The sequence below is a fragment of the Brotaphodocola sp. genome, assembly GCF_050873065.1.
Taxonomy (GTDB): Bacteria; Bacillota; Clostridia; order Lachnospirales; family Lachnospiraceae; genus Brotaphodocola.
Genome location: NZ_JBNMIC010000001.1, coordinates 1 through 115,343, shown reverse-complemented (window position 1 = coordinate 115,343; position 115,343 = coordinate 1). Strand labels below are relative to the sequence as shown.

Below are 115,343 nucleotides of genomic sequence, written 5' to 3'. Positions count from 1 at the left end.
GAACAATCTGACTGTTTCGCGCCTCACGCATCGCACTCGTCGCATAAGCGCGATAATCTTCCACCTGATATTCCTTCATGATCCGTACAAAATCTTCCAGAACACTGCAGGTTTCCTCTACGAGACGGTAACTGATTTTTCCATCCCGGAATGTATCCCTTCCGAGCGCAATCATATGCTTCACATGATCCACCGCCCGGATTCCGGTCTTATCGGAAATCTCAAAGATTCCAAGTTCTAATTCAAACGATCCCACGTCGATCGCAGCAAAAGTGCGTACCATGGCATTCCCTCCCCGAATAGTTCTAGTTCTAAGGCATCCACTCTGAGTTATTATACATGAAATATTCCGGTACATTGTTAAATCTCTGTAAAATCCATGTAGAAAATGGCAAAGAAATTTAAAAAAACAAATAGTGTTTTCAAGGACGGCTCTGATGACAGGCAAAGTCATGCAAACTCGTTCGCACTCCGGGTTCAACGTAGCGGTGCATAAGGTTGCAAAACACGCAACCTAAGCACCGACGTCTCACACGGGTTTGCATTGACTTGCCCGCCCCATCGCCGTCTGCCAACTTTAAAGTAAAAATAATTCAAGACGATCCATACGTATCTCTTATTAAGGGAACATTGCAAAATTACTTAATAAAAAACTCCAGCCTCTTTCTAAGTAATTTTTCTTTGAATGTCTACTTGTTTGTATATTAGTAATTTCCTAAAATACGCATATTCAACGCCTCTGCAGAGATTCCCTTGAGCGCATTTGCAACGGCTGCATCCTCAAGATTTCCCTCAATGTCAACAAAGAAACGATACTCCCAGTTGCGTCCCGGAATCGGTCTCGACTCGATCATCACCATGTTGACGTGATTGAAGATGAAGTTGCCAAGCATATTGTAAAGTGTTCCGCTCTGGTGCGGCAATTCAAAGCAGAGACTGATTCTTGATGCTCCTCTGCGGTAAACCGGACGGTTTGCAAGAATCACAAAACGGGTTGTATTTCCCTGATTGTTCTGAATCGACGGTTTGAGCACCTTGAGACCATACAGTTTTCCGGCAATCTCACTTGCCACTGCCGCCTGACTCTTATCCTTGTCCTCGACAACCTTGCACGCAGCGACCGCGGTGTTCAGGCAGCTCACCTGACGCCATCCATCCTGTGCATTCAGAAAACGAGAAGACTGCATCAGCGCCTGCGGATGAGAGTAAACTGTGCGAATATCGGAAAGTTCTGCATCCGGAAGTCCCAAAAGGGCATGATTGACCGGAAGAAATGTCTCTGCAACAATATAATTGTCAAATCCGGTCAGAAGATCGTACATATCCACAACCGCTCCGGCAGAAGAGTTCTCAATCGGAAGAACCGCATAGTCGGCGCGTCCCTCAGAGACTTCTCTCATCGCATCCTGAAAACGCTCCACATGGTAGACATTCGCATCCTCCCCGAAAAACTGAAGCGCCGCGCCGTGGCTGTACGCGCCCTCCACGCCCTGATAGACGACACGGACATCTTTCATCTTCAGCGAATCAATCTTCTCAAATCCAAGATCCTCGCCCTTTCCGTGCTCTGCAAGCATACGGTACTGGTAGCGTCTGCTGATTGTCATAATCTGAGAAAAGAGTTCACGGACCGCCGTCTGATTGAACTCCCCATGTGCCATTGATTCCACAGCGTCAAGTTTCTGCTTCTCGCGCTCCCCGTCATAGACTGCTTTCCCGGAAGCCAGTTTCGTCTGTGCCACCTGTCCGCAGATTTCCATCCGGCGCTCAAATAATTCTGTCAGCTGGCGGTCAATCCCATCCAGCTCTCTTCTGCATTCCTGTAAATCCACAATTATGCCCTCCGTATCTTTTGTTCATTTTCCAGCATCTCAAGAATGCGGTTCTGCGCCAGCGCTCCAAGATGTTTCCGGTCTGCCAGAGGCAGCTCTTTTATGTAAATCGGTTCGCCAAATTCAATCGTTACCTTTGACGGACGGATAAACGGCATGTGATTCTCCCAGATGTCTCTCGTTCCGGTAATTGCAACCGGAATGACCGGACAGCCTGATTTCTCCGCAATCTTCATGCTTCCTTCCTTAAACGGAAGCATCTTGATCGGATCCTTCTCCTGACAGCGGGTTCCCTCCGGAAAAATCCAGATCGAAACTCCGGATTTCACCTTCTCGATTCCCTCAAGAATTGTCTTAAGCCCCTCTTTAATGTCCTTGCGGTTTAAAAACAGGCAGTTTGCATTTCTCATCCAGTCAGAGAGAATCGGCCAGGTCTCCATCTCCTTCTTTGCGACAAATCCGGTCAGTCCCGGAACCATCGTATATCCGACGAGAATATCAAAATAACTGCGGTGATTTCCCACATAGAGCACCGCTCCCTCCGGGATTCTCTCCCTTCCTTTGACCGTTATTTTACTGCCGGTCAGACGCAGCAGCATGCGAAACATCGCCTGAACCACTTTCAGACAATATTCCTGCTGTTTTTTCTCATCATTCTTGTAGATCAGGCGCTCTCCGATCAGAAGCGGAATTGCACTCAGAATCAAAAAGGCAATGAGAAAAAAAGCGACAAGAACTAAGCGTATCATAATAAATCCTTTCCTTTTGTTTTTCTGCCAGATTTCAAATTAATCCCATCCCCATCATCGACAGATTTTTCTCGAAAACGCACCCTGGTACAGATAAAAATCCCGTCCAAAAGAACATTTTCTCCATATGAAATCCAGCACCATTTTATTGTTTCAGTATATAGAAAAAGAGAGGCAAAAACAAGTCATCTGCCTCTCTTTTTTGTGATTTGTTCAAACAAAAGTCCCGCGCCAAACCAAAGCGGTGCAAAATCCAGACGGATGAGCCCGTCCACATTTGTCGTCTTTCCGGTATAGTCCCACGGGCAGATTCCCCTTGCCCTCAGAAAACTCCCCGAAAGGTATTCTGCCGTAAAAATCAGAACCATATAAATCATTCCATGGCGAATCATCCGGTCCACGGTGCGAAGATCACTCTCCCCGATCCACTTATCCGCCAGACTTCCGAGCGGTCCAAGAAGAGCCCCGCATCCGTAGATCGGAAACATCAGAAGCGACGTCCGCCCCATCAGCCTCCAGTCGTGATTCAGGATCGATTCCACAGAAGTGAAAATCACTTCCAGACACCATCCCGTAATCCCGCATTTCAAAAAATCTCCCGGTAATCTCTTTATCTTTTCCATGTCCTTAATATGTGACATGGATACTGGTTTTATACGCGTATATTTTTATCCGTCTAAGCTCTGATTTTACATGCTCCTATTTTTAGGTACACTCACATTTCTCATACGTTTATTCTGGAGCCTTCTAAAGCGATACTCACCTATCACTCTCTATCCCTACTTGAACTGGTTTGCTCCCGCCTCATAGTGATAATCAATCTGTGCGAGTTTCTCCTCAACCTCAGCCTGATCGAGATCAAGACTTCTGCACAGCTCCTCCAGAGATGCATAATTATCGCGAAGCTGCGTATTCAAATAACTCATCAACATCACCGGATCTTTAGGAATACTGCTCATTTTTTCCTCCTCTGTATTTTCCAATCGTATTTTAATTCTGTTGTTCTACTATCCATCCCGCCCATAAAGGCATAGGATTTTCGCGCATTTAATATAACTATCCAGCATTTTCACAAACTCTAGTTTACAAGACTTTTATCTCAATGGCAATCTTTTTGTGCCTGTCTCACTTACTACGGCGACGCAAGGCGAGAAAGTACAGGCAAACCCGTGTGAGACGTCGGTGCTTAGATCGCGTATTCTGCGATCTTATGCACCGCTACGTTGAACCCGGAGTGAGAACGAGTTTGCCTGACTTTACTCGCCGGCGGAGCCTAAATTATTCACTCATCATGCAATTTTTCCATCACTCCTCCCCGCTCTTCTTCAGCACCGGCAATCGCCCACGGAAGAACCGTTTCTTGAGTTCCCTCCAGTGAAACGGAATCAGCGGATAGATATAACTCTTTCCGGCAATTGTCCGGTTGAAGACAATCGCACAGACTGAGAGCACGACTCCTATCACAAATCCCCAGATGTCAAACAGACTCGTCAGAATCAGAATCAGCACTCTCATAAACTTGAGCGCATATCCGAGTTCAAAACTCGCCTGACTGTAATTGGCGATCGTGACAAATGCCATGTAGAGCATCGTCTCAGAATTAAACCAGCCGGATTTCACCGAATACTCCCCGAGAACAATGCCGGCAATCACACTCAGCGGAGTCGTCAGCATGCTCGGCGTGTTGACCGCCGCCAGCCGCAGACCGTCAATCGCAAATTCGAGAATCAGAAGCTGAAAGATAAGCGGCACAAAAACCTGATCCGAAAGTTTCGTGAATTCCAGCCATTTCGGAAGACTGTCGGAATGCATCATCAGCAAAAGCCACGTCGGCGTCAGAAACAGACACAGAAACGCCGTCATCATGCGCGAGAGACGCAGATACGTTCCCGTCACCGGCGGAAAGTAATAGTCATCTGCCTCCTCAATAATGTCAAAGACCGAGGAGGGCAGCACCATCGCGGCAGGGGAATTATCCACGAGAATCACAATGTTTCCCTCGAGAATACACGCCGCTGCGGTATCCGGGCGCTCTGAAAACTTAAATTTCGGAAACGGATTGTACCATTTGTGTGGGAAAATTCCCTCTGCAAGACTCTCCTGGTTCATCGTCAGCGCATCCACATGCAGGGACTGAATCCGCTTTCGGATCCGATCAAGAAGATCATCGTCCACCCGTCCCCGCATGTAGCAGACCGCAATGTCGGTGTGGGAGCTCTCCCCGGCAGTCAAAATCTCCATCGTCAGTTTCGGATCCCGGATTCGTCTCCGGATCAAAGCCGTATTGAAGATCAGTGTCTCCACAAATCCATCTCTCGAACCGCGCATCACCTTGTCTTTCTCCGGCTCCCCTACCCCGCGCGCCGGGTAGGTACGGCAGTCGATCGTCAGACACTCCTCATAGCCATCTATAAAGAGACAGGTGACTCCAGAGAGAAGCTGAACAATCATTTCGGTATCCTCCCGGATCAGTCCTGCCTCCCCGTAAGGCACATATTTTTCCGAAAATCCTTTTGCATCGGCAGGCATCTCCTCCGGTTTTATGCTCCACCACGACTGAAGCATCTTCAAAAGTACCTCATCTTTCGTGAATCCATCCACAAAAAACAGACAGGCCCTTCGCCCGCCAAATTCTGCCATCCGGTACACCACATCAAAATTTTTATCCGTCTGGAGCACCCGTTTTAGGTGATCCAGATTCCCTGTCAGATCTGCTGAAAACTCCATCAAATCGCCCTCGCTTTTTTGATTGTTCTTTTTCATTTTTCAAACCCTGGTATCGGTTCCAGTGTGCCCTTTTTTTGATTTTTTTATACATTGCGCAAATAAATCCCAGTTGTGCGCTATGCATTTTTTGCAGTTTTTTGTCGATGATTTTTTCATGTATACAGTATATTGCACAAAACAACATTGACATTTTTGTTCAAAAATGGTATATTATTTTTTGTACGAAGAGAGCGACAATACTGGTTTTCTATTGGGGAATGGTAAGCCAGATAAGAGTTTCCATAATGAAACCCTTTAAGCACCGGATGACCGGCGCTTTTTCTTTCCGTAACTGGTGTGGGGATACCAGAAAAACTATATCATGTAACGGTTTCTGATCGTGAATAGGAGCAGCCTTCTGTGGGGGAGGGCAGCTCCTTTTTTGTTGCATAAAAAGCATAAAAACAGGCAGCATCATAAAAAACAAAAAATCATCCGAAAAATTTGATAAACTCACAAAGAAAAAACACAGGAGGGGAATCATCAATATGACCAATCACAATCAACCTCATAATCAGCCTCAGACTCCATCTCGCAATTCATCCGATAAACCCGACAACTATATCCGCGTGGACGGAAGCAATTTTTCAATCGCCCAGATCAGTGCCTCCGGTCAGTGTTTCCGCATGACAGAGCAGGAAGACGGCTGCTTTCAGGTAATTGCACACGGAAAGCGTCTCCGCTTAAAACAGGAAACCACTACAGCCGCCAGCAACAATAGCAATGACAACGGCAAGATTCTGATGGACTGCTCTGAGAACGATTTTCAGACAATCTGGAAAACTTACTTTGATCTCGACACCGATTACAGCCGTTTTCTGGAAAATATCGATCCGGCTGACACTTATCTCCGGTCTGCCATCTCCTACGGAAGCGGAATCCGAATCCTTCGTCAGGACCTCTGGGAGATGATCATCAGCTTTATCATTTCCCAGCAGAACAACATCCGCCGTATCCGCAAGTGCATCGAAACAATCTGCGCACACTACGGCACAAAATCGGACTGCACAGATTCCTTCTATCTCTTTCCGACACCAGATCAGCTCGCCGCTGCGACAGAGGAAGAACTTCGCGCACTCGGTCTCGGCTACCGGAGCCGTTATCTCGTCGAGACAGCGCGATCGATTGCTTCCGGAAAGATTTCCCTCGATGAGATAAGCCGGATGGACTATGCCTCCGCCCGCGCTAAACTCTTAGAACTGTGTGGCGTCGGAGTCAAAGTCGCTGACTGCATCTGTCTCTTCGGGCTCCATCACCTCGAAGCCTTCCCGGTCGACACGCACATCCGGCAGGTGCTCACCAATCATTACCCGGACGGATTTCCGTTTGAGTCCTATGCCGGATACCAGGGCGTTCTTCAGCAATATATCTTTTATTATGATTTAAAAGGCAACGATTGACGCTTTTCGGATTGTGGATTAAAATACTTTTATGATACATTAAAGAGGAGGAAGTTTTTTCATGGATAAGAAACAGCTTGCGATTGAGAAACACAGAGAATGGAAAGGAAAAATCGAGGTCGTTTCCAGAGTTGACGTGAAGACTCCGGAAGATCTTTCCATCGCTTATACACCGGGAGTTGCAGAGCCCTGCCTTCTGATTGCAGAGGATGAAGAGCGCGCTTACGAATTCACCCGCAAGGGCAATCTCGTTGCTGTCATCACCGACGGAACTGCTGTACTCGGCCTCGGCGACATCGGTCCGTCCGCCGGAATGCCGGTTATGGAGGGAAAATGCGCCCTGTTCAAGGCATTTGCAGATGTTGACGCCTTCCCGATCTGCGTAAATTCCAAGGATGTCGACACAATCGTTCAGACGATTGCCCTGATTTCCAAGAGCTTCGGTGGAATCAACCTGGAGGATATTGCCGCACCGCGTTGCTTCGAGATCGAGCGCAAGCTGAAAGAAGTCTGCGATATTCCGATCTTCCACGATGACCAGCACGGAACTGCCATCGTTGTCGGTGCTGCCCTGCTCAACGCCGTAAAAGTAACCGGCAAGAAGATGGGCGAGCTGCGCGTAGTCATCAACGGTGCAGGTGCTGCCGGCGTTGCAATCGGCAAACAGCTGATCTCCATGGGATTTGGCAACATCATCATGTGCGACATCAACGGAATCATCTGCGAGGGCGACGAGAACTTAAATTCCGGTCAGGAGGAGATCTCCCACATCAGCAACAAGAACAAGGAGCACGGCAAGCTCTCTGACGCCCTCAAGGGTGCCGATATCTTCGTCGGCGTTTCCAAGCCGAAGCTTGTGACCAAAGAGATGGTTGCAACGATGAACAACGGTATTGTCTTTGCAATGGCAAATCCGGTTCCGGAGATTATGCCGGATGAGGCAAAAGAAGGCGGCGCTGCCGTTGTCGGCACCGGCCGTTCCGATTTCCCGAACCAGATCAATAACGTTCTCGTCTTCCCGGGTCTGTTCAAGGGTGTTCTCGCTGTCCGCGCAAAGGACATCACCGAGGGAATGAAGGTTGCCGCTTCCCACGCAATCGCAGCTGTAATTCCAGAGGAAGAGCTGACCACCGATTACGTGATCCCGTCCTCCTTTGACAAGCGTGTGGCACTCGCTGTCGCAAACGCAGTTGCAAAGGAAGCTGAGAAAGAGGGAATCAACCGCATTCCGTACACAGAGATCAAATAAAAATTTACAAAAAAATTCCCTGCACACCATCGCGATGTACAGGGAATTTTTTTACTCAGATTTTCTTGCTCAAATCTCTTTATCTAAAATCTTACAAGACGCACGGCACGGTAAGATTTCTTCACAATTACTTTGCCTCCTGCTCCACTTTCGCAGTCAGTGCGCTTCCATCCTCCGTCGTATCAATCAGGATCGTCTGACCCTCACTGATCTCGCCTTCAAGAATGATTCTCGCTGCAAGAGTCTCCACGTTCTTCTGCAGATATCTGCGGAGCGGACGTGCGCCGTAAGCCGGATCGTAGCCATTGTCCGTGACATAAGCCTTTGCACGGTCAGTCAGCTTGATCGTCAGTTCACGGTCAGCCAGACGCTTGTTGACATCGGCGAGCATCAGGTCAACGATGTGACCGATGTTATCCTTCGTCAGCGGCTTGAACATGATCGTCTCGTCGAGACGGTTCAAGAACTCCGGACGGAAGTGTGCGTGAAGGTCGTTCATCACGAGATCTCTTGCCTCCTGGCGAATCTCTCCGTTCTCGTCAATTCCGTCGAGAAGATACTGAGAACCGATATTCGACGTCATGATCAGAATCGTGTTCTTAAAGTCCACAGTCTTGCCGGTCGAATCGGTGATTCGTCCGTCATCGAGAACCTGAAGCAGGACATTGAATACATCCGGATGGGCTTTCTCCACCTCATCAAAAAGAACAACCGAATACGGTTTGCGGCGTACTGCCTCTGTAAGCTGACCGCCCTCCTCGTATCCAACGTATCCCGGAGGTGCTCCGATCAGCCGTGCCACAGAGTGCTTCTCCATGTATTCACTCATATCGATACGGACCATATTGTTCTCATCGTCAAACAGCGATTCCGCAAGAGCCTTTGCAAGCTCGGTCTTGCCGACACCGGTCGGTCCAAGAAAGAGGAAGGAGCCGATCGGCTTCGTCGGATCCTTGATTCCTGCCTTTGAGCGCAGGATCGCATCCGTCACTTTCTCGACAGCCTCGTTCTGTCCGACTACTCTCTTGTGGAGAACTTCATCCAGATGAAGAACCTTGTTACGCTCACTCTCATTCAGCTTGCTGACCGGGATACCCGTCCAGCGGGAGATGATTCTCGCGATCTCATCGTCCGTCACACTCTCGTGCACAAGACTCAGATCCTGATTCTTCACTTTCTCCTCCTCTGCCTCCAGCTCTTTCTGAAGCTGAGGAAGTTTTCCGTACTGAAGCTCTGCCGCCTTATTCAAATCATACTGCTGCTGTGCCTGAGCGATGTCGCGGTTCACCTGCTCAATCTCCTCACGCAGGGAAGACAGCTTGTCAACGGAAGACTTCTCGTTCTCCCACTGTGCCTTCTTTGCAGCAAACTCATCGTGAAGTTCTGCAAGGTTCTTCTGAAGATCCTCCAGACGCTCCTGACTCAGACGATCCGTTTCCTTCTTGAGCGCAGTCTCCTCGATCTCCATCTGCATGATCTTTCTCGAGAGTTCATCGAGCTCTGTCGGCATCGAATCCATCTCGGTCTTAATCAGTGCACATGCCTCATCTACGAGATCGATCGCCTTATCCGGCAGGAAACGATCCGTGATATAACGGTCAGAGAGAACGGCTGCGGCAACGAGAGCCGAGTCGGTAATCTTTACACCGTGGTAAACCTCATACCGATCCTTGATGCCTCGAAGAATTGAGATCGTGTCCTCAACAGACGGCTGGTCAACCGTAACCGGCTGGAAACGACGCTCCAGAGCTGCATCCTTCTCGATGTATTTGCGGTACTCATCGAGAGTCGTTGCACCGATGCAGTGAAGCTCACCTCTTGCAAGCATCGGCTTTAAGAGGTTGCCCGCATCCATCGAACCCTCGGTCTTGCCCGCACCGACGATCGTGTGAAGCTCATCGATGAAGAGGATGATCTTGCCCTCGCTCTTCTTGACTTCCTCAAGAACAGCCTTCAGACGCTCCTCAAACTCACCGCGGTACTTTGCACCCGCAATCAGGGCACCCATATCAAGGGCAAACAGCTTGCGGTCTTTCAGTCCCTGCGGAACATCTCCGCGGACGATACGCTGTGCAAGACCCTCGACTACTGCGGTCTTACCGACACCAGGCTCACCGATCAGAACCGGGTTGTTCTTCGTCTTACGAGAAAGAATCTGGATCACATTTCGGATCTCGCTGTCTCGGCCGATAACCGGATCGAGCTTCTGATCTCTCGCACGCTCCACCAGATCATATCCGTATTTCTCAAGCGTATCATAGGTTGCTTCCGGGTTGTCGCTGACAACACGCTGGTTGCCGCGGACTGTGGACAGTGCCTGTAAAAAGGCATCCTTTGTGATTCCGTGCTGACGGAAGAGTTCCTTCATCGTTCTGTCTGCGTACTTCATCAGTGCGAGGAAAATGTGCTCAACCGATACATACTCATCGCCCATTCCCTTCGACTCATCTTCCGCATGAATCAGGACTTTATTCAAATCGTTGCTGATGTAGACCTGGCCGCTGCCACTCACCTTCGGCAGACCGGCTACCTTCTGCTCAGCCTCGTTCATAATCAGTTCTTTGCTGATCCCCATCTTGGTCAACAGCTTCAGGATCAGGCTGTCATCCAGCTTGAGGAGACTGTAAAACAAATGCTCCTGCTCAATCTGCTGGTTGCCGTATTCGTATGCCAGCTTTTCACAATTCTGCACTGCTTCCATGGATTTCTGGGTAAATTTATTAATGTTCATACACTCGCCTCCATTCCTCGGTGCTTCTGTTATTGGCTACACGCCCCGCAACCGGAACGTGTTTATCTGTTTGTTTTGTTTGTTATTTTTGTTCTGTCAGTACTATAACACACGTTGTTAGCACTGTCAAGTGGTGAGTGCTAATTTTTTGTGAACATTTTGTGAACTCTATTTATTCCCACTTAGATATTCGATACCAAAAATCATTCCTTACAGATCTTTCACGCTCAGCGCCCGAATCGCATTCAGGATCGCAAGGATCATTACACCGACATCAGCAAAGATCGCAAACCACATGTTCGCAATGCCAAATGCTCCAAGCACCAGGCAGGCAAACTTGATAACCAGTGCAAACACAATGTTCTGGTAAACGATTCCGATGCACTTGCGGGAAATCTTGATTGCCTTTGCGATCTGCATCGGCTCATCATCCATCAGGACAATGTCGGCAGCCTCAATCGCAGCATCCGATCCCATTGCCCCCATCGCGATGCCGATGTCTGCTCTTGTCAGAACCGGTGCATCGTTGATGCCGTCACCGACAAAGGCGAGCTTATCTTTTTCCGGCTTGATTTTTAATAATCCTTCCACCTTTGACACCTTATCAGATGGAAGCAGATCGCTGTAAACCTCATCCAGTCCCAGGGAACCAGCCACCTGTTCTGCCACACGTTTTGCATCGCCGGTCAGCATGATCGTCTTTTTCACTCCGGCCTTCTTGAGTGCCGCAATCGCCTCTCTGGAATGCGGTTTTATAATATCCGAGATCACGATATGACCTGCATACACTCCGTCAATCGCCATATGAATGATGGTTCCGACACTGTGGCATTCATGATAGGAGACATTCAGCTTCTTCATCAGCTTGCCGTTTCCCGCTGCAACCTTTCTTCCGTCTACGGTTGCCACAATTCCGTGGCCGCTGATTTCCTCGATATCTGCCACTCTGCTTCGGTCAATCTTTTTGCCATATGCTTTTTGCAGACTCTTGCTGATCGGGTGGGAGGACGCACACTCTGCAAGTGCCGCATACTCCAACAGTTTCGCATTGTCCATGTTGCTGTGATGAACAGCGCTCACCTCAAAGACACCCTGCGTCAGAGTTCCGGTTTTATCAAATACTACATATTTGGTCTGTGATAAAGTCTCCAGATAGTTAGAACCCTTGATCAGGATTCCCTCCTTGCTCGCTCCCCCGATTCCGGCAAAGAAGCTGAGCGGCACACTGATCACGAGAGCACACGGGCAGCTGATTACAAGGAAGGTCAGCGCTCTGTAAATCCAGATTCCCCACTGCGGATCGACACCCAGAAACAGGATGCGAACCAGCGGAGGAAGAATCGCCAGTGCCAACGCACCATAGCAGACGATCGGCGTATAAACTTTCGCAAATCTGGAGATAAAGTTCTCAGATTTGGATTTTCTGGAACTGGAATTCTCCACAAGCTCCAGGATTTTTGATACCGTGGATTCTCCAAACTCTTTTGTCGTTCTTACTTTCAGCACACCCGTCATATTGATACAGCCGCTGATAATCTCATCGCCTTCTTTTGCATCTCTCGGAAGACTCTCTCCGGTCAGAGCGCTCGTGTTCAGACTGGAATTTCCCTCCACGATAACGCCGTCAAGCGGGACTTTCTCACCCGGCTGCACCACAATGATGCTTCCGATCTCAACTTCGTCCGGATCTACCTTTTCGATCTTTCCATTCACCTCAACATTTGCATAGTCCGGGCGGATGTCCATCAAAGCGCTGATATTTCTTCTGCTTTTTCCCACCGCATAACTCTGGAAAAGCTCACCGATCTGGTAGAACAGCATAACTGCGATCGCCTCATTGTAATCACCGCTCTTCTCATAGATCGCCAGAGCAAATGCTCCCACCGTAGCGACTGCCATCAGGAAATTCTCATCAAAGACCTGACCATTTAAAATTCCCATTCCTGCTTTTCTCAAAATATCATAACCGATGATTCCGTAAGCTACCAGATAACAGGCAAGCTGTGGAATCCCCGTGATGGGAATAAAATGCAGTACAATCAGCATAACCGCTGTAATCAGGATGCGTGTCAGCATCTTTTTCTGTTTCTTGTTCATAATAACGACGTCCTTTCCCACAAAGAATTCAGAATCTCGTTCACGATCAATCTGTTTCCCGACCTGTTCATACTCAATAAAATGTTTCTTTTTCTTCTATTAAACGCCTGTTTAATCGTTATCTTTAAAGAAACGCCCCATTTTCCTCGAGGCGTTTCTCATCTTTTCACCTTTATTAAATCTCAATCTCGCAGTCCGGCTCTACCTTCTTGCAGGCCTTCACAACATCCTTCATGACACTCTTCACGTCCTGGCCGTCCTCGAACTCCACGATCATCTTCTGGGTCATAAAATTCACGGTTGCATTCGCAACACCTGCTGTCTTCTTTGCTGCATCTTCCATCAGGTTTGCACAGTTTGCACAGTCCACTTCAATCTTGTAAGTCTTCTTCATAATAAAAATCTCCTTTTCTTTTTTGTGATTTGTTTTTATTTTTATTAAACGTTTAAATACTTGTTTAATGTTTATGCCTGTATCATATACTCTGTTCTCCAAAAAAGCAAGACCTTGCAAAGCTTTGCTTCTTTTTGGGCGAATAGTATTTCCTTTTGGGCTATTTTGAATTTTTCCTGTGGATTTTCTTGTCTGAAATGCTATAATAAGCGAAACAGTATAATAAATACTTACTTTCCAAAAGGGGGATTTCCGATGAAATCAGATCACTTATCACATGGATGCGATCATATTCACGACCATCTTCACGACCATGTTTCAGAATCAGAACAGACAATGGCTGACATCACAAATACAGCCAATTTTATAAATGTTGCAGATTATTTCAAACAGCTTTCAGACGGCAACCGGCTCCGGATTTTTCTCCTGCTGTGTCACTGCGAAGAGTGCGTCTTTAAAATCTCTGCACTGATGAATATGAGCAGTCCGGCTGTCTCCCACCATCTGAGACAGCTAAAAAGCATCGGGCTAATCACCAGCCAGCGTTCCGGAAAAGAAATGTACTATAAAGCTGCCGACACACCGGAAGTTCAGCTCCTTCACAAAGCGATTGAGGGAATGATGCAGATCACCTGCCCGGGCGATTGATAACTTTGACAAGATTTTAATTGAGAGGGGAAATAACCGTGACAGTTGCACTGACCGCAAACCATCATTTATCAGAGGTTCAGCACCTCCTTGTAAAATCCGGTAAAAAGAATTCCTTGCAGACGTTCACACTTGCTCCCGGCATCGAGCTCTCCTATTATACGATGTACGAGGAGAATTTATCCCTGCATCACCAGCCATTTTCCCATGTCATGGAAATCAACTACTGCCATTCGGGGCGGGTCGGCTGGAAAATGAAAAACGGATTTTCCGTCTACCTGGGTCCCGGCGATTACTCGATCCATACCATGGAAGTCTGTGCTGACTCAAAGCTCTCTCTTCCCAACAAGTACTATGAGGGATTTACGATCTGCATCGATCTGAATATGCTCACGGGTCAGCCACCGGAACTCTTAAAGGATGCCGGCATCACCGGAGAAATGCTGCTAAAGAAATATTGCTCCGGCGACCGGCTCTCTTCTTTTTCGGGAAATGAGGAGACAAACGCGATTTTCGGCGGTTTTTACAATCAGCCGGAGGCTTATGCCTCTTCCTACCGGAAGTTAAAGGTCTTAGAACTCCTCCTGTATCTTGCAAAATCAGAACCCGCCTCACAAAAACATCTTGGCGAATATCAGGCAGAACAGATCGCTCTGATCCGCCAGATTCACAAGCAACTTCTCTCCGATCTTGGAAAGCGCATCACAATTGAGGAGCTCTCAAAACAATACCTGATCAATACGACCACATTAAAGAACATTTTCAAGGCAGTCTACGGCACTTCCATTGCGGCTCACATAAAGGAACACCGCATGGAATATGCCGCCAACCTGCTGCTTGGGACAAATGAATCTGTCGCAGACATTGCAGGCGCTGTGGGATATGACAGCCAGAGCAAATTTACCTCTGCTTTTAAAGATGCGTATCAGGTGACACCGCGGGAATACCGGAAACTGCATACAGACATGGCAGCTGCCCGGCCTCGGTAAGTGTATTTTCATTTTTACCGTTGCTGCGATTCTTGTCCTTATACTTCCCTATGATTTCTCTTCTGCCCCATTCCACTTTAACGCCAGCATGGTCATATCGTCAAACTGCGGCGCATCCCCGACAAAATTGTCCACCGCATGACGGACTCTCCCACACAGATTCTGCATGGAAATCTCTCCGGCAGACGACAGCACTTCTCTCAGGCGATCTTCCCCGAACAGTTCCTCTTTCCGGTTGATCGCCTCCGTCACTCCATCCGTGTAGAGATAGATCACATCCCCGGGAGTGAGTTGGATCGTTCCGCTCTTGTAGCTCATATCCTCCATTCCCGCCAGCACAAACCCCGGTCTGGAACGGAAATACTCAAATTCACCGCGCTTTCCATCTTTCTCTCCATGACAGCCGTGACGAATCAGCGGCGGATTGTGCCCTGCGTTTGCAAACGTCACTGTCCCCGTCTTGATGTCGAGAATTCCCATCCACACCGTCACAAACATATCCGCCTCATTGTTCTCGCAGAGCCTCTGGTTCGCGCACTCAAAAACCTGTTCCACCGGCATTCCGCTCTCCGCAAGATTCTTGATCGTCGTCTTCGCCGTCATCATAAACATCGCTGCGGGAATTCCTTTTCCGGACACATCCGCAATCAGGAATCCGAAACGGTTCTCACCTACAAAATAGAAATCATAAAAATCTCCGCCGACTTCCTTTGCCGCATCCATCTGGGCAAAAATCTCGAACTCCTTTCGCTCCGGGTACGGAGGAAAGATCGACGGGAGCATGGAATGCTGAATCGTGCGCGCAAATTCCAGTTCCTTATCAATGCGTGCTGCCGCCTCTGCAATGTAACCCTTGAGGGCACTCACGGTGGAGTTGATGTCATCGGAGAGCGAGGCAAATTCCCGGTAGTCCCTCACCTGCACCTTTTCCTCTAAATTTCCTCCGGTAATCTCCGCAAGAGAGTGATTGACCTTGCGGAGATTGTCGACCACCAGACGTTTTGTGAGCAGATAAATAAGGAAAAACAGGGACGCAAAGATCAGAACCTCCGTAAACACGGTCATATACAGGGAGATTTTCCGGTAGTACATGACCTCTGACATCGGAAGGTAGGCGATGTAGTAAAGTCCTTTGTATTTGGTATACATGCAGTACGAGGGCGTCCCATAGACCTCAATCTCAAAACAGGTGTCCGCATCCTGCTTCTGACGGTCTCCAAAAATATCTGTCTCCGCCAGGCGTTCTCCCTGTTCCGGTCCGGTCAGGATCACAAGCTGGTCATCACAGACAATCACGCCTCCATTTTTTCCAACTCTCCAGGACGGCGCGTATCCCAATACTTCCTCGACTCCGCCTGCGACCTCATCCACGTCTTTGCAGATATCCTCCAGATTCAGTCTCAGATTTTCCTCGGCCTCGCGCACAGCGATTCCGGACTGCACGCGAAATGACAGCAGACAGGTCACCAGGAAGGCAATCAGCACACAGACCAACAGCCAGAACTGAAACGACAGCGAGAGTTCTTTCTGCTTGGATCTGTGCTCTTTCTGGATCTCCCCGCTCATCAGTCCCGTCACCGCTCCCGCAGCCATAACAATGAGTCCGACTGCCACAATCATAATCACAGAACAGCGGTCTAAAAATGCAAAGGCGGTCTGAAGATTGTCGATATTTGTCAGCAGGATCAACAACATGTGCAAAATCTCTCCCACAATTCCGATTCCCAGACCGTAAATCCACGGAGAACGCTTGTTATCAAACATGATCCATCTAAGCGTTGCCCCAAGAACTCCGCACAAAATAACGGCAAGGCTGCATGCCACTCTCGTATAGTCGCCCGGTCCGAAGAAATACCGGTAAAATCCGCCAATCAAACCAGACAGGATTCCCGCCGGCCCGCCAAACAGAAGACCCGCGCAGAGCGGGGAGGCATCCCTCACATTCACAATCGCATTTCCGATGTCCACACCATGGTCGGTCGCAAACATCGCGCTCAGACCAAAGAGAACTCCGATTGCAGCCTGACGCATCCAGTACGGTTTATTCCCGAATGGCGTTTTCTTGTTTAATAGGTAGCACCCCGCTGAGAGCACAACTGGAATCAGCGCCGACAAAATCAATTTTTCCATTCCGATTTCCTTCCAAGTTTTCCCACTGTCAAATCTCAAATCCGAACTGTTTTCTCACTGTCAGTTCTGCCTGATGGCCCTGAATCTTTTCCGCCATCCATTGATCTGCACTCCTTATAGCCTACCGCTAAAAGAGAATTTCTGCAATCAGAAAAATCATTGCACAGATCAGATTTGCAGTCAGGCTGCAAAGTGCCTGCTCTCGCTCACCAAGCTCCGCAAACGACACGATGTGCTCATCGGCAAAGTCAACGAGATCGCTCGTCCCCCTGCGGACCGGCTTTTTCTTCTCTCCCTCCCGCTTCTCAAACAGGTGATGAAAAGACACCCCGTCGAATTTCAGATAGGAGAACCACGCAAATGCCAAAAACAGCACGCCAACGACAAAGCAGCCATCTCTTCTCAGAGACAGCTGCCCTCCCGTGTTGACGTACCGGTTCCATAAAAGCAGGACTGCAAGTGCAATCGCTGCCCTCGCCACGACCTTGTAGAGAATCGGGCGAACCATGTATGACCGATAAAACGACAACCATTTTTTCATTACTTTGATTCCTCAATTTCCTTTCGGTAACCGTCAAGCTCCTTCTGATTTCCGTAAACGAAATGTCCCGGAAGAATCTCCTCCCAGACCGGTCCGTCCACGCTGTAATCATGGATCGACGGATCGTAGACGAGAAGTTTCTTGTTCTTCTCAAGCTCCGGATCCGGAATCGGAACTGCGGACAGAAGTGCCTTTGTGTACGGGTGAAGCGGATGCAGGAAAAGCTCCTCCGCCTCAGCAAGCTCCACGATACGGCCCTTGTGGATAACCGCAATTCTGTCAGAGATGAAACGCACAACCGACAGATCGTGAGCGATGAAAAGATACGTCAGCCCACGGCTCTTCTTTAAATTGTTGAGCAGATTTAAAACCTGTGCGCGGATTGAGACATCCAGAGCGGAGATCGGCTCATCGGCTACAACGAACTCCGGCTCCATAATCAGCGCACGCGCAATTCCGATACGCTGACGCTGGCCGCCCGAGAACTCATGCGGGAAGCGGGAAGCGAACTCTGGAAGAAGTCCAACCTCGTGAAGCGCCTCGGCAACCTTGCGCTTGCGGTCTGCCTCGTCCTTGTACATGTGGAAGTTAATCAGACCCTCGGAGATGATGTAGTCAACTTTCGCACGCTCATTTAAGGATGCCATCGGATCCTGGAAGATCATCTGGCAGGTCTTTACAACCTCGCGATCAAGCTCTCTTGAGATCTTTCCGCTGATCCGCTTTCCGCGGTAGAGAATCTCTCCGGCAGATACCGGATTGATTCGAGTGATCGCTCTTCCGATCGTCGTCTTTCCGGAACCGGACTCTCCTACGAGTGAGAACGTCTCTCCTTTGTAAATGTCAAAATTTACATGGTCAACGGCAACAAACTTTTTCTTTCCGCTTCCGAAGGTAATCTGCAGATCTTTGATTTCAATTAATTTCTCTTTCTCAGCCATCGCACATTACCCCCTTTCCTTCAATTTCATTTGCTCGCGCAGTCTGCGGATCGAATCCGGCTGCTCAATCTTCGGTGCTCTCGGATCGAGATACCAGGTCTTTGCACTGTGAGTCGGAGACACCTCAAAGAACGGCGGCTCCTCGACAAAGTCGATTGCGAGCGCGCGCTTGTTTCTCGGCGCAAATGCATCTCCCTTGACCTCGTTGAAGAGGTTTGGCGGAGTTCCGTCGATTGTCGGAAGCGCCTCGCCCTTGACTCCGAGCTGCGGGAGTGCGGACAGAAGTGCCCAGGTGTACGGATGCCATGCATCGTAGAAGATCTCCTCGACCATTCCGTACTCGACGATCTGTCCCGCATACATCACGGCAACGCGGTCTGCGACATTTGCCACAACACCGAGGTCATGCGTGATGTAGACAACGGTCATGTTCAGCTCTTTCTGGAGATTGCGGATCAGATCCAGGATCTGTGCCTGAATCGTCACATCGAGAGCCGTCGTCGGCTCATCACAGATCAGGATCTCCGGGTGGCAGGCAACTGCGATCGCAATGACAACTCTCTGGCGCATACCGCCGGAGAACTCATGCGGATACTGGTTGTAGCGGCGCTCTGCATCCGGAATTCCTACCTTTCGGAGCATATCAAGCGCCTTTGCCTTTGCCTCCGGTCCCTTGATTCCCTGATTGAGTTCAATACTCTCCTCGATTTGACGACCGATTTTTTTCAACGGGTTCAAAGAAGTCATCGGATCCTGCATGACCATGGAAATCTTCTTTCCACGGATCGTCATCCACTCCTTCTCCGTCTTGTAAGTTGCAAGATCCTTTCCGTCATACTGGATGCTTCCGCCGATAATGCTTCCGTTCGCATCGAGCATTCCGAGAAAGGATTTTGTAAATACCGATTTGCCGGAACCAGACTCTCCCACGATCGCAAGCGTCTCCCCCGGATAGAGATCCAGGGAACACTTGCGGATCGCCTTCAGTTTCTTGCCGCGCAGGCTGAACTGAATCTCGACATCTCTGGCAGACAGAACCGGCTTTTTTTCCATATTTGTGTTTGCCATATCCGTTTCCTCCAAGGATAAATGTGTTTTTCAAAAGGTTTCCTTATACGTGATTTCTTGGGTCTGCCGCATCCGAGAATGCATTTCCCACCAGATAGAAAGTGATGGTAATCAGGGATACGATGACTGCCGGGAAAATCAGCAGGTACGGATACTGCAGGAAATAGTTGCGGGCATTTCTTAAGAGAATGCCGAGGGACGGCGTATTCACGTCAAGTCCGAGTCCGAGGTAGGACAACGTGGACTCCAGAGCGATCGTCTGCGGGATGGACAGAGCCAGACGCAGGATGATCACACTGATCAGATACGGGAAGATATTCTTCACAAGAATTCGCCATACCGGTGTTCCGAGACATCTCGACGCCAGATTGTACTCGCGGTCGCGGTACATCAGCACGAGGTTTCTCACGTTTCGGGCCATCACAAGCCAGCCGACGGTGATCATCGCGATCGCCATGTTGCGGAAGCTCTGTCCGAAGAGCAGGGCTGCGAGCGTCATGTAGATGATCGTCGGAATATTGTTGATGACGTTGTAAATCTCTGTCATGACGCGGTCAAGACTGCGGACATATCCCCAGATGCATCCGATCGTCACACCGATCACGCACTCACCGAGTGCAACGATCAGTGCCAGCTTGATTGAAATCTGGGCTGCGTACCACACCTGACACCAGTAGTCACGTCCGAGGTTGTCCGTTCCGAACCAGAATTCTCCGTTCGGGGACGTGAATGCCAGGGACGCATCCGACATGATCTGCGCGGAAGAATAATCGTACTTTCCGATTTTCAGCGCGATAAAAGAAAAAATAACAAGTGCAAAGAACACGAATGCCATAAATACTGCGGACTTCTTCTTGAGGAAATTCTGGAATACGGATTTCCAGTAAGAGTAATCCGAGTATCCGGTGCGCTCCGCTGCCTCCGGAGAATACTCCACAAATTCAAATCCGTTGCTTGGATTCTCATTCTGATTCTGTTTCTGATTCTGTTCGCTCATCGACTGCCTCCTTTGTCTGTCAGCTTGATTCTCGGGTCGAGAAGCATCATCAGCACGTCACCCAGAAATACGCCCAGAACTCCCAGTGCCGCATAAATGATTACCAGGGTCTGAACCACATTCAAATCATAACGGGTGATGGCATCTGTCAGAAGCGGTCCCATTCCCGGAACAGAGAAGAAACGCTCTGCCAGAAGGGAACCACTGATCGTCATCAGAAACGATGCCGGGATATACTGTACCAGAGGTACGAATGCATTCTTGAGCACATGCTTGACCATGATGTCCTTAAATGCCATGCCCTTAATGCGGGCGAGCTTGATATAGTCTTTATTCAGCTCATCAACCATATATCGTCTGGTCCACAGCGCATAGTGGGCGATGGATGCCAGAGCGAGACAGACGATGGGCAGAATGCTGGATTTTCCGACATTTCTTGTGGAATAGAGCGTCGGCAGATTCAAAACATGAGCGCCAAACGCAAGCACAAGAGAATAGGATACCAGCGGCGGTACTGCGTTTACAAAGATCGTGTAGGCGGTTCCGATGTGGTCGAAAATGCGGTCCTTGTGACGGGCCTGCATCACGCCTAAGAACACACCGATAATCAGGGCGATCACCAGAGCGGTACATCCGAGACGCATGGAGATCGCAAATTTTGTTCCGATTACTTTCAGAACCGGAGCGCCCGTCTGAATTCGACGGGAAACACCGAAGTCAAAATGCAGAAGCTGTCCGTAAAAACGGAGCAGCTGCTGTCCGATCGGATCCAACAGTCCGGCTGCCAGCAGCTGATCGTTCTTCTGCTCCTCCGTAAGCTTCATGACCTGGTCTTCTGTAAAGTAGTAGTCCGTCGGAAGCATCCGCATGAGCAGGAAAACAATCGTTGCCACAACCAGGACTGTCACAAGTGACTGCAACAGTCGTTTGATTGTGTATTTTGTCATATCTTATTACTTCGCCTCCGCTGCAAAAGCCTCATACTGCTCGGTTGTATACGGAGTGGTGGAAGTCTCCCAGTTCTTGTAAGTATAGTTCTGTGCGCCGTACATCGCATTCATCTTGCTGTAATCGTTGACCTTGGTCAGCTGCCACTGGGTCTCGTACTGAACCGGGATCGTCAGGGCATGCTCAAGCAGATATGCCTCAGCCTCTGCGTAAGCGTCGTAACGCTGATCCATATCGTCGCAGATGTCGCCAGCCTTCTCTACCATGTCAGAGAATTCTTTGTAGGTCGCAATCAGCTTCTCATCGGTTGCCTCGTTGATTCTGGAGTAGTTCTTGGAGTAGTATGCTCCGTCATATCCGTAACGCTCCTGATCAAGGAAGTTTGCCGGATCACCGTAGTCTGCGCCCCATCCACTGATGTAGTAAGAATGGTAACCAGGCTGGATAACCTCTTTTGTCACACTGGATACAAAGGTCTTGATGTTGAAGTTTACATAGTCGTCGCCAAGGCACTCAGAGAAGATCTGCTTCATGATCGTCTGGGTATCCAGAGCATTCTGGTCACCGGAAACGATGTAGTAGTCGATCTGGATCGGGAAGGTAACGCCCTGTGCGCTCAGCTCTTCCATAGCCTGCTTCTTGTAAGCCTCAGCCTTCTCCTTGTCGTATCTTCTCATGTGCTCACCGTCAGACTCCGGCATTCCGAGGAGTTCCTGAACCTTGTCGGTGTAGTCTCTTCCATCAGAGTACTTTAACAGACCCTTCATCGTGTAGCACACGTTCTCGTTGTGGAGCGGGTTGATGAAGTTGGATCTTGACCAGTACTTCGTTAAGTCCAGACCATAGTACATAGAGAGACGGAAAGCCTCGTTTGCAACTGCGGTGTTCCAGTTGGTATCCGGAGTTCCATCCTCGTTGTTCTTTGCATAGTTCAAATGCATCTGATAGGAGAACTTCTTCGGGCGGGTCTCAGCCAGATATGCGTGATCTTTGTTGTTCTCGTCATCGTAGATCGTTCTCAGATCTGCCTCAGACAGGGAGATGTTGTCAAGCTCACCGTTCTGCCACAGCTGATACTGCTGGGTTGCATCGACCATGCGGATCGTAACGGTGTCAAACAAGGTTGCATCCTTATCCCAGTAAGAATCGTTCTTGGAAAGAATCTTCTCGTTGTTCATCGTGAAAGTGGTCTCAAAGTACGGTCCGTTGTACCACATGTTCTCATTCGTCATACCGATCATGCCGTCAACGCCGAGCTCATCGATCAGACCCTGAGAGATCGGATACATGCAGGCAGAAGTCATCACGGTATCGAAATACGGAGCGTTCGTTGTGCAGTGGTAAACCAGAGTGTAATCATCCGGTGCCTCAATGCCAACCATCTCAAGCATCTTGGAAGTATCGAGTGCCTTTGCCTCTGCCTCCGGAAGATCCTTCGTGTAGTTGTAATAGTCCTCAGCTCCTGCAATCAGTGCCAGAGGCATAGAAGCGTTGTTTCCGCCGTTCTTGTGAAAGTTCAGAACCCACTCCATTGCGGTGATCCAGTCCTGTGCCGTACAGTCAGCTTTCTCATTTCCATTGATGTCTACCCATTTCACGTCGTCTCTGAGTTTGAAGGTCCAGGTAAGACCACCGTCCTCGGTGCCCCACTCTTTTGCAACAGCTGCGCGCAGCTGTCCTTTGTTATCGACCTCCAGAAGCGGAGAGTACATATTACACAGTACATTCAGATCTGCTGCCTTCTCCGTGTTCAGAATAAAGAATCCCTCCTGCTCACGAATCGGAGCCTCATAAGTTACCAGATCCTTGATTGCAGATGTATTTCCTGCATCTGCTTTTCCGCCGTCATTGCTGCCGGTATTCTGGCTGGAGCTTCCGCCGCATGCAGTCAGTGCCATCGCTGCTGCCATCGTAAGTGCTGCCAGACGTGCTGTGTTTTTTCTCATTGCAAATATTCTCCTTCCTTTCTGTTTCCTAATAAGCAACATAAACCCTGCCGATTTTTCGCACTTCAAATCGGCAAAATCTTTCTTTTCCCTCTGCCAAATCAGTTCCATATTCAAGTTGTGTCGAGCGATGTCGAAGCGAATTGTAAGACCTGCTTTCGCAGAAAGAAAAAAAGGCGAAGATCTTAGCCTGAAGCTATTCTTCGCCGCTGACTTTTATTGTAACATCGACACTTCGATTCGTCAAGCATTATAGTGTGCCACACGCACAACTGTGCGGGAAATACGGTCTTTTTTTCTGGTTTCCCTTACAAAATTAAGTAAGATTTCCAGAATTTCACCATTTTTTCTGTCTATTCTGAACAATATGAATCAAACCTGTCACCCTCTCCTCGGAGCACGGACACTCCAGATGCTCCCAAAACAGAAAAAGAGGACATATTTCGGGATTTTGTCCCATTTATGTCCTCTTCCTATATTCCTATCTGTAAACTCTGATTAGACGAAAATCCCAGTCCTTAAACCATTGATTCCCGTCTGCCGGCACAGAGATTTTCAAACTCTTTCAGCTTCTGTTTTGCCTCCGGGCTTAAATTCTGCGGTACCTCAATCTGTACCGTCACATACTGGTCACCGTGCACAGACGGATTCTTCATCGAGACAATGCCCTTTCCTCTCAGACGGATCTTTGATCCGGACTGCGTTCCCGGCTTAATCTTGCAGGAAACTCTTCCGGAGAGCGTCTCAATCACAGCCTCTCCGCCAAACACTGCCGTCGTGAACGGAATCGACACGGTTGTGTAGACATCCATGCCCTTGCGCTCATATCCGGCACGCTCGAGAACCGTGACTTTCAGCAGAAGGTCTCCTGCCTCGGCACTGCCGCTGCCCGGATTGCCCTTTCCCTTCAGGCGGATGGATTTTCCGCTCTCAATGCCCGCCGGAATGTGAACCTGAAGCGTGTGAACCTTTCCGTCAACACCTTTCAGATTGACCATCTTGTCACAGCCGGAAACAGCCTCATCAAAGCTGATCGTCAGCTCTGCCGTCAGATCACTTCCCCTGCGTGAACGGCTTCCGCCAAAGCCTTCCTGACCGAAACCACCGCCGAAATGGCCGCCGCCAAAACCGCTAAAGCCGCTGAAACCACGGCTCTTTCTGCTGCCTGAGCCGCTTCCACCGAACATATTTCCAAAGATGTCGCCGAACATATCATCCATGCCGCCGCTTCCGCCGCTGAAATGATACTCCTGCCAGCCGCCGTTTCCGCCGCCGAAGCCACCTGCCCCGGCACCGCTCGCCGAACCGGTTCCGTCAAAGGCTGCATGACCGTACTGATCGTACAGTTTCTTCTTCTCCGGATCACTTAAAATCTCATAGGCCTCCGTCACATCCTTAAATTTCTCTGCTGCCTCTGCATTATCCGGGTTGCTGTCCGGATGATACTTCTTTGCAAGTTTTCTGTATGCCTTTTTGATTGCGGCTGCATCCGCATTTCTGTCTATTCCAAGAATCTCATAATAATCTCTCTTTGCCATATTGATCACCCTACCTGTATGAATCTCTCGTGTGAAAGCTCCTGAATATAAAAATCACAAGAATTCAGCTTTTATTAAGAAACGGGGCTTTCTCCTGAATACCTGTCCGCAGTGTGTGTGGACATCATGTTCATTTCCAGCCCCGTTTTCATTATGTTCTATTCGTAATATAACACATGTTCTTCATATTTGCAAGAGTGTAAGAAAAAAATTTTTTCTTACATGAAAAACATGTTAATTCTCTTTCTTGATTGTCACATCCATCTTGTTGTAAGGGATCTCAATTCCCGCCTGGTCGAACTCCAGCTTGATCTTCTCCGTGATGTCAAAATATGCACTCCAGTAATCCGGTGTCTTTACCCAGCCTCTCGCGCCGATCATCACTGCACTGTCCCCAAGCTCAGACACAAACACTGTGATCTCGTCCTCTTTGAGAATCTGCGCATTGTTCTCGTAAATCTCTCTGAGCACATTCTTTGCAAGTTTTAAATCAGACTCGTAGGAGATTCCCACAAACACGTCCACGCGGCGCTTTTCCTGGGCAGTCACGTTGATGATCGTTCCGTTTGAAATGCTTCCATTCGGAATCGTGATTTTCTTATTGTCCACCGTTGTCAGCGTCGTGTAGGCAAGACCAATGCCCTGAACCGTTCCCTCCATGCCGCCGAAGACAATGTAGTCATGCAGCTTGAACGGTCTCGTCATCATAATCAGGATTCCTCCCGCAACGTTCGCGAGGCTCCCCTGAAGAGAAAGACCGATTGCCAGGCCTGCGGAACCGAGAAGCGCGACGATCGATGCCGACGGAACTCCAAGTTTATCAAGAGCCATGAAAGCGGAAATCGCATAGATTCCGGCATTCACAACGGACAGCAGAAACTTGCTCACGCTCAAATCAAGATCCATTCGCTGAAACGTTCTCTTTAAGAACCCGCGAACAAACTGCGCAATCCTTGTTCCGATAAACATGATGATTGCCGCTGCAAGAATTCGGTAACCGAGCGCTAAAAGCCCCGGCGTCCATCCCTTGATCGTCTCTAAAATCACATTCGGTTTTAACTGCTGAAGATCCTGCTGGATCTCAGCAGATGCCGGCGTCGCCGTCAAAATATCGGTGAGAGCCGATGCACTCGTCTCCGTCGTATCCCCAGTAGCAGTCAGGAAAGACGTCAGCCCTCCCAAACCTGTTATTGTGTGAAATATCATGGTTATTATCTCCTCTTTTTATTTCTGGCGTGGTGAAATTTGATTTTTTATCTGTATCTTTTCCATCTTTTTATTGCGTCGTTAAAGCTCAAACCAGATGGCTTATCAAACGAACTATGTGAGCTTCATATTGTCAAAGCTCCGGAGGCGAGAAAGATTCTGCAAACCCGTGTGAGACGTCGGTGCTTAGACTGCGTACTTTGCAGTCTTATGCACCGCTACGTACGCTCGGCGTATCGAGGAAGCGCCAGTGACGCTTCCGCTGATTTACCCGGAGCGAGAGCGCGTTTGCAGAACTTATCTCGCCGTAGGAGCCTATGAAGAAGCCTATCACTTTTCCACAAAATCTCTAAGAAAGCAACTTCCCAATCTCCCGCTCCTCCTCCGAGAACAGAAGATTCTGATTATACTCATAGTAGCGCTCGCACTCATATTCCTGCAAGAACTGAACGCTGTAAAATCCGGTGTTGAGCTCCGTGACAAAGAGCACCATCTCCTGACTTCCGCCAAACGCAGCCTCCATAAAGTCAAACGCATGCTCAAGGCGCGCTCCGCTCCGGTCCACGAGATCCTCATAGGCATCGCTGTCTGCTCCGAAACGCTCGCGAACCTCCTCCCAGACTTCTGCACCGTCCGCAAAGTTCCCACTGCGGATAACCTGAAGATCCGCCTCAAGCTTTGCGGAAACTGCCCGGCAATCAGAGAGTGCTGTTCTTGCGAGAAGCCCATCTGCAAGACGCTTCTCCCAATCCGCCCGAAAAGCCTCAACCTGCTCTGCAAATGCTTCAACCGCAGAAGTCACAGACGTTCCGAAGGCTCCCGACATCTGAAGCTCTTTCATCTTCTTCATCCGCAGCTGCATCCGCTCCTGCGTCCGGACAACCTCGCGGAAGCCATCGTTGAGCCCTGCAAGAAGCAGACCGACCACGCTGATCTTCTCATCAAACGGCGCCTTCTGGAGTTTCTCCACAACCGGCTCTGAGATCTTTCCGTCGAGAATCTCTGCGACCTGATAATCATTCTGATACTTATAGTAGAGCTCCAGATAATTTGCAAAGTCCTTCGCAATCTTCGGGAACTGGATATACTCTGCGACAAGTTCGCGGTCCACTTTCTTGCCCTGTTTCTCGTAGATCCAGATCAGCTCTGACAGATCCTCCCAGCCTCTCGGGGTTGCAAAAATCCTTCCATCGACCGTCGTCTCTATCCGGCAGAAATTCTCCTTGCGGATTCCCAGATAGGAACGGATTGCCGGATGAACATTCACACGCACCGCATACTCCATCCAGACGTTAAGATCTGCCTCAACATCCATCCGGCGGATTCGGTCCATCGTCACGATGTCGAATTCTCTGACCGACTTGTTGTACTCCGGCGGATTTCCCGCTGCGACGATGATCCACCCTTCGGGAATCTTGTGATTTCCAAACGTCTTTCCCTGAAGGAACTGGAGCATCGTCGGCGCAAGCGTCTCTGACACACAGTTGATCTCATCGATAAAGAGGAGTCCCTCCGGAAGTCCCGTCTGCTCAATCTTGTCATAAATCGATGCGACGATCTCACTCATCGTGTACTCGGTCACCGCATACTCTCTTCCGCCGTAATTCTTGTGCTCGATAAACGGAAGTCCGATCGCACTCTGTCTCGTGTGATGCGTAATTGTATATGAGACAAGTCCGATCTGGCACTCCTGCGAGATCTGCTCCATGATCTGCGTCTTTCCGATTCCCGGAGGTCCAATCAGAAGCATCGGTCTCTGGCGGATCGACGGAATCGCATACGCCCCGTACTCATCCTTCGCCAGATACGCCTCGATCGTATCCTTGATTTCCTGTTTTGCACGTTTGATATTCATAATTTCTCTCCTCCAAAATCTGTTCCGGCTCAAGAATCAGCTTGATTGCCCAGGGCGGAACAGAGATGTCCACATACTGATCTTTGACAAACACGAAAGCTGTGTCATAGAACGGTTTCTTCACCGGATAAATTCCCATTCCGTCTGTGAAATACAAAAGTCCTTTTAACCGGTGGAAAGCCCCCTGATTGGCGAGATGATTCACATGCTCAAATGCCGGACGGAAATCCGTTCCGCCGTTTCCAATCACAGTGAACTCCTTCATGTAGGCCTCCATCTCCTCGCGGTTTGTGATCAGGCGGTCCTCCTGAACTTCCTCATCACACTGGATGATGTGAATGTTCGTCTTCTTAAAGTAGCTGTCCGACTCACAGAGAATATCGTAGGTCTCCTCGAGGAAGCGGCGCACGAGATCCCCCGAACACGACATCGAGGTATCGATGACGATCACAAAATCCTCAATCCGGCTGACCTCCTTCGACTCAAGCGGTTCGACAAGCGGCATATTTCCATAGAGCGACAGCCCATACGTATAAAAAACATAGTCGAATGAGTCCGGATCAACCTGCATCTCCTCCCGGAGTACAGAGAAACGGCGCAGAAACCGCCGGTAATCATAGCGTTCCCTGTTTTCAACCTGAACCTGCTCGAGAAGACTCTTTGAATCCTCATCCTGCTGGTTTCCCATCGTCTCCATCTCGGTCTGGACCTTGTCCCGGTTATCGCTCCACTGATTCTGACGCACGAAGCTGTTCTTCGGCGCATCATCCGGAAGTTTCCAGAAGCGGTGATCGTCGGCATAGAACTCTTGCTCCATTCTGCGGTACTGCTGTTCTTTGAGATCCGCCTCTCTCAGAACCCGGTAAATGCCCTCCGCATTCAAAACCTTAAGTTTCTTTCTCAGTCTCCCGTACCAGTCCATCCGAAACGGAGTCATCGCGACGTGCACGCATTTCATGTAAATTCCGTCAATCACCGACTCGACTGCAATGTCACACGCAAGGTTCCAGAGTTCTTCCTCCCGTTTTCCCCTCGTGTCCATGTGGGAAAACAGACAGTGGAGCAACATATGGAGATAGGCGCGGTTCACATGCACACGTCCACTCTTGTAAAGACCACACAGATAGTCCGGGTCATAATTTATGACAAAACCGTCCGTCCCGATCTCCCCGCATCCCGGCACAGCCTCAAAGCCGAGACTGCTCAGAGAGACATCGAGATAGCGCATATTCAGATAAAGCTCGTTTCTCGAATTCATCAGAATTCTTGTGCAGAGCTCGACGGTACTCAACTCTTCTAGCTGTCTCTGTCTGACCGGATCAATCATGGTTTGAATCTCCTCCTCTCTCGTATCTTCTTAATCATCTTACTCTTATCTTTTCGGAAATCTAAAGTTCAAACCGGCGGCGGCGTGCTCTCGTCTTTGACTCTGCATTTTCTTTCTGTTCGGATGTTTCTGGCCCGTCCGCATGAAAATGGCGGTAATTCATCAGCCAGCTGACCATCTCCGTGTTCTCACACTTCTGCGCCACCGCAATCAGCTCCGCCAGCTTCTGGGTGAGCGTCGGCTCATCCTTCCCGCTGTTTTCTTTACCGGCACCTTCCTGATTATCCTGAGTATCCGCAAGCACGCTCTCGACAAGCCATGGAAGCCCTCCGGGCTCTAAGTTTGTCGCCTGATTCCGCTTAGGGCTGTCTGCCTGAATCAGCAGGGTCCCCGCACATTTCCAGTGTTCTCTCACATAGTCGAGATACATCTGGCGGCGTTTCTCGGAAAGTCCCCACGGATAGAGGATTCTGCCGATCGCAAGCTCTGTCACAAGTTCCTCCGACTCCTGAACCTTTACATGGGGAAAGAGCTCATCGTATCCCGCAAACTGAAATTCCCGGTTTGCAAAGCAGTAACGATAGCGATGGCCGCAGCCGTGCGTCTCGGTCACAAGAATTCTCGCAGGTGTATTTTCCACGGACTCCTCAAAATATTCCGGAAAAATCAGACGCGCCTCCTGATTTCCTCTGTGAACGCGGACACGAAGCGTCTGTCTGATCTCCGAGAGAATGTCCTTAAAGCAGGATCTTTCCCCCTCAAACTCCGTAAAATCAAGAAACTGCATCGATGGAGTGTCCGCAAAGAGCCCTGTCCCGAGGTCGAGCGCCCTCCCGCCCATGTAAACCGCCTTCAGCTGCTGACAGCCATAGAACGCATAGGCACCTATTTTTTTCACTCCAATCGGGATGTGCACCTCCTCGATCTCACTGCCCGAGCAGACATAAGCACCGAGCGCTGTAACCGGAAGTCCCTCTTCCTCCTCCGGAATCAGAACCACAGCTCCGGGCTCTGGAATCTTGTCGATCTGAATCTGATCTTCTTTCCATTTTGAATATGTGATTTCCATTTTCCCTGTCTTCCTCACTTCATCACTTCATCTGACAACTAACATCTCAACATCTGAATTCTCAATTCTCTATTCTCTATGAAACGAAAAAGCGGACCCCGATATTCTCGGAATCCGCTTCTAATAGAGCGCGAGACGGGACTCGAACCCGCGACCCCGACCTTGGCAAGGTCGTACTCCACCAACTGAGCCACTCGCGCATATGCTGTTGTTTTCAACGAAATGAATTGTATCATACTTTTGCGAAAATTGCAACTCTTTTTTACAATTTTTTTCGTGAAGCGGGCAACGGGAATCGAACCCGTATATCCAGCTTGGAAGGCTGGTGTTCTGCCATTGAACTACGCCCGCAAATACTGCCTCTTGAGGTTACCCTCAGTGCCTTGGACCGGAATCGAACCAGTGACACGAGGATTTTCAGTCCTCTGCTCTACCAACTGAGCTACCAAGGCCCGCCATGTCAAGATCAAAATGCCGTAGGCCGGAATCGAACCGGCACGGGAGATTAGTCCCGCAGGATTTTAAGTCCTGTGCGTCTGCCAGTTCCGCCACTACGGCGCACCGCTCCACATCGAAATGCTTCGCGAATGGATGGAGGTGGATTCGAACCACCGAAAGCACAGCTAACAGATTTACAGTCTGCCCCCTTTGGCCACTCGGGAACCCATCCATACTGACCTTAACAAGCGAGTAAAATCATATCATGGATTTTTCAAAAAATCAAGTGTTTTTTTCAAAATTCTTGTCACTTGTTCAACAGCAACGGATTTTGCCGATATTTTGCATTCCAAATCGACAAAATCTGCTGCCATTACAGTATTCAAGCCGACGCTCGCAGAGATCTAATACCGCCCGGTTGTCAGCAAAATTCCGCTGTTTGCCGGAAGTTCCAGCGTGAGCACACCGTTTTCCGCATGATATATAACTTGTCCGGCGTTGTAGCCCTGCGCGTGCGAGAGCATCATTCTTGTCAGTGTCTCCTCATCCGAAATTCCAAGTTCCCAGACCGGGACGTGCACCACGCGGCTGTCTCTTCGGTTATTAATGACGATCACGCACTTATTTTCCCCGCGCATCCGCCCGTAAGCGATCAGCTGGCGGTCTGCGAGAAGTTCCTTGACTGAACCTCTTCGGAGCGCCGGAAGACGCTTGTGCAGATCAATCATGTATCGATGATACTCAATCAGCTCAAAATCCTCATGTCCCCACGGATATGTTCTTCGGTTATCCGGGTCTGTCCAGCCGCAGACTCCCGTCTCATCTCCGTAATACAGCGTCGGTGCGCCCGGCCAGGTCATCTGCACCATAACGGCTTCACGAAAGACCCCGTAATTCACACCGACAGACGCCATGTCCGCCCCCATCGTTCCGATTCGCCCAACCATCTGGTTTGTTCTCGTCAGGAAACGGCTGTGGTCATGGTTGGAGAGCTGGTTCATCGATGTCATCACAGACTGCCCCTGCATCCTGCTCATGTGGTAATGCATGGAGCGGAAGAAGCTCTCTCCGTCCCCATAGAGCGCACTGTTGGAACCATCGCTGTGCTTCTCCATTCCGGTCAGAAACCATGTCAGCGGCTCCATGAATGCGTCATAATTCATGATGGTATCCCACTCGTCGCCCTGAAGCCAGCTGCTCGGATCTCCATAGTGCTCCGCGAGAATCACGGCCTCCGGATTTGCCTTCTTTACATTGGCACGGAAATCTTTCCAGAACTTGTGATTATACTCCCCGCTGTGGCCGAGATCAGCCGCCACGTCAAGACGCCATCCATCGACACAGAACGGCTCTGAGACCCATCTGCGCGCAATCCGCATCACATACTCATACAGTTTCGGGGACTCCTCATAGTTGAGCTTCGGAAGCGTGTCATGGCCCCACCAGCCGTCATAACTTCCGTTGTCCGGCCATGCGTGCTCATTATTGAAGTGAAAGAAACTGCGGTAAGGGCTGTCCGCGCTTAAATAGGCGCCCGTCTCATATCCGCCCTGGTGCAGGTAAATCTTCTCCCGGTCAAGCCATTTGTTGAAAGAACCGCAGTGATTAAAGACCCCGTCGATGATCACGCGCATTCCCCTCTTATGCATCTCACTCACGAGGTCGGCAAAAAGTTTGTCGCTCGCCGTGAGATTCGCCGGGTCCGCACTCCGCCTCTGGTAACAGGTCGCATTCTCATTCGAGACTGCATTCTCTGCGACAAGATCCCCGCCGTCCTTCACAATGACTCCGTAATGCGGATCAATGTGCTCATAGTCCTGGCTGTCATACTTGTGGTTGGACGGGGAGACAAAGAGCGGGTTAAAGTAAATGACCTCGACACCAAGATACTGAAGATAATCGAGCTTATCGCGGACACCCTTGAGATCCCCGCCGTAAAAGCAGCCGACATCCATCGTCGACGGATTCTGCTCCCAGTTTTCCACTTTGTGAACCGGACGGCCGATATAGACGTACTCACGCTCCTTTACATCGTTGTCAGGATCCCCGTTGCAGAAACGATCCACAAAGATCTGGTACATCACGGCCCCCTTCGCCCACTCCGGAGTGTGAAATCCCGGAGTGATCGTAAAGATTCCGCAGATATCCGCATACTTTGCGGCTCCGAGACATCCGAAGAAGCGGGTATTTGCATGCCCCTTCACCTCAAAATAATAATGAATGACAGAATCTGCGACCGTCATCGTCGTCTGAAAGAAATCGAACCGGTCATTTGAGGCGGTTTTCTCCATCTCGAGACGCTCTCCGCTCTCCGCGATCACACAGAACACCTGCTGTGCATCGTTCTTTGCCGTCCGAAACCGCAGGTTCACCGCATCTCCCGCATCCGGTTCCTCCGGCATCCGGTAATCCTGTGTCTCGTCTGCAAATAATGCCCGTTCATTTATTTTCTTTTCTTCTGCCATCATTCTTCTACTCATCACTTTCAATCAAATTTTTCCACTATCTGGCAAATCATGCCTTTCTGCTATTCTACTATTGTATCCAATTATCAGAAAACTTACAACTCTTTTTCCAAAACCAGAAAATAAGTTGCAGTATCCGATCGTCATCCATAAATTATCATTCATAAATTGCAATCCACAAATCACCACAATGATTTAAAAGCATCTGAAAAATATAGAACATAGAACGTTGAGTTGAATGGAATGGAAAAATCCAGAAATGCGAAAGAGCCAGCGGGGTAGCTGGCTCTTTCAGGAGAAGGTATTTCGTTTCTTATGGGGTGTAGCAAAAAACTATATAATGTATTGGGGGGTTTACGCTAATTATAGTACCATAAACCTCGTCCGAAGTGTGCACAAACATGCACAAATTTTAAAACTTTTTTTGTGCACTTTGTCGGTTTTTGTCATTCATTCCCGTCCACTCCGGCTTGCCTGGTCCCTGATGCACCTTCTCTTACTCGTATTCTTACTTCTCTAAGTTCACTTTCGATGGCGCATCTGCCTGCACCTTATCCCGGTTGTCAAACAGTGCCTCAAACTCTTCCTGACCGATCTTTTCCTTCTCGATCAGCAGTGCGCTGCAGCTGTCAAGGACGTCGCGATGTGCAAGAATGATGTCCTTCGCTTTCTTGTAACACTCGTCGATGATCCGTTTCACCTCGCTGTCGATCGCGGAGGCAACTCCCTCCCCGTAGCTTCTGGTGTGGGCGAGATCCCGTCCGATAAACACTTCATCGTCGTCCGTTCCGTAATCGATCATGCCGATCTTCTCAGACATTCCATACTGCGTCACCATCGCACGTGCAATCTTCGTCGCATGCTTGATATCCTGGGAGGCCCCGGTCGTCACATCCTCAAAGATGATCTCCTCAGCGATTCGTCCGCCAAGAGATACCATGATGTCCTGAAGCATCTTGCCCTTGGTGTTGAACATCTCATCGTCTCCCGGCAGCGGCATCGTGTAGCCTGCTGCACCGACTCCGGTCGGGATGATCGAGACGGTGTGCACCGGTCCGACATCCGGAAGCACATGGAAGAGGATCGCATGGCCGGACTCGTGGTAAGCTGTGATCTTCTTCTCCTTGTCGGAAATCACACGGCTCTTCTTCTCCGCACCGATTCCCACTTTTACAAACGAGCGGTCAATATCGCTCTGGCGGATATAGCTGCGGTTCTCTCTCGCCGCAAGGATTGCCGCCTCATTCATCAGGTTCTCGAGATCTGCACCTGTAAATCCAGACGTCGTCCGGGCAACGCGCTTAAGATCCACATCCTCGGCAAGCGGTTTCTCTCTCGAGTGAACCATGAGGATCTCCTCACGTCCCTTCACATCCGGACGACCGACTGCGACTTTGCGGTCGAAACGGCCCGGGCGAAGAATTGCCGGATCCAGAATATCGACACGGTTTGTCGCTGCCATCACGATGATTCCCTCATTGACACCGAAACCATCCATCTCCACAAGGAGCTGGTTTAACGTCTGCTCTCTCTCATCGTGGCCGCCGCCCATACCGGTTCCCCTCCGGCGTGCAACGGCATCGATCTCATCGATAAAGACGATACACGGTGCATTCTTCTTTGCGTCCTCGAACAGGTCGCGGACACGGGAGGCACCGACACCGACAAACATCTCCACGAAGTCAGAACCGGAGATTGAGAAGAACGGAACTCCCGCCTCTCCTGCGACTGCCTTTGCAAGCAGAGTCTTACCGGTTCCAGGAGGTCCCACAAGGATGACACCCTTCGGAATTCTCGCTCCGACTCCGGTATATTTCTGTGGATTTCTCAGGAAATCCACCATCTCCTCGAGATCTTCCTTCTCCTCCTGAAGACCTGCGACATTCTTGAACGTCACATTGCTGTTGTGCGTCATGCGCGCACGGCTCTTTCCAAAATTCATCATCTTGGCATTCGTTCCGCCGCCGCCCGCTCCGGCACGCATATTCATCATAAAAATGATCAGTGCAACTCCGCCGACTGACAGCACAACCGGGAAGATCACGCTCATCCAGTAGCTGCTCTGGGAGACATTCTGGATCGTGAAATCAATTCCCTTGTCCTGAAGCATCTCCTCCGTCTTCTTGACATCGGAGACATAAGTCTCATACTGTCTTCCATCACTCGTCTGAATCTGAACACGTCCCGTCGGAACCTGCTCATTCTGATGGATCACAAGCATCTGAACTCCGCCGCCGTCAAGAACCTGCTCAAACTGCTGACTGCTCAGTTCTCCCTGCTCATTCTGTCCCGGCAGACGAATCAAAAACAGAGCTGCGATCAGCAGCAGAAGCACCAGAAGCCCGGTGCCTCGATACGTCTGTTGTTTCACTTATCAAGTCCTCCTTACTACCGTCCTACTGCTGCTCTACCACACCGATAAACGGCAGATTGCGGTATTTCTGAGCATAATCCAGTCCGTATCCAACAACGAACTCATCCGGAATCGTAAAGCAGGTGTAATCCACCTTGACCTGCTTCTTCACACGGCGCTCCGGCTTGTCGAGAAGGGTGCACAGATGAATGCTCTTCGGTCCTCTCTGCTTGAGCACTTCAATCAGGTAGGACAGGGTGCGTCCAGAGTCAATGATATCCTCCACGATCAGAACTTCCTTGCCTGCAAGCGGCTCATCGAGATCCTTTACAATGCGGACTACACCGCTTGATTTCGTGTCGTCCCCGTAGCTGGAAACAGACATGAAGTCTAACGATACCGGAACCGTCAGGCGCTTTGCCAGCTCACAGGTAAAGAAAACTCCACCCTTGAGCACACAGATCAGATGAACACTCTTTCCCTCGTAATCCTTGCTGATCTGCTCTGCAACCTCACTGATTCTCTTATTTACTTCCTCTTCCGTCAAAAGAACACGAATCTTATCTTCCATTTCTTTCTCCTCCGTCCAGTGTTACCTCTAATACCGTTTTTGTATCATCCGTAATCTTATAATATTCGCTGATCCGGTACCCGATCACCCAGAGCACATGACTGCCCTCGGCAAGAAGCGGAATCTGATCGCGCAGATGCCTCGGAATTTTCTCGTCAATCATATATCGGGCTGCTGTCTTTCTTTTTCCGCCCGGAATGCTCAGATAATCCCCTTCTTCTCGAAAACGTACCGAAAGTGCAGTTTTAATTTTATCATAATCAAACCATTTCGTATACAGGTTTTTCGGAAATTCAGCACCTTTTTCATGTGGAAAAATCCGCATTTGAAGATTCGGAACTCTCTTTTCTTCCGGAATTTTCTCCGCAGAAATTTCTCCACTTCTGTCTGAATTTTCCCGAACTTCCTGTGTCTCTGCTCTGCTGCTCTCACAGAATTTGCAGATCCAGAGATAACGGTAGCCGGTCTGTGCACGCAGATCTCCCGGAAGATCCGCGCTGCCTCCGACCGATCCGAAAGCAAGACGGTCAAGACTGTCAAAATGGCGTCTTGTGATGTCCTTCCATCCCGGCTGCGCGTGATCGAGAAGAATCCGGATCAGATAAGAACGGATAATCGGCTGCTGCGCGCGAAATTCGTCAAGCGCAATTCCAGCTGCTGCACCAGACGGCGCTTCTGCCTCCCCTTTTCCGTCTTCTCTCCCGGCACGTCTCCACACTGCGAGCGCCTGTTCCTCGAGGTACGCATCCGCCTGCGCAAACAGCTCTCCTGCGTGCAGAAGATTTTCCTGCGCCCGCGCATTCACAAGATTTTCCATCATCGGAAGCAGTTCACGGCGGATCCGGTTACGCGTGTAATCGCCGGACTCGTTTGTCGAATCCTCGCACCAGCAGAGTTTCTCTCTCTTTAAGTACTCCCGGATCTCCTCCCTGCCCACACACAAAAGCGGACGGATTCTGCGCCCCTGCACCGGATGCATCCCAGACAATCCTCGAAGTCCGCTTCCGCGAAGCAGATGGTGAAGAATCGTCTCCGCCTGATCCTCCTGATGATGGGCGAGCGCTATTTTTGCAAAGCTTGTGCCATTTGTGGAATTTTCAATCAAATGAAGTTTGCAGTTCTCCTCATCCCACTCTCTCGCCATCTGTTCAAAGGCTTCGTAGCGCAGGACACGTCCTGCCTCCTCCTCCGACATTCCATGTTCGCCTGCATAGGCACGAACATCCCTGTGAACGGAAAAAAACGGGATCTCCATACGCCCGCAGACCTCCTGCACCCACGCCTCATCCCGATCTGCCTCAACTCCTCTCAGACCGTGATGAACATGAATCACACGAACAGAAACCGGAAGCACCGTGCGAAGCTGATTCAGAATCGACAGAAGGCAGATCGAATCCGCCCCTCCCGACACTGCCGCAATCACCCGGTCTCCCGGCTCCAGCATATGAGTCTCCCTGATAAATCGAATCACTTTATTTTGCATACCTGCCTGTTCTCCTCTTCTGTCCGCCACGACACCTCTTCATTTGTTGTTGTTTGTTATTGTTTGTTATTGCTTTTTCCAGATTCCCGCCACAAACACAGTCATATCATCCCTGCATCCCTCCCGCACTGCAAAGTCGAGAACCCGCTGCGCGAGATCCTGCGGGCTCTTTGCGGGAATCTCCTCGAGAAACCCCTGCATACTTTGTTCTTTGTATACACCTGGACAGGCATCTAAAACCCCGTCCGTCATCATCACAATCCAGTCTCCATCCCAGAGTTTTCGAGACAGCAGGGATGGCTCCGCCCCCGGCAGAACCCCTGCCGGAAGTTCCCCCGCCTCGAGAATCTCCACCTTTCCATCGCTGAGCACAAAAGTCGCAACTGCGCCCATCTTCATTGCTTCCAGAACGCCATTGTGAAGATCAACACAGGCGAGATCCAGCGTAGCGGGATGCTGTTGGGTTCCCGTCAGAAGCAGAACCGTATTTGCCATCTTCATCGCCGCACGGGCAGAAAATCCTGTCTCCAAGAGCTGCCCGAGCAGCTCCACAATCTTCCCGCTCTCCGCTCCGGCCCTGCTTCCGCTTCCCATCCCATCGGACAGCCCCAGAATCACCTGCCCCGGGACCTGTTCCGACCAGATATAATTATCCCCGCAGACCGTCTCTCCCTGTTTCGGAATCCGCGCAGTGCCGTATCTCATCTGGTACTGCCCCGCCTCCGCAAACCGGATCGATGCGCTCTGGCGGTTGATCAGCGTTCTCGTGTCCGGCGGCGCATACCAGCTTCCGCCGACCGCCTCGCCGAACAGTTCCGCTGCCTCCCTCGCCGTGACACAGCGGTTTCCGAGCGCGCGGACAGTCAGATACGCCTCCCGCTGATGATTTTCATACTCGAGAAGAAGCATATTTTCCACCCCGATGCGATGAAGACGAAACTTTCGGCGCACCGCCTCCTCCTTTGCCGCCGTCACGTCGGTTGCCGCCTCCATCTGCTGGGCAAACTCGTCGAGAATCACCGCAAGCTCCCGAAACTGCACCATGACGGTGTCCCGGCTCTCGAGAAAACGGTTTTTCCACTCGAGATTCATCGTGGCGCGCCCTAAATTCCGGTTCAGCTGCGCCATATAATCTTCTTTTCTCCTGCACGTCTCAAGGAAAAGGCGGGGCATGTCCTCCTCCCCCACCTCCCCCTTCTGCTCAAACGCACGGAGCAGGTAATAGAGGTAATAGCTGTCTGATTTCTCACTGCTGCTGTAAAGATTGCAGCGGCTGCACGATCCACAGACCATCGCCGCCGACATCTGCATCGCCGCAAGGGCATCCTCCCGCGTCAGCCCCTTCTCTCCCTCCATGCCATCAAGGCAGGAACGCGCCAAAAGTCCCAGAGAACGCGCCATTCCGCTCAGTTTCCCCGCCGTATAGATATTTACATCCGCCATGTCCCGGCGTCGTTCCCGTTTCCACACAAAAATCCCCTCCTAAGCCACATTATATGCGGCGGGAGAGGATTCTATGCCCGGTCACTCTTTCTTCTCGGACGGTTTCAAAACGATCTCATCCGGATCAACAAGCCCAAGTCTTTCCTTTGCAATTTTTCGTATATACTCTTTTGTCTGTACAAGGACTCGCTGCTCTTCCAGTTCTTTCGCGCGTTCTTCTTCTTGCTCTTTCTGCTTTATTAAGGACGCTTCTTTTACCTGATAGCTCTGATCTTTCTGTTTTAGCGACGTGCTTTTCACATTCACTGCAAAAGCAAGACTCGCCACAACCACGGTGATTCCGATGATTGCAAGGCGATTGCTCCACCGGTCTTTCTTCTTGCGCACATGCTTACGCCTGCCCATTTCATCACCTGCTCTGTCTCTGTGTTTTTTTTCGTATCTTTATTCTAAAGCATCTCCCTGCCTTTTTCAATACTCTAAAAAAATTTGTGCTGACAATCCGGTCATACAGAATCATCCCAAAAGCTACGGCGCCAATCATATAAAATCGAAGAGCCCCGTCATTTTCAAGATAGAAAAGGCCGAACACGGCAAGAGAGGCAAAGACCCAGTAAATCACATCTTCCACCCCCACCATTCCCGCGCTGTGCTTCACGAGAAGACGAAACAGACGCAAAAGATCATAGAGCATCATTAACAGGATTCCGGCCAGCAGACTGCGCCAGCACGCATGCGCCTCGTGAAAAACGGCTTCACTAAATCGTGTGCCTGACATTCCAGACAGTTCAAACAATTTCAGCATCACGATCACACGGATCTGCCCCGCAAGACTCTTCCCAATCATCGGAAAAGGCGGGCGAGAAGAGACTGCCCCTCTTTCCGGTAAGCCTCATTCGAGGAGTAGATGAGCTGATCCACGGTTCCGTCGACGTCGACCTCCCCTTTTTCCACCGTCAGCCGGCTCACATGAAGATCTTTCCCCTTTATCGTCAAAAGTCCGAGGTCTGTATCCATAATCACCTGATTCTCGTCAAACGAGACGACCTCCCTCACCCCGGTCAGCGCCACACTGTTTCGATTCGACATCAGGCAGGAGTGAGAGCGGATTTCCTTCTTTTCTTCCATGACAGCAGATCTCCTTTTCCTGATTTCAGTATATGGGAAATCCGGTGCTTTGAGTACAGATTCTGCTGTTGCACTTTTACTGTGCTTTTGCAGACTCTCGCACAGCTGTCAGAATCGCCTGCTCCATGACTTCCGCCGCCAGTGTTCCCACCATGTTCAAATCTGCGGAAACCTTGCCGATCGACGCCGCATAAATCGAATCTCCGTCTGCCATCGTTCCGACCGGGTTGATGCAGCGCGCATATCCGCAGCGCGTCATCGATGCGATCTTATTTAATTCTGCCTTGGAAAATTCTCCGTTTGTGATGACTGCACCGATCGTCGTGTTTCCACCTTTTCCGGTAAAAAGGTCCGTCTTCATGCTGAGTTTGTAGAGCTCCTCTCTGGAATCCGCAAAGCCATCCATCCCCGGCAGTTTCGGACCTGCCACTTTCTCTCCGGTCGATGGGTCAAAAATATCCCCGAGCGCATTCAGCACGACAACTGCCGCCACCTGAAGCTCTCCGATCTCAACTGCACAGATTCCGATTCCCGTCTTTGTCGCATACTCTCTTCCACAGATTTTTCCGACACTCGCTCCTGTTCCCGCCCCGATACAGCCGCTTGCCGGATGATTGAACTTGGCATCCTCGCATGCCTCATATCCCATCTTTGCATCCGGGCGGATGTCAGAGCGGCCGATTCCGAGATCATAGATACAGGACTGGCAGACAAGCGGAACTTTTGCAAATCCAGTCTCATATCCAATCTCATGCTCTTCGAGATAACGCATCACACCGTCACTCGCTGCAAGACCGAAGGCAGAACCGCCGGACAATACAATCGCATTGATCGGATTATCCGCTGTGATCGGGGAAGTCAGCGGAGTCTCTCTCGATGCCGGACCGCCGCCGCTGATGTCCGTTCCAACTTTTGCTCCCTCATCGAAAATCAGGACGGTGACTCCCGTCATCGCCTCAAAATTCTGCGCATTTCCGATGCGAAGTCCCTGCATTTTTGTGATCGGAATCTCTTTTACCAAAGAACTCAGTTTCATATTCATTCCCTCTTCTCTCGTTTTTATTTCTATTAAACAAAATTCAAAAAAAGGAGCATGCCCCTGCGTCATACAGATTCGGGCACGCTCCTCTCGCTTTTTTCTTGCTTCTGCGCTGTGTTTCTGTTTTTATTTCTTTAATGCAACTGCCAGCGCTCTCGACACTGCGCTTCCAAGCAGCGTGCAGACAACCGCCTCGATCGCACCCTGGATTCCTACAAACAGGACAACAAAGATGAACGGGTTTGCGGCTCCGAGACCGGAAGCAAGGTTCTGGATGTAATCCGTGTTGTAAAAGAACAATACCAGAGAGCTCATAAAGAGCAGGGTATTGAGGAGCGGGCAGGACAGGCTTGCCAGGACAAACGCACCGTTTTTAGATACTTTCTTTGCTGCCTGGAAGATCAGACCGCAAAGCCATCCCTCCAGAATACGCGGAACAAGCAGAGTAAATAAAAGTCCAAACGGATTAATCTGAAGAAGTGCCGCACTGAACGCGGAACCACCGGTCAGTGCCATGATCATGCTGGTCATACCGAAGGCAGCGCCGCAGACTGCACCTGCACTCGGTCCGAGAATGATCGCTCCAACTGCAACCGGCACCGTGAGAAATGTAATCGTAAGTCCCGGGGTTCTGAGGTATCCAAGCGGAGAGAATGCCATGACAAAGATAATGGCAACCATCATCGCCAGCTTCACCATAAAGGAAGTCCGGGAACGGGATTGTTCAAGAGTAACGGAAGTTTTTGTGACTGCTTTCATTTTTTTGTTCTCCTTTTGCTCTGATAAAACGGCGCACCACAAATCTGCGGGGCGTTCCCCTGTTTTTCAGAATATTTTGTTTTTCGGGGATACAAGGAATAAACGAATCTCAAGAATAAATAAAAGGAATCATCCATCATGAATCACGCAGTTTTAAACTGGATTTTGTATACAAAATTCTCATCACCACTCATCTCTTCAGATCTTTTCATCAAAGAAAACATTCTCGCATCCACACATCCCGTTACAGCCTCAAAAGGTCTGTACATGTTGTACATGCTGTCTTGGAATCATCTGAAGAAGTCATTAAGGTCATTTCATTCGTAGTTAAGAATTTTTCATCCCGACTGACAGTGATACATTTTCCTAAGAATAACGTTCATTCGCAACGGTTCTCTCTTACTATAACACAAATCTTTAAAACAGCAAGTTTTTCTGAAAAGACAATCCCACAGTCACTTTCCTATTTCTCTGATCACAGACAGAAACTCCTCCTCTGTAAATCCATTTGCGCTCACCAGAATTGTTGTCCCATTCTTCTTCCATTCCGCACCGTAAACCGGCAGATCCCCGCTGTCATCCGCCTTCGTCAGCGTCACTTTCATTCCCTGAATGCGGGAAATTTTTGCATTTTCCACTGCCGGTGGCGTCTGCGTGATTCGAGACAGAGTGAGGCTCACAACCTGGTTTCTCGCCTCATCCCGATACCAGATCTGATTCTGGTCATAGACGACTGCCCCTCCCGCATCTTTATAGACCGCAAAAGATAGCGGTGTCATCTGCTTCAAATGGCCGTCAAGATTTTGCGGAATCTCACCCAGCTGATAATATTCCACAGCTTCCTCCATCGACATCTCCTGCCAAACAGCATCCGCCGAAATTTCTGTCTTAAAAGAGGACATTCCCATCGATTCATTCCAGTACACGGATGTCCCAAAACGAAGGTGATACAGAGACAGACAGATCAGACAGATGCAGGCCGCCGACAAAAGCGGCCACAGCCGAATAATATTTTTCTTTTTTTCCGTTTTTTTCACCGGCTGTTTCTCGGCATCGAGGATCAGATCATCGTCAATCTCTCCGATTGTGCGATACAACTCTTTTGCATTCACAGAACATATCCCTCCTTTTCCAGATATTCTTTCAGGCGTCCTCTGACGCGAAACAGCTGGGACTTCACCTTGCTCTCCGTCACGCCATATCGGTCCGCAATCTCTTTCACGGAATCCGAGTACCAGTATCTGCGCACAAACATATTTCTGGACTCCTCATCCTCAGTCCGCAAAAACGTGGAGATCGCAGACGCGACCTCCCGCTCCTCATACTGCTGTTCCGTGGAATTCCCATGTGTCAGACATTCCTCCAGTTCTGAGAGCTGCACCGAAAAAGACAGATCCCTTTTCTTCGCACTTAAATAATCATAGCGGTTTAAGGCAAGGCATCTTGCAATCCTCCCCAGATAGGGAAGAAGCCGCAGCGGCCGATCCGGCGGCATCTGATTCCAGGCAGAAAAGTAGCTCTCATTGACACATTCTTCCGCCTCCTCCCATATGCTTAAAATATTCAAAGAAAGTTTCATCAGATAGGCACCGTACTGCCGGATCGTGCACGCAATCGCCTCCTCCGACCTCTTCCAGTACAGCTCCACAATTTCTTTGTCTGTTATCCTTCCCATTTTGCTTTCTTCCTGTATTTCCGTTTTCCCTGTGAAATTTGATTTCCGGCTATTTTTCAGTTTCCGGAGTATTCGTCCAGATCTGAACCGCCGTCACTTCATCCTGTTCCGGCTGATCGTCCGTGTAGCCCTGAATGAAATTGCCCGGCAGGATCTCCCGGCTCACCTCGTTGTTCGTGTCCGGATCTCCTCCAAACCCTGTATCCTCTGTAATCAGAATTTTCTTGCCGTCCTCGAGCGTGATGACCTGGCCATCCACGGAAGAAACCTTTCCCTCAAAGTTGATTGCCGGCTTGTAAGAAGTCACCTTCGAATCATCATGCGCGATCGTCTGAACCGTCATCGTCTCATCATTTGCCGGGTGGTTGGAACATCCCGTAACCACCGTCATAGAAACCGCCATAAGTGCCGCCATCATGATACCAAGAGAATTTGTTTTTTTCATAAGCTTACCTCCATCTGTGATAAATGAATCTGTTTTTTGTCCCTTCACCTATCAAGTAAGCTTTTCTGTCCTCTTCGTTGCATCGTTTTTTATTTTTTTTAACTTTTTACCCAAAAGCTGTAACCTGCAAAAAACAGGTATGGAAAGACGCAATTTCCTATGAAACAAAAAAAGTCCAGTGATTTCAGGTATCTATTGCTGCCTTTAAACCACTGAACTTTTCCCTCTCATCCATATCTTACAGATACTCAAACATCTCTTTCGCATCTTCTTTGCGAATGGTTTCCTGAACGCTCGTCACGCGCACCTTGACCGATTTGTTGCCAAATGCAATCTCAATCACATCGCCGGCTTTCACCTCTGCGCTGGCTCTCGCCACTTTGTCATTGAGCATCACGCGTCCGCTGTCACATGCCTCGTTTGCCACCGTTCTTCTCTTGATGATACGGGACACTTTCAGATACTTATCCAGGCGCATAGTTCTTCTCCTTATATTTTCCTTATAAATGGACAAAATTCCCCCTACAGCGCTAGTCGCATTATAGGGGGAATTATTTTCACATTTTTCGTATTTTCACTAAAAAAGTTTTAGTTACCGATCCTCAAAAAAGTGTTACTCAGATTATGCGTTTACCAGATCCTTCAGAGCCTTACCAGCTTTGAACTTCGGGGTCTTGCAAGCCTCGATCTTCATGCTCTCGCCAGTCTTCGGGTTTCTGCCCTCTCTTGCTGCTCTCTCAGATACCTCAAAAGTACCAAAACCAACCAGCTGGATCTTGTCTCCCTTCTTCAGTGCATCAGAAACAACATCAGTAAATGCCTTTACTGCTGCCTCTGCATCTTTCTTGGACAGGCCTGCCTGCTCTGCTACTGCTGCAACTAATTCTGTCTTGTTCATTATCATTTCCTCCTAGAATGGTCCATAGTACCGTTTCAGGTTACTATCTTATATAAAAAATGTACTCTTCCATTTATATCTGTTTTGCCCTGCTTTGTCAAGGTTTTTCCACCGTTTTTCCGATAAACACGGCAATGCTCCGCGAGGGTGCCATAAACTTTTTCTGGGACTTGAGTTCCGGCTCTTTTCCCGCCTCATAGAAGCCATTCTGAGCCTCATCGGCGGTCTGAAATACCACATGCCATTTCTTTCCTGCTGACAGCGTCGGAAGGGCAAATTCGTGCGGTTCCCAGTGCATATTGTAAATGACAAAGAACGGATCGTCCGGTTTTCCGTCGGGCTTCTTCGCATACTCCCCACAGTAAAGAATTCCGAACTGTCTCCGGAAGCCGTCAAATTCCGGTTTCCACGCACTCACCCCGTGGTAGGAGACGTCAGGCTGACCACAGGCAAGTGAGTCCATGAGTTTCGGCTCTGTCGGCTGATGAAAAACAGGATGCTCTTTTCGGAATGCAATCGCGCGTTTCACAAACTCAAGCTGATCGGCATTCGTCTTCTGGTTATTCCAGTTCAGCCATGAAATCTCATTGTCCTGACAATAGGCATTGTTGTTTCCATCCTGGGAGTTGCCGAATTCGTCTCCGGCAAGCAGAAGCGGAGTTCCCTGACTCAGCATCAGAAGCAGAACGGCATTTCTCAGCTGTTTCTTTCGAAGCTGGCGGATCTTCTTTCTGCGCACCGGTCCCTCTGCCCCGCAGTTCCACGAACAGTTGTAGTCCGTTCCGTCGCGGTTTTCTTCCCCATTCGCCTCATTGTGTTTCTGATCATAGGAAACCATGTCCGCCATCGTAAATCCATTGTTCGATGCCATGTAATTCAGTACACCGAACGTCTCGGGATTTCTTCTGCTGCGGAATGCGAGCGCTCCCATCTGGCCTTCATCGCCCTTGAGAACCCGTCTCATATCAACGAGGAAACCGTCATTGCACTCTCCGAGCAGCCGCGTCCGCCGTCTTCTTTCTATTCTCTCCGTTTTCTCCTGCGATATGCCCGCATCCGCAAGCCTCTGTTTCATAATCCGGCTCTCCGCAAGTCTTCTCAGAAACGGATCGGTCTTTGCGTCTTTCTTTGGCCCGCTTCCCGCAATCTCAACTCCGTCCCAGCTCGTCGCCCAGATCATCGTGTCGGCAAGATAGGGATCAGAGGCGAGAAGCGCAATCGGCGCAGTTCCACTGATATGAAGTCCATCGACATGAAATTCCCTCACCCAGAATCTCGCCACCTCAAGCACATCGGCAGGTGCTTCCTCACCGGTAAAGAAGAGTTCCGTCACAATGCCAAGCTTTTCCCGGTGCAGCGTCTTTACAAGAGTCTTGAATTCCGTGACGGGATTTCTCCCCTTTCCCGCATAGGATGCCTTCGGCGCAAACAGAAACGATGGTCCGTATCCCCAGTAATTCAGACGCCCATCCGCCTCCATAACTGCCGGATTGGATTTTTTACTCTCCTGATAGCGGCATGGGATCTGGACCGGACGCATCATCACCTCATTGAATTCCGTGGACGGCATCAGCTCAACCGTCGTCACGCCGAGTTCTCTTAAATATGGGATTTTTTCCGCAATTCCCATAAAAGTTCCCCGATCCTCGACACCGGAGGATGCATGACGTGTAAATCCGCGCACATGGAGCCGGTAGACAATCATATCCTCATAAGAAATCTCAGGACGCTTGTCGTCCTCCCAGTCAAATTCCGGCAAAGATACCGGTGTCCTCAGCAAGAGGTCCCCAAGCTCTTTCTTTCCCCAGCGCTCATGTCCCTTAAATGCACGCCCATGAGGATCCTCAAAACGGACTCCATCCGCCTCAAACACATAGTCATAGCGGTCTAAATCTTCCCCGAGAACCGTCATCGCCCAGACATTTCCGGTTCGTCCCTCTCTCGGAAATGGAATTCGCACTGCTTCTCTCTTCTCTTCTTTCTGCCTCGTATGAGATCCCGGCAGATACAGAAGCAGCGCACATTCCTCCGCATCGACTGCAACTGCCACACGGATTCCTCCATCTATCCTTGTAAGTCCCAGCACCGTATCTCCCCTCGCACTGCTGTCAATCTTAAATGAATGCATCCCCAGTCTCCCCCCTTCTTTTCATAAAATTTATGAATTACCACGTCTGAAGTCTCCGTTTCCTACGCCATCAGGCGTGGTTTCTGGAAGGCTACGATAAGTGGCTTAAGGCTATTCACAAAGCCCTATCCCAGTGGGATTACTTTTATAGAAAAAAAGGGCAGTCACAAAACGGCACACAGATCACACTGTTTTCGCTGTTTTATGACGGCCCATTTGAAATCTCCGTTTTCTAGCAGATTTCTCACTCAAAGTACAGGATTTTCCTGATAAGAAACTGCTATTCCTTCAGATTCAATTCTACCGGACAGTGATCCGATCCCAGCACCTCTGTATGAATCGACGCACTCTCAAGACGATCTTTCAGAGATTCTGAGACGCAGAAATAATCGATTCTCCACCCCGCATTTTTCTCTCTCGCCTTGAAGCGATAAGACCACCAGGAATAGACGCCCTCCTGATCCGGGTAGAAGTAGCGGTATGTGTCGATGAAGCCTGCGTCGAGAAGGCGAGTAAATTTCTCGCGCTCCTCATCGGTAAATCCGGCATTCTTTCGATTCGTCTTCGGATTTTTCAGGTCAATCTCCGTATGTGCCACGTTCAGATCGCCACAAAAGATCACCGGCTTCTTCTCCTCGAGCTTTTTCAGCCACGAAAGCCATGCGTCTTCCCATCCCATTCGATAGTCCAGACGGGCTAATTCACTCTGGGAATTCGGCGTGTAACAGGTCACCACATAGTACTCCGGAAATTCTGCCGTGATGACACGTCCCTCTCCGTCATACTCCTCAACACCGATTCCGTACATCACCGAAAGCGGTTCTGTTCGGGTAAACATCGCAGTTCCGGAATATCCCTTTTTCTTTGCATAATTCCAGTACTGATGATACCCGGGCAGTTCCAGATTAATCTGTCCCTCCTGAAGTTTTGTCTCCTGAAGACAGAAAATATCTGCATCCGCCTCCTGAAAGAAGTCTAAGAATCCCTTGCCCACACAGGCACGGATTCCGTTGACATTCCAGGAAATCAGTTTAGTCATACAGATGCTCCTTGTAAACGCCATCTGCGATCAGTTTGCGGATGGAATCCACTACTGTCTGCTTATCTGCCTGATAAGTCACACCAAACCACTTGTCGCGAGTCTCAAGAACCTTTACAGAACCACGTCCGCTCTTGATCATCTGGTCGATGATCGTCGGAAGCAGATACTCAGCCTTCAGATTTCCCTCCTCGATGTTGTCGAGGAATTTCGGGAATCCGCTCTCAAGCTCATCGAAAAACTTCGGCGGAAGGCCCCACATATTCATGGATACATGCTGATGCGGATCTACGGTAACCGGATTTCCCTTGCCATCAACTGCCTGAAGAACGCCGTCCTTCCACTGAATCTCAAAAGTCTCTGTTACATCCTTCAGAGTTCCGTCCGGATTTACCTCGCAGACACCACGGGTTACGGTTCCGTTGTCGCTTAAGGTATTCTCCAGAATGAATCCGCCCATGCACATATCATACGGATCTGCATCCGGATCCATCTCATTTACCATGTAATCATGGATCTTCTTGAATCCCTCTTTGCCGTAGTAGTCATCTGCATTGATTACAAGGAACGGCTCCTTGACAAGATCCTTTGCGCAAAGAACTGCCTGGCCGGTTCCCCACGGCTTGGTGCGGCCTGCCGGTACGGAATATCCCTCCGGAAGCTCATCAAGCTCCTGGAATGCATACTCTACCTTTGCTACCTTCTCGATTCTGTTTCCGATGATTTCCTTGAAATCTTTCTCCAGATCCTTGCGGATGATGAAAACGATCTTATTGAATCCGGCCTCAAGTGCGTCATGGATGGAATAATCCATGATGATCTCTCCGTTCGGTCCTACCGGTGCGAGCTGCTTGATTCCGCCGCCAAATCTGCTTCCGATTCCGGCTGCCATAATAACCAGAGTTGTGTCTCTCATTGTCTTTTCTTCCTTTCCGTGTATTGCTTTCTCTGATTTTCACTATAACATAAGTAATGAAAAATAGCAATTTCATCTTTTCCCCAAAATCAGCGAAAATTTTCCGTAACATTTGTTACTTACGTTCTGGATTTTTTCTGCTAGAATGCGTATAGTAAAAACACTAATGAAATCTTTGAGGCATTGAAACAACAATGAATGATAAAGGAGGAAATCATCTTGAATCCATATTTTTCTCTTACTGATAAAGTTTACAACATCACCGAGCAGTATCCGGAACTGATCGATCCTCTCGTCAAGATGGGCTATGAATCTCTCAAAAATGATGCCCTGCGAAAACTTATGGGGCGTTCCGTCTCTCTCGAAATGGCTTTGAAGACCCGCCATCTCGATCTGGAAAAATCTGAGCAGGCGCTCGTGGATGTGATCCGTCACACCCGTGAAAATCCGGACGCCCTCCGCGTGACCGGCGTGCTCCCCTGCCCGATCCGCATCCAGCTGACCGAAAAACTGAATGCCTGGATCGAAGAACATCACGCTAAGGTCAGCTGCGATCTTCAGGCGGCAAGCATGGGACTCGACCACATCGAGGAGCAGGTGAAAAACAGCAAAAGTGCCGACGATCTCGCGGACATTTATCTGTCAGCCGGATTCGGTCTCTTCTTCGACCGCAGTCTTCTCGGCCACTACAGCGATGCCGGAGTGTTCGCCGATTTAACCGGAATGAAGAAACTCAATTCCTGTTTTGACAACGAACAGCTTCAGCTGAAAGATCCGAAAGGACAGTACTCCATCCTCGCAGCCGTTCCCGCCGTCTTCATGGTAAATGAGTCTGCTCTGAATGGAAGGGCTTTCCCAAAGAGCTGGAGTGATCTGCTCTCCCCAGAATTTGAGGATTCCATCGCCATGCCGGTCAGAGATCTCGATCTCTTCAATGCTCTGCTGCTCGGCATTTACAGCCACTACGGCGAGGACGGAATTCGCGCCCTCGGACGCAATTTAATGAGCGCGATGCATCCCGCAGAGATGGTAAAGACCGGAACAAAATCAAAAAGTGCTCTCGGTCCTGCCGTCACTGTCATGCCATACTTTTTCACGCTGATGAACCGTGACAACAGCGCACTGACCCCCGTATGGCCATCGGACGGCGCTGTCTTAAGTCCGATTTTTCTGCTGAGCAAAGCCGCATCTGCCGAGAAATCCCAGGCATTCATCTCCTATCTCGCCTCCAAAGAGATGGGCGAAGTATTCTGTGCCGGAGGAAAATTCCCTTCCGCACACCCGGATGTCGACAATGGCCTCTCTCCGGATCAGACCTTCCTCTGGCCAGGCTGGGATTTCATCTATTCACACGATATCGGCTCTCTCTTAAAAGAGACAGAGCGCATCTTTTTTGAAGCATCGGAGGAAACAAAATGAATCTGATTATTTTTTCTGGTCCGCCCTCTTCCGGCAAGACCTCTGTGATCTTAAAGACGATTGCCTCCTTTCAGGCGGAAGGCAAAAAAGTCGGCGTTGTAAAATTCGACTGCCTGTTCACAGACGATGACATTCTGTATGAGAAAGCCGGCATCCCAGTCAAAAAAGGACTCTCCGGCGGTCTCTGCCCGGATCACTTCTTTGCCTCAAACATCGAGGATGTCGTAAACTGGGGCAACCGCGAGGGACTTGATCTTCTGATCACAGAATCGGCTGGTCTTTGCAACCGCTGTTCCCCCTACCTCGAGGAAATCACAGGAGTCTGCGTCATCGACAACCTGTCCGGAATCAATACACCAAAAAAGATCGGGCCTCTGCTCAAATCGGCTGATATCGTAGTCATCACCAAGGGCGATATCGTCTCCCAGGCCGAGAGGGAAGTCTTCGCCGCCCGCGTCAGCGCTGTCAACCCGCGCGCAATGGTGATCCATGTCAATGGTTTAAGCGGTCAGGGCGCACATGAACTTGGCACCCTGCTCTGCAGCAAAGAGCAGAACATCGAGAGTGTCCAGGGAATGAAGCTTCGATTCTCGATGCCGTCCGCAATGTGTTCCTACTGTCTCGGTGAGAGAAGAATCGGTGAAAAATTCCAGTTGGGAAACAGCCGAAAAATGGATTGGAAGGAGAACGAAGAATGAGCGCAAAATCAAATCTTATCGACCGATACCCCATCGCAGAACTGCTTGAGCGATACCCGTTTGCAGAAGAGTTCTTTCTCCAGAACCGACTCGACCCAAAGGGGTTCGAATCCCTGACTTTTTCTGAGTATCTGTCGCAGCTTGACCCGGACGAAATCGAGGAGAAGGCACTTGACTGCGCCGGACTTCCATCCCTGTTCGACACCTACCTTCACCAGATGGCGGAATTTCTCGGAATCCAGACAGAAAATCAAGTCCGCTCCCTCACGATTCTCCCGGGAACTGACAAGAGCAACACCCCGGAGGGATTTGATGAGCTCACGATTCTTCCGGGACAGATCATCTCGATTGTCGGGCCGACCGGCTCCGGCAAGAGCCGTCTGCTCGCAGACATTGAGTGGGCCGCCCAGAATGATACTCCGACCGGCCGCAGCATCCGAATCAACGGAGAACGCCCTGACCCGAAATGGCGCTACTCCGCAAACAACAAGCTGGTCGCTCAGCTCTCCCAGAACATGAACTTTGTCATGGATTTAAAAGCCGGCGAATTTCTCGAACTCCACGCACAGAGCCGCATGATTGAGAACAGCAAAGAAATCGCAGAACAGATCTTAGAAGCCGCCAATCAGCTTGCCGGCGAATCCTTCACTGCCGACACCCCGGTCACTGCCTTAAGCGGTGGCCAGTCCCGCGCACTGATGATCGCTGACACCGCTATTTTAAGTGCCTCCCCGATTGTCCTGATCGACGAGATTGAAAATGCCGGAATTGACCGCAAGAAGGCACTGGATGTTCTTGTATCCCAGGATAAAATTGTCCTGATGGCAACTCACGATCCGCTGCTCGCACTGATGGCAGATCGAAGAATTGTGATCCAGAACGGCGGAATCCACAAAGTTCTCTCCACAACACCCGAGGAGAAAGAACTCCTGAAACGTTTGGAAGAACTCGATGCCCTGATGGGAAATGCGCGCCAGCAGCTGCGGCAGGGTCTTTCCCTGAAACTCGATCTCATGCAGAAAGAGAATGCCTGAAATTAAATAACATCGAAACACGAAAGGATTTTATCTATGAAATTTGATCTGAATCAGTGTCCTCTCTTTTCAGGAATGTCGGAGGCAGAAATCGAGGAGTGCCTTTTAGTCAGCCAGTCCCGCATCATTTCCTGTCCAAAAGATTCCTATCTCTTTCATCAGGGAGAACTGCCCCGCTACATGATGGTTCTGCTCTCAGGTTCGGTCGTCATCGGGAACGACTCTCTCAGCGGCAAACGCAACATCGTCGCCACGTTTCAGGAACACGGAGAGATGTTCGGGGAGATTTTCCTCTTCCTGAACAAAAAGGAATATGATTATTTCGCTCAGGCAGGCTCCGATTCCGAGGTTTTGCAGATTCCAAAATCTTTTTTTGATGCGAACGCCGTAAACCAGAATTCATTCAGTTATCGCCTGATTGCAAATCTGCTTCCCGTCTTTGCCGGAAAAGCCTATTACCTGAACCAGAAAATCCGCATCATCTCCGGTGCCTCTCTCCGCCAGAAGATTGCCCGCATGCTCCTCCAAAACAGTCACGGCGATCCTTCTTATGTCTTCTCCATGAACAGGGAACGGATGGCGGATTACCTCGGGGTTGCCCGCCCTTCCCTTTCAAGAGAGCTCTCAAATATGCAGGCTGACGGATTGATCTCTCTCGAAAAGCGTAAGATCCGCATCACAGATCTTTCCGCACTTCAAGAAATCATGTAGCGCAGAATTCATTCTTTGTCCCTCCCGTTTTCTTTTTATCACTCTCCCTGCACCACCGAAGCGTCACAGCGCACCGCAATGCGCTGTTTGCCTCCTGCCGTGCAGGTAAAGAGCGTCAGCGCCCACCAGCTCTCTGTCATTCTCTCCGTCTCCTGTGCATCCAGAATCTCTATCTCCGACACTTCATAGAAAAAGCGGTTCCCGTCCATATCTGTGAAAATCACCGAGTCCCCCTTTTTCAAATTTCCGATCCCCGAAAAATGAGCCCTGTAATTATGACCGGCAATCACCAGATTCTGCATATATGCCGACCCTGAATACCTGCACGGAGCCTTTTGAAGATTCTTTTCCGTCCACACACTCATCACCGGAAGTTCCCGCTGCAATGTGGGAAGCTCCAGCATCCCGATATATCCCGCTCCATCAATCACTTTTTCCGGCATTTTCCGCTCCAGATCCAGCAGATAGAGCGGAAGTGCAGCGCTGTCGCCATCTGCCATTTCCACATTCCGGTGTTCTCCAGCAGAGTTCGTCTTCTCCGCAAATCCCATCTCGTTCTGGCTCTCTCTGACATGATTCCACGCCCGGATTTCTTCATATGCATTTTTCCCTGCAAACACTCCGGACACAATCACACCGCATGCGCCAAAAAAACGCAGAATCCATCTGACTCTCCACCATCTCTTTCCCCCGGTTTCCGCTTTTTTCAGGCATCCCGCAACCGCCCAAAAAAAGATTCCTGCCAGACCAAAAATCCCTGCCAGATACCAGGAGTTTCCCGTCTGCGGCAGCCGCTCGGATTTCGGCTGTTCCGGCTCTTCCACCGGGTTTGTCTCCGTCTCTTCCAGTTCCCGATTCTCCCTCCGATTTGTCAAAAGAAACGTCTCCCCCTCCTGCCGGATTGAAACCACATATCCCTCCGGAACCTCCTCCGCCACTTTCCATGAACTTTCCGCATCCAGATTTTCCCACACACAGCTCCACTGATTTTTTTCCGACAACACCGTGCGCTCTGTAATCACACCGTCTCTCAAAAGCTCAATCACAACTTCTTCCGGATGGTCCTGATTTCCATGATCCTCTTTCTCGTTTTCCCGGCTTCCGTTTTTCGTCTGTCCATCCCAGATTTTTACTGCCCTCAATCTGACTTTTTCTGGGGAGTCATCTCGATCTCTCTGCTTTGAGGGCGCGTTTTCCTCCTCGCGGTACTTTGGATGCACTACCACACGCCCTGGCAAATGCGTCTCATCCCCAGACTCAAGAGAAATCCTCGTCAAAATCGGTTCTGGAATATACGTTTTCAGCCCCTCTGTCCTCTTCTCTCCGACAATGAGATAAATCCCCTCACCCAGATTCTCAAATTTCAATCGCCCATTCAGATCTGTCACCCCTCGCAGAGCAGGAGTTATCCGATCTCGCGTCACATAAATCTCAAGTGTCTCCGCCGTCTCGCGCCACCATGAACTCTCCTCAAAATCAATCTGTACCGGACAGGATTGAAACTCTTTTCTCCTCACATAGCTTCCCGATTCTGTTTTCTCCGCCACCTGAAAAATACAAAAGATGGCTTGCTGAATCGGCTTTTCTCTGCCGTACTCCAGAATCACAGTCCCCGTCCCCTGTCCTTTTTCTTTTTCTAAATTCTGTGTCATCGCCAGCGCCTGTGATCCCTGCACGTGGAAAAATATCATCACACACAGAATTCCCACGCACACTCCCCCTGCTAAAAGCGTCATGATTCTTCTCATTTTCCCCACCTTCTTTTTAAACCCCTTATCCCCAATCACACGGTTCTTTCGTTTTCCGCTTTTTTTTAATTTTTGCTCTGTTTTTCCACACGCTTTCCGCGCACCAAAAGCCTGTGGGAATTCACTCCATACGGAGTGCAGGTGACAAGTGTACAGAAATCCTGTTCCGGATCAATCTCAAGCTTTTCAATCTCATCCGGAAGCACCACATTAATCTCATCCACCTGATATTGAAGCGTCCGATTCAACACTTTGAGATTAAAAAAATCTCCTGTTTTCAGCTGATCCAACCCTGTAAAAAGTCTCGCTGACGGAAGCCCCCTGTGTCCGGAAATCACACAGTGGCTCCCCGGCCCGCCAACCGGAAGAGAACTCCCCGCAATGTGGCCGGATGCAACCTGAAGAACCGACTCATCCGTCCCGTGATAAATCGGAAGCAGACAGCGAATAGAAGGGATCTCAATATAGCCCATAATTCCATTTCCTGTCAGATTCAGCAGCTCACAATAGCGGGCCTGATCCTCCTCGCTCAGATAATACCGATTCTTTTTTCTCCTCAACTCCATATTATAAATTCTTGCCTGGGTCCACATGCTCTCAAGATCTTCCCGCTTTCCCTGAAAAACCGCATCCGCATAACCCGCAATCGCGCGGGACTGATGCCACCGGTTCCAGACTTCACTGACAGAAGGATAGAGCATCAGAGAAAGTCCCGCGATAAACAGAATTACCGGTACTAAGATCAAGCCCCGTCTAATCCATCTCTTCTTTGCTTTCGTCTTTCTTCTCTCCTCTCGGCTTTCTCATCAGATACATACATGCAGCCCCTGTGGACGCCATCATCAGCGCACCGCCAACCGCATAAAACAAAAAGGTTCCCCGTCCACCTGTTTCCGGCAGCGACACTCCATGTTTATTGATCACGATCGTCTCAAGAAATCCCTCTTCCTTATCCGAGACAAATGTAATCTCGCCTGTCGCCGCCTCCCCATTTAATGTCTCTAAAATCGGAGAATCCGAGAGGATCTGGTGTTCCGCCGTAATCGTAAAATAAAGTGCTGGCACCGTATTATATCCCGCAGGAGTGATCGACTCTGTCAGACGATAGGCGCCATCATCCAGACCGCGAAATGTAAAAATTGTTCCGGTTGTGTTTTTTTCCGGCACAAAAGTCTGCCAGTTTTCTTCTCCCTCATCCGTATCAGGCAGCTGTTTCTCCAGAACAAACTCAGCACCTTCCAATGCTTTTCCCGTCTCATCCTGCTTTTTTACCACAACCTTATAGGTAAACACGATTACCATATCTTCCAGTGTCTTTCCAGTCTCGCCATCCTGCCCCTCATTCGGATTGTTTGAATATTCCAGATACATTTTATTTGGATTTCCTTCCGCTCCCAGGGCCGCCTGATCGTTCAGACGCGACGCATATTCAACCGTCACAACACTGTCTGCCTTGACTTCCGGTATCGTCTTCATGTTCTCAAAGATCACCTCAAAGGTATCCCCATCTTCCGCCGATTCCTGCACAGAAAATCCCTGCGAGATCTCTTTATCATCGACAAACACATGCACGGTATCCGCCTGAAATTCCAGTCCCTCAGACTGCTGATCATGAAAAACAAAACGATATACCGGATATGAATCATAATTCGATGCCACTTTTCCCATCAGTCGAAACGGAACCAGATCATCCACATCATAATCCGCGGAGTCCTGCCAGTCAGATTCATTTCCCAGCGTATCATTCCGATCCTTTACCTTTTTCTCCGAAGACGGCTTGTCCGCCTTTGGGGTCATGTTCACATCCCCCACAATCTTCACCAGCCAGGTTGTATATGCATCATCCTTTCCTGCCTGAGAACCATCTTTATCTTTTATCAGATAATATCCTGACGGAACACTTAAAACCCGTTCTTCAGAAATCGTCTCAAATGCTTCCTCTTTTTTCAATCGAGCATATTTTTTGATTACGGAAAGTTTCTCTGCATCCGTCCCCTGCGCCCCTTCAATCTCTTTCAGAATTGAATCCGGAACTCCTGCACCACATTCACCGCTTCCATTTTCTCCCCACTTCACATTTGACAGAATTCCCTCCGTCTCGTCACCCACAAAAATCTGATAAACCTCATACTCATGGCCGTTATCCGGCGCAGTGATCGTATGCGTTGTTCCAGCGAGCGCTCTGACACTCATCATCATAGTTCCCATGCAGATCATCATCAAGAACCATGCCGCAAGCCTGCATCCCCACTCATACCATGTTGAATTCGTTCTCCTGGATTCTCCGTTCATCATTCATCCTCCTCTTTTCTTGGCCATGTTTTTGTACCATCTTGCCTCTTTTGCTTTGATGGTTCCGAAAAATCAGAAACCATATGAAATACACTTCCCATACCTGCAAAAATCAAAAAAGCTAGTGTTATATATCCATCCGTTCCGACCCCGCCGGTCTGAGGAAGTGTATATCTTTTTATCTTCTGGTCCGTCACTAAAATCCAACTGGAGAGAGTCTCATTCTGGCCATCCGCAATTTTAAGAATCTCCCCGTCCTCCATCCTATACACGCCGGTAAACTTCGCTTCTTCTAACAATGGAGAAATGAACTGCTCATAGTCCGACTCCTCAAAACAGAACCATGTTTTCGCCTCATTTTTTTCATATCCATCCGGCGCCTCGATCTCCTGTAAATAGTACAGACTGTTTCGATCCAAAAGGACACCATTTACCGGATCACCGCGGAACAGACACTCGCCCAGTGCATCTGTAATTCCCTCCGCCATCTGTTCCCCTGTCGAAGAATAAATGCCATAAAGAGCTCCCGGCACCGCTCTGCCACTCTCCTCCTCGCTCTTTTTCATTCGAACAAAATATTCCTCCGCACTGGAAGTAAAACTATAATCCTCCGCACAAAATTCAGTCCCCCACAAAGTAACTTTCGCCTCGTTATTCACCTCGCCCGCTCCGCCATCATTTTGAGCAGCCGTCTGATAGGTAAACTCATAACAATACGCCCCCGGACTCGCGACATGAATTCTAATGTGCTGAGAACTCCCTTCCACCTTTTCCACTGTAAAATCCGTTCCATATTGAAGCGGAAATGAGATTCCATTTTTATCCGTCACAACAACTGTCATAGACCCTGTTATGTAATAAATGTTTCCTGTCATAACATCATCAATCACGATCGATTGGCGACTTAAATCATAAAAATCGGGATTTAATGTAATTGTGTATTTAGAAAAATCCGAAGAATGAGATTTGCTGAGGAAGGGAGAGATATCAATGCTATAAATATTACGTGTTGTGTTTAACCATGCATGATTTTCAATAGAAGAATTTTCATCAATTAAAATCCAATCCTGACTATTTTCTAATGTCGAAATATAATTAATTACAATTACTATATTTTTCTGAAAATACCAATGTGTACAATAGTTATCACACTTATCTTGTTTTGCTTTATTGACCAAATATAATCTTGCTGGTTTCTTCATATTGTCCCAACGAAATGCTATTTCTAACTCTTTTTCTTGGGCTTCAGTTTCACTTAATAATTGCCTTTTTTCTCCATCGCAAATAATATATATATCTTTAATTAAATCGTAATTCCAATTAATAGAATTTCCTTCTAAGTCATACATAATATCTCTAATAGACCACTCCTTCGCCTTTCCTCCCGTATATCCCGGAATCTGGGCGGTGATTGTCCATTCAAATTGTCCTGTTAATCCATTAAAATACCCCGTCTTTGCAATCGTTCCTTCTTTGTGTGACTCAATTTTGATTGCAGGATTTTCTCTTTCAAAATCAACCGTACAGGAAAATGTTACATTTAACCGAATTTTCTTATTTTCCTTCATATTGATGCTTAAAACTTTTCCTGATTCTAAAATCTCTAATGTTCCAATCTCCACTCCATCACTCGCACAAATACTCTGCGATGAAATCTCAACTGCATTCATTCCTGTTGGCATAAGATACTGATAAATGCCTTCTTCCGGAATTCCCATTGGTGCATAAAAATGAATATTCAAATAATAACCGTCGTTGTCATAGACATGATAAATGCCTTCATCATCCGGCTCTATAATGGTTCCACCTGCGTCCAGAAGAAATGCATCAAAATTTGCCAGTTCTTTTTGGCTTCCTCGGCTGAGCACATAATCTTTTAAATCTTTTATGGCATTTGTATTCATGGCTTCTGAACTTTTTTCTGAGTTTTGGTTTAAATTTTGTTTTGGATCCTGTTCTGAATTTTTTTGATTTTTTGAGATGTTTAAATATAGATTTTCTGATTCCTGATCGTCTGTTTTTTTATTCTCCGGATTTTCTAAATTTTCTTCAGTTTCTTCTGGTAAATCCTCTTCCCACTCACTGCCTGATGCCGTAATAATTTTATCCGTATGATTTTTTTCTTCATCATCGTCATCGTTTAAATTATTCTTGCCATCATGTTCCAATTCTTTTTCTGTCTGATTGCTGTTTTCTGCATTTGAACTCGTGGCGTATTCTCTGATATTTTTTATAATATCATTCATTTTCCCTTTCTTTTTCACCTGTTCCATTATATTCATATTCCAACTATAATCTCCAGAAAAATATTCTTCTGTCATTCCAAATACAGGCGAATGTACTCTCATAACCAAAATAAATAAAATAATTATGATAAGAATTCTCATCAATATCCCCTTTAATCTGTCCCGCACTTCCCACTCAAACAGTCGGCGAATCCATTCTTCAAAATTCACGCTTATTCCCCTTTCTCAAAATTTCCTCTCTCAAAATAAAATTTAACTCTCGAAACTTATTATTTCTCCACACTACACAGTAAACTAGTCGATCATTGAATGGCCGAGGATTCCTGCTTAGATGTCCTAAATTTAATTGATTAAAAAAAGATACTTAAAACTGCCACATCAATAAACATCTACCACAAAAATAAACACAAAATGCATGAAACATAAAAATATAAATTTACTTTTTAACATTGATATAATATTGAACAGTATTGAATAATACAAAATATTTGAATATTAAAACTAATGTAATTATTTGAATTATTGAGATTTTAAGGATTATTTGAAAATTAGAAATTTAAATGTCGCATAGAAAGAAATATTAAATCTGCTTTTCTCTGATAGTTGTGATAGTTGGATTATAGTTCATCCATTCCTCTCTGTCAACCGGAAACTCAAAAACGATAACGTATATTCAACAAGAAGTTTAAAAATATTTGCACATAGGAATTGCTTTTTCCCCGTATCATATACTATAATTAAATTGAGCAAGTAGCATCTTTTATAGAGAGGAGTGATCTTATGAGAATAGAGCGAATTAATGACAACCAGATACGTTGCACTCTGACCAGTACCGATCTGAGCACACGCAACCTGAATCTGGGAGAGCTGGCTTATGGCAGTGAAAAAGCCCGTGGTTTATTTCGTGAGATGATTCAAAGAGCCTCCACTGAAGTAGGATTTGAAGCGGAAGATGATATTCCGCTGATGGTTGAAGCAATTCCGCTTTCTGGCGAGAGCGTCATGCTGGTAATTACCAAGATAGAAGATCCAGAAGAACTCGACACCCGCTTTTCCAAGTTTTCTCAGCTTTCCGAAGAAGAACCGGAATCCGGTTCCGGATTTGCCGGTGAATTCTTAGAAGGCGCAGATGATCTGATGGAATACCTGAACAAAGAGCTTCAGTCTATCTCCGAAGCTCCGGATCCGGAACTTTCCAGCATCGCAATGTCACAGGATTCTGATCTCAATTCTGCTCCGGCAGAGACAAAAAATGATTCGCAGGCAGCACCGAAAACACAGCTTCCGCAGACGCGTATCTATCGTTTCGACAGCCTTGATCAGGTTTCCGAAGCTGCCCGGGTAACCGTCTCGATTCCGCAGGGTATTAACACCCTGTACAAGAAACCGGGAACTTCCCAGTACTATCTGGTACTCAGCAGCAAGAATGTAGACCCGCTCGCATTCAGCCGGATCTGTAACATTCTGTCTGAATACGGAACCCGCGTAAAACCGGAATCCGCCAGCGAAGCCTACTATCAGGAGCATTATGAAGTCATCGTGCGTGCACATGCACTCGAAAAAATGGCTCTGATTTAAGAGCCGCACGTGCATATGTGCACACGCACAAAACTACAACAAAGCAATCAGACAACGCTGAAACAACCAACAATGGACACAGAAAAGGGCATGCCGAAAATTTCGGATGCCCTTTTTTGTAGAAAATTTTTAGAAAATCTCTATTTTTATTAATTTCCAATCTCCAATTTTTAATCTTCAATTAATTTTCAATCGTCAATCATCAATTTTCAATTTTCTGATTTTCATTTTCTGACTTTCTTTTTCTGTTTTCTGTCTGGTTCGTCAGCTTCCTTTTTTCTTATAAGGTAGCCAGTACCTCGTTGATACCGGTAACCAGATCATCACAGTCAATGCCATGAACCATGCATGCTTCCTCAAGGCTCTCCATCTGGGAAGACGGGCAGCCAAGGCAGTGCATACCTGCACGCATCAGCATCGGAGCGATCAGCTCATGCATCTGGATCAGATCTCCAATCAGCATGTCCTTGCTGATCTGAATGGTCTCTTTATTCTCCATGTCAATTTCCTCCTTGTTAGAATTCGCGGATGTACTCATACTATAATACTTTTTCCCAAAATTAGCAAGCTGTATTCCCGTTCTGCCATAAGTTACCTAAAGCTAACTGAAAATTGTACCCAATTTTATCCATTTGTGCAACATTTTCCTCTTGAATATTTTTAACAAATGGGATAAAATAGAGTAACAACGAATGTATAAGAATATTTAAGGAGGACTCATATCATGGCATATGTTATTACCGATTCATGTGTTAGTTGCGGAACTTGTGAGCCGGAGTGTCCGGTAAGCGCTATCTCTCAGGGAGACAGCCAGTACAACATCGATGCAGATGCTTGCATTTCTTGCGGAACCTGCGCAAGTGTTTGCCCGACCGGAGCAATCAACGAGGGCTAATTCTTTTCAATTAACCTACATAATCCCCTTCCGTATTATCATGCGGAGGGGGATTTTTTTGTATCTCTTCACATCTTCTTTCCGCTTCTCCCGAATTTCTTCTTTCTGAAAAACGGCATCCGCGTAGCCGCTGCCTCCGCCTTGCTCTTCCCACTTTTCTGACACGCGCGCAGAGTCTCATCGAGCATCTTAAATCTCTCTTCCTCCCGCTCATCACTGATTCTCATCATATATTCGAGTTCCTGTACCATACGGTCGTTCACCTGCCGGCTGATCTCCCCGCTGATTGCCTCGCTGTTCTCCTTGACGGCCTGTCCGACTGCATTTCCAATGATGTGATTCATGAGCTGCTGAAAACGCTGCATTTTTTCTTCCTGAGACAGGGCAGAGAGCTCCTGCCTGCTCTCTTCCTTCTCTCCACTCTTCTTCTCTTCCACTGCCATGATTTCCTCCGTCTTCCCCTCCCTTAAAATATCAACCGCATTCTGTCTGAGAATCTCATCCGGATCCACATTTTCATCACCGTCAAGCATGCGTTTTAATACCTGCTCAATTGCTTTGAGCTGATAACCTTTCTCCTTTAGTTCTTTCACCTTTTTCAAAAGCTGAATATGCAGGTCCGTATAATACCGATAATCTTTTCCATTGCGAGGTATTTTCAGCTGAAGCTCGTCCTCCCAATACCGAAGGACATGGGACTCAACACCCACAAGCTTTCCCGCCTCCGATATGGAATAATGTGTCCCGTCCATACGTTCTCTCCTTATGGTCTCTCATATTTTTCAAGTTTGCCCTGCCAGGGATACCCATATCAAAGATATACCAGAAATACGCTGGCAGATACACCATCCCTGTCTCTCTGCACTACTAGAAACATATGACTCCTTGAGAAGAATTATGAATATATGAATAAAAAAAGACATGAGCAGTCAGACAGGAATGTTGCTTCTCATTCCCATTTGACCGCCCATGTCTTCGATCTTTTACTATCTTTTACTATCTTTTATTATTTTTTCTATCTGACTATTTCATTGTCTGTTTTACTATCTGCTTCACTTCTAAGCTTACTTCGCCAGATTGACAAACTTCGTGAACTCCGGCTGCCAGAGCAGGTTGACGGTTCCAATCGGGCCATTTCTCTGTTTTGCGATGATGACCTCCGCGATATTCGGAGTATCGGTGTCTTTATTATAGTAATCATCACGATACAGAAACATCACAACGTCGGCATCCTGCTCGATCGCTCCGGACTCTCGAAGATCGGAAAGCATCGGGCGGTGGTCCGTTCTCGTCTCACAGGCACGGCTCAGCTGGGACAGGGCAAGTACCGGGGCATTCATCTCACGCGCCAGCGCCTTTAAGGATCTCGAGATTTCTGAGATTTCCTGCTGACGGTTGTCACTGCTTTTTCCGCTTCCGCTCATCAGCTGAAGATAGTCTATGATAATCATGCTCAGACCGTGTTCCAGTTTCATCTTTCTGCACTTGGAGCGCAGTTCCGTGATCGAGATACCCGGAGTGTCATCGATAATCAGATTGGAATTGCCGATCACACCGATTCCCTCGACCACTGCATCCCAGTCGGAATCCGTCAGATTTCCATTTCGGAGTTTTTGCGCATCGACATTCGATTCCATCGCCAGCATACGATTAACCAGCTGCTCCTTGGACATCTCCAGACTGAACACCATGCACGGCAGACCTTTGCGCACCGCCACATGATCGACCAGATTCAGCACAAACGCGGTCTTTCCCATGGAAGGACGGGCTGCAATCAGGACAAGGTCGGACGGCTGCATACCGGAAGTCTTGTAATCCAGATCAATAAATCCGGTCGGGATTCCGGTCACACTTCCCTGGCTCTTGGAAGCGACCTCAATCTTCTCCAGAACATTCAAAGCCACCTGTCGGATCGGCACAAACTCGCCGCCTCCACGACTCTGAAGCAGATCAAAAACTGTCTTCTCCGTAGTCGCAAGGATCTGATCGAGCGGTTCCTTTCCGGCATAACAGGTATTTGCAATCTCCTCATTGATCCGGATCAGTTTTCTCAAAACGGCTTTCTCACGGACAATATTGGCATAGGACCGCACATTCGCAGACGTCGGCACCGTCGTGATGATGTCGCGGACAAAGTCAAGACTGCTGACCTCCGGCGGTACATCCTTCTCCTTCAGGCGGTCCTGAAGGGTGATCAGATCAACCGGTTTGCCCTCGTTAAAAAGCTCCACCATCGTCTCAAACATGATGCCGTACTGTGTCTGATAAAAATCAGAAGCTGTCACGATCTCTGAGGCAGCAATGATCGCCTCCCTGTCCATCAACATGGAGCCGATCACCGACTGTTCTGCCTCAATGCTGTGAGGAGCCACCCTTTTCATCAAAGGTTCATCCATACATTTGTTTCTCCTGTGTTTCTCTCCGCACCAAAACATTTATGCAGGCAGGACTTCACGCATCATTCTCCACGCATGGAATCCGCCTGCATATCTGCCCGGCACTCTGCATTCCGAGTTATGCTTCCGTTACCTTAACAGTCAGCTTTGCAGTTACATCCTTGTGCAGTTTTACAGGAACCTCATGCGTGCCAAAAGTCTTGAGCGCTTCCGGAAGAACCATCTTCTTCTTGTCAATCTCCAGACCAAGCTGATCCTTTGCTGCCTGTGCAATCTCCTTGCTGGATACAGAACCGAAAGCTCTTCCGCCCTCTCCTGCCTTCATCTTCAGGGTCACGGAAAGCTCTCCGATCTTCTCTGCGAGTGCCTTTGCCTCCGCTAACTGCTCTGCTGCGACCTTCTCAGCATTTGCCTTCTGCAGTTTCAGGTCATTCAGGTTCTTTGCAGTTGCCTCAACACCTAACTTCTTCGGCAGAATGAAGTTGCGCGCATATCCGTCATTTACCTTTACAATCTGTCCCTTTTTTCCAAGTGCCTTTACGTCTTCTAATAATACGATTTCCATTATGATATATCTCCCTTCTCTAACATCTGGTCGATCACCGCTTTCACGCGGCGCTTTGCTTCCTCGACCGTCATATCTTTCAGCTGGGCACCGGCGATCGTCCTGTGACCTCCGCCGCCTAACTGTTCCATCATCACCTGCACGTTGACTTCGTCAATCGAGCGGGCGCTCAGATAGATAACTCCGTGATGCTCGGTCAGCACCACAGAAGCCTTGATGCCCTTGATCTCAAGCAGTTCGTTTGCTGCCTGTGCACCGACAACGGTCGGGCTCTCAAGCCCTTCTGCCGGACATTCTCCGATCGAAAATGCATCCCGGTAGACCTCCGCAGAGGCAATCGTCGCAGCCTTTGCCTTGTAATCCACCATATTATCGCGGAACAGCTTGCGCACTCGCGTCACATCTGCTCCGCAGCGCCGCAGATAAGCGGCTGCCTCAAACGTGCGAACGCCCGTCTGATTGGTAAAGTTATTCGTGTCAATGACAATGCCGGCGTACATCGCATCTGCTTCCGCAGACTTGATCTTGATTCCGTCCGCAATATACTGGAGCACTTCCGCAACCATCTCACACGCGGAAGATGCATACGGCTCCACATAGGAGAGAACGGCATTTGAGATGATCTCACTGCTCTGCCGGTGATGATCGAGAACCACGATCGTCTTCACCATCTTGAGCAGTTCCGGCGCATCGGTGATGCTCGGGCGGTTCACATCCACAACCACAAGCATCGTATTCGCATCCACGAGTTCCGCCGCCTGCGCACCCGACAAAAACATATCATCCGGATATTCCGGATTGTCGACAAAGCGATCCATCATCGGCTTCACGGAAGTCGTGACCTCATTGATGACAATATGTGCCTTCTTGTTGAGCGCAGTCGCAATTCGGAAAATACCGATCGACGCTCCAAAGCAGTCGATATCGCCGATCCGGTGTCCCATGATCAGGAGGCGGTCTTTCGTCTCCATCAGCTCTCTCATCGCATGTGCCTTGACGCGGGCCTTGACGCGGGTCGCTTTCTCAAGCTGCTGAGATTTTCCACCGTAATACTGGATCCGGCTTCCATCTTTCAACACGGCCTGATCTCCGCCGCGACCGAGCGCCATATCAATCGCAACACGCGCATAATCATAATTCTGCGCGTAAGTATCTCCATTCATACCGATTCCGATACTCAGCGTCACAGCCATCTCATTTCCGATGTTGACTGTCTTGACGTCCTCCAGAATAGAGAAACGCTCCTCCTGAAGCTGCTGAACATATTTCTGCTTAAGAATAAAGAAATACTTATCTTTCTCGAGCGTCTTCACCACACCGTCCATTGCACTGATATACTTGTTGATCTTTCGGTCAATCAGCGCTGTCAGAAGGGAGCGGCGCACCTCCTCGACACTCTCAAGCGCCTCATCGTAATTGTCGAGGTAAATCAGTCCGGCAACCATCTTCTCGTCCGTGATTTCCTGCAGACAGCGAAGCATCTCTGTCTCGTCAAACAGATAAATCGCGAGCAGTTTCTGTCTGCTGATCAGCGCTTCCTTCTCCTCTTCCTCCGAACTGCTCACATAGATCGGCTGAATGTCCAGTCGAAATTTCTTATTTCCATAAGAAGTATGAACCAGAACGGTACCGTCATCCGGCACCAGATCATTCCGGGTCAGATTCGGAAAAATAGAAAGGAGGCTCTTTCTGCTTCCCTTTTCTGTCTGGATCGCCTCCTGAAACGAGCGATTCATCCAGAGCAGCCGTCCATCCTCATCCGCCAGCGCATACGGGATCACCATATCCGTCAGAAGCTGTTTCTGGATCCAGGCATACTCGGAAGAAAACTCCACCAGACCGCCGAGAATCCGCTTGTGACTGTACATATAAATCCAGACCGCTGTTCCGATGTAACACACCGTAAACGGAATCATAACCAGTGCTCCCACACGGCTTACCAGAAACAGAGCGGCATTCCCGCATACCAGAAAGACAGAAAGCACGATGGGCCAGGACAGATATCCCTTGAGCTGTCCCTTTACCACGATATTCTCTTTCATATTTTTGTTCTCCTTGCCGAATTCCTGAGAATTCCAACAGTCGTATCATACGCTTTACCCCTAATTATACCATACGAAGCGCCAAACGTCCACAATGAACGCGGCATCCGTTACAGTTCATGCGTCGCGCAGTTACTGTTCACGCGTTGCGCAAACAGTAACGGATTTTGCCGATGCTTCGCATTCCAGATCGGCAAAATCTGCTGTCACCACTGTATCATACGGCATTTTCAGTTCAGAAAATGCCTACCCGTGTACAGTAACGTCGCGCAAACCGTATCATAATCATATGGGATTTTCCACTCAGAAAATTCCCACCGGCAGGCCGGAAGCGCGATTGTCTTTTTCTCAAAATTATACTAAAATGAAAAGGTGACTTTTGATGAAAGATTTTTATTTTTCCTACGAAATACAAAAAAGGAGATTATCTTATTATGATTAAAAAAGAAATTTCTGAAATCAAGCGCCAGTTCACCCCTAACAACTGCTCGATCTCCCGCATCTGCGGCTGCTATGTGGACGGAGAAAAGAATAAAAAAGCAACCTTCAAGGAGGCTTTTCTCTCCCTTCCTGAAGAAGATATGTTCAAATATTTTGAGATTTTGAGAAAAAATCTCTCCGGAACACTCGGAAAAAATCTTCTGAATCTGGAGTTTCCGCTCTCCGCTGAGGGCGAGGGTACCCCGCACGACCTACTGATGAAACTGCGTGCCACCCGCCTGACCGATGATGAACTGCTCGACACGTTCTACGACCAGATTATTGAGAGCTACGACTATGTCGGCAACTTTCTGATTCTTCTGATTCACGACGCCTACGACATCCCGGGACGCACCTCGGACGGCATTGAGATGGAAGACGCCTCCGACGAAGTGTACAGTTACATTCTCTGCTCTATCTGTCCGGTTGATCTCTCCAAGCCTGGTTTAAGCTACAATGAGATCGAAAGCAACTTCCAGAACCGAATCCGCGACTGGGTTGTCGGAATGCCGGAGTGGGGATTTTTGTTCCCTGCATTCAACGACCGCTCAACCGACCTTCATTCTACCCTTCTCTACACCAAGAAGAGTGAAGATCTCCATGACAGCGTTGTCGAGCAGATTCTCGGCTGTCCGCTCCCGCTCCCGGCAGGCTCACAGAAAGAATCCTTTCAGGCGATCATCGAGGACACACTCGGCGATGCCTGTGACTACGAGACCGTAAAGGCCATCCATGAAAATCTCAACGAACTGATCTCTGAACACAAAGACGATCCGGAACCTGTCGTTCTCGACAAGTATCAGGTGAAAACCCTTTTGGAAAACAGCGGAGTCGAGGAAGAACAGCTTGAGAACTTTGACCAGAATTTTGACGAGACCGCCGGTGAACGCGCCTCAATCTACGCTTCCAACATTGCAAGCACCCGCGCTTTCGAGGTAAAAACCCCGGATGTCGTCATCAAGGTAAACCCGGAGCGCACAGATCTCGTTGAGACGCGCGAGATCGACGGCCGCCAGTGCCTCGTGATCACAATTGACGGCGGAATCGAGGTAAATGGAATTCTTGTAAACCAGAACGGTGGAACAAACACAGAAAATTAGACTTGAATCCATTATGTGCAAACGGCGACAGGAGCTGAGAAAGTACATGCAAACCCGTGTGACATGTCGGTGCTTAGACTGCGTAGTTTGCAGTCTTATGCACCGCTACATGGAACCCGGAACGAGAGTGTGTTTGCATGACTTTACTCACGACCGGAGCCGTTTTTTATTTTAAAGTAATACGGAATCTCAACAAGAAGCATGATACTCCACCCACAGGCACAGGCGATCGCCACTCCGTAAATTCCCATCTTTGGTGCCAGAATCCACGTAAAAATCACTCGTAACGCCGTCTGGATAAACGTTCCGAGAAGCGTCATCTTCATCATTCCCATTCCGCGGTAAAATCCCTGAAATCCATTCGTAAATGCCGGAAAGATATAAAAGAACGCCATTGTTCCGAGATACTGCGCTCCGATCATCACAATCGCTTTCGCATCCTCCCCGGTAACAAAAAGCCCCACAATCGGTCTGCGAAGCAGAAGCACGACCCCGCAGATCAGAATCCAATACAAAAACTCCAGACAGAGTCCATCCCGAAATCCCCTGTGAAGTCTCTCCTCCTTCTTTGCCCCTCGATTCTGCGCCACAAACGTCGTGATTCCATGGGAAATACTCTGCTCCGGCATACAGGCAAAATCATCAACCCGGTTCACTGCATTAAACGCCGCAATCGTGTTGACACCGAGTGCATTGACCGAACCCTGAATCAGAAGTTTTCCGATCGGCTGGCAGGACTGCTGCAGCGCCGTCACGGTTCCATATTGAAGTGTCGTCTTCAGAAGCCCGAAATCCATCCGAAACTCTTTTCTTCTCAGCTGCAAAAGAGGAATTTTCCGGTAAACGTACCAGATGGAAAGTCCCGCTGATACCGCCTCCGCGACAACTGTCGTGACGGCCGAACACACAATTCCAAAGCCGAGAATTCCGATAAAAATCAGATCCAGAACTCCATTCAGGATCGACGAAAACATCAGAAATTTCAGCGGTGTCTTAGAGTCTCCCACACTCTTGAGTGCCGATGCAAGCGCATTGTAAAAGTAGGTAAACGGCGCCCCGAGGAAAATGATTCTCAGATAAACCGAAGTCATCTCCATAAGCTCTTTTGGCACATTGAGGGCCCCCAAAAGCCACGGTGTAAAAAGAATCCCAAGCGCAATCACCGCAAGCGAAAAATACAGACCAAACAAGACGGCTGTCGCCATTTCCCGCTTTAACTTCTCATACTGCTTTCCGCCAAAAAACTCACTCATCAGCACGCCGGCACCCATACAGATGCCAGAGATTCCCAGAATGACGATATTCATGACCGGGCTCGCCATTCCCTCTGCCGCCAGCGCTTCCTTTCCGATGAACCGACCCGCGATGATCGAATCCACCGCATTGTAGGTCAGCTGAAACAGATTTCCCAAAACCAGAGGAATCGAATATGCAAGCAAATGCTGCGGAATTTTCCCCTCTGTCATATCGACCGTTGCCATCTCATTCTCCTCCCCTTTTTATCATCTTTTCTTTTTTCTTTTTCTTTTCTCTTTTTATTTTTCTCTTTTTATTTCTTCCATTTTTTAACTTTACTTTTTTTCCATTTTTATCTTTTTTCTTATTTTCCTACTCCGTGCTGATCCGGCTCGCAAGGAATTTTCTCATGGTGTCTGTAATCTTCTTTCCGTCCATCGGTTTTACCAGATGCGCATTCATTCCCGCCTCCAGACTCTGCTGAATGTCCTGTTCAAAAGCATTTGCACTCATCGCGATAATCGGGATCGCAAATGCGTCCGCGCGGTTCATCCCACGAATCCTTCTCGCCGCCTCCAGCCCATCCATGATCGGCATCATAATATCCATCAGAATAATATCGTAATACCCGACTTCTGATTTTTCAAACATTTCCACGGCTTCCAGCCCATTGACCGCCGTGAAGACTTCGATATTTTCCTGTTCAAGATGGAATTTTGCAATCTCCAGATTCAGGTCATTGTCCTCCACAAGCAGCGCCTTCACGCCCTTCAGGGAAATCTTCTCAATCGGCTTTTTCTCTATCTGGGGGTTCGGATCAATCTTGAACGGAAGAAGAATCGTATATCTCGTCCCCTCATTGATCTTGCTCTCCACATTTAAAGTGCCGCCCATCAGCTCTACGGTCTGCTTGACAATCGACAGGCCGAGCCCAACGCCGTTTATGCTGTTCAGAGAAGTATTGTTTGCCTGCGAATATGCTTCAAATGCGTGCTTTAAAAACTCCTCGCTCATTCCGATTCCCGTATCCGCATTGACCAGTTCAATCCAGACCGTATCGCCCTCAACCTTGACTTCCTTACAGCAGCAGTAAATACTTCCGCCCTTCTTGTTGTATTTAATTGCATTGCTGTTGAGGTTCATCAGAATTCTTGAAAGTCCCTCTGCACTTCCAAGCAGATATCTGTGCTTGATATAGCCCGGTTTCCAGTCCACGACCTCGTGAAGCCCCTGCGCCTTGGTCTGAATACTTGTCATCGCCGTCACACTCATCAGCAGGTCAATCAGGTTAAACGGCTGATCAGTCAAATTAATCGAACGATTTTCGAGATGATTCATATTCAAAACATTGTTGACGAGAGAAACCAGATAATTAGTCGCGATCCACATCTTCTCCCTGCACTCATTCTGCTTTTTCATATCCATCGGATAGGCATCCGCAATCCTGAGCATTCCCTGTATGCCGTTGATCGGAGTTCGGATATCGTGAGAGATCGACGAGAGAAAACGGCTCTTCATCTCATTTGCTGAGATTGCCTTCTCCTTCTCCTCTTCTAAAAGTTTTTGCTCCGCGGTTTTGATTTTTTCCTCGTTGAAAGACTTCGTCAGATCGCGCACATAAGTGATTGCCAGAATATCTCCATCCTCCTCATCCTCAAACATGATGATATGCTGTTCCGCCAGCATCGGCTCTGAAAAAATATTTTTCGTCCAGTAGCGATGCGAAAGATGCGTCTCCCCATTCTTGAAATGCTCCAGCAGATTTGAAATTTTTAAAAACTCCAGGTAGGAAGATCTCTCCTTCTCCGCAACGTGATCTCCCCAATAGACAATTACATCCGTAAATCTCGCATTTTCCGGAAATCCGAGCCTCTCATTGATATTGTACTCTTTTCCGTCAAGCACCTGATACATCACTCCCGGAATACAGTCTTTTGTCAGATTGATGTTATAAAAAATTCCCATGCTCTCCGCAAATGCGTGCTCCAAAACTTCGATTTTCTTCTTTAGCTTCTGGATTTCCATATAATCAGGTCCTCCTCGCTCCCAGCTTCTCTTTTCTTTTCCATTCTACACCCTCAGCCCCCTTCTGACAAAGCCAAAATCCCGCCACAACATCACATTCCCTGTGTCTTCCCCATCCCGCAGCTTACCAGTCTCATGCAAAAATTTTACAGAACTTTGCAGAATTTTGCATCATCTTCTTTTATTATACTCTCCTGAAGATTTCTGTCAATTTATCCCTCATCCCGATTTTTTATCTAAAATTTTTCATAAAAAAGTACCGCAGAATCTCTGGATCACTCCATACCATTCTGCGGCACTCCCTAATCTAAATTTTATGCAGCTTTATACAGCCCCTCAAACTGTCTCTGTGTCTCTGTTACTTTTTACGCTTTCTCAATCCGGATCACAGATTTCTCTCCCCTTGATACCATGCCCTTCTTCAGAAGCGTAACCTTCTCTCCACTGGTGAAAATCACCGGAGATACGGTTTTCTTACCTGCACTCTTCACATAGTCGAGATCTACTTTCACAAGAACATCTCCACTCTTTACACGGTCACCCTGCTTTACGGAAACCTCAAATCCCTTTCCGTTCAGTTCAACCGTATCGATTCCAAGATGAATCAGAATCTCGGAACCATCATCCGCGCGAAGTCCGATTGCATGACCGGTCGGGAACACAACTTCCACAATTCCGTCTACCGGTGCCTGAACCGTACCCTCTGTCGGCTCAATCGCAAATCCGTCTCCCATCATCTTCTGAGAGAATGCCGGATCCGGAACCTGCTCCATCGGAATCACATTTCCTGTGATCGGTGCAACAAATTCTGCCTGCTTCGGTGCAGATTTGGTTTCTTTCTTCAGTGCCTCGCGCACATTTGCGGCGATTCCCTCAACCTTCGGTCCGTAAATAACCTGAATGTGGACATCGCTTGAGTGAACGAATCCCATTGCACCTGTTTTCTTCAGCCTTGCCTCATCAACTGCGCCCATGTTCTTCACATCGACTCTCAGTCTGGTCAGACAGTTGTTTACTACTTTGATGTTATCCTTGCCGCCCAGACCCTCGATGATCTCCATTGCCTGTGCAAGCTGTTTGTTGCCAATATTTGCAGTTCCTGTGCTCTCTGTCTCTTCCTCGGAATCCTCATCTGCAACATCGATGGAAAGGTTCTTCTTTGTCAGATAGGTCTTGAATACCAGATAGTAAGCGATGAAGAAGAACGGTCCTACAATCACGATCCAGTACCAGTGAGAACCCGGCTGGAATACGCCCCAGATGAAGAAATCGATCAGGCCGCCGCCCGTGTTACCAACGATAACCTTGAATGCTGCCATCAGCATGAAGGAAAGACCACCCATGATTGCATGGAAAACAAACAGTGCCGGTGCCACGAACATGAAGGAGAACTCCATCGGCTCGGTGATTCCGGATACCACGCTGGCTGCAACGCCTGCGATCATCAGTGCCTTCACACGTGCTTTCTTCTCTGCCGGTGCGGTGCGGTAAATTGCAAGTGCTGCACCCGGAAGACCAAACATCATCATCGGCATCTTGCCCTGTCCAAGGAATACGGTGAACGGCTGAAGCTCAGACAGATCTACCTTATCTACGAACTGAAGGAAGATGTTTAAGCAGCCCTCAACGCCCTCAAACACACCACCGATTGCAGTGGTACGGAAGATACCATTCAGAACGTGATGCAGACCGGTCGGGATCAGCAGACGCTCTAAGAATCCATAACAGAATACTCCTGCAAGACCTGATGCGGAAATCAGACCGCCCAGTGAATCGATTCCCATGGAAATCGGCTCCCATACAAGCGGAGCAACGAGTCCGACAGCCGTCATAGCCAGAATAACAACAAGTGCTACGAAACGTTTTCCACCGTAGAAGGATACTGCTACCGGGAATGTCACCTTGTGATACTTGTTGTGAAGCGCCGCCGTTACGATACCAGTGATCATACCGGCAACCGCACCCATATCCATCGTCTCAACGCCAAGAATCGTGGATATTTTCAGTGCACTGAAATCCATAAAACCAGAATTAATCATACAAGCGGATGCCACCAGGAATGTATAATATCCGATGAAACCCGCAAATGCAGCAATTTCTTTTTCTTCCTTAGCAAGTCCGAATGCAATCGAGATTGCAAACAGAACCGGGATCAGGGTAAATACAATGCCGGATACCTTGTTGATTGTCGTGATAATGAAATGAAGAATTCCAACCGACAAAATCGGTACCGCAGCCTGTACCTGTGCCTTTAAAAGCGCAGCACTGAGTCCCAGGACAATACCGCAGGCTGCCAGTGCCGCGATCGGCATCAGCAGGCTTCGGCCAAGGTCCGAGAAGAAATTCATGACTTTGCTCTTGTTCATACTAAACCTCCCACGCCGCGGTTCCCACACCGCGGCGCCTTTCACATGTTTTCTGCTTCCCCTCTGTTGTATGTATTCTTACAACTATTTATCCTATACGTTCACATTGTCTTTTTAAGTCTTCTCTATTCAGTTTTCTCGCAAGTCACTTATAAATGTCAATTACTTTAACTCCGGCCACATGCCCTTGTTGGCCTCGATCAGGGCATCAAGAACCTTTCTTGCCTTCTTTGCATCGCCGATCAGACGGTTCAGGGTGAATGCCTGAAGAGCCTTCTCATAAGAGTGCTCATAGTAAGCATCTACAATCAGCTTCTCGCAGGATACCTGGTTTACAAGAAGACCAAGATAGAACTGCGGGATGTTGCCGACTCTCATCGGACGCGGTCCGTTGATACCAAGCTCACAAACAACCTCAACCATTGCATCGTCCTGCATGTTTGCGATTGCACCGTTGTTCTCCACGATCAGGATGTGACGGCTGTTCTTGTTGTATGCGATTGCCTCTGCAACCTTGATCATCATCTCTGCATGTGCATCGGAGATAGCGTGGAAACGGTCGCCCAGCTTGCCTTCCTTGATAACTTCTGCACACTCGGTGAAGACTCTCTTCTCACGTCCTGCCATAACCTCATCTGCTCTCGTGAAGTTCGGATCCAGATGCTGTACCTTGTAGTCCGGGTACAGATAGTACTGGTCATAGGTGTTCGGCAGGTAGTCCGGGAAGTCAGCCATGATGGTCTGAACCATTCCGTAAGTATCCAGCCAGGACTGGTCTCTCTGCTCTGCATCCTGCGGAAGGAAACCGTTCTTAGCGATCGTCTCACGGATCTTCGGAAGCAGGTCCTCACCAGTATGTGCATCATAGATGTGGGTGAACCAGCCATAGTGGTTTAAGCCGAAGTATACCGGATCAAGATCCTCCCAGTTGCATCCCAGCAGACGGCTGCAGGAACGTACTACGTTCTCCGGCTGGTCGCAGATGTTTAAGATTCTCTTGTCATCCGGGAACTCTCTGCGGAGTGCCTCTGCTACGATAGCAGCCGGATTGGAGTAGTTTAAGATCCATGCATCCGGAGCATAGTTACGAATGTCGTGAACAGCCTTGATCATGTCTACGCAAGAACGCAGACCGTAAGCCATTCCACCGGCACCACAGGTCTCCTGTCCGATCATTCCCATGGACAGCGGAATGTGCTCATCTTTTGCACGCATCGGAAGACCGCCGGCTCTCATCTGCATGAATACGAAATCCATTCCCTCGTATGCTTCCTTGATGTCGGTCGTGTAGGAGAAGTCAAGCTCCGGGAAACGCTCCTTGAACAGGATCTCGCCGTACTTTCCGATCGGCTCCTGACGCTCTGCATCGATATCAAACAGAACCAGCTTCTTTAACGGGAATTCCTCTCTCAGTCTTACGAAGGACTTTAAGAATCCCAGTGTATAAGTGCTTCCTCCACCTACGATACATACATTATAACTCTTCATTGCTACTCCTTTCTCTCTCTCGAGATACCCTCTTCGTTTCTGTTGAGACAAGCATACACGTTTCTCAGTAAGATGTAAATAGTTTCTGTTTGTTCTGATTACAGTCTCTTATTTTATTATTTATTACTCTAATAGTAATTTTTTTCATTGACAAGCATGGCATTTTTGCCATAAAATAAAATCAGCGATTTCAGAATTTATGCATGATTTATGCCATTAGGGAAATTTGCCCAAAAGGTCCCTGAAAAAGCCACCATTTAAGGAGAATTTCATGTTTCCACTTCAGTTAAACGATCAGATCATCCAGAGCCTGAGCAAAAATGAGTTAAAAATTCTTCAGTACGTGTACGAGCACAGTTCAGAAACCTGCGAGATGAGCATTCAGGAATTTTCCAAAATAATCTCCTACTCCCCGGCCACGGTACTCCGCTTTTGCCGGAAACTCGGCTTCTCCGGATTTGCAGAATTCAAGTACGCGCTCCGCACCAACGCCTCCCACCAGTCCGGACAGCAAAAGTCCACTCCCCTTCCCGGAATCCCGGAGCCGTCCCTCTCAATGGAACGACAGATGATTCTCTCTGAGATGCTCAACAACATCTCCGGGACTTCCCACCTGATCTCCCAGGATCTCTTAGAGCGCACCTTCGCCTTCTTCGACAGCGACTGCCCGATTTACCTCTTCTCCCCTGCCGGAATCACGGAGATTCCCTGTGACTATTTTGAGAAAATGCTCTTCTCCGTCGGCCGCCAGAATGTTTACCGCACCGCCTCCGCGCGCATGTGTGAACATCTTTTGCACTCCGTCACCCAGAAAGCCCTGCTGATTCTCATCAGCACCTCCGGAAACTTCGGACCGACCGAGCGGCTCGCGAGAGTGGCAAACACAAACGGGATCCCGATCCTCGCAATCACCCCGTACTCGAGCAACTCGATCGCCTCCCTCGCCCAGATCAACTTCCGCTTTTTCACCGATCAGCGAGAGAACCGGGGCGCAGAGTTCACCTCCCGCCTTCCGATCCTCTACATTATCTACATCATCATCAGCTGTTACCTTGACTACAAGCAGAAAGGAGATTCCCATGCTTCCGACCTTTGAACACGCTCACTCGCTTTTTCTGACACCGACTGAGGCGGAGATTCTCAGCTGGGTTGAACATCATTTTCCCCAGTGCCTCTACATGAACCTTGCGGAAATGAGCGATCAGCTCTACACTTCAAGCGCCACGATCGTCCGCTTCTGCCAGAAACTCGGATTTAAGGGATTCAATGAGTTCAAATATCAGCTCCGCCAGCAGCTCAAGGAGGAGAAAACGTCCGCGCTCTTCTCCGAGGACATCATCGAGCACTCCCTCGTCCTCTTTCGCGACACCCTCGAACAGCTCGACCTCATCGCCCTCCAGAGAGTTGCTGACCTTCTGACTGCCCACCATCCCGTCTACATTTACGGCTCAAATTTAAGCTCCCTTGCTGCCCGTTATCTTCACGCCGTGCTCTCAAGCCTTGATTACAGCTGCATTCTGATCGAATGGCAGCAGCTTCTCGGCGGTCTCGTCGGACAGATCAACAGCGATTCCATCCTCCTCATCATCAGCGCGCACGGGGATCCCGCCCGCTATCAGCCGATTTTTGAGACGGCGAGAGAGCGAAAGATCACGACGATTCTTCTGACGAGTGAACCGGACAGCCCTCTCGTTCCTTTAAGCAACTTCGCCTTCTTATCAAACGATCCGAACCGGGAGCTTGCCCACGTCGACATCAACCCGCGAATCGGACTGTTCACGATCGTCCAGATCCTGATTGAGTTAGTCACCCTCAAGAAGAAGCGGAGCAGTTTTCCGAAAACGGAGGAAGAAATGCCGGCACTGCCTCCGGATATCCCGTAAAATAAAAAACAAATTTCCTATGAAAAAAAGCTGTCACCGGGCAGAGCATACATTTGCTCTATCCAGTGACAGCTTTCTCATTTTTCATCTTTAAAACTTTGTTTCCCACCTTTTATTTTCAGGTGAGGGAATGCAAGCGCATCGTGCATTTGACTACTTAAGCACACCCGGCTTCGGGAAATAGCGGAACAAGACTTTCGCAATGATCTTTTCCCGCTTCACATAGGTATTCTGCCATCTGCGCGCATCAAGAGAATAGTTTCGGTTGTCTCCCATCATAAAATAGGAGTCCTCCGGCACCTCAAAATGCATCGCCGCTTCCGGAATCATAGGCTCACGGATATACGGCTCGTCGAGCGGCTCGCTTGAACCGTTTAAGTAGACCTTTCCATCCACGATGTCAACCGTGTCCCCGGGCATACCGATGATTCGCTTCACATAAAAAATCTTCTCATTGTCCGGGAAACGGAAGATCACAATATCGCCTCGCTGCGGGTCCTCAAATTTGTAGCTGAGTCTCGAACCGATCACGCGGTCTCCCGTCATAATCGTATTCTCCATCGAACCACTCGGCACCTCACTGTTGGCAATGATAAATGTATTAAGCGCCCACGCAATCACAGCCGCCGAGACAATGATTTTCAGCCACTCCCAGACTTCCCGTTTCCAGCTCGTCTTCTTCTCATTGTGCGGAATATCCCAGTTTTTAGGCTCCTCAGACTGGCCATCTGTCTGGTTCTCCCCGCACTCCGGCTCATTTGGCTCTTCGCCCGGAAACATCTCTTCTTTTCTGTCTTCCTTCATTCTGTCAAACCTGCTTTCCAGCGCTGACTTCGTGACTGCTCACACGTTGCGAAAACGGCAGCCGCCGTCTCTTATTTGTTGCGGTACTGCTCGAGAAGACGATTGATTCGCTTCGTCGGATTCAGCAGCTCGCTCAGAGAATCGTCGTGATTCAGGTTATCAATAATCAGCGCAATATACTTGCTCATATCCACATTGATATAGTACGGGCGGGACAGAAGCTCCGGAGTCTGGTAAACCAGATTGGTCGTCAGAATCCGGTCAATAATGCCGTTCTCATAGTACTCATCAAACTTTGCAAGACCGTTCGTAAACAGACCAAAGGTTGCGCAGATGAATACCTTTCTTGCCTTTCTGCGCTTGAGCTCTTTCGCTACATCCTGCATGCTCTCGCCGGAGGAGATCATATCATCCACGATGATGACATCCTTGCCTTCTACGCTTGAACCAAGGAACTCGTGAGCCACGATCGGGTTGCGTCCATTGACAATCTTCGTGTAATCACGGCGCTTGTAGAACATACCCATATCCAGTCCGAGAACATTTGCAAAGTAGACAGCACGGCCCATTCCGCCCTCATCCGGGCTGATGACCATCATGTGATCGCTGTCGATCTGAAGATCTGTCTCAGTCTTGAGCAGATACTTGATGAACTGGTAGATCGGCTGAACCGTCTCAAATCCCTTTAACGGAATTGCGTTCTGGACACGCGGATCATGTGCATCAAAGGTAATGATGTTCTCCACGCCCATGCGGGTCAGCTCCTGAAGTGCAAGTGCACAGTCGAGGGACTCTCTGCTCGAGCGCTTATGCTGGCGGCTCTCATAGAGGAACGGCATGATGACATTGATGCGGCGTGCTTTTCCTGTGGTCGCTGCAATGACACGCTTCAGATCCTGGAAATGATCGTCCGGAGACATATGATTCGTCATTCCGCACAGAGAATAAGTCAGGCTGTTGTTGCACACATCCACCAGAAAATACAGATCATCTCCGCGAACAGATTCTTCAATCGTTCCCTTCGCCTCACCGGAACCGAAACGCGGGGTCTTCGCCTCGATGATATAAGAATCTTTCTGGTATCCCGCAAATGCAATCGTGGACTTGTGCTCGCTCTCCCGCTCCTTGCGCCATTCTACCAGCCATGCGTCAACTTTTGCGCCCAGCTCAGCACAGCTCTTGAGCGGAATCAGGCCCAGCGGGCCAACCGGAATGGTCTCAATGGTTTTCTCTTCGTAGATCATTTCATCCTCCATATATAATGTGAAAAACGCGCCCGGAATCGTCTTGATTCATTTTGATTCACACGTTCCGTAAACCGCGTTCTCGCAAGGTGATTAATTGCTTCGTTTTATTCTTTTTTTCCGCAATTATTAACGTATCCTTTATAACATTATGCACCGATGAAGTCAAGCTAATCACGGAAACTTTGCCTTTTTTGTTCCCGCACCGTATCATACGGGTATCATCGTTTTTCTCACACGGATGTCTCCGCCGTAAAGCGGAATCATCATGTAGCTGCTCATGATCCTCGAGGTCACACGGTCCGAGTAGGCATCCCGCATCATATCCATCGACAGATTCGTGGAGATGATCGTCCCCTTTTTGCGGTTGATTCTCTCATTGATGCAGTAAAAAAGCTGAGAGGAGACGAAAGTATTGTTGACCTCGGTTCCAAGATCATCGATGATCAGCATCTCACACTCCAAAATGTGGCGGTATGCCTCCTCACAGTCCTCCTCACTGCCCCTGCCAAACTTGTACTTGGAAAAAATTTCAAACAGATCCGGAGACGACAGATAGATCACGGAGACATATCGATCCATGAGAGCCTTCGCAATGCAGTTTGTCAGAAAAGTCTTTCCCACTCCCGTGCTTCCCGTAAACAGGATATTCTGACCGCTTCTCGGGAAATTTTCCGCAAATTCCCGGCAGCGCTTCACAACAAGCTGCATATAGGAGAACACCGTCCGGTTCAGCCCCGGGAGCAGCTGTTCGTCGTCATAATAACTGAAGGTCAGAGTATCAAAATTCTCTCGCTTCAAGACTTCCTCGATATTCGACTGCGCATAGAGAACCTGAAGCCGTTTTCTCTCAAAGCAGTGACAGCGATGACCATTCATGTACCCGGTATCCTGGCAGTCCGGACAACGGTATCTCATCTCCATGTAGTCCGCCGGGTAACCGCCTGCCGCCAGAAGAATCTGCTTCTGTTCTCTCAAATCAGCGAGTTTTCTCCGAAGCGTCTCCCTCGCATTCGGATCTCCGTGCAGCGCCATTCTCGCACACTCCGCCCCGCTCCCCGCAATCTCCTGATCAAGCTTCTCGATCTGCGGAATCCGCCGGTATACTTCCTGAACCCGCGCATCGCGCTCCACCCGGTCTTTTCTCTGCTGCTGCTCATACTCCCGCATCAGCGCATTGTACTGAGAATTGCTCAGTGCCATCTGTCACTCCCTCTCTCTTTCTACAAAAATTCAAGTCGACGCAGGCACCTGCCCGGCACCTAATCCTGTCGAGCCCTGCTGACATCTTCACTGATATCTTCCAAACTCCAGACCTGCCACTGGCACATCTTCGATATACGAAGCAATCAAAATCACTGCTCTCCGAGCCATCCCTTCACCTGATCGAGCACGAGAGAATCATAATCAGTACTTCTCTGCTCAAAATTGTGGAAGCGGTTGACCGGGGCCTTGACCGCGATCCTCGGACTCTGCCGGTTCTGATTATTCTGATTGTTCTGGACCCGCCGCTTCTCGTCGATCTGGTTCACGTCGTCCATCGTCTTCACTCCCGCATCCCGCCAGTCAGAAAGAATCTTATCTGCATAGCGGAAACTCGGCTTGTGCGTCGCCTCCATCGTTCTGCGGCATGCTTCAATGACAAGTTCACGGGAGAGTCCATATGTCTTAAACCATTTCTCAATCATCTCCCGCTCCCCGTCTCCGGGCTTGCGGTCATTCAGGCCAAACGCGCGCATCACCGCAAACGCATCTTTCGTAAATCCGCTCGAATATGCCCTTGCCTCCTCGACAGTCTGAAATCCCTTCTCATGCCAGTTCATGCCGACTGCCTCGATATAGCGCACACTCGTGTGGCCATTCTGAACACAGTATTCCACCAGATACTCGAGCATCTCCGCAGACAGGTGGAGTCCCTCATAGAGATTTGCAAAGATGTCCACATCTCTCGGCGTAAAGATCCGGTTTAAATACCTCTGCGCGATATAGAGAAGCTGCGAGAAATCCTCATCATTCTCAAGCGGTGAACGCTGGGACTCCTGCTCCGTCCCGGACTCCTGACGCACAGAAGACTGCTCCGTCTCCCCCGGCTCCGTCGTTTTTGCAGACAGAAGATCAGCGACTATCGGATCTTTGACAAGCAATCCGCTCTGGGCGATCGGCACTGCATCCCGGATTCTCGGTTCCCGTCCCCAGATCGCACTCGTTCTCATTCCCTCGCCCACGCCGGAATCTATTTTTTCTGTTTCTGCCCTTTTCTCGTCCTGCCCGCTGCCTGCTTCCTGTTCTTTCTCCTTCTTCTCCGGCTCATGCTCCACTTTTGTCAGATGATCAATCAGACTCTCAGAATGACCGGATTCTTTTTCAGAAGTTTCTTTCTTGAAAACCTCGACAGTCTCCGTTTCTGGGAGATCCCGCACTCTCTCCACAGAGTTCTTCCCGGAATCATCCTCAGACTTTCTGTCGGACTCTTTCTTGAAATTCTTTTGAGAATCCTTTTCAGATTCAGAAGCTTTTTCAGAGGTTTCCACTGACGGCCCTGCCCCCAGTCCTCTTCTCTGACCGATCACTCTGGCGCTGTTTTCCCGCACCTGCTCAATCGGCATCTCTCCAAAAAGAGCAGACAGACCGCCGAGAGAGGGGCGTGCAGTCTGAAATCCTCTCGTTCCAAGCGAATATTTTCCGCTGCTCTCCTCCCCCGCACGGCTTGCAGGACTGGAAACGTCGTCAGCCCGATCATTTCTGCTCTTCGGCACCGCAAGGCTGAGATCCTCCTTGATCAGAGTTCTGACCGCCGGCACAGTCTGCGCTTCCTTCTGGGAATCCTGCCCTTGTGCTTCCCCCGCAGTGCTTCCATTCTCCACAGGCTCCGGATCCTCAGGCGCAAAGAGATCCTCCATCGTGAGCACAGCGCTCTTTCTGACTCTCGTGGAAGCGGTACTCTTTGCCGCACTCCTTCTCGCTGAAATAGTGGTATTCTTCGGGCCGACAAGCGCAGCGGCTCCCTTCAGCGCTCCGACTTTCTGCCAGTAGAGCACCGCGCGCTTCACATCCGCCTCCGTGTGATTGAGTGCATCCGCGATGGTTCCGACATCCAGTTTCTCGGAGGCATGGCGAAGCAGATAGAGATACACTTTCACATATTCTCCATTCGCATCCGCCATATACCGGTCTATAAATTCATTTGCAACCAGAGTTGCCTCTATCTGAAACTTGCACGTCAAATCCATCGTCTTTCTCAGTCCTTTCCCGTATCGGTTATCTATTATTCTCTATTTTATGTTATTTAAGGGCAACACGGGTCCGGCAACGATACCTGTGCCAGACCCTGTTTTAAGCCGTATAAACATTGAATTTTTCGTTTTTTTCAGTGTATCACATCTTGAAAAAAAAAGAAATAGGAGCACTTATCCACACCCTTGATTGTGGATATTGTGGATATTGTGGATAACTTTTTTGAAACTATGAAAAAACAGAGTGTGAAAGGCGAAAATCCCTTATAAATAAAGGGTTTGTAGAATTTTTAGACATTATGTTATGTAAATCAAATAATCCACATAATTTCCGGCCCCGAAACACCGGAAATTATGTGGATTTTGTGGATAACTATTTACCGAGAAGCTTTTCTCCAACTTTTACAACGTCTCCGGCGCCCATAGTTATCAACAAATCGCCGGTGGAACAATTTTCTAAAATAAATGTTTCAATTTCGTCGAACGTCTCGAAATAATGGACTTTTTTGCCCATTTTCTCCAGTCTGTCCGCGATATCCTGGGAACTGATGCCCAAAGTATCCGTCTCGCGTGCCGGATAAATCTTTGCCAGAATCACCTCGTCAGCAGCCGAGAGAGCCTCGGCAAACTCATCTAAGAATGCCTTCGTTCTCGTGTAGGTATGCGGCTGGAAAACGCACCACAGCTTCTTGTGCGGATAATTCTTTGCCGCTGCAAGCGTCGCTGCGATCTCCTGCGGGTGATGTGCATAATCATCGATGATCGTGATGCCGCCAAGCTCTCCCTTTTTCTCAAAACGGCGGTCTGTTCCGGTGAACGCTTTCAGGCCTGCTGCGCTCTCCTCCTCGCCGATTCCGAGTTCTTTCGCCACAGCGATCGCTGCCAGAGCATTGTATACATTATGCTCTCCCGGAACACTCAGAGTGATTCTTCCTGCCTTCTGCCCCTTCTCGATAAGCGTGAAGGATGGACGCGCATACTCGTCGTAAGTAATATCCGCAGCACTGTAATCGCTGTCTGCGCTGTGACCAACCGTCACAATCCGGCATTTGAGATCTGCGGTCAGCTCCTGATAATTTTTAATGTCGCTGCTGATGACAAGGAGTCCGCTCTCCGGAAGTTTCTCCGCAAAGAGGTGGAAGGAATGACGGATGTCATCGAGATCCTTAAAGAAATCCAGATGGTCTGCCTCCACATTCAGGATCACCTCGATCGTCGGGAAGAAGGAGAGAAAACTGTTCGTGTACTCACAGGCCTCTGCGACAAAGAGATCTGATTTTCCGACACGGATGTTTCCGCCGATCGCATGGAGGATTCCTCCGACGGTCACGGTCGGATCCTTCTTTGCCTCAAGCAGAATCTCCGTAATCATCGAAGTCGTTGTCGTCTTTCCATGTGTACCTGCGACTGCGATTGCCTGTCCGTAATTCTTCATGATCTGTCCGAGAAGATCTGCACGGGTCATCATCGGAATTCCCCGGCGCTCTGCCTCCTTAAATTCCGGGTTATCCGGGTGAACGGCTGCAGTGTACACGACAAGTTCCACCTCATCCGTGATATTTTCTGCGCGCTGTCCGTACATGATCTTTGCTCCGTGGGCCGCAAGCTGATCCGTCAGTTCCGACTCATGCGCGTCAGAACCGCTGATGTGAAATCCCTCCTCGAGAAGAATCTCCGCAAGTCCGCTCATGCTGATTCCTCCGATTCCGATAAAATGTACTGCCAGCGGTTTTTTGAAATCTATCTGATACATAAGAAATGTCCTCTTCTTTCCTGATTCTTTCCGGCTGTTTTGAAATACATTCCAGCCAGATTTTTCATTGTTTTCTTCTTTGTTTTTCTCTTTGATTTCACCTATTTTTTTACTTCCTTTTGAAAAGAAAGTCAATGTTTTTCTTTGTTTTCCTCGTTTTTGTACCGTTTTCCGCCGTTTTGTATTATAATACCTCTGTACTTTGAAAAACGTAACGGTCACAATGCCGTCTGCGCGTTATGCAGACAGCGTTCCTGTGCCGTTGCTGCACTTCCATGTATTCCAGTATTTCAACGAGGTATTTGCTTATGAAAAACAACAGCACAAATCAGGCACCGCGCAGCGAGCAGCCCCCAAAAAAGCTCTCCCGGATTCCGGCAGGCATTCTCGGAATTCTCGGCTGGCTTGTAAACGGCATATTTCAGATCGTGGCAGGAGTCATGATCGTCGGCGCGCTTGTGGCGCTCCTCATTTATGCAAAGGTCCGTCCGGAACTGGATCACTGCCGCTCCGTCGCCTACGACAAACTGGCACAGATGCAGCGCTCTGATTTCAGCATGCTTTCCGACACGGAAGTCTATGACAAGGACGGTCAGCAAATCGGTCTGATCAATGCGGGACACTACGAGTACGTTCCGATTAATCAGATCAGTATGAACATCCAGAACGCCTACATTGCGCAGGAGGACCGGCGCTTCAAGAGCCATTCCGGCGTAGACTGGATTGCAACCTTCCGTGCCGGACTCTCCCTTGTAAAAAATAAGGGCGAAATCAAACAGGGCGGAAGTACGATCACCCAGCAGGTTGTGAAAAACACTTACCTGACGCAGGAGAGAAGCTTCACACGAAAGATTGTCGAGATCCTTCTCGCACCGGAGATCGAAAAGAAGTACTCCAAGGCGGACATCATGGAGTTCTATTGCAACACGAACTTTTACGGTCATCACTGCTACGGTGTCCAGGCCGCAAGCCGGTATTACTTCGGAAAAACCGCAGCTGACCTTCAGCCGTATGAGGCAGCCGTTCTCGTCGGCATCAGCAACAGTCCCTCCGCCTACGATCCGGTCAAACACCCGGAAGAATCCTTAAAGAAGCGGAACGATGTCCTTTTGAGCATGCTTGAGGTCGGAGATCTGACGCAGGAACAGTACGATTCCTACACAGCCCAGCCGCTAAACATCGTTCAGGAAGAGTCCGAGGGAACCGATGAAAATTACCAGAGCAGCTACGCAATCCACTGTGCAGCCCTCTATCTGATGTCACTTGACGGCTTTCAATTCCGCTACACGTTTTCCGACAAGGATGACTACAAGGCGTACATGGATGCGTACCAGTCTGCATACAACGATAAGAACGATGAGATCCGTTCCGGCGGATACCGGATCTACACCTCCCTCGACAGCCAGATCCAGTCTGAGCTTCAGATTGAGATCGACCGGACTCTCGCTTCCTACACCGAGCTTCAGGACAACGGAAAATTTGCACTTCAGGGCGCCGGCGTCATTGTCGATAATCAGACAAATTACGTCGTTGCGATTGTCGGCGGACGCGGCACTGAGGACATTTACAACCGTGCTTATCTGAGCGCCCGCCAGCCGGGAAGTACAATTAAACCTCTTCTCGACTATGGTCCGGCATTTGACACCGGAGAATACTATCCGGCGCGCATCGTCAATGACCACAAATGGGCAGACGGTCCTTCCAACAGCGGCGGCAACTATTTTGGCAATGTCACGGTCCGCGAAGCGTTGAACCGAAGCCTCAACACCGTCGCATGGCAGATCCTGTGTGACATCGGTGTCGAGTACGGACTCAACTATCTCGGAGAGATGGAGTTCCAGAAACTCTCCTACATCGATAAGAGCGCTCCTTCCATCAGCATCGGCGGTTTCACAAACGGTGTCCGCGTTGTCGACATGGCAAAGGGATACAGCACCCTCGCAAACAACGGTGTCTACAATGACCGCACCTGCATCGTGAAGATTGAGCACGAGCAGAAAGGGGAGCTGACAAAGGATATGAAAGATCATGCAAACCGCGTTTATCAGGAAGATTCCGCCTTCATGCTGACCGATATCCTCAAAGGTACCCTGACAGAAAGCTATGGAACCGGACGCGGTCTTGCACTTGCAAATGACATGCCGGCAGCCGGAAAGACCGGAACGACGAACAGCAGCAAGGACACCTGGTTCTGCGGATACACCCGCTACTACACCACTGCTGTGTGGGTCGGCTATGACACACCTCGTGCGATGCCGGGCATTTACGGCAGTACTTATGCAGGAAAAATCTGGAAGAATGTCATGGACCAGATTCACACCGGCAAGGAACCTCTCGACTGGGAAATGCCGACAACCGTCGTCATGCAGGCGGACAAGAAAACCGGCATCACCGACTATATGAGCACAACGGCTGACTTGAGAGCCGAGCAGAGTCTTCACGACAAAGAACAGCAGAAACTGCTCGAGGAACTTCAGACTTCCGTATCTGCATTTGAGGACAAGACGATCGAGACAGTTGAAGACACCTACTGGGTAAAGAATCAGTACACCTCTCTTCTCGCCAAGATCAATCAGCTCGACGAGGGCGAGGACCGCGCAGATCTTCTTGACCGTGTGGAGACCAAGTATGATACATTCACCCCGATCATTGCCGATATGAAGGACACAATTGACCGGTACGAACAGCAGAAGGCAAGAGAGAAAGCGGATGCCCAGAAGAAGGCTGAGGAAGATGCAGTGAAAAAACGCAAAGAGCTCGAGGCGGAAACCCGCCGTCAGGATTTCCTGACCGCCCTCGAGGATGTCGAAAATCTGGAATACCAGGCTCCGAATGCGTCCTCCCTGATTCAGACCGCAATCAACAAACTGCCTGAGGTACAGGATCTTGATAAGGCAAAAGAATACAGTGATCGATTAAATGCCGCAATTGCCCGCGTATCCACGCTTCCGACCGCAGCCCAGTGGCAGAACATGCAGGCCCAGAAAGAGCGGGAGGAGGCTGCCAAGCAGGCTCAGGACCAGCAGCAGATCGGCGGAGAGCAGACAAAACTTGAGCAGTCCCTTCGTCAGGAATCCCGCAAGTGGAACACGAACAATGCTCAGACCACAGGCCCGGGAGCCACCAACCCCGTTGTAACCACAGACCCGGACGGAAATTGAAAGGATTGAACGAGATGGACAAGATAAACAGAAAGAACTTCAAGGCATTTCAGACTCCTTCCGGAGCTTCCGATCCGGTCAGACCGGACCGGCCACCCCAGGCATATCCGGGAAATTTTCCGGATAAATCCACGCAGGAGCAGCCGTCTCCAGATCATCTGCCGGATAATCCGCCAGATAGTCTGCCGGAAAAAGAAAATGGCAATGCGGAGAATACCTTAAAAAAAGATTCCGTTGGGACTCCGGGCACGATTCCGGATTTTGAGGAAATTTCCAGAAATGCAGGCAAGGTAGCAAACTCGCTCGTCCCGGATCCGGAAGACCCACTTCAAAAAGACACGGATCAGGAAACGGAAGATCCTGAGAACGAGACAAAAGACGCGATGGAAAATGGAACGGAAGCTAAACATCAGGAAGCGGAATATCAGGAAACATATGAAGACAGCTATGACGATGAAGAAGAGGAATATGAAGAAAACGATATCCGCTCCTGGTTTTACACCTTCATGTGCATGAACATTCCGATCTACGGATGGATCTATCTGAAAAAACTTGCGAGCGGAAGAATTCCCGCTCCACTTGAACAGCAGGATTTCGCAGAAGCGTATCTCTACTACAAACGCTTTTTCCTCAAGATCTCTGCGGTTATTTTAATCATCCTGATCATCATCGCTGCGATTGCCATCAACAAGCTGCTCGCTTATATGCAGATGCTCTGATGAGACAGATCATATAAGCGCAATAAAAGCAATAAAAAATATGCCGTACCTCCCAGTTTATTTTCCGGGTTGTACGGCATATTTTTTGTTCTTTAAGCGATATGATTTTTTTTGAAAATTCGTCCGCTGTATTTCTCAAGTGCTGCCAGAAGCAGGTTTCCAAGTACACCGACTGCGAGCACCTCTCCGATTCCGACGGTCACCATCATGAATGGAATCAGATCCGCAGAACCGTATGCATAGCGCAGGACAAACGGAATGATCAGGGCATTTGCCACGATCGGCGGAATGCAGACCAGCCACTTGTTTCTGCGAAGTGCATAGGAACCGTATGCTCCGATCAGGGTTGCCAGACTTCCGAAAATAACATCCGGAAGAATTGTGGTTCCCATCGCCATACCTGCACCGTTTGAGATCAGACATCCGAGGAAAAGTCCCGGAATTGCTGCCGGTGTGAAGTAAGGAAGCACACACAGTGCTTCCGACACGCGGAACTGGACCGGACCGTAAGATACCGGGGCCAGCACCAGAGTCAGCACGGTGTAGATTGCTGCGATCATCGCAGCTTCTGTCATAAACTGCACTTTGTTTTTAGAACTGTTCATTTTTGATTCTCTCCTCTAGTTTTGTTTTACGAGTGGAAGGTCACGAACACTCGATTCATTTTCGCGCAACAATGAGTCGGGCGGCTATGCACGTCTGCATATCCATCTGACAAATGTCGCGGAAGGTATATACCTCAGGTATATAACCTTACGCCGGGAATCGGCGAAAGCCCTGTAAGACCTTGGTTTTTAGGGCTTTTTGCAACGGGTAAGAGTATATCACAGGCACGGCGACAAATCAAGGATGATTTTATCCCATGACTCTCCGGATGTGGATTGCCAGATATCCCGTCTCCTCCCGCTCAAATTTCAGCCGCATCTCTCCCTCAAGTTTGCGGCAGATCTGATCGGCAAGTGCGTACTCCTGCGGAAATGTCTCCTTCGCATAGTCCTCCATGTCGAGCGTCGCTTTCTCACCTTTCCTGGCACGCGCAATCATGTAGCGGACGTGGCTCACAAGCCGGTTATATCCGAGGGAAGCGAGCGGAAGTTTTTTCCCCATTCCCTGCTCAATCATCGCCAGGCACTCATTGACCATCCGCGCAGTCTCAAGGGATTGTGCAACATTCTCCTCGGCACGCCCGGAATGAATGTGAAGCGTGATGTAACCGGTCTCGTCCTCCCCAAGGCGAACTCCCGTCATCTTCTCAATAATCTCACTTCCCCGCTTCGCAGCCCGGTATTCCTCCTCAAACAGAGCTTCTATATCCTGCCGGAACGGATTGGGAATTTCCTTATCCTCCTTTGCACGCGCAACCGCCATCGCAATGTGGTCTGCCATCGGAATCAGAATATCGTGGTGAAGCGTCCCTAACATTTTCTCAGCCTCCTCAATAATCTTTCCGGAAGCCTCAATAAAAATCGGATCGATTCCATTCACCCTCGTCAGCGCGGATGTCTTCTCCGAGACAAGTTCATATCTCCTCGCGTCCGGAAGTTCCTTCATGCGCTCTCCCATCCGATGCCCGAAGCCGACTCCGTTTCCGAGAAGAATCTGTTCCTGCTTCGACTCATCATCCAAAATCAGAATTCCGTTGTTGTTCAGAATTTTAACAATACGATACATAAAAAATACCTCCCGCACTTACCATCTCCAATTATCATTATACATGATATCCTGAGAACCGCAACGTGCAGAAGGTATTCCCTGTTTCTATCAAAAATACTCCCTTTGTTGTTTTAAAACCTATTTACAAATCTGACCAACTCTCTCCAGCCGCTCCACTGTCTTCTCCCCATCCAGTTTCAACTGCTGTCCCTCTGTCAGACCTGTGAAAATCACGATGCACGCATCGCTCACCGCATTCTCTCTGATAAATGACGGATCGAACTCCATCAGCTTATCACCCTTTTTCACTTTCTGGCCATCACTGACAAATACCTCGAATCCCTTTCCATCGAGCTTTACGGTGTCAACGCCGATATGAAGCAGATACTCGGTTCCGTCCGCTGCCTTCATTCCGATCGCATGCTTGCTCGGGAAGACAAACATCACCTCACCGTCCTCCGGTGCCACAACTGTGCCGTCCTCCGGCATAACCAGATATCCATCTCCCATCGCCTTGCTCGCAAATGCCTCATCCGGTGCTTCCGTGATCGGCTTCAACGTTCCCTTAAACGGCGAGCTAAGCTCATGGATCTCTTTCTCTGCAACAGCATCAGACTCCCCAGATCCCTCTGTCTCCGGTGATTTTTCTTCTGCCGCGGTGTTATCCTTCGTGTTATCTGTCGTGCTGTCACCGGTGCCATTGTCTGCGGCGGTGTCTGCGCTCTTAATCGGCTGCGGCTCTGTCTCCTCATCGGAAGCATTCTCCAGATAAGCTTCCAGATTCGACTTGATTACCGTCACCTGCGGGCCGTAAATAACCTGAACACCCTGACCTTTCTTTACCACACCGACAGCACCGGTTGCCTTGAGCACTTTCTCATCGACAAGCTCAGAATCTGAAACGGTACAGCGCAGTCTCGTCGCACAGCAGTCGACAGAGACAATGTTCTTCTTTCCGCCAAGACCTCTCGCAATCGCTGCACTCTTAGCATCTGTATCTCCATTTGCATGGCTGTTTGAGTCAGAAGCCTTTGCCGCATTTCCGGCAGCTTTCTGTGCATTGACATCTGCCTTTGTATACAGCTTTGTCTCCTCATCGTCATCTTCGCGCCCCGGAGTCTTCAGATCAAACTTCTTGATCAGGAAGCTGAAGATGAAGTAGTAAAGCAGGAAATAGATGATTCCGACCGGAATAATGCGCATCCAGCTCGTCTTTGCATTGCCCTGAAGAACGCCGAAGATAAACAGATCCAGAAGACCGCCGGAGAACGTCAGACCGACTGCAATGTTCAAAATATGAGCGATCATGTAGGCACTTCCTGCAAGCACTACCTGAACGGCGAAAAGCATCGGTGCCACAAACAGGAAAGAGAACTCGATCGGCTCTGTGATTCCGGTAAACATGCAGGCAAGCGCCGCACTCAGCAGAAGACCGCCGGCTGCTTTCTTCTTCTCCGGTTTTGCACAGCGATACATCGCAAGTGCCGCACCCGGAAGTCCGAAAATCATGAAAATAAACTCACCCGAGAAGTAACGGGTTGCCTCTGCACTGAAATGTGTCACATTGGAAGATGCAAGCTGTGCAAAGAAGATGTTCTGTCCGCCCTGAACCAGATTTCCGTCTACCATCATCGTTCCGCCGACTGCTGTCTGCCAGAATGGCATATAGAACACATGGTGAAGACCGAACGGAATCAGTGCACGCTTGATGATTCCAAAGATCAGGGTTCCGAAATATCCCGTTCCCGTGACAAGTCCGCCGAGAGCAAAAATTCCACTCTGTACCGTCGGCCAGATGAAGCACATCAGGATTCCGACACCCACATAGACAACGGTGGAGATAATCGGAACAAATCGGGAACCGCCAAAGAAGGAAAGTGCATTCGGAAGCACAATCTTGTGATAACGGTTGTGGAGTGCTGCGACTCCAAGTCCCACAATAATTCCACCGAAGACACCCATCTGCAGACTCTGGATTCCGCACACACCGGCAATCGTTCCCTCAAGAACGTCCGGAGCGATCGATCCGTCTGACAGGATTTTTCCTGTGATCAGCAACGTCGCATTGATCGATGCATGCATGACGAAAAAGGCGATCATCGCGGACAACGCTGCAACTTCTTTCTCCGCCTGAGCCATTCCGATTGCAACACCTACTGCGAAAATAATCGGAAGATTATCAAAAATTACATTTCCTGCCTTGCTCATGATCACGAGCAGAGCATGAAGAAGGGTTCCGTTTCCTAAAAGTCTCTGAAGTCCATACGTTGCGATTGTCGTCTCGTTCGTGAAGGAACTGCCGATTCCCAACAGCAGTCCTGCTACCGGAAGAACTGCAATCGGGAGCATGAAACTTCGCCCCACTCTCTGAAGCACCCCAAATACCTTGTCTTTCATTTTCTTTCTCCTTGTTTTATTCAGGCTCTGTCACGGTCTGTCCTCCGCATGCACTGTCCGGTCAGAACAGTTTCCAAACATTTTCTATGATTTCCCAAACTCCCAAAAACATTCTCGCGGAGCATTTTTTGTATGATAGGACACAATTTCCTATGCAACAAAAAAAGGCATTAACCCTAGAGAACACCCCATACTCGGAAAATGTTCTCTAAAGGTTAATGCCTGCATGACCAGTAACACGCCCGTTTTTTATTTTCGTGATCAGTATAACTTTGAATTTCAGCTCTGTCAAGCAGATTTGTTATTTTTTATATTCTTCATTTCATTCTCCCAAAAAACAACAAAAACCACATGCTCTGTTTATTTGAAAAAGATTTTCACATTTTTCTCCTTTTTTCTTTCTTTTATATGATTTTCCGTCTATAATGAAAGGATATTCAATGACTATTTTTAGCCATACCATTCACTTACTTTTAGGGGGCAGACAGACATGAATGTATTTGATATTCTCGGACCGGTTATGATCGGTCCTTCCAGTTCTCACACCGCCGGCGCCGCACGAATCGGACGGATCACCCGGGCATTGCTCGGTGCACCGGCAGTTCACGCTTCCATCCTTCTTCACGGTTCCTTTGCCAAAACTTACCGCGGCCACGGTACCGACAAGGCTCTGATCGCCGGAATTATGGGGATGGATACCGACGACGAGCGGATTCGCTTTGCACCTGATCTTGCGGTGAAAGCGGGACTTACCGTAGAAATCACCACCGGCGAGATCGACGGCGCTCATCCAAACACCGCGCTGATCACTCTGACCGATGCAAACAACCGCACGGTCAGTCTTCAGGGAAGCAGCATCGGCGGCGGAAATATCCTTGTAACCAAAGTCAACGGCATGGATGTATGCATCACCGGTCAGCACACCACACTGATTGTCCTCCACCGTGACGCTCCCGGAACCATCGCTTCCGTGACTGAGGAAGTCGCACAGACCGGCGCCAATATCTGCAACTTCCGTCTCTCCCGCAACGAAAAAGGCGGAGAAGCCGTCATGACGATTGAACTGGAGGGAACCATTGATCAGGAACTGAATGAGCGGATTCAGAAACTGGATAACATTTACTCCAGCACTATGCTGAAACCAATTTGACCGGAAGGAGTTTGAAACGATTATGGAATTTCATTTTGATTATCACACTATTGCATCCATCGTCCATGCTGCCACAGAAAGCAACACCCGCATCTCAGAACTGGTGTTAAAACAGCAGGCGGATCAATTAGAGCGCTCCGAGGAAGATGTCTTTCGCCAGATGGAAAACAACTATCAGGTTATGACGGCCTGTATCGATCCCGGAAGCGAGAAAGACATTCGAAGCACCAGCGGACTGACCGGCGGAAGTGCATACAAGATGCGGCAGGTCTCTGAATCCGGCAAAAGTCTGACCGGATCTCTGATGTCAGGCGCCCTCTACCGGGCTCTGGCAGTATCCGAGCTCAATGCCGCGATGGGCCGGATCGTCGCTGCCCCGACAGCCGGAAGCTGCGGCATTCTTCCGGCTGCTGTTCTCACGATGGAGGCAGAAAAGGGCTGTTCCCATGAAGACTGTGTCATGGCACTTTTTACCGCTTCCGCAGTCGGAATGGTAATCGCAGAAAATGCCTGCCTCGCCGGCGCCGAGGGCGGATGTCAGGCTGAGTGCGGTTCCGCCGCTGCAATGGCTGCCGCCGCAATCACCGAACTGGCGGGCGGTACCCCCCAGATGGTCGCACATGCGGTTGCCATCGCCCTGAAAAATATTCTCGGTCTCGTCTGCGATCCGGTCGCCGGTCTCGTGGAAATTCCCTGCATCAAGAGAAATGCCTCCGGTGTTGCCGGTGCTTTCGTCGCGGCCGAGCTTGCTCTTGCGGGAATCGAGAGTGCCATCCCTGCCGATGAAGTCATCTGGGCAATGAAGAAAGTCGGAGATGCCATGTCTACGACACTCAAAGAAACGGCAGAGGGCGGACTCGCCGCAACTCCAAGCGGAAAGAGACTCTTAGAGCAGGTATTCGGTTCCAATTCCGGATGCAGCAGCTGCAATGGCTGTCGGGGATAATATCCCCGGCGGCTTTGCCGCCTTGCATTGAGAATCATTGAGAATTGAATTATTGGGAATACTCCATGCACATCACAGCACAAACCGGTACCGGCAGTCTGCAATCTTTACCTCATCTCCCTCCCTCACCACCACGGTTTCATTTGCCTCAAGCATCTTTCCCGCAACAACCGTCCCATTTGTGGAATTCAGATCTTCAATCGTATACTCGGAGTCCACATAATCCACTCTCATATGAAGACGGCTCACCACATCCCGCTCAAGAACAAAATCCACAAGGTTTTCCTGTTTTCCAATAATAAACGGGTAATATCGAAGTTCAATGTCCTGAAGCCCCGGGTCTAATGCAATCAGGCGATGATTCTCTTTCGACTGCTCAGAGTTCAGCGCTCCCAGTATCAGTGTATCCTGTTCTGCAACACTTGAAAACGAACACTTTGACCAGTCCATCTCATCCTGCTCTTCCCCCTGAATATCCTGACTCTGACCCTCTTTTAAGGTTGAAAACTGAGAATTCTCCATCTGTCCGATCCTATTATCTTCCTCAGATGCAAACATCCTCTCCCAGGAATTGTTCTCCTCTCCATTCTCTCCCCGACTTAAATCTTCTACATAAATGTGCTCACTTTTTTCCCTGTCTGAAAACTCTGTTTTCCGCCCCCAGAGGTTTCTCCACCATTCCCGGATTCTCGCCCATAATCCCTGCTTTTTCTGTTCTTTTTTCTCACGCTTCTCTTTTTTTTGCCTTCGTCTCTCTTCTTTCTCCCGCTTTTTCTTTTCCCTTTTTGTCTCTTTCTTTATTTCTTTTCTGCTCCCACCCTCATTCTCATTCTTCTTCCACGTTCCGCCAAATGCCTCTGCCTCCTTTAAGTTTCCGCTGTCTGGCCCATCACTTTCAACCATATCGCTCTGTCCGTTCTCATCCTCATAAAAGATCTCCGCATCGTTCTCCCATCCATTTCTCTCACGTGCCGGAGAAAAATCACTTTTTCCCGTCTGTTTTTTATAGCCGGAATTCTGCAGAAGACGGAGAATCTCATTCATTCCATAATCCGGTTTGCGAGTCTCCTGATAAAGTGCGTATGCAAGAACAACACTGTCTCTATCCTGATGATCGACCTTTCCAAGCAGATACTCTAAAAGTTTTGCATAGTCTTCCGGAAAATTGCTCTGAATTCCCGGAACCAGACACAGCCAGACCCGAAAATTCTCCGGATCCACATACAGATACTCCGGAGTCAGCATCACAGAGCTCTCCCTCAAGAGATACTGCTCCATCCGATCCACAACCCGCGCAATCCCGACGACCAGACTGCGAAGTTCCTCTGCTCTGAGTGATTTTCCATCCAGCATTCTCGACAGCGGCTGCCTCGATGTAATCTCATAGTAGAAATAAATGCTCTCATCCATCTGCCGAATCTGGAACCGCAGAACTCCTTCAATGGCATTTGCCGCCAGCATCCGGCACTCGTACCCATCCCACTCAAGGTCTTCGGGATCCAGAATCAGATAATTATGTTTCATCTCTCTCCGATAACTGATTTTCATAATTAAAATCCTTTACTTACCAGACTGCACATCTTCCGCAAGGCTCCATATCCTCAAAAAGTTTTCCGGGCGAAACACCGGAGCCGTAATCTCCAAGTTCCATCCATTTCCTCCCGATTGAACCGAAATTCTCCTGTCATCCTTATGTTCCGGTTCATGGCGAACCCTCTCCACCTGCTCATGAAGCTGAAACATTCCTCTCGTCTCCCCGCTGAGCCGCAGGGCCTGTCCCATCAGGATCATAATCGTAAACAGGACAACCGCCATGACTCCGGCAGCCTCCACTGTGTAGGAGGCAGATAATCCACCATTTTCTTTTGTTTGCAATTCTTTCCGCATCGTTTTTCCTGCTCACTTCCCCATTTTCTACCCATCTGCTCCCGATCTTCTGCCGACCAATCCCCTCACGAAATCCCAGAATGCCCTGAAAATCATGTGACAAGTTTCCACGAGCGTCAAATTGAACAAGTGAAACTTTCTGGTTATTTTCTAGCATTTTCTGTCATCTCTTAATCCTCTCTTGCCATCTTTTTTGCTCCTCCACCCACCAGAATCTACCGGAAAATAACTTAGGCTTACAGAGAAACTCTCTCCGCAATCAGCCAGATTCCCGGAACCGCGACAAACGGAAGAAACGGAATCGTCGTCTTTCCCACACCCTCAATCCCATGGATCTTTCCCCAGAAAAAATATCCCAGTGAAAAAAGACCACATAGCAGCGTTCCGTACAAGAGCAACATTATATTTTCCCAAAATCCAAGAATCACCCCCGTGATGCAGAAAAACCATCCATCCCCCGCTCCGACTGCTCCCTCTGACCACACTCCCGCAAGCAGAATTCCGATTCCAATCACCACCGCTGCCAGATGATCCAAAATCACATATGTTTCCCGCGCCCGCATAAATCGGTTTCCCGCCCAGATCATGGCAAGCGCTCCAAAAAACAGATAAATTCCTGCCGCCACTTTCTTTTTTCTCAGATCCTGAATGGCAGAAACCGCAAGAAATCCGGCAAAAATTCCTGTACCTATCACCTTTATTCCCCTCCCTCCACTTTTCTTTCAATTTTCTCCATCCTCAATGGCCAGCTCCGCAGTAAGAACATGCCCCCAGATGCTTCACCTCCGACAGATGCACCGCTCTCACATAGGCGATCAGGGATCTGCATCCCCTCGTCGTGTGATAGCTGCTCCCGCTCGATGCGAGATAGACGGTACTTCCCGCCGCTGCCCCCGCTCCACAGACTGCGCACGGATAGTATTTTCCTCCGCTCGTGTTTCGCTTTTCTCCAACCACTTCAAATGGAACAGCTGTTAATTTGCTCGAAAGATAATGGCAGTCCCTGCTTATGTGGTAGCGCGTGCTTGCTTTTCCCACATACACAATCGGATCTTCCTCCGCTGTCCCTCCTTCTTGTGAAGAGGCAATTCCACTCTTGCCGGTCCACACCCGCCGCCTGCTCCTCGCAGTCGTCTGAATGCTCTTTAATCCCAGCACCGGGAACGGCATCTGTATCTCATAATCCATCACAAGATCCACAATACTTCCATTTTCCGTGACAGAAGAGCGAATCATGGATACCGATTGAATCTGATCGGTATCCACTTTCGACATGGCGACATTCTTCCCGTAAGCGATAACTGCTGCCGTCTCCAAAATTCGTTTGCCAAATTCCAGATCCGATTCATCTGCCCCGGGGATGAGCTCTTCTGCCTTCTTAAAAATCGCATCTGCAAGATAACCATATTTACACAGGTCTTCCCCGGCAGATTCCAGTCCCGCCTGAATTCTCCGCTGTGTTGTCATAATTTTCATCGGCAGAATCAGGCTCACGGATGCAAAGACAAAAAGAGTCAGCGCCAATGCCGCCTCAAGTGTCATGGAAGCGGAGACGGAGCGGCATGCCTTTTTCTCACGACATTTTGTATATAAACAAAAACTTTTTTTCATGATCAGGATTCGTACTTGGAGAGTCACGATTTTTATTTTTTTGATATGCGAAAAAATTGCCATGGAAAAAGGCATGCCGCTCCGCCTCCATTCTTAAATTTTAGTCAACACCAAACTCATTTTCCTTAGTACACCCGCCCTGTCAAAAGTTCCATCTGGTAAACCGGATCTCCCCCGCCTGCCTGGCGTTCCACAAATCCCAAGGAAAAAAACACTCTCTTTGCATCCACAGTTGTCCGAATTTCGCTCTGATAGAGACAGTTTCTCATTCGAAATCCACTCTGGCTAAGCTGAAGATTCTTTTCCATCAGATCCATCATGCGGTATTCATGCGTCACATGGTTTCCCAGCAATAAAACGATTTTAAGCCATGACAGATAAGAGAGCCCCCGCTTTCCTCCTCCCTCCTCAATTTTTCTGTTCTCGCCGATTGAGAGCAGGGCGGAGAGTTCCAATTTCCATTCCTCTTTTTTCTTCCAGATTGGAACCTTCTTTCCCGCAAGGAGACCTCGCAGATCCATAAGCGACTCCCCGAGCGCCCAGACAGACATGACGAGAAAGGTCGTCACAAGAATGAGCGGCGAGGCACTCGCCACCCCGGTAATCGCCATCGCCAGTTTTTTAGCCTCAGATCGCTTCTGGGAATCGGAGAGAATCTGGATCAGATTGATCCCCTCCCGCACCGCAAGAAGACGTTCGAGCGCTCCCATCAGGTTTGCCTTATCCGAATCCTTTCCGGCAATCAGGTACTCCAACTCGTAATCTAAAGCTGTAGGGTGGGTAACTGTACTGCCCGTGTTGTCTTCCGGGTCTCCATCCTCTTTGGAACCTGTATCGGAAGATTCCCCCGAAGAACTTCCCGGGTTTTTATCTTTATCGAGATTAACCGAATGTACCGTCACGCTGTTCAGCTCCATGTCACCCATGTCATGCATCTCGCTCATATCCTCCACAGCTTCTCTGATCGAAAACTCCTCCACTCCCTTTTTCTCCGTCTCCTGTTTTCCCGAATTTTCCTTGTCATCCGCCTTTTTCTGACCGGTACAGAAATTCTTGAAAAAAATCCCTCCATACTGATTCACCACAAAGCGCACCGCCACCCCACTCTTCCGGCTGCTCTCCCCATGTTCCGCAGACGGCACTCCGTCCAGTTCTATCTTTTTTCCTGACAGTTCCCGGTCTTTTGGAATCAGCAACGTGAGCACCCCATCCTGAAACAGTTCTTCAACCTTTCCGAGAAGTCTCTCCTTTTCCTTATCCTTGACTCCGTGTGAGAACGAAAGCCTCGGAATTTCCAGTCTGCGAAAATGGCGTTCTACCGGACTCCACAGTGCCTCGAGATCTGGTTCATCGTCATCCTCATCATCGCTCTCCCAGTCATCAATCTCCTGCTCCACCTCCTTTGCTTCTTCAATGACTTCTTCCACAAAAGCAATCTGCTCTCTCGATTTTTCTTCCAGCGCTTCGATTTCTCTGCGGCGAATGCCGTCCTCAGAGACATAATCCTCATATTCCCGGATCTCATCCTCGAGAAGCTCCATGCTCTTTGCACTCATCTCGCCGGATTTTGCCTCCACCTTTTTCCTGCTCGCTGCAAGATCTTCTGCAAGCTTGTCCGCCTGTTTCCGATATTTCTCCACAAGTCCGGGCATCTTCTCGAGTTCTTTCATCAGTGACTTCGCCTTCTCTCGAAATCCCGGTCCGTCATAGTCCCGCAGACACGACAGCCCCTCCTTCTTCCACTCTTCCTGACGATTCAGACTCTCGCTGATCTCCTCTAAAACTTTCTCCAGCTTGAGTGCCTGTTTTGCATGGCCGCGGTAGAGGGCGGCAGCCTCCTTCACTGCCGCCGCATCCTTTCCCTTTTTAAGGATCTCCTCTGCCTCATCTGCCTGAAATTCCGATCTCCAGAATCCGTATTTCATGTAGTCCAGAATTTCTTTTTCAAGATAGGCAGCGTCATCGTCCACCGCAAAGAGCTGATTTTCCGCTGTCACAGAAGTCACTTCCATCGGGTACCAGTTTTTTGTCTCAAGATATGGCTGAAGATAAGAAGAAAAATCTGCCTCCATCTTCTCCGGCGCATCATACTCTGCAAAGAAAAGGCGGTATGAGTCCCACAGTTCCCTATGATACTGCGCAAACACGGAATCCATCGCAGAAGAAACCACCGTCCTCAGATACCACCTTGCCCCCGCTGTCCGCGCCGACTCTAAAAGCACACAGAAAAACGCAAACAGACACATCATCACAAGACTGATAAACACCGTGACTTCGGCCCCCAGTTCTCTCTCTTTCCGCATCAGTATACTTCCTTTGACTGTTTCTCAATCTCCTTGAAAATATTGTTCAACAGTTTGGTGATCTGTTCCTTGAAGATGATAACGAGTCCAATCAGCACCACCAAAATCAAAACAACCTCAATCACACCGACACCGTCTTCCTGACGCATAAATTCAACGAACTCATTTCTCATCTCTGTTCTCCTTTCCTGTTTTTACAAATTTCTACAAAATCATGTTTCGATTGCTTCCCCTTGACCCGCACATACCTCAAGAAATCTGTCTAAAATCTGCTGCACGCTATCCCATCGACATCATCGCCGGCACCATAATCATCACCATCACAATGCCAAGCATCATAAAAAGCGGTGCAAGCAGTTTCGTTCCCGCCTCCTCTCCCATTGTTCTTGCCAGATTCTTGCGTGCTTCAAATGCATCTTCCATCTCCGCCGTGAGAATCGCCCGCAGATTTTTTATTCCTGAACGGCGATTTTGTTCTAAAAGGCTGCTGAGTTTCAAATACTGCTGCACCCCGCATCTTCGCCCGAATTCCCGAAATGCGACGGACTCTGAGATTCCATTTGCAAGTTCAAAGGATGTCTGGCGCATCTCCTCATAGGCGGCCCGCCGCTTCATCCTCTTTCCGATCACGGCTGACTCATAATCTCTGACCATGCGCTCCCATGCACTCCGCACCGTCAGTCCGGCACCGATTAAGACCATCAATTTTGAGATGAGTTCCGCGTAATCAAGAAGCAGTTCTTTTTCCCGGAGTTTCTCTTTTTTCTTCTGCTCGGCACTTTCCTGACTGAGCAAAAGAACTGCCATCACAATGCCTAGAATCGGAATCGCCGCATACATGTTTGTCTCTTTCTTGCGGTACGCCAGTTTTCTCCCCTCATACGTCTCGGGAAGCTCGATCCACGGTTTGCTCTGGTCATCCTGATCGATTCTTGCAATCTCCCTGATCAGACCTGATTTCAGCGCCTCCTCATCCGTCTGAATCTTTGGCATCAGCCGCAGAAAAATCAAATATTCCGCCTGATATCTGCCTGCGCTCATATGTACCTGAAGCTGTACCTCCTGCGGTTTTTCCACAATTTTTTCAATTTTTCCCGCAGCGCTGATCCACTCCGGATTTTCCGAATACCAGAGAAGACGGACCCCGGAGTCCTCCCAGCGTGACGGAAGTTTCAGATCTTCCCGGACTTCCATGAGAGAAGCATTCTTTCCGCGAATCTTCTCCTCCATCCCCTCCATGATCTCCTCAAATGTCTGCTCCGCCTCCTGCTCTGTATAAATCCGCTCTCCAACCTCTACAGCCAGATCAACCGGCTCTTCCAAAAGCCCATCTACTTGAATCTCATAAACCGCAGTTCCATCCCCATATCCGCCCCGCTCCAGACGATTATCGATGATCTCACGCTCCCCCTTCTCAAAAAAAACGAGCGCGCCGTACAGCAGGAGACTTCCCACCACACAGATTCCCGGAAGAATCCACCGCCTTCTTCCCTCTTTTCCCAACTTTATCTCATCCCTTCCTCCCCGTCTAAAAACTCTGTCCGCTACTTTCTCCGCCATCCCTATCAGACCTCAATCTCAAGAATCCTTCCCGCCATCCACACTGAAATCAGGTATACTGCCAGACAGCCGCTCATGAGTACTCTCCCCGCCATCGTCTGATACATCTGCTTAAAAAATCCCGGTGATGCTCCATCGACATAAAACACGATAAAAAATGGAATCAGGTTCATAATCTTCTGCTCAAATTTTCTCGACGCAGTCATTGTCCGGATCTCCTCCTTCACCTGCATCTTGTCCCGAATCATCTCTGCGGTATGGCGCATGATTCCGCTTAAATCTCCTCCACTTCGTTTTGCGACAGAAAACACTTCTGAAAAATTTTGGATATCTTCGATTCCACTCCTCTGTGCAAAATCTTCCAGCACCTGTTCCACAGAACGGTTCATCCTGATCTGATCATTCATGCATGAAAATTCTCTCGTGATCATTCCCTCCTCGCCGTAAAGCGTCACCAGTTCCTCCTGACTGACACGAAGTGCATTCTCAATCGAATAACCGGCACTCAGCGCTGAGGCAAGGATCACCATGCTCTCCTTAAACTGAGAAGCCAGAGTCAGAATCCGCTTTTCCTTTAACCGCCTTCGCTCATAGAACGGATAACAGAGTCCCGCCGGAAGAAGGATCAAAAATGCAACCAGGCTCCGGTAAAACGTCCACGCAACAAGCCCACACAGCCCGATTCCCTTTGCGAGCGCAAACAGCCCCTCCGTCAGCGACAGATGATACTTCTCATACTGGATAACCTGCTGACCGGAGTTTCTCGACTGAGCAGAGACTCCCGACCCGGACAAGACTTCCCCGGACTTTCTCCCGGAGCCGTCCTCCCTCGCTCCTCTTTTTTCCTTCATCCGATTCCTCCTCAAACCGAAACAGCGGATTTAACTGAATCTCCCCATCTTCAAAGTCTCCCACCTCAACAATCTCGAGAACCTTTCTGCTCTTATCCCGGAGTCTTCCGAGATGCACCATAATGTCAAGTGCGGAGGCAATCTGGCTTCTCACTGCCGGAAGCGGAATATCTGCCGCCATCAGAGTCATCGTCTCCAGACGGGAGAGCATATCTTTCGGACTGTTCCCGTGCCCGGTTGACAGACTCCCCGCATGACCGGTATTGAGTGCCTGAAGCATATCGAGACATTCTTTTCCTCTGACCTCTCCGACGATGATGCGATCAGGGCGCATTCGGAGCGCAGCACGAATCAAATCGCTGATCTCAATCGCTCCGTCTCCCTCCCCGTTTGCATTTCTCGTCTCAAGCCGCACCAGGTTCGGTACCTGACGGATCTGTAACTCCGCCGAGTCCTCAATCGTCACGATTCGATCTGTCTCCGGAATGAACGCGGACATTGCATTCAGGAACGAAGTTTTTCCTGATCCGGTTCCCCCACAGATAAAAATGTTATACCCCGCACACACAAGTTTTTTCAAAAACTCTGCCGCCTCCTCGCTCAGAGATCCCAGCTCCAAAAGACGCTGCACTGTGATTGGCTCGGGGAATTTTCGGATTGTCACCACCGGGCCGTCAAGCGCAACCGGAGGAAGCACGATATGGACACGGGAACCATCCGGAAGTCTCGCATCTGCAATCGGATTTGCCACATTGACAGAGCGGTTGATCCTGCTGACAATCTGCTGAATCATGTCCTCTAGCTGCTGGTTGCTGTCAAATCCCTCCTCCCATCTCGAAATTCTTCCATTCTGCTCTATGAAAATATGGTCTTTCCCGTTAATCATAATCTCTGTAATCTCCGGGTTATCCACGAGCTCCTGCAAAATATCAAGTCTCCGAAACGCATTCATAAGACGGTTTTTAAGTTCGAGTCTCCCCGCGAGAGGAAGATAGCGCACCCTCGCCTCCTCTTCCACCGCCTCCTCAATACAGGCACAGAGAACATCGTCCTCCACCTGGCTGCGGTCTCTCAGCTGAGCCCGGATTCTCTCCTTGATCTGCTCTAAACGCTCCCGTTTTTCAGACGTTCTCGACTCTTTCTCTTTCTGTCCCCTCTGTTCTCTCTTTCCATCCGCTTCCGCTCTCACTCAGTCCTGCATCCCCTTTTCTGATCTTCCGGTCATCTCCCTCACAAAGTCTCCAACCGGTCCCCAGAGCAGCTGTTCAAAATACTCTCCGGCAGAGACACAGTCCGACGGAAGCGGAAGTCTCAAAATCCGAATTTTCTCCCAGAGATTCATCCTGCCTGAGTCCTCAAGATACTGCCTCCACTGCTGAATCTTCGTCTCAGACACCACATCCTTCCGAATCGGTGCATACACAACATCACAGACTGCAAGAACTGCCTCGACATTTCTCAGAAAATGTCCAACATCCACAATCAGCACATCATATCCACACTCACGCGCAATCTTTTCCAACAGTCCGGCAACCTCTGCACCTTCCATCTGAGCGAGATCTTCCGCGTAGGCAACCGGCGGCACATAGTCGAGTCCCCCATAGTCATAGATCACGCTTCCGAGTCTCATCCTGTCAAAATCTCCCTGACGGCTGTAATAGACAAGATCCGAAAAACTTCCGGAATACTTCGTTCCCATCATCTGAGAAAAACCGGCGAACTCTTCCAGACTGAGAAAAAGCACTTTGCTGTCCCTCGAAAGTACCTGGCCGAGCGTGACGGAAAAACCTGTCTTTCCACACCGCCCAATCGGAGAATACACCCCGATCACCCGGCTCCGCGCACCCACGGCTGTCATCTGTTCCTCTTTTTCCTCCGTCTGATAACACGCCATCACCTCCCTCAGAATGCTGTCTGATGCCTGATACTTATAGACTGCCGGAGTGCCGCTCCTCACCATCGCCGCCTCCGAGAGACGTACAATCTGATGAATCCCAAGCTCGGTAAGTTCCCTCTCTTCCACCTCATCTCCGACAAGCAGAATCTCGATCTGCTGTCTCTGCGCAAATGCCTTCAGGCGCGCAAGACTTGTGAAAGCGATCGCCATAAAAGGCGTCGACTCCTTCTGGTTTATAAACTCCGAAAACCGCTCCGCATAAAACGGATCCACATCGTAGACTGCCATGATTCTCTTATTCATTCTCATCTCCTGATTTTCGCACAAATTTTTCACTGCCGTATCACACCCAAAACTCCTAACATCGTCAGATTTTCAGATTGCCCAGATAACAGATTGCCCCATGCACAAAGACCCCGGCTGCCAGACACGCTCCGAGAGGAATCTTCTCATGCCTGCTCATCTGCTCAAATTCCACATAGGGCTCGATCTGTCCCGTTCTCATCACCGTTCTGGCATACCGGAAAAGGCGGAAAAACCGGGTCACGCATCCAGCCTTCCCCTCTCCTGCTCCCGCAAGTTTCCATACTGCCCAAAGTGATGCAAAAAGCAGTCCGAGTCCAACTGCACAGAGCCCCTGCCAGAGCCCCAGATATCCTCCGATCAGAGATGCCAGCTTTCCATCCCCCGCTCCCATCATCCGAAAGCGAAACAGAAAAAAGCCTGCCAGCGCAAACGGAAATGCCCCCGGGAAAAATCTCCATCCTCTCAGCATAATCCCCAGAATCACTCCGAGAAGAATCCACCCGTTTTTTACTTTTCCGCTTTGCAAATCTGTCCATCCGGCTCCCGCTGCAATCACAAAAAGACTGGCAGCTGTCCGCCATTCCAAACAACATCCTCCTCTCTCCCGATCACTCATCTTTCGAGAAACACTTGATTCACTTAATTTTCCTGATTTTTCTGATTTTTCTGTAAAACTGTAAAAAATTTTAAATTCCGAAATATTTGCCGATTCGGCTGAATGTTCCTGACGCATCATCAGACAGCTGATGCCGGAAACAAAAGATAGAAAATCTTCCACCCGGAACAGGTGGTGATTGTTGTCTCATTATGGCACACACATCCCCAAACTGTCAATCCCCTTTTTCAAAATTGACATTTTCTCCAAATTTCCGACTGTTTTTTATATATTTTAACCAAAGCAGTCGGATTTCTGTGGCTTTTTTTAGTTGACGTTGCCCATAAATCGTGATAGAATGTTTTTAGTTTAATTTTTTAAACCAAAGGAGGATTTTATGACAAACGGCAAAGAGCTGGAATCTCAGTTTCACTGCTGCATGCCCCTCTTCATCGCCCTCGGAGATGAAGTACGTCTGGGGATTATCGAGACGCTGACCCGAGCGGATCAAAACGGGCAGACGGAAGGGCTCAACGTGAATGAAATTACGCGGCAGACCAGCCTTTCTCGTCCGGCAGTCTCCCACCACCTGAAAATTCTGAAAGATTCGGGACTCGTAGAGGTAAGGCGCTCAGGTACGTCCAATTTCTACCGTCTCTCCCTGATCGCCGGCACCCGCAAACTCATGCAGCTCGGCAATCTTGTGGAGGAAACCTTCGGCGACCGCTAGACAGGCCGCCCGGCAATCTGTCAAAGCTGCGAAGCCGCCTGACTGACTGGCTCCAACCAGATCAGACAGAAGCGTTCATTTGATGGATTTCCATCTCCTGTATAATTTTCCATTTTCGGAAAATACTAAAGCGAAACAGCAACACCAACCGATAACCAGACAGCCAGACCGCTGAATCGCTATATATGTATGCCAAAGGAGATGGAAGTATGTGGTCAGAAATTTTTTTCAGAAACTTTCAGAGTGACCTGCTCTCTTTAGAAAGCAAGAGACTGAAAGCAGAGATTGATCAGACACGGACTTCGATGGAATCTGCCCGGAATCATTTTGACCAGGCAACCGACCCGTCGCTGATTGACTGTTATATCTATGAACTGAATGCAGCTCAGCTGCGCTATCAGTTCCTGCTCCGTCGCTTTAAATTTCTTGAAGAATCCTAAACCAAAATAATCATCCATGAATTCTCGGATTTTTAAAGAACTTCAAAAAAGACATTTTAAGCGGTCTTCGGAGCTTCAGACTATATGATCCACATCAGGAGGACTTGCATTTATGAGCACTTGGTATGAAAAAGCTGTATTTTATCACATGTATCCGCTGGGAATGACCGGCGCACCTCGCAAAAATCACGAGGAGGGCGTGACCCACCGCTTCGAGGAACTGAAACTCTGGATTCCTCACATGAAGAAGCTGGGATTCACCGCTCTTTACATAGGACCGCTCTTTGAGTCCTCTTCTCATGGGTATGATACCCGCGACTTCCGCCTTGTTGACCGCCGTCTCGGTGACAACGACGATTTCATCCAGTTCGTGAAGCTCTGTCACGAATCCGGAATTCGCGTTGTCGTGGATGGTGTTTTCAATCACACCGGAAGAGAATTTTTCGCCTTTCAGGATATTCAGAAAAACCGGGAAGGCTCCCGCTACTGCGGATGGTATCGAAACGTGAACTTCGGATGGAGTTCTCCTTACGGCGATGGCTTCGGATATGATGCATGGCAGGGCCATTTTGAACTTCCATGTCTGAATCTCCAGAACCCGGAAGTCAAACAGTATCTCTTCGATGTGATCCGCTTCTGGATCGACACGTTTGACATCGACGGCATCCGCCTTGACTGCGCAAACGTGCTGGATTTCCAGTTCATGCACGAGATGCGTGAGCAGACCACACCGATGAAGGAAGACTTCTGGCTGATGGGCGAGGTCATCCACGGCGATTACGCGCGCTGGGTCAATGACGGCATGCTCCACTCTGTCACAAACTATGAGCTCCACAAGAGCCTCTATTCCGGACTCAACGACCACAACTTCTTTGAGATCGCCCACAATGTCCGGCGTCTCGAGGCAATCGGGAGAAAGCTCTACACGTTTCTTGACAATCACGACGAGAACCGCATCGCGAGCAAGCTGAAAAAGAAAGCTCATCTTCCGCTCGCCTACCTGCTTCTCTACACCCTTCCGGGCATCCCGTCCGTCTACTACGGCGGTGAGTGGGGCGTTGAGGGAATGCGCACCTCAAACAGCGACACCGAACTTCGCCCCTGCATCTCGATGGAGGAGGGCAATGCGATGGAGTGTGAGCTGACCGAATACATCGGAAAACTCGGAGAGATCCACGGCAGGGAGCCGGAATTCCACGGCGGTATCTATCAGGAACTTCTCCTGACCAACCGTCAGTACGCCTTTGCGCGCAAGGCAGACCACTCGATCACAGTCACTGCCGGCAACAGCGACGATGCGCCTGCCAACCTGTCCGTCCCGATTCCGATTCATGCGTCCACGGCAGAAAATCTGATGGATGGAACCATCATCCCGATTTCGAACGGAAGACTCAATCTCACATTACCAGGCAACAGCGGTGTTGTCCTGAAGATCACGGAGGAATAGGCTATGGCTGTCAAAGCTGTCAAAGATAAGAAAAAACAGGCAGGTATCGGAATCATCACGGAAGGTGACCGCTATCTGTTCGGGGAGGGCACCCACTATGAGATCTACAAAAAGATGGGCGCCCATCCTGCTACGGTGAACGGAAAGAAGGGCATATACTTTGCAGTCTGGGCACCTCATGCCGCTCACGTCAGCGTTGTCGGAGACTTCAATGGCTGGGATCCGGACGCGACACCGATGGAACCTCTCGAGACGTCCGGAATCTATGAGACTTTTGTTCCGGGCCTTGGCACGGATGAACTCTACAAGTTCACAATCACAACAAGCAGCGGCAAAGTCCTGTTCAAAGCAGACCCGTTTGCCCAGTACGCGGAGTACCGCCCGGGAACCGCCTCCATCACTGCAGATCCGTCGTTCAAGTGGACGGACGATACGTGGATGGAACATCGAAAAGAAGGCAATCCGCGCGAGCAGCCGATCAGCATCTACGAGGTGCATCTCGGCTCCTGGAAGCGCAAAGACCGTGAGGAAAAAGAGGGATTCTACACTTACCGCGAGGCAGCAGAAGAACTTGCAGCCTACGTTCACGAGATGGGATACACCCATGTCGAGCTGATGGGAATCGCCGAGCACCCGTTTGACGGCTCCTGGGGCTATCAGGTGACCGGTTATTACGCTCCGACCTCCCGCTACGGAAAGCCGGAGGACTTCATGTATTTCGTCAACTACCTCCACAAGAAGGGCATCGGCGTCATCCTCGACTGGGTTCCGGCGCACTTCCCGAAGGATGCACACGGACTCGCTGATTTCGACGGTCAGGCACTGTATGAATATGCAGACCCGAGAAAGGGCGAGCACCCGGACTGGGGCACAAAGGTGTTTAATTACGGCTGCCATGAGGTGTCCAACTTCCTGATCGCAAATGCCCTCTATTGGATTCACGAGTACCATGTCGATGGTCTCCGTGTCGATGCGGTTGCCTCGATGCTCTATCTCGACTACGGACGTCAGGACGGACAGTGGGTTCCGAACGAGTACGGCGGAAACCAGAACCTCGATGCAATCGAGTTCTTCCGTCATTTAAACAGCATCGTGGACCGCAGAGAGCACGGTGCAATGGTGATTGCGGAGGAATCCACCGCATGGCCTCTCGTCACCCATGATCCGAAAGTCGGCGGCCTCGGCTTTACGTTCAAGTGGAACATGGGATGGATGCACGATTTCCTCGAATACATGAAACTCGACCCGTACTTCCGCAAATTCAACCACAATAAGATGACTTTTGGTCTAACTTACTTTAACAGCGAGAATTTCATTCTGGTTCTCTCCCACGATGAGGTTGTCCACCTGAAGTGCTCGATGATCAACAAGATGCCGGGATCCCTTGAGGATAAGTTCAAGAACCTGAAAGCCGGCTACACCTTCATGATGGGACACCCGGGCAAGAAGCTGCTGTTCATGGGACAGGATTTCGGTCAGCTTCACGAATGGGACGAGAAAGTCAGCTTAAACTGGGAGGAGGCAGACGATCCGCTCCACAAAGACCTTCAGAACTACCTCAAGGATTTGTTACATATTTATCAAAAATATCCGTCTCTCTCCGAGGCAGATGACGACTGGGATGGCTTCCAGTGGATCAACGCGAACGACGGCGACCGGAGCATCTTCAGCTTTGTCCGTTACAGCCGCGACCACAAAAAGAGTCTCCTCTTCGTCTGCAACTTCACTCCTGTAGCTCGTCCGGATTACCGGGTTGGCGTCCCGAAACGCGGCAACTACACGCTTTTGCTCGACAGTGAGCACGGCATGTACAAATCTCCGCAGAAACCTCCGGTTCTGCGTGCACAGAAAAAAGAGTGCGATGGCCAGCCATACTCCGTGGCACTTCCGCTTCCGGCATACGGAACTGCTATTTTACGTTTTACCTAAACAAAAACGAATATTTTCTGACATTACTCCGCAGGTAATTTTTTTCAGGTTTAGAATTTCGTTAAAAAATTATCAAAAAGTAGATGACATTCTGAACGGTTTGTAGTAAAATGATATCGGCTGATTGAATAATTACCGAGACGGTAACGTGCGTACTTGGAATCTCCCTTTGCCTGCTTTTGAGCGGGGAGTGTTATCCTCAGAAGCAAACGCGTGGGAAGGACCGAGGGCGCATGAGTGGAGAAAGGAGAGTTTCGTATGGCAAAAGAATTAGTATCCAGTAACGCAACCAAACGTGTTTACCGCGATGGCGACAAGGCAATTAAGGAATTCTGCAAAGGATTCCCGAAAGCGGAAGTTCTGAACGAAGCTTTAATCAGTGCCAGAGTTGAGGAAATTGGGGGAATCAACATTCCGGCTACTCTGGCGGTATCCGTTGAAGAGAACGGATGCTGGTCCATCACAAGAGATTTCGTTGAGGGCAAGACCCTTCAGCAGCTGATGGACGAGAATCCGGACAAGATGGACGAATACCTGAATCAGATGGTTGATCTTCAGCTCATGATTCATTCCAAGACCTGTCCTCTGTTAAACAAGTTGAAAGACAAGATGACACGCCAGATCTCTGAGATGGAAGAGCTCAATGCAGTCAACCGCTACGATCTTCTGACCCGGCTGGACAGCATGCCCAAGCACACCAAGCTGTGCCACGGAGATTTCCAGCCAAACAACATCCTCGTAAAAGAGGACGGCACGATGTATGTGCTTGACTGGGTTCATGCAACCCAGGGCAACGCAAGTGCCGATGTAGCAAGAACTTACCTGCTGTTCTGCCTGAAGGATCAGGGCATTGCTGACAAGTACATGGACCTGTTCTGCGAAAAGACAGGCACGGACCGCCGGTATGTACAGCAGTGGCTGCCTCTGGTAGCAGCTGCACAGCTCACAAAGAAACGTCCGGAGGAATCCGAACTGCTTCACCGTTGGCTGAACGTCTGCGATTATTCATAAAGCCATTCTGTGAGACGCGGAGGGCGGATTTTCTGCCTGATGCCGATCCAGACCACCGGAGGCACCTGTCAGGATGCAGGTCCCGACAGGCCTCCACAATCGAAGGGCGGGGATTTTCCCCGTCCTTTTTCTTGTATATCGTGATTGCGGCAAAATTTAATTTGCGTTATACTGATTCATGAAACGCTTAAAAGGACTTAAAACTTATTTTCCTTTTGAGAACAGAATTTCCCGAGGAGGAACTTTTATGCAGAAAATTTTAGTATGTGACGACGATAAACAGATCGTGGATGCGATAGATATTTATTTGAGCGGAGAGGGATTCGAGGTTGTCAAAGCCTATGACGGCTATGAGGCACTCGAAATTCTCGATAAAGAACACATTGACCTGATGATCATCGACGTGATGATGCCGGGTCTCGACGGAATCCGTACAACGCGCAAGGTGCGCGAGACCAGCAGCATTCCGATCATCATCCTCTCCGCAAAGTCCGAGGACACCGACAAGATTCTCGGACTGAACATCGGGGCGGACGATTACCTCTCAAAGCCGTTCAACCCGCTTGAGCTTGTCGCCCGCGTCAAGTCTCAGCTGCGCCGCTATACCCAGCTCGGCAATCTCGCCCAGCAGACGAGCGATCAGGTCTACAAGTGCGGCGGCCTTGTGATCAACGATGACACGAAGGAGGTCTGGGTCGACGACGAACCGATCAAGCTGACCCCGATCGAGTACAATATTCTTCTGCTCCTCGTCAAGAATGCCGGAAAAGTCTTCTCAATCGACGAGATCTACGAGCAGATCTGGAATGAGGAGGCCATCGGTGCAGACAACACCGTTGCCGTACATATCCGCCATATCCGCGAGAAGATTGAGATCAATCCGCGTGAGCCGCGCTACCTCAAAGTCGTATGGGGTGTCGGCTATAAAGTTGAGAAACAGTAGGGGGCAGAGTGGAAAATCTGATGAGATGGAAAGATTGTTCTATGAGAATCAAAAAAAATTTTGCTGTTGTCCTTCACGTCATCTTTCTGTTTACTGTGGTCGCGGGCATCAGCATCATGTACCTGCACTCTCAGATCGGCGCCGGCATCGGCTGGATCTCGGACAACCGTTATGAAGATTCTGACGCCTTTCAGCAACAGTTTCAGAGTGACATCAATCACATTTTAAAATACGCTGCCTACCGGGATGTCTTCGAGTCGGACGGAAGTCTCGATTTATCAAAGCAGATGTTTTCCGTCTCCCGCGGTGATTCTCCGGAAGTCATCTACACGCTCGAGGAGGTTCTCCGGTACGCAAAGAGTCAGGGCTTTTATTTGAATGAAAATTTTGAGGTCGTAAACGACACATTTATCTACGACAATGCCTCAACCGCTCGCGACCAGTATGTCAACTGGAGAGCCTACGACCCGAATGCGACCCTGAAGGAGCCCGGAGATGCCTACACCTCTCTCTTAGACCTCTGCCGGGAGGTTTTAAACTGTCTGAGCGAATATTATACGGTTCACTACCGGATGCTTGTGAATCCGTCGAATTTTTATTTTCAGATTGTCTATCAGGATGAGGACCAGACAGAACCGGATGCAATTTTCTCCAACACCGGAAATATGACTCTCGATGAGATCAAAAATCTCGGACGCTACTGTTATCTCACAAGTGATTCAATCTTTATCGAGACAAATCTTGGCGAGATTCCGCAGAACATCACCGTCTCCATGGAGAATAACAACCTCTACGACGCAGACAGCTACTACATCATCGCAGCCGTGGATACCACCTACTCTGCCCCCGATGTCTATGCGGACCAGGCAGACGGATACCAGACACTGCGCAGCCATTTTCTCGAGGGTCTTGCTGCCCTGTTAGTCGGAATTCTCGGCTGTATTGTCACACTTTACTATCTGATTCTTGTCTCCGGATATAAGACCGAGGAGCGCGTCAATCCGTATCTCCACGGCTTTGACATAATCACAACCGAGAGCTGTATCGCAATGACCGCACTCAGTACCATGTTTGCCCTGTTTCTCGGCGAAAAAATCATTTACCGGCTGATTCACCTGCTCGTCGTAGAAGCCGAGTGGGATTACGCTGAGAGGATCACAAGAGCCCTGATTATCTACGGCTGCTGTATGACCGGCGCATTCAGTCTTCTGCGCCGTTACAAGAGCAGACAACTCTGGGAAAACAGTATTATCCACCATGTGACCCAGAACATCGAGACTTACTTTGCGAACGGAACATTCTCAAAGCGCCTCGCCTGCCTCTACGGCGGCTTTATCTCCGTCCAGGTTCTGGCACTCAGCCTGATCGGGCTCTGCCTCCGGTTCTGGCAGTCTCCGGCCGCCAAAGTCATCACCATCCTGCTTGCAGGCGGACTCATCGCCGTTGACTATCTCGCTTTTCACCGCCTCTATCTCTCCTCAACGCAGGAGGATCGGATTGCCGATGCAATCTCGATGATTGCGAGCGGAGACACCGGATATCAGATGGATCTTGACGGACTCTCAGGCAAAGAACTCGGGCTCGGAAAGATGATCAACAGCATTGGAACCGGGCTTGAACAGGCGCTCAAGGAACAGCTCAAGAGCGAGCGCATGAAGACAGACCTGATCACAAATGTCTCCCATGACATCAAGACACCGCTGACCTCGATCATCAGCTACGTCGACCTTCTCAAGCGGGAAAATCTCCCCGGGGAAAAGGTGCAGGAATACTTAAAGATTCTGGACCAGAAATCGCAGCGCTTAAAGAATCTGACCGAGGATCTCGTCGAAGTCTCCAAGGCAAGTTCCGGCAACCTCAAGCTGGATATGACGACGATCAATTTTGTCGAGATGATCTGGCAGACAAACGGAGAATTTGAGGAAAAATTTGAGACCCGCCACTTAGAGCTCGTCTCAAATCTGCCGGATGAATCGATTCTGATCCGCGCCGACGGGCGCAGACTGTGGAGAGTTCTCGAAAACCTTTACAACAACACGTTTAAATATGCGATGGAACACAGCCGTGTCTACACCGACATCGCAAAGGTCGACAACATGGTCTACTTCACAATCAAAAATGTGTCCGAAAACCCACTGAACTTTCAGGCAGACGAGCTGACGGAACGTTTCGTCCGCGGAGATGTCTCCCGTGCAACGGAAGGAAGCGGTCTCGGTCTCTCGATCGCAAAGAGTCTCACGAAGCTCCAGAAAGGCACGTTTGAGATCATGATTGACGGCGACTTATTCAAAGTCAGGGTCGGTTTCCCTGTTGTAGAAAAAGTAGAAAAAGTGGAAAAGACAGAGAAATAAGGCAACGAAAAAGCAGTCGGTTAAGACTGCTTTTTCTGCTATCTTTTATTCGGTTATCTCCATTACGCTCTGATTCAGACTTTGTTCAAATTGGCTTCCCGTGGCACTTAACCCATGGATCTCGGGCTCATCGAGCGGCGCTCCAGATTCTTTGCCTTCTCCGGTGCCTTCTTGATAACCGTGCTCTTGCTTCTCGGGCGTCCAAAAGACTCTAACTCTTCCATCGTCATCCGGACTCTCTCTCCTTTCTGTTTCGGCATGAGCTTCCTGATCTCCTCCACCTTATTATTACTCTGCAATATGCTGTTAAACTTCGCATCTTTATCTTTCAATTCTTCCATTTTATCCAACTGCTTCGCATACTCTTTAACCTGGGTGGCTAACGCTGAAACTGCAGCCATTCGCTTACCGGCCTTGGTATTCGGATCCATAAATTTATCTGTGATCTTCTTATCAGACTCGCTCTTTCCCTTCAGCTCTTCATTCAGCTCATCCATTTTCGGATACTCACCATTTTTCTTTGTGTAGAAACGATCCGTCTCTTCTACAAACAAGGATATGCAGCCCCTGAAGAGAGTGTGTGTACGCCTCATTCGCCTCCGGAGAATCAAACTTTATTCCCTCCATTATTTTACGAAACTGATCTAACTGTCCTTTTACTTTTGTATCTCGATCCATCTCGATCCCACCTTTAAAATTTTGTCATCTATCAAAATCGCAGAGTACCACGCCTGACCAACCGGATCAGACGTGGGTGAATGCGTAATGATTTTAAAATATTTTAAATCATTTATTTTTTTGATTATTGATATATTCTTTTACCGCAGTACTCGTTCGGTCACTGACAGTCCCAATAAAATAGCTTAAACTCCAAAAATATGGCTTCCAATAATAAGGTTTCAGTTCTTCTGCAAATTGTTTCCTGATATTTCGAGAAGATGCAGATTTAAATGCATTTACAAATTCTGCAAGATTTAAATTTGGCTTTGCATCAAACAAAATATGAATGTGATCCGGCA

Annotated in this window: 97 protein-coding genes, 5 tRNA genes and 1 pseudogene (1 of these 103 running past the window's edge); 24 read left to right on the top strand and 79 right to left on the bottom strand. The window is 49.1% G+C overall.

Annotation, left to right across the window (positions count from 1 at the left end; translation table 11 throughout):
• From ACR0QE_RS00515 to ACR0QE_RS00490, 6 genes are all read right to left on the bottom strand, one after another.
• Positions 1-283: the 5' portion of an exopolyphosphatase gene (locus tag ACR0QE_RS00515; RefSeq protein ID WP_432626432.1), read on the bottom strand. It extends 1,277 nt beyond the left edge of the window; only the first 283 of its 1,560 coding nucleotides appear in the window; the start codon lies at positions 281-283; the stop codon falls past the left edge of the window.
• Positions 284-704: 421 nt separating this feature from the next.
• Entirely contained in the window at positions 705-1,832 is a 1,128-nt protein-coding gene (locus ACR0QE_RS00510) for a bifunctional chorismate mutase/prephenate dehydratase (protein ID WP_432626431.1), read from the bottom strand.
• Positions 1,833-1,834: 2 nt separating this feature from the next.
• Positions 1,835-2,581 carry a lysophospholipid acyltransferase family protein gene (locus tag ACR0QE_RS00505; protein ID WP_432626430.1) on the bottom strand — a complete coding sequence of 249 codons (747 nt, stop codon included), beginning with the start codon at positions 2,579-2,581 and terminating at the stop codon, positions 1,835-1,837.
• 185 nt (positions 2,582-2,766) lie between these two features.
• The gene (locus tag ACR0QE_RS00500) at positions 2,767-3,222 is read right to left on the bottom strand and encodes a putative ABC transporter permease (protein ID WP_432626429.1); all 456 of its coding nucleotides are present in this window, start codon (positions 3,220-3,222) and stop codon (positions 2,767-2,769) included.
• Positions 3,223-3,360: 138 nt separating this feature from the next.
• The gene (locus ACR0QE_RS00495) at positions 3,361-3,540 is read right to left on the bottom strand and encodes a DUF4250 domain-containing protein (protein ID WP_432626428.1); all 180 of its coding nucleotides are present in this window, start codon (positions 3,538-3,540) and stop codon (positions 3,361-3,363) included.
• 346 nt (positions 3,541-3,886) lie between these two features.
• On the bottom strand, positions 3,887-5,308 hold the full coding sequence (locus ACR0QE_RS00490) for a spore germination protein (protein ID WP_432626427.1): 1,422 nt from the start codon (positions 5,306-5,308) through the stop codon (positions 3,887-3,889).
• A 527-nt stretch (positions 5,309-5,835) separates the two neighbouring features.
• Between ACR0QE_RS00490 and ACR0QE_RS00485 the strand changes: the two genes are divergently transcribed.
• The gene (locus ACR0QE_RS00485; RefSeq protein WP_432626426.1) at positions 5,836-6,747 is read left to right on the top strand and encodes a DNA glycosylase; all 912 of its coding nucleotides are present in this window, start codon (positions 5,836-5,838) and stop codon (positions 6,745-6,747) included.
• A 61-nt stretch (positions 6,748-6,808) separates the two neighbouring features.
• The gene (locus ACR0QE_RS00480; RefSeq protein ID WP_432626425.1) at positions 6,809-7,996 is read left to right on the top strand and encodes an NAD(P)-dependent malic enzyme; all 1,188 of its coding nucleotides are present in this window, start codon (positions 6,809-6,811) and stop codon (positions 7,994-7,996) included.
• Positions 7,997-8,123: 127 nt separating this feature from the next.
• On the opposite strand, the gene clpB is transcribed toward ACR0QE_RS00480, so the two are convergent.
• From clpB to ACR0QE_RS00465, 3 genes are all read right to left on the bottom strand, one after another.
• Positions 8,124-10,727: an ATP-dependent chaperone ClpB gene (gene clpB / locus ACR0QE_RS00475; protein WP_432626424.1), complete on the bottom strand. Its 2,604-nt coding sequence runs from the start codon at positions 10,725-10,727 to the stop codon at positions 8,124-8,126.
• Positions 10,728-10,937: 210 nt separating this feature from the next.
• Positions 10,938-12,824, bottom strand: a complete 1,887-nt coding sequence (locus tag ACR0QE_RS00470; protein ID WP_432626423.1) for a heavy metal translocating P-type ATPase — start codon at positions 12,822-12,824, stop codon at positions 10,938-10,940.
• A 175-nt stretch (positions 12,825-12,999) separates the two neighbouring features.
• A complete protein-coding gene (locus ACR0QE_RS00465; RefSeq protein ID WP_432626422.1) occupies positions 13,000-13,218 on the bottom strand; it encodes a cation transporter in 219 nt (72 codons plus the stop codon).
• Between the two features lie 255 nt (positions 13,219-13,473).
• Here ACR0QE_RS00465 and ACR0QE_RS00460 point away from each other — a divergent pair, with 255 nt between their 5' ends.
• Together ACR0QE_RS00460 and ACR0QE_RS00455 are read left to right on the top strand one after the other, a co-directional pair.
• Complete coding sequence (locus tag ACR0QE_RS00460; protein WP_432626421.1) at positions 13,474-13,866, top strand: ArsR/SmtB family transcription factor; 393 nt, start codon at positions 13,474-13,476, stop codon at positions 13,864-13,866.
• Positions 13,867-13,904: 38 nt separating this feature from the next.
• The gene (locus tag ACR0QE_RS00455) at positions 13,905-14,855 is read left to right on the top strand and encodes a helix-turn-helix domain-containing protein (RefSeq protein ID WP_432626420.1); all 951 of its coding nucleotides are present in this window, start codon (positions 13,905-13,907) and stop codon (positions 14,853-14,855) included.
• A gap of 48 nt (positions 14,856-14,903) precedes the next feature.
• Here the strand turns inward: ACR0QE_RS00455 and ACR0QE_RS00450 are convergent, their stop codons facing one another.
• From ACR0QE_RS00450 to ACR0QE_RS00280, 35 genes are all read right to left on the bottom strand, one after another.
• On the bottom strand, positions 14,904-16,985 hold the full coding sequence (locus tag ACR0QE_RS00450) for a SpoIIE family protein phosphatase (protein ID WP_432626419.1): 2,082 nt from the start codon (positions 16,983-16,985) through the stop codon (positions 14,904-14,906).
• Positions 16,986-17,112: 127 nt separating this feature from the next.
• Positions 17,113-17,526, bottom strand: coding sequence for a hypothetical protein (locus tag ACR0QE_RS00445; protein ID WP_432626418.1), 414 nt, complete (start codon positions 17,524-17,526; stop codon positions 17,113-17,115).
• Positions 17,526-18,467 (bottom strand): ATP-binding cassette domain-containing protein, encoded by a 942-nt coding sequence (locus ACR0QE_RS00440; protein ID WP_432626417.1) that lies wholly within the window; start codon positions 18,465-18,467, stop codon positions 17,526-17,528. Before ACR0QE_RS00440 ends, ACR0QE_RS00445 begins: the two co-directional genes overlap by 1 nt.
• 6 nt (positions 18,468-18,473) lie before the next feature.
• Entirely contained in the window at positions 18,474-19,520 is a 1,047-nt protein-coding gene (locus ACR0QE_RS00435) for an ABC transporter ATP-binding protein (RefSeq protein ID WP_432626503.1), read from the bottom strand.
• A gap of 58 nt (positions 19,521-19,578) precedes the next feature.
• On the bottom strand, positions 19,579-20,532 hold the full coding sequence (locus ACR0QE_RS00430) for an ABC transporter permease (RefSeq protein ID WP_432626416.1): 954 nt from the start codon (positions 20,530-20,532) through the stop codon (positions 19,579-19,581).
• Entirely contained in the window at positions 20,529-21,479 is a 951-nt protein-coding gene (locus ACR0QE_RS00425) for an ABC transporter permease (RefSeq protein ID WP_432626415.1), read from the bottom strand. The genes ACR0QE_RS00430 and ACR0QE_RS00425 overlap by 4 nt, the downstream gene beginning before the upstream one ends.
• Before the next feature lie 6 nt (positions 21,480-21,485).
• Entirely contained in the window at positions 21,486-23,426 is a 1,941-nt protein-coding gene (locus tag ACR0QE_RS00420; RefSeq protein ID WP_432626414.1) for an ABC transporter substrate-binding protein, read from the bottom strand.
• Positions 23,427-23,944: 518 nt separating this feature from the next.
• Positions 23,945-24,964 carry a DnaJ C-terminal domain-containing protein gene (locus tag ACR0QE_RS00415; RefSeq protein ID WP_432626413.1) on the bottom strand — a complete coding sequence of 340 codons (1,020 nt, stop codon included), beginning with the start codon at positions 24,962-24,964 and terminating at the stop codon, positions 23,945-23,947.
• A 234-nt stretch (positions 24,965-25,198) separates the two neighbouring features.
• The gene (locus ACR0QE_RS00410) at positions 25,199-26,170 is read right to left on the bottom strand and encodes a mechanosensitive ion channel family protein (protein ID WP_432626412.1); all 972 of its coding nucleotides are present in this window, start codon (positions 26,168-26,170) and stop codon (positions 25,199-25,201) included.
• Between the two features lie 349 nt (positions 26,171-26,519).
• Complete coding sequence (locus tag ACR0QE_RS00405; protein WP_432626411.1) at positions 26,520-28,025, bottom strand: ATP-binding protein; 1,506 nt, start codon at positions 28,023-28,025, stop codon at positions 26,520-26,522.
• Positions 27,961-29,352 (bottom strand): vWA domain-containing protein, encoded by a 1,392-nt coding sequence (locus tag ACR0QE_RS00400; RefSeq protein ID WP_432626410.1) that lies wholly within the window; start codon positions 29,350-29,352, stop codon positions 27,961-27,963. Before ACR0QE_RS00400 ends, ACR0QE_RS00405 begins: the two co-directional genes overlap by 65 nt.
• A 61-nt stretch (positions 29,353-29,413) precedes the next feature.
• Complete coding sequence (locus ACR0QE_RS00395; protein ID WP_432626409.1) at positions 29,414-30,421, bottom strand: leucine-rich repeat protein; 1,008 nt, start codon at positions 30,419-30,421, stop codon at positions 29,414-29,416.
• 127 nt (positions 30,422-30,548) lie between these two features.
• Positions 30,549-30,621, bottom strand: a tRNA-Gly gene (locus ACR0QE_RS00390).
• Positions 30,622-30,701: 80 nt separating this feature from the next.
• A tRNA-Gly gene (locus ACR0QE_RS00385) sits at positions 30,702-30,772 on the bottom strand.
• A gap of 28 nt (positions 30,773-30,800) precedes the next feature.
• A tRNA-Phe gene (locus ACR0QE_RS00380) sits at positions 30,801-30,873 on the bottom strand.
• Positions 30,874-30,893: 20 nt separating this feature from the next.
• A tRNA-Leu gene (locus tag ACR0QE_RS00375) sits at positions 30,894-30,979 on the bottom strand.
• Positions 30,980-31,009: 30 nt separating this feature from the next.
• Positions 31,010-31,091, bottom strand: a tRNA-Tyr gene (locus ACR0QE_RS00370).
• Between the two features lie 172 nt (positions 31,092-31,263).
• Positions 31,264-33,327 carry a glycoside hydrolase family 13 protein gene (locus tag ACR0QE_RS00365; RefSeq protein ID WP_432626408.1) on the bottom strand — a complete coding sequence of 688 codons (2,064 nt, stop codon included), beginning with the start codon at positions 33,325-33,327 and terminating at the stop codon, positions 31,264-31,266.
• Between the two features lie 505 nt (positions 33,328-33,832).
• Positions 33,833-35,695 carry an ATP-dependent zinc metalloprotease FtsH gene (ftsH, locus tag ACR0QE_RS00360; RefSeq protein WP_432626407.1) on the bottom strand — a complete coding sequence of 621 codons (1,863 nt, stop codon included), beginning with the start codon at positions 35,693-35,695 and terminating at the stop codon, positions 33,833-33,835.
• A gap of 25 nt (positions 35,696-35,720) precedes the next feature.
• Entirely contained in the window at positions 35,721-36,248 is a 528-nt protein-coding gene (gene hpt / locus ACR0QE_RS00355) for a hypoxanthine phosphoribosyltransferase (protein WP_432626406.1), read from the bottom strand.
• Positions 36,238-37,731 carry a tRNA lysidine(34) synthetase TilS gene (tilS, locus tag ACR0QE_RS00350; RefSeq protein WP_432626405.1) on the bottom strand — a complete coding sequence of 498 codons (1,494 nt, stop codon included), beginning with the start codon at positions 37,729-37,731 and terminating at the stop codon, positions 36,238-36,240. The genes hpt and tilS overlap by 11 nt, the downstream gene beginning before the upstream one ends.
• 66 nt (positions 37,732-37,797) lie before the next feature.
• On the bottom strand, positions 37,798-39,201 hold the full coding sequence (locus ACR0QE_RS00345) for a SpoIIE family protein phosphatase (protein ID WP_432626404.1): 1,404 nt from the start codon (positions 39,199-39,201) through the stop codon (positions 37,798-37,800).
• A gap of 54 nt (positions 39,202-39,255) precedes the next feature.
• On the bottom strand, positions 39,256-39,579 hold the full coding sequence (locus ACR0QE_RS00340) for a septum formation initiator family protein (protein WP_432626403.1): 324 nt from the start codon (positions 39,577-39,579) through the stop codon (positions 39,256-39,258).
• A gap of 4 nt (positions 39,580-39,583) precedes the next feature.
• Positions 39,584-40,021 carry a spore cortex biosynthesis protein YabQ gene (yabQ, locus tag ACR0QE_RS00335; protein WP_432626401.1) on the bottom strand — a complete coding sequence of 146 codons (438 nt, stop codon included), beginning with the start codon at positions 40,019-40,021 and terminating at the stop codon, positions 39,584-39,586.
• Complete coding sequence (gene yabP / locus ACR0QE_RS00330) at positions 40,018-40,302, bottom strand: sporulation protein YabP (protein WP_177978414.1); 285 nt, start codon at positions 40,300-40,302, stop codon at positions 40,018-40,020. The genes yabQ and yabP overlap by 4 nt, the downstream gene beginning before the upstream one ends.
• Positions 40,303-40,378: 76 nt before the next feature.
• Positions 40,379-41,338 (bottom strand): P1 family peptidase, encoded by a 960-nt coding sequence (locus ACR0QE_RS00325; protein ID WP_432626400.1) that lies wholly within the window; start codon positions 41,336-41,338, stop codon positions 40,379-40,381.
• Positions 41,339-41,467: 129 nt separating this feature from the next.
• Positions 41,468-42,100, bottom strand: coding sequence for an ECF transporter S component (locus tag ACR0QE_RS00320; protein WP_432626398.1), 633 nt, complete (start codon positions 42,098-42,100; stop codon positions 41,468-41,470).
• 455 nt (positions 42,101-42,555) lie between these two features.
• The gene (locus tag ACR0QE_RS00315) at positions 42,556-43,212 is read right to left on the bottom strand and encodes a hypothetical protein (protein WP_432626397.1); all 657 of its coding nucleotides are present in this window, start codon (positions 43,210-43,212) and stop codon (positions 42,556-42,558) included.
• Positions 43,209-43,775: an RNA polymerase sigma factor gene (locus ACR0QE_RS00310; protein WP_432626396.1), complete on the bottom strand. Its 567-nt coding sequence runs from the start codon at positions 43,773-43,775 to the stop codon at positions 43,209-43,211. The genes ACR0QE_RS00315 and ACR0QE_RS00310 overlap by 4 nt, the downstream gene beginning before the upstream one ends.
• Before the next feature lie 49 nt (positions 43,776-43,824).
• On the bottom strand, positions 43,825-44,220 hold the full coding sequence (locus tag ACR0QE_RS00305; RefSeq protein ID WP_432626394.1) for a hypothetical protein: 396 nt from the start codon (positions 44,218-44,220) through the stop codon (positions 43,825-43,827).
• A 238-nt stretch (positions 44,221-44,458) separates the two neighbouring features.
• Positions 44,459-44,698: an RNA-binding S4 domain-containing protein gene (locus tag ACR0QE_RS00300; protein ID WP_118696143.1), complete on the bottom strand. Its 240-nt coding sequence runs from the start codon at positions 44,696-44,698 to the stop codon at positions 44,459-44,461.
• Positions 44,699-44,842: 144 nt separating this feature from the next.
• Positions 44,843-45,118 (bottom strand): HU family DNA-binding protein, encoded by a 276-nt coding sequence (locus ACR0QE_RS00295; RefSeq protein WP_177978410.1) that lies wholly within the window; start codon positions 45,116-45,118, stop codon positions 44,843-44,845.
• A 97-nt stretch (positions 45,119-45,215) separates the two neighbouring features.
• On the bottom strand, positions 45,216-47,246 hold the full coding sequence (locus ACR0QE_RS00290) for an alpha-amylase (RefSeq protein ID WP_432626393.1): 2,031 nt from the start codon (positions 47,244-47,246) through the stop codon (positions 45,216-45,218).
• A 280-nt stretch (positions 47,247-47,526) separates the two neighbouring features.
• A complete protein-coding gene (locus ACR0QE_RS00285; protein WP_432626392.1) occupies positions 47,527-48,285 on the bottom strand; it encodes an exodeoxyribonuclease III in 759 nt (252 codons plus the stop codon).
• Positions 48,278-49,201 carry a nucleotidyltransferase family protein gene (locus tag ACR0QE_RS00280; RefSeq protein WP_432626391.1) on the bottom strand — a complete coding sequence of 308 codons (924 nt, stop codon included), beginning with the start codon at positions 49,199-49,201 and terminating at the stop codon, positions 48,278-48,280. The genes ACR0QE_RS00285 and ACR0QE_RS00280 overlap by 8 nt, the downstream gene beginning before the upstream one ends.
• Positions 49,202-49,420: 219 nt before the next feature.
• Here ACR0QE_RS00280 and ACR0QE_RS00275 point away from each other — a divergent pair, with 219 nt between their 5' ends.
• Genes ACR0QE_RS00275 through ACR0QE_RS00260 form a run of 4 tightly spaced genes read left to right on the top strand, consistent with a single transcriptional unit; the run spans position 49,421 to position 53,063 of the window.
• The gene (locus ACR0QE_RS00275; protein ID WP_432626390.1) at positions 49,421-50,620 is read left to right on the top strand and encodes an ABC transporter substrate-binding protein; all 1,200 of its coding nucleotides are present in this window, start codon (positions 49,421-49,423) and stop codon (positions 50,618-50,620) included.
• Complete coding sequence (locus ACR0QE_RS00270) at positions 50,617-51,318, top strand: GTP-binding protein (protein ID WP_432626389.1); 702 nt, start codon at positions 50,617-50,619, stop codon at positions 51,316-51,318. The genes ACR0QE_RS00275 and ACR0QE_RS00270 overlap by 4 nt, the downstream gene beginning before the upstream one ends.
• Positions 51,315-52,352 (top strand): ATP-binding cassette domain-containing protein, encoded by a 1,038-nt coding sequence (locus ACR0QE_RS00265; RefSeq protein ID WP_432626388.1) that lies wholly within the window; start codon positions 51,315-51,317, stop codon positions 52,350-52,352. The genes ACR0QE_RS00270 and ACR0QE_RS00265 overlap by 4 nt, the downstream gene beginning before the upstream one ends.
• 36 nt (positions 52,353-52,388) lie before the next feature.
• Positions 52,389-53,063 (top strand): Crp/Fnr family transcriptional regulator, encoded by a 675-nt coding sequence (locus tag ACR0QE_RS00260; RefSeq protein ID WP_432626387.1) that lies wholly within the window; start codon positions 52,389-52,391, stop codon positions 53,061-53,063.
• A gap of 38 nt (positions 53,064-53,101) precedes the next feature.
• On the opposite strand, the gene ACR0QE_RS00255 is transcribed toward ACR0QE_RS00260, so the two are convergent.
• The 4 genes from ACR0QE_RS00255 to ACR0QE_RS00240 form a co-directional block, all read right to left on the bottom strand.
• Positions 53,102-54,811, bottom strand: coding sequence for a sortase (locus ACR0QE_RS00255; RefSeq protein ID WP_432626386.1), 1,710 nt, complete (start codon positions 54,809-54,811; stop codon positions 53,102-53,104).
• Between the two features lie 65 nt (positions 54,812-54,876).
• Positions 54,877-55,557 (bottom strand): class C sortase, encoded by a 681-nt coding sequence (locus tag ACR0QE_RS00250; protein WP_432626385.1) that lies wholly within the window; start codon positions 55,555-55,557, stop codon positions 54,877-54,879.
• Between the two features lie 7 nt (positions 55,558-55,564).
• The gene (locus tag ACR0QE_RS00245) at positions 55,565-57,103 is read right to left on the bottom strand and encodes an isopeptide-forming domain-containing fimbrial protein (protein ID WP_432626384.1); all 1,539 of its coding nucleotides are present in this window, start codon (positions 57,101-57,103) and stop codon (positions 55,565-55,567) included.
• Complete coding sequence (locus ACR0QE_RS00240; protein ID WP_432626383.1) at positions 57,103-59,559, bottom strand: prealbumin-like fold domain-containing protein; 2,457 nt, start codon at positions 59,557-59,559, stop codon at positions 57,103-57,105. The genes ACR0QE_RS00245 and ACR0QE_RS00240 overlap by 1 nt, the downstream gene beginning before the upstream one ends.
• Positions 59,560-60,129: 570 nt before the next feature.
• On the opposite strand from ACR0QE_RS00240, the gene ACR0QE_RS00235 reads away from it, so the two are divergent.
• Positions 60,130-60,927, top strand: a complete 798-nt coding sequence (locus tag ACR0QE_RS00235; RefSeq protein WP_432626382.1) for an adaptor protein MecA — start codon at positions 60,130-60,132, stop codon at positions 60,925-60,927.
• A 280-nt stretch (positions 60,928-61,207) separates the two neighbouring features.
• Here ACR0QE_RS00235 and ACR0QE_RS00230 read toward each other — a convergent pair whose 3' ends face one another.
• Positions 61,208-61,408 (bottom strand): DUF1858 domain-containing protein, encoded by a 201-nt coding sequence (locus ACR0QE_RS00230; protein ID WP_432626502.1) that lies wholly within the window; start codon positions 61,406-61,408, stop codon positions 61,208-61,210.
• A 243-nt stretch (positions 61,409-61,651) separates the two neighbouring features.
• On the opposite strand from ACR0QE_RS00230, the gene ACR0QE_RS00225 reads away from it, so the two are divergent.
• On the top strand, positions 61,652-61,822 hold the full coding sequence (locus tag ACR0QE_RS00225) for a DUF362 domain-containing protein (RefSeq protein WP_432626381.1): 171 nt from the start codon (positions 61,652-61,654) through the stop codon (positions 61,820-61,822).
• Between the two features lie 68 nt (positions 61,823-61,890).
• On the opposite strand, the gene ACR0QE_RS00220 is transcribed toward ACR0QE_RS00225, so the two are convergent.
• The 4 genes from ACR0QE_RS00220 to ACR0QE_RS00205 all read right to left on the bottom strand — a co-directional run bounded on the left by ACR0QE_RS00220 (position 61,891) and on the right by ACR0QE_RS00205 (position 66,825).
• Positions 61,891-62,574 carry a helix-turn-helix domain-containing protein gene (locus ACR0QE_RS00220; protein ID WP_432626380.1) on the bottom strand — a complete coding sequence of 228 codons (684 nt, stop codon included), beginning with the start codon at positions 62,572-62,574 and terminating at the stop codon, positions 61,891-61,893.
• A gap of 312 nt (positions 62,575-62,886) precedes the next feature.
• A complete protein-coding gene (dnaB, locus tag ACR0QE_RS00215; RefSeq protein ID WP_432626379.1) occupies positions 62,887-64,218 on the bottom strand; it encodes a replicative DNA helicase in 1,332 nt (443 codons plus the stop codon).
• A gap of 118 nt (positions 64,219-64,336) precedes the next feature.
• Positions 64,337-64,783 carry a 50S ribosomal protein L9 gene (gene rplI / locus ACR0QE_RS00210; RefSeq protein ID WP_432626378.1) on the bottom strand — a complete coding sequence of 149 codons (447 nt, stop codon included), beginning with the start codon at positions 64,781-64,783 and terminating at the stop codon, positions 64,337-64,339.
• On the bottom strand, positions 64,783-66,825 hold the full coding sequence (locus tag ACR0QE_RS00205) for a DHH family phosphoesterase (RefSeq protein ID WP_432626377.1): 2,043 nt from the start codon (positions 66,823-66,825) through the stop codon (positions 64,783-64,785). Before ACR0QE_RS00205 ends, rplI begins: the two co-directional genes overlap by 1 nt.
• A 434-nt stretch (positions 66,826-67,259) precedes the next feature.
• Here ACR0QE_RS00205 and ACR0QE_RS00200 point away from each other — a divergent pair, with 434 nt between their 5' ends.
• The gene (locus tag ACR0QE_RS00200; RefSeq protein WP_432626376.1) at positions 67,260-68,405 is read left to right on the top strand and encodes a DUF4317 domain-containing protein; all 1,146 of its coding nucleotides are present in this window, start codon (positions 67,260-67,262) and stop codon (positions 68,403-68,405) included.
• A gap of 143 nt (positions 68,406-68,548) precedes the next feature.
• Here ACR0QE_RS00200 and ACR0QE_RS00195 read toward each other — a convergent pair whose 3' ends face one another.
• From ACR0QE_RS00195 to ACR0QE_RS00180, 4 genes are all read right to left on the bottom strand, one after another.
• Positions 68,549-69,886 (bottom strand): MATE family efflux transporter, encoded by a 1,338-nt coding sequence (locus ACR0QE_RS00195; RefSeq protein WP_432626375.1) that lies wholly within the window; start codon positions 69,884-69,886, stop codon positions 68,549-68,551.
• Positions 69,887-70,013: 127 nt separating this feature from the next.
• On the bottom strand, positions 70,014-71,666 hold the full coding sequence (locus ACR0QE_RS00190; RefSeq protein WP_432626374.1) for an ATP-binding response regulator: 1,653 nt from the start codon (positions 71,664-71,666) through the stop codon (positions 70,014-70,016).
• A 365-nt stretch (positions 71,667-72,031) separates the two neighbouring features.
• Entirely contained in the window at positions 72,032-74,032 is a 2,001-nt protein-coding gene (locus ACR0QE_RS00185; RefSeq protein ID WP_432626373.1) for a glucose PTS transporter subunit IIA, read from the bottom strand.
• A gap of 162 nt (positions 74,033-74,194) precedes the next feature.
• On the bottom strand, positions 74,195-75,520 hold the full coding sequence (locus tag ACR0QE_RS00180; protein ID WP_432626372.1) for a 6-phospho-alpha-glucosidase: 1,326 nt from the start codon (positions 75,518-75,520) through the stop codon (positions 74,195-74,197).
• Positions 75,521-75,791: 271 nt separating this feature from the next.
• On the opposite strand from ACR0QE_RS00180, the gene ACR0QE_RS00175 reads away from it, so the two are divergent.
• On the top strand, positions 75,792-76,616 hold the full coding sequence (locus tag ACR0QE_RS00175) for a MurR/RpiR family transcriptional regulator (protein ID WP_432626371.1): 825 nt from the start codon (positions 75,792-75,794) through the stop codon (positions 76,614-76,616).
• Complete coding sequence (locus tag ACR0QE_RS00170) at positions 76,600-77,403, top strand: MurR/RpiR family transcriptional regulator (protein ID WP_432626370.1); 804 nt, start codon at positions 76,600-76,602, stop codon at positions 77,401-77,403. The genes ACR0QE_RS00175 and ACR0QE_RS00170 overlap by 17 nt, the downstream gene beginning before the upstream one ends.
• Before the next feature lie 153 nt (positions 77,404-77,556).
• On the opposite strand, the gene lepB is transcribed toward ACR0QE_RS00170, so the two are convergent.
• The 6 genes and pseudogenes from lepB to murC all read right to left on the bottom strand — a co-directional run bounded on the left by lepB (position 77,557) and on the right by murC (position 84,437).
• Positions 77,557-78,207: a signal peptidase I gene (gene lepB, locus ACR0QE_RS00165; protein WP_432626369.1), complete on the bottom strand. Its 651-nt coding sequence runs from the start codon at positions 78,205-78,207 to the stop codon at positions 77,557-77,559.
• Between the two features lie 71 nt (positions 78,208-78,278).
• Positions 78,279-79,451: a ribose-phosphate pyrophosphokinase gene (locus ACR0QE_RS00160; RefSeq protein ID WP_432626368.1), complete on the bottom strand. Its 1,173-nt coding sequence runs from the start codon at positions 79,449-79,451 to the stop codon at positions 78,279-78,281.
• A 210-nt stretch (positions 79,452-79,661) separates the two neighbouring features.
• Complete coding sequence (locus ACR0QE_RS00155) at positions 79,662-80,654, bottom strand: ATP-binding protein (RefSeq protein WP_432626367.1); 993 nt, start codon at positions 80,652-80,654, stop codon at positions 79,662-79,664.
• A gap of 152 nt (positions 80,655-80,806) precedes the next feature.
• The gene (locus tag ACR0QE_RS00150) at positions 80,807-82,351 is read right to left on the bottom strand and encodes a DnaD domain protein (RefSeq protein ID WP_432626501.1); all 1,545 of its coding nucleotides are present in this window, start codon (positions 82,349-82,351) and stop codon (positions 80,807-80,809) included.
• A gap of 108 nt (positions 82,352-82,459) precedes the next feature.
• A pseudogene (locus ACR0QE_RS00145) lies at positions 82,460-82,681 on the bottom strand (DnaD domain protein); the annotation flags it as partial.
• A 376-nt stretch (positions 82,682-83,057) separates the two neighbouring features.
• Positions 83,058-84,437 (bottom strand): UDP-N-acetylmuramate--L-alanine ligase, encoded by a 1,380-nt coding sequence (gene murC / locus ACR0QE_RS00140; protein WP_432626366.1) that lies wholly within the window; start codon positions 84,435-84,437, stop codon positions 83,058-83,060.
• A 308-nt stretch (positions 84,438-84,745) separates the two neighbouring features.
• Between murC and ACR0QE_RS00135 the strand changes: the two genes are divergently transcribed.
• A complete protein-coding gene (locus tag ACR0QE_RS00135) occupies positions 84,746-87,598 on the top strand; it encodes a transglycosylase domain-containing protein (RefSeq protein ID WP_432626365.1) in 2,853 nt (950 codons plus the stop codon).
• 14 nt (positions 87,599-87,612) lie between these two features.
• Positions 87,613-88,317 carry a hypothetical protein gene (locus ACR0QE_RS00130; protein ID WP_432626364.1) on the top strand — a complete coding sequence of 235 codons (705 nt, stop codon included), beginning with the start codon at positions 87,613-87,615 and terminating at the stop codon, positions 88,315-88,317.
• Positions 88,318-88,409: 92 nt separating this feature from the next.
• Here the strand turns inward: ACR0QE_RS00130 and ACR0QE_RS00125 are convergent, their stop codons facing one another.
• From ACR0QE_RS00125 to ACR0QE_RS00115, 3 genes are all read right to left on the bottom strand, one after another.
• The gene (locus ACR0QE_RS00125) at positions 88,410-88,922 is read right to left on the bottom strand and encodes a QueT transporter family protein (protein WP_432626363.1); all 513 of its coding nucleotides are present in this window, start codon (positions 88,920-88,922) and stop codon (positions 88,410-88,412) included.
• Positions 88,923-89,172: 250 nt separating this feature from the next.
• Positions 89,173-89,988 carry a PRD domain-containing protein gene (locus ACR0QE_RS00120; protein ID WP_432626362.1) on the bottom strand — a complete coding sequence of 272 codons (816 nt, stop codon included), beginning with the start codon at positions 89,986-89,988 and terminating at the stop codon, positions 89,173-89,175.
• 120 nt (positions 89,989-90,108) lie between these two features.
• Positions 90,109-92,367, bottom strand: coding sequence for a glucose PTS transporter subunit IIA (locus ACR0QE_RS00115; protein ID WP_432626361.1), 2,259 nt, complete (start codon positions 92,365-92,367; stop codon positions 90,109-90,111).
• 490 nt (positions 92,368-92,857) lie between these two features.
• Here ACR0QE_RS00115 and sdaAB point away from each other — a divergent pair, with 490 nt between their 5' ends.
• Positions 92,858-93,517 (top strand): L-serine ammonia-lyase, iron-sulfur-dependent subunit beta, encoded by a 660-nt coding sequence (sdaAB, locus tag ACR0QE_RS00110; RefSeq protein WP_432626360.1) that lies wholly within the window; start codon positions 92,858-92,860, stop codon positions 93,515-93,517.
• A gap of 22 nt (positions 93,518-93,539) precedes the next feature.
• On the top strand, positions 93,540-94,463 hold the full coding sequence (gene sdaAA, locus ACR0QE_RS00105; RefSeq protein WP_432626358.1) for an L-serine ammonia-lyase, iron-sulfur-dependent, subunit alpha: 924 nt from the start codon (positions 93,540-93,542) through the stop codon (positions 94,461-94,463).
• Positions 94,464-94,535: 72 nt separating this feature from the next.
• Here sdaAA and ACR0QE_RS00100 read toward each other — a convergent pair whose 3' ends face one another.
• From ACR0QE_RS00100 to ACR0QE_RS00050, 11 genes are all read right to left on the bottom strand, one after another.
• Complete coding sequence (locus ACR0QE_RS00100; protein ID WP_432626357.1) at positions 94,536-96,011, bottom strand: DUF6382 domain-containing protein; 1,476 nt, start codon at positions 96,009-96,011, stop codon at positions 94,536-94,538.
• 12 nt (positions 96,012-96,023) lie between these two features.
• Entirely contained in the window at positions 96,024-96,350 is a 327-nt protein-coding gene (locus ACR0QE_RS00095) for a hypothetical protein (protein WP_432626356.1), read from the bottom strand.
• 236 nt (positions 96,351-96,586) lie between these two features.
• Positions 96,587-97,045 carry a prepilin peptidase gene (locus ACR0QE_RS00090; RefSeq protein WP_432626355.1) on the bottom strand — a complete coding sequence of 153 codons (459 nt, stop codon included), beginning with the start codon at positions 97,043-97,045 and terminating at the stop codon, positions 96,587-96,589.
• Positions 97,046-97,088: 43 nt separating this feature from the next.
• Positions 97,089-97,961, bottom strand: a complete 873-nt coding sequence (locus ACR0QE_RS00085; RefSeq protein WP_432626354.1) for a hypothetical protein — start codon at positions 97,959-97,961, stop codon at positions 97,089-97,091.
• Positions 97,962-98,086: 125 nt separating this feature from the next.
• The gene (locus tag ACR0QE_RS00080) at positions 98,087-100,264 is read right to left on the bottom strand and encodes a DUF5702 domain-containing protein (protein WP_432626353.1); all 2,178 of its coding nucleotides are present in this window, start codon (positions 100,262-100,264) and stop codon (positions 98,087-98,089) included.
• Entirely contained in the window at positions 100,264-100,437 is a 174-nt protein-coding gene (locus ACR0QE_RS00075) for a Flp1 family type IVb pilin (RefSeq protein WP_177978374.1), read from the bottom strand. The genes ACR0QE_RS00080 and ACR0QE_RS00075 overlap by 1 nt, the downstream gene beginning before the upstream one ends.
• 106 nt (positions 100,438-100,543) lie before the next feature.
• Positions 100,544-101,767, bottom strand: a complete 1,224-nt coding sequence (locus ACR0QE_RS00070; RefSeq protein WP_432626352.1) for a hypothetical protein — start codon at positions 101,765-101,767, stop codon at positions 100,544-100,546.
• Positions 101,768-101,829: 62 nt separating this feature from the next.
• On the bottom strand, positions 101,830-102,675 hold the full coding sequence (locus tag ACR0QE_RS00065) for a type II secretion system F family protein (RefSeq protein WP_432626350.1): 846 nt from the start codon (positions 102,673-102,675) through the stop codon (positions 101,830-101,832).
• Positions 102,557-103,774, bottom strand: coding sequence for a CpaF family protein (locus ACR0QE_RS00060; protein WP_432626500.1), 1,218 nt, complete (start codon positions 103,772-103,774; stop codon positions 102,557-102,559). The genes ACR0QE_RS00065 and ACR0QE_RS00060 overlap by 119 nt, the downstream gene beginning before the upstream one ends.
• Before the next feature lie 90 nt (positions 103,775-103,864).
• A complete protein-coding gene (locus ACR0QE_RS00055; protein ID WP_432626349.1) occupies positions 103,865-104,875 on the bottom strand; it encodes a hypothetical protein in 1,011 nt (336 codons plus the stop codon).
• A 64-nt stretch (positions 104,876-104,939) separates the two neighbouring features.
• Positions 104,940-105,464 carry a hypothetical protein gene (locus ACR0QE_RS00050; RefSeq protein ID WP_432626348.1) on the bottom strand — a complete coding sequence of 175 codons (525 nt, stop codon included), beginning with the start codon at positions 105,462-105,464 and terminating at the stop codon, positions 104,940-104,942.
• Between the two features lie 406 nt (positions 105,465-105,870).
• Here ACR0QE_RS00050 and ACR0QE_RS00045 point away from each other — a divergent pair, with 406 nt between their 5' ends.
• From ACR0QE_RS00045 to ACR0QE_RS00015, 7 genes are all read left to right on the top strand, one after another.
• Complete coding sequence (locus ACR0QE_RS00045) at positions 105,871-106,203, top strand: ArsR/SmtB family transcription factor (RefSeq protein WP_432626347.1); 333 nt, start codon at positions 105,871-105,873, stop codon at positions 106,201-106,203.
• 209 nt (positions 106,204-106,412) lie between these two features.
• Positions 106,413-106,643 carry a YaaL family protein gene (locus ACR0QE_RS00040; protein ID WP_432626346.1) on the top strand — a complete coding sequence of 77 codons (231 nt, stop codon included), beginning with the start codon at positions 106,413-106,415 and terminating at the stop codon, positions 106,641-106,643.
• 112 nt (positions 106,644-106,755) lie between these two features.
• On the top strand, positions 106,756-108,090 hold the full coding sequence (locus tag ACR0QE_RS00035; RefSeq protein WP_432626345.1) for an alpha-amylase family glycosyl hydrolase: 1,335 nt from the start codon (positions 106,756-106,758) through the stop codon (positions 108,088-108,090).
• 3 nt (positions 108,091-108,093) lie between these two features.
• The gene (gene glgB, locus ACR0QE_RS00030) at positions 108,094-110,019 is read left to right on the top strand and encodes a 1,4-alpha-glucan branching protein GlgB (protein WP_432626344.1); all 1,926 of its coding nucleotides are present in this window, start codon (positions 108,094-108,096) and stop codon (positions 110,017-110,019) included.
• Between the two features lie 258 nt (positions 110,020-110,277).
• Positions 110,278-111,030: a phosphotransferase family protein gene (locus ACR0QE_RS00025; protein WP_432626343.1), complete on the top strand. Its 753-nt coding sequence runs from the start codon at positions 110,278-110,280 to the stop codon at positions 111,028-111,030.
• Between the two features lie 247 nt (positions 111,031-111,277).
• Entirely contained in the window at positions 111,278-111,973 is a 696-nt protein-coding gene (locus ACR0QE_RS00020; protein WP_432626342.1) for a response regulator transcription factor, read from the top strand.
• 41 nt (positions 111,974-112,014) lie between these two features.
• A complete protein-coding gene (locus ACR0QE_RS00015; RefSeq protein ID WP_432626341.1) occupies positions 112,015-114,324 on the top strand; it encodes a sensor histidine kinase in 2,310 nt (769 codons plus the stop codon).
• A 107-nt stretch (positions 114,325-114,431) separates the two neighbouring features.
• Here the strand turns inward: ACR0QE_RS00015 and ACR0QE_RS00010 are convergent, their stop codons facing one another.
• Both ACR0QE_RS00010 and tnpA read right to left on the bottom strand, forming a co-directional pair.
• Entirely contained in the window at positions 114,432-114,878 is a 447-nt protein-coding gene (locus ACR0QE_RS00010; protein ID WP_432626340.1) for a hypothetical protein, read from the bottom strand.
• Positions 114,879-115,110: 232 nt separating this feature from the next.
• A partial coding sequence (gene tnpA, locus ACR0QE_RS00005; protein WP_432626339.1) for an IS200/IS605 family transposase occupies positions 115,111-115,343 on the bottom strand: 233 nt, incomplete at its 5' end.

Bases quoted from the DNA above. Each gene is read 5' to 3' on its own strand.
- ACR0QE_RS00505 (WP_432626430.1), bottom strand. From the start codon at position 2,581: ATGATACGCTTAGTTCTTGTCGCTTTTTTTCTCATTGCCTTTTTGATT.
- ACR0QE_RS00500 (WP_432626429.1), bottom strand. From the start codon at position 3,222: ATGTCACATATTAAGGACATGGAAAAGATAAAGAGATTACCGGGAGAT.
- ACR0QE_RS00495 (WP_432626428.1), bottom strand. From the start codon at position 3,540: ATGAGCAGTATTCCTAAAGATCCGGTGATGTTGATGAGTTATTTGAAT.
- ACR0QE_RS00490 (WP_432626427.1), bottom strand. From the start codon at position 5,308: ATGGAGTTTTCAGCAGATCTGACAGGGAATCTGGATCACCTAAAACGG.
- ACR0QE_RS00485 (WP_432626426.1), top strand. From the start codon at position 5,836: ATGACCAATCACAATCAACCTCATAATCAGCCTCAGACTCCATCTCGC.
- ACR0QE_RS00480 (WP_432626425.1), top strand. From the start codon at position 6,809: ATGGATAAGAAACAGCTTGCGATTGAGAAACACAGAGAATGGAAAGGA.
- clpB (WP_432626424.1), bottom strand. From the start codon at position 10,727: ATGAACATTAATAAATTTACCCAGAAATCCATGGAAGCAGTGCAGAAT.
- ACR0QE_RS00470 (WP_432626423.1), bottom strand. From the start codon at position 12,824: ATGAACAAGAAACAGAAAAAGATGCTGACACGCATCCTGATTACAGCG.
- ACR0QE_RS00465 (WP_432626422.1), bottom strand. From the start codon at position 13,218: ATGAAGAAGACTTACAAGATTGAAGTGGACTGTGCAAACTGTGCAAAC.
- ACR0QE_RS00460 (WP_432626421.1), top strand. From the start codon at position 13,474: ATGAAATCAGATCACTTATCACATGGATGCGATCATATTCACGACCAT.
- ACR0QE_RS00450 (WP_432626419.1), bottom strand. From the start codon at position 16,985: ATGGAAAAATTGATTTTGTCGGCGCTGATTCCAGTTGTGCTCTCAGCG.
- ACR0QE_RS00445 (WP_432626418.1), bottom strand. From the start codon at position 17,526: ATGAAAAAATGGTTGTCGTTTTATCGGTCATACATGGTTCGCCCGATT.
- ACR0QE_RS00440 (WP_432626417.1), bottom strand. From the start codon at position 18,467: ATGGCTGAGAAAGAGAAATTAATTGAAATCAAAGATCTGCAGATTACC.
- ACR0QE_RS00435 (WP_432626503.1), bottom strand. From the start codon at position 19,520: ATGGAAAAAAAGCCGGTTCTGTCTGCCAGAGATGTCGAGATTCAGTTC.
- ACR0QE_RS00430 (WP_432626416.1), bottom strand. From the start codon at position 20,532: ATGAGCGAACAGAATCAGAAACAGAATCAGAATGAGAATCCAAGCAAC.
- ACR0QE_RS00425 (WP_432626415.1), bottom strand. From the start codon at position 21,479: ATGACAAAATACACAATCAAACGACTGTTGCAGTCACTTGTGACAGTC.
- ACR0QE_RS00420 (WP_432626414.1), bottom strand. From the start codon at position 23,426: ATGAGAAAAAACACAGCACGTCTGGCAGCACTTACGATGGCAGCAGCG.
- ACR0QE_RS00415 (WP_432626413.1), bottom strand. From the start codon at position 24,964: ATGGCAAAGAGAGATTATTATGAGATTCTTGGAATAGACAGAAATGCG.
- ACR0QE_RS00410 (WP_432626412.1), bottom strand. From the start codon at position 26,170: ATGATATTTCACACAATAACAGGTTTGGGAGGGCTGACGTCTTTCCTG.
- ACR0QE_RS00405 (WP_432626411.1), bottom strand. From the start codon at position 28,025: ATGAATATCAAACGTGCAAAACAGGAAATCAAGGATACGATCGAGGCG.
- ACR0QE_RS00400 (WP_432626410.1), bottom strand. From the start codon at position 29,352: ATGATTGATCCGGTCAGACAGAGACAGCTAGAAGAGTTGAGTACCGTC.
- ACR0QE_RS00395 (WP_432626409.1), bottom strand. From the start codon at position 30,421: ATGGAAATCACATATTCAAAATGGAAAGAAGATCAGATTCAGATCGAC.
- ACR0QE_RS00365 (WP_432626408.1), bottom strand. From the start codon at position 33,327: ATGATGGCAGAAGAAAAGAAAATAAATGAACGGGCATTATTTGCAGAC.
- hpt (WP_432626406.1), bottom strand. From the start codon at position 36,248: ATGGAAGATAAGATTCGTGTTCTTTTGACGGAAGAGGAAGTAAATAAG.
- tilS (WP_432626405.1), bottom strand. From the start codon at position 37,731: ATGCAAAATAAAGTGATTCGATTTATCAGGGAGACTCATATGCTGGAG.
- ACR0QE_RS00340 (WP_432626403.1), bottom strand. From the start codon at position 39,579: ATGGGCAGGCGTAAGCATGTGCGCAAGAAGAAAGACCGGTGGAGCAAT.
- yabQ (WP_432626401.1), bottom strand. From the start codon at position 40,021: ATGATTGGGAAGAGTCTTGCGGGGCAGATCCGTGTGATCGTGATGCTG.
- yabP (WP_177978414.1), bottom strand. From the start codon at position 40,302: ATGGAAGAAAAGAAGGAAATCCGCTCTCACTCCTGCCTGATGTCGAAT.
- ACR0QE_RS00325 (WP_432626400.1), bottom strand. From the start codon at position 41,338: ATGAAACTGAGTTCTTTGGTAAAAGAGATTCCGATCACAAAAATGCAG.
- ACR0QE_RS00320 (WP_432626398.1), bottom strand. From the start codon at position 42,100: ATGAAAGCAGTCACAAAAACTTCCGTTACTCTTGAACAATCCCGTTCC.
- ACR0QE_RS00310 (WP_432626396.1), bottom strand. From the start codon at position 43,775: ATGGGAAGGATAACAGACAAAGAAATTGTGGAGCTGTACTGGAAGAGG.
- ACR0QE_RS00305 (WP_432626394.1), bottom strand. From the start codon at position 44,220: ATGAAAAAAACAAATTCTCTTGGTATCATGATGGCGGCACTTATGGCG.
- ACR0QE_RS00300 (WP_118696143.1), bottom strand. From the start codon at position 44,698: ATGCGCCTGGATAAGTATCTGAAAGTGTCCCGTATCATCAAGAGAAGA.
- ACR0QE_RS00295 (WP_177978410.1), bottom strand. From the start codon at position 45,118: ATGAACAAGACAGAATTAGTTGCAGCAGTAGCAGAGCAGGCAGGCCTG.
- ACR0QE_RS00290 (WP_432626393.1), bottom strand. From the start codon at position 47,246: ATGCATTCATTTAAGATTGACAGCAGTGCGAGGGGAGATACGGTGCTG.
- ACR0QE_RS00285 (WP_432626392.1), bottom strand. From the start codon at position 48,285: ATGACTAAACTGATTTCCTGGAATGTCAACGGAATCCGTGCCTGTGTG.
- ACR0QE_RS00280 (WP_432626391.1), bottom strand. From the start codon at position 49,201: ATGAGAGACACAACTCTGGTTATTATGGCAGCCGGAATCGGAAGCAGA.
- ACR0QE_RS00270 (WP_432626389.1), top strand. From the start codon at position 50,617: ATGAATCTGATTATTTTTTCTGGTCCGCCCTCTTCCGGCAAGACCTCT.
- ACR0QE_RS00265 (WP_432626388.1), top strand. From the start codon at position 51,315: ATGAGCGCAAAATCAAATCTTATCGACCGATACCCCATCGCAGAACTG.
- ACR0QE_RS00260 (WP_432626387.1), top strand. From the start codon at position 52,389: ATGAAATTTGATCTGAATCAGTGTCCTCTCTTTTCAGGAATGTCGGAG.
- ACR0QE_RS00255 (WP_432626386.1), bottom strand. From the start codon at position 54,811: ATGAGAAGAATCATGACGCTTTTAGCAGGGGGAGTGTGCGTGGGAATT.
- ACR0QE_RS00245 (WP_432626384.1), bottom strand. From the start codon at position 57,103: ATGAACGGAGAATCCAGGAGAACGAATTCAACATGGTATGAGTGGGGA.
- ACR0QE_RS00235 (WP_432626382.1), top strand. From the start codon at position 60,130: ATGAGAATAGAGCGAATTAATGACAACCAGATACGTTGCACTCTGACC.
- ACR0QE_RS00225 (WP_432626381.1), top strand. From the start codon at position 61,652: ATGGCATATGTTATTACCGATTCATGTGTTAGTTGCGGAACTTGTGAG.
- ACR0QE_RS00220 (WP_432626380.1), bottom strand. From the start codon at position 62,574: ATGGACGGGACACATTATTCCATATCGGAGGCGGGAAAGCTTGTGGGT.
- dnaB (WP_432626379.1), bottom strand. From the start codon at position 64,218: ATGGATGAACCTTTGATGAAAAGGGTGGCTCCTCACAGCATTGAGGCA.
- rplI (WP_432626378.1), bottom strand. From the start codon at position 64,783: ATGGAAATCGTATTATTAGAAGACGTAAAGGCACTTGGAAAAAAGGGA.
- ACR0QE_RS00205 (WP_432626377.1), bottom strand. From the start codon at position 66,825: ATGAAAGAGAATATCGTGGTAAAGGGACAGCTCAAGGGATATCTGTCC.
- ACR0QE_RS00200 (WP_432626376.1), top strand. From the start codon at position 67,260: ATGATTAAAAAAGAAATTTCTGAAATCAAGCGCCAGTTCACCCCTAAC.
- ACR0QE_RS00195 (WP_432626375.1), bottom strand. From the start codon at position 69,886: ATGGCAACGGTCGATATGACAGAGGGGAAAATTCCGCAGCATTTGCTT.
- ACR0QE_RS00190 (WP_432626374.1), bottom strand. From the start codon at position 71,666: ATGGAAATCCAGAAGCTAAAGAAGAAAATCGAAGTTTTGGAGCACGCA.
- ACR0QE_RS00185 (WP_432626373.1), bottom strand. From the start codon at position 74,032: ATGAACAAGAGCAAAGTCATGAATTTCTTCTCGGACCTTGGCCGAAGC.
- ACR0QE_RS00180 (WP_432626372.1), bottom strand. From the start codon at position 75,520: ATGAAGAGTTATAATGTATGTATCGTAGGTGGAGGAAGCACTTATACA.
- ACR0QE_RS00175 (WP_432626371.1), top strand. From the start codon at position 75,792: ATGTTTCCACTTCAGTTAAACGATCAGATCATCCAGAGCCTGAGCAAA.
- ACR0QE_RS00170 (WP_432626370.1), top strand. From the start codon at position 76,600: ATGCTTCCGACCTTTGAACACGCTCACTCGCTTTTTCTGACACCGACT.
- lepB (WP_432626369.1), bottom strand. From the start codon at position 78,207: ATGAAGGAAGACAGAAAAGAAGAGATGTTTCCGGGCGAAGAGCCAAAT.
- ACR0QE_RS00160 (WP_432626368.1), bottom strand. From the start codon at position 79,451: ATGATCTACGAAGAGAAAACCATTGAGACCATTCCGGTTGGCCCGCTG.
- ACR0QE_RS00155 (WP_432626367.1), bottom strand. From the start codon at position 80,654: ATGGCACTGAGCAATTCTCAGTACAATGCGCTGATGCGGGAGTATGAG.
- ACR0QE_RS00150 (WP_432626501.1), bottom strand. From the start codon at position 82,351: ATGGAGGATCTCTTTGCGCCTGAGGATCCGGAGCCTGTGGAGAATGGA.
- murC (WP_432626366.1), bottom strand. From the start codon at position 84,437: ATGTATCAGATAGATTTCAAAAAACCGCTGGCAGTACATTTTATCGGA.
- ACR0QE_RS00135 (WP_432626365.1), top strand. From the start codon at position 84,746: ATGAAAAACAACAGCACAAATCAGGCACCGCGCAGCGAGCAGCCCCCA.
- ACR0QE_RS00130 (WP_432626364.1), top strand. From the start codon at position 87,613: ATGGACAAGATAAACAGAAAGAACTTCAAGGCATTTCAGACTCCTTCC.
- ACR0QE_RS00125 (WP_432626363.1), bottom strand. From the start codon at position 88,922: ATGAACAGTTCTAAAAACAAAGTGCAGTTTATGACAGAAGCTGCGATG.
- ACR0QE_RS00120 (WP_432626362.1), bottom strand. From the start codon at position 89,988: ATGTATCGTATTGTTAAAATTCTGAACAACAACGGAATTCTGATTTTG.
- ACR0QE_RS00115 (WP_432626361.1), bottom strand. From the start codon at position 92,367: ATGAAAGACAAGGTATTTGGGGTGCTTCAGAGAGTGGGGCGAAGTTTC.
- sdaAB (WP_432626360.1), top strand. From the start codon at position 92,858: ATGAATGTATTTGATATTCTCGGACCGGTTATGATCGGTCCTTCCAGT.
- sdaAA (WP_432626358.1), top strand. From the start codon at position 93,540: ATGGAATTTCATTTTGATTATCACACTATTGCATCCATCGTCCATGCT.
- ACR0QE_RS00100 (WP_432626357.1), bottom strand. From the start codon at position 96,011: ATGAAAATCAGTTATCGGAGAGAGATGAAACATAATTATCTGATTCTG.
- ACR0QE_RS00095 (WP_432626356.1), bottom strand. From the start codon at position 96,350: ATGCGGAAAGAATTGCAAACAAAAGAAAATGGTGGATTATCTGCCTCC.
- ACR0QE_RS00085 (WP_432626354.1), bottom strand. From the start codon at position 97,961: ATGAAAAAAAGTTTTTGTTTATATACAAAATGTCGTGAGAAAAAGGCA.
- ACR0QE_RS00080 (WP_432626353.1), bottom strand. From the start codon at position 100,264: ATGCGGAAAGAGAGAGAACTGGGGGCCGAAGTCACGGTGTTTATCAGT.
- ACR0QE_RS00075 (WP_177978374.1), bottom strand. From the start codon at position 100,437: ATGAGAAATGAGTTCGTTGAATTTATGCGTCAGGAAGACGGTGTCGGT.
- ACR0QE_RS00065 (WP_432626350.1), bottom strand. From the start codon at position 102,675: ATGAAGGAAAAAAGAGGAGCGAGGGAGGACGGCTCCGGGAGAAAGTCC.
- ACR0QE_RS00055 (WP_432626349.1), bottom strand. From the start codon at position 104,875: ATGAATAAGAGAATCATGGCAGTCTACGATGTGGATCCGTTTTATGCG.
- ACR0QE_RS00045 (WP_432626347.1), top strand. From the start codon at position 105,871: ATGACAAACGGCAAAGAGCTGGAATCTCAGTTTCACTGCTGCATGCCC.
- ACR0QE_RS00040 (WP_432626346.1), top strand. From the start codon at position 106,413: ATGTGGTCAGAAATTTTTTTCAGAAACTTTCAGAGTGACCTGCTCTCT.
- ACR0QE_RS00035 (WP_432626345.1), top strand. From the start codon at position 106,756: ATGAGCACTTGGTATGAAAAAGCTGTATTTTATCACATGTATCCGCTG.
- glgB (WP_432626344.1), top strand. From the start codon at position 108,094: ATGGCTGTCAAAGCTGTCAAAGATAAGAAAAAACAGGCAGGTATCGGA.
- ACR0QE_RS00025 (WP_432626343.1), top strand. From the start codon at position 110,278: ATGGCAAAAGAATTAGTATCCAGTAACGCAACCAAACGTGTTTACCGC.
- ACR0QE_RS00020 (WP_432626342.1), top strand. From the start codon at position 111,278: ATGCAGAAAATTTTAGTATGTGACGACGATAAACAGATCGTGGATGCG.
- ACR0QE_RS00015 (WP_432626341.1), top strand. From the start codon at position 112,015: ATGAGAATCAAAAAAAATTTTGCTGTTGTCCTTCACGTCATCTTTCTG.